The sequence below is a fragment of the Cryobacterium sp. Hh38 genome, from assembly GCF_004403235.1.
Classification (GTDB): Bacteria; Actinomycetota; Actinomycetes; order Actinomycetales; family Microbacteriaceae; genus Cryobacterium; species Cryobacterium levicorallinum.
The window spans coordinates 113,825-228,061 of the sequence record NZ_SOHD01000007.1; the positions used below are offsets into that span (position 1 = coordinate 113,825).

The following is a 114,237-nucleotide window of genomic DNA, read 5'->3' on the forward strand; positions in this document are numbered from 1 at the left end:
CGAGGATGCGGCTGCGGGCGCAGCAATCCTGGCCGGCGTTCTCGAACACGCCGGACGGCGCGCTCGCGGCGGCCCGTTCGAGGTCGGCGTCGGCGAAGACGATGTTGGCGCTCTTACCGCCGAGTTCCAGGGTGACGCGTTTCACCTGCTCCGCGCAGCCGGCCATGATCTGCTTGCCGACTGCGGTCGATCCGGTGAAGACGATTTTGCGTACGTCGGGGTGGGTGACGAAGCGGTTTCCGACGACGGAACCGCGCCCGGGCAGCACCTGGAACAGCCCATCGGGCAGTCCGGCTTCGAGGGCCAGTTCACCGAGCCGCAGGCTGGAGAGCGGGGTCCACTCGGCCGGTTTCAGCAGCACGGCGTTGCCGGCCGCGAGGGCTGGCGCGAAACCCCAGGCACCGATCGTCATCGGAAAGTTCCACGGCGTGATCACTCCCACCACGCCGAGCGGCTCGTGAAAGGTGAGGTTGATGCCGCCGGAGACCGGAATCTGCTGTCCGAACAGGCGCTCGGGTGCCGCCGAATAATACTCGAGCACGTCGCGCACGTGCCCGGCCTCCCAACGGGCTTGCGTGATCGGATGCCCCGAGTTGCGCACCTCGAGGCCGGCCAGGTTCTCTCGGTCGCCGTCGACAGCGGCGGCGAATCGGCGCAGCATTCGGGCCTTGTCGGCCGGAGCCACGGCCGCCCACAGCTTCTGGGCCGCGACCGCCCGGGCGACGGCCTCGTCGGTTTCGTCCACACCGACGTGCTCGATGGTCTCGGCGGTCGACTCGTCGGCCGGATTGACGATGGTGTAACTGCTCACGGGGTTGCTCCTTCAATGTGGGCCGCCCGGTATTCGGTGGCGGCTGCAACGAGCCCGCTGAACAGGCGCAGGTCATCGGGCGACTGCTCCGGATGCCACTGCACGGCCACCCCGAACGGAACCGTCGGCAGTTCGATCGCCTGCACGATGCCGGCATCCGTTTTCGCCGTCACCGTGAGGCCGTCGGCGACCCGGTCGATGGACTGGTGGTGATACACCGGCACCGCCGGCAGCAGGGTCTGGCCATCGAGCAGTGTACTGAGGGTCGTGTGCGGTTCGATCACGACGTCGACGACGTTGAACACGCCGCCGCCCGCCTGGTAGCTGGTGTCGCCGACCAGATCGGGCAGATGCTGGTGCAGGCTGCCGCCGAGGGCGACGTTGAGCATTTGGGCGCCGCGACAGATGCCCAGAAACGGAAGTTCGCGGGCGATGGCCTCGTGCAGCAGCAGATCTTCCCAGGTGTCGCGGTCGGGCCGGGGTTCGTCGGTCTGTACGTGCGGCGCCTGCCCGTACCGGGCCGGGTCGACGTCTTTGCCGCCGGTGATGATCAGGCCGTCGAGCCCATCGAGCACCCGCCGGGCGACGGCGGCATTCACCGGCTGCGGCGGCAGCAGTACGGCGATCCCGCCGGCGCTCGTGACCGCATCGAAGTACACCCGCGGCAAGATCGCGGCCGGCACGTCCCACACCCCGGTCTGGGCCTGTTCCAGATAGGTGGTCAGACCGATGATCGGTCCGGGAGTTTCAGAGGCGTTCAAAGCCGCGCACCCGCTCCCAATCGGTCACGGCGGCGTCGAAGGCCGTCACCTCGATGCGGGCGTTGTTGGCGTAGTGCTCGACGACCTCGTCGCCGAAGGCCTCCCGGGCGATAGCCGACCCGGTGAACAGGTCGGCCGCTTCGCGCAGGGTCGAGGGCACCCGTGGCAGGTCGCTGGTGTAGGCGTTGCCTTCGAAGGCCGGCTCCAGTTCAAGCTCGTGCTCGATGCCGTAGAGACCGGCCGCGATCAGGGCGGCGACGGCGAGATACTGGTTGACGTCGCCGCCGGGCACCCGGTTCTCCACTCGGATACCTGGGCCATGCCCGACCACGCGCAGGGCACAGGTGCGGTTGTCGAAGCCCCAGCCGAGCGCGGTCGGGGCGAAACTACCGGGCACGTAGCGCTTATAGGAGTTGATATTGGGGGCAGAAAAGAGGGTGAGTTCGCGCATCACCGCGAGCTGTCCGGCCACAAACTGTCGGAACACGGGCGACATGCCGTTCTCGGCATCAGCTTGATAGAACGCTGATTCGCCGCCGGGGCGCTGCAGACTGATATGGATATGGCAGCTGTTGCCCTCGCGCTCGTTGTATTTGGCCATGAAGGTGATGCTCTTGCCCTGGGCGTCGGCGATCTCTTTGGCACCGCTCTTATATATGGAGTGGTTGTCGCAGGTGGCCAGGGCCGTGGCGTAGCGAAACCCGATCTCCTGCTGACCGAGGTTGCACTCACCCTTGACGCCCTCGCAATACATTCCGGCGCCGTCCATGGCCAGACGGATCTCCCGCAGCAACGGCTCCATTCGAGCGGATGCCTGCAGCGAGTAGTCGATGTTGTAATCGCTGGCCGGGGTCAGGCCTCGATAGCCCTTATGCCAGGCAGCGCGGTAGCCATCGTCGAACACGATGAATTCCAGCTCGGTCGCGCAAAAGGGGAGGAGGCCGTATGCGGCCAGTCGGTCGAGCTGCCGGCGCAGAATCTGCCGCGGCGAGGCGACCACGGGGGTGTCGTCTGGCCAGTACAGGTCGGCGGTGACCAGGGCGGTTCCGGGCAGCCACGGAGCCAGACGGAGGGTGTCAAGGTCGGGCCGCATCGCCATATCGCCGTAGCCGCGGCCCCAGCTCGACATGGCATAACCCTCGACCGTGTTCATCTCCACGTCGACGGCGAGCAGATAGTTGCAGCACTCAGCACCGTGCGCCGCGGCATCCTCCAGGAACAGCCGTGCTGAGAGACGCTTGCCCACCAGCCGCCCCTGCATGTCGGTGAACGCGACGATCACCGTATCGATCTCGCCGAGCGCAACCCGCGCGGTCAGCTCGTCCAGGGTGAGGTTTCCGGTACGGGTGGTCATTGAGCTTCTCCTCGGAGCCGGTCAAACGAAACGAGTCGGTCAAAGCCGGCAATCGTGCGATTTTCAACCATTAGACCACAGACCCAGCCGTACAGGGAAGGCCAATTTGCCTACACTGAGCAGATTTCATTTACTCAAAGGTATATACACCGCACCATTCCAGGCCATACCATCGTGCCAATCTCACTGAACTAGTGCTCACCGGCCGAAGGTGTTTTGCGTCTGTTTACCGACCGGGTGCGCAACGAGCGCAAAGGAATACTGATGTCCAAAGACACCTTGAAAGTTTCGGGCGTTAAATACACCACCGCGAAGGTCGGATACTTCGAGAAACGCAAGCTCAAACGCACTGCTGGCATTTGGGGCCTGTGGGGATTGGCGGTGGCCGCCGTTATCTCCGGCGACTTCTCCGGCTGGAACTTCGGCATCGGATTTGCCGGTTTCGGCGGGATGCTCATCGCCTTCCTGCTTCTCATCGTCATGTATTACGGCATGATTTTCAGCATCGGCGAGATGGCGGCAGCCATGCCGCACACCGGCGGTGCCTACTCCTTCGCCAGAGCGGCGATGGGGCCCTGGGGCGGATTCGTCACGGGACTCGCAGAAACAATCGAGTACGTCGCGACCACCGCCGTCATCGTCTACTTCTCGGCCTCCTACGCCGACTTCATCGCCACGGAACTGCTCGGCGTCTCACTGCCGCCCTGGCTCTGGTGGATGCTGCTCTACGCCGCGTTCATCGCACTGAACGCTGCCGGGGCTGCGATTTCGTTCAAATTCGCCATCGTGGTCGCGATCATTTCGATCGCCATCCTGCTGGTGTTCTCGGCGATGGCAGCCCTCTCCGGCCTGTTCAGCTGGGACAACCTGTTCAATATCGTGCCGGATGCCGGCCAGAGCGCGTTCCTGCCGCACGGCATCATCCCCATCCTGTTCGCCCTGCCCTATGCCATGTGGTTCTTCCTCGGCATCGAGGAACTGCCGTTGGCCGCCGAAGAATCGCACAATCCGGTGCGGGATATTCCCCGGGCCGGATTCATCGCTCGCTCGACCCTGATCGTGACCGGGTTGCTCGTGCTGTTCCTGAACACGGGAGTGGTTGGTGCGTCGGAAATTGCCGGTTCGGGCGAGCCGTTGCTCGACGGGTTCCGGGCGATCGTCGGTGACGGCGTGGCGGCCGTGCTGGCACTGTTCGCGCTGATTGGGCTGCTGGCCTCGCTGCAGGGGATCATGTTCGCCTACGGACGCAATATGTATTCGCTCTCCCGAGCGGGCTACTATCCGAAGTTCCTCTCGCTCACCGGAAAACGCCAAACCCCGGCCATCGCCCTGCTGGTCGGTGCGATCATCGGCTTCGTGGCACTCGTGCTGGTCGACGCGCTGGGCGGCTCCGGCGGCGTCGCGGGGGCCATCGTGCTGAACATCGCTGTCTGGGGCGCCGTGATCGCCTACGTGCTGCAGATGGTGTCGTTCGTTCTGTTGCGCAAGAAGTTCCCCAATGCGCGCCGACCGTACCTCAGTCCGTGGGGTGTCCCCGGAGCGGTCATCGCCGGCATCCTCTCACTGGCCATCTTCTTCGGGTTCTTCATCAATGAACCGGCTCGGCCCGCGATCGTGGCCATCGCCGTGGTCTACGTCGTCATGCTCGCGGCCTTTGCGCTGTGGGGGCGCAAGCGCCTCGTGCTCTCACCCGAGGAGGAATACGCGGTGTCCGGCGGGTTGCACCGCGACCCGCAGCAGGAAGGCTACGGCGGCACCGTCGAAGACGACCTCCTCGCCAGCGACGGTCGTGACGCGCCACGCCCCTGACCGGTCGGTGTACCGAGCGGCGGCATCCGCTTTCTCGAGCGGATGCCTGCTGGCGGCTAAATCTCGCGGCAGTGCGTCGTGAGCATGCCGATTTTGTCGATCGAAATGGTCACCGTCGAGCCGTCGCGCAGAAAGATGGGAGGCTTGCGGCTGTACCCGGCGCCGCCCGGGCTCCCGGTGGAGATGAGCGTGCCCGGCAGCAGGGTCGACGTCTTCGACAGGTAGGAAATGATCTCGGCGACGGTGCGCACCATGTCGCCGCTCGAGGCATCCTGCAGGATGCGCCCGTCGACGTGGGTGGTCAGCCACAGGTCCTGCGGGTCACCGATCTCGTCGGCGGTGACGACGAGCGGGCCGGTCGGGGTGAAGCCGTCGAAGGACTTGCAGCGCGACCACTGCGCTTCGGAGAATTGCAGGTCGCGCGCGGTGATGTCGTTCACGACGGTGTAACCGAAGACGTAGTCGAGGGCGTTGGCGACCGTCACGTTGCGGGCCGGACGGCCGATGATCACGCCGAGTTCCGCCTCGTAGTCGACCTGTTCGGTCAGGTCGCGCGGCCAGGTGATGGTCGAGCCGTGTCCGGTGAGCGAGTTGGGCCAGAGCGAAAACACGGTCGCGGCGGTTTCGAGGCGCAGGCTGAGCTCGGAGGAGTGCGCGGCGTAGTTGGCGCCGATGGCGATAATCTGCGGCGGGCGCAGCACGGCGGAGGAGTGCCGCAGCTCGTCGACCTGGGTTAGTACCGCCCCACCTGAAACAGCGTCCAGGCTGATCGCCCGCACGTGTTCGTAGCCGGCATCGCCGCGTTCCAGCAGGTCTTGCAGGTCGCGCGGCGCGTCGTTCATGACGTCGTCGAGGAACAGAGCCGCGTCGTCAAAGACCACAGCCAATCGGGGAACGGAATGGCCGTCAACTCTGAGATGCGCAAATTTCACTCTTCTAGGCTAGCGGCCCGGGCGTCGGCCCGCCCTGTGGGGTGCGCCAACCCTCATTCGATCCGCTTGGAGGAAACGGGGGATATGGGAGGTATTGCCCCGGCCGCCCGCCAGAGATGCATTCCCGCGTAGCTGCGCCACGGCGCCCAATCCGCGCCGCGGGCCGCGAGCGCGCGCGGTTCGATTGGTAGGCCGAGCAGGCCGGCACCCTGCCGCAGGGCCAGGTCGCTGGTCAGCAGATTGTCCGGGCTGCCAAGCACCCGCAGCGCTCGGCGAAGACCCGGTCGACCATTGGCGGGTCGGCGGCGGTAGCTGAGCGGTTCACCCCCTCAGCCCGCCACGCCAGCACGAGCATCGGTAGCGAAAATCAGACATCGTGCCGCTCACTAGGCTGAACGGATGAACGCACTGACGCGCCTCCAGACCGAGCTTGGCGACATCGTCAGCATCGACCCGCTTGACCTTGCGGCCAGCCGCACCGACAAGTCCGGCTGGGTCGCCGACGGCACACCGCTGGCCATCGTGCGCGCGACCGAGGTGGACCAGGTGCAGGCGGTGCTGCGCATCGCAACCGAGTTTCGAGTGCCGGTGGTGACCCGCGGGGCCGGCACCGGCCTGTCCGGGGGAGCCTGCGGCACCGACGGCTCGATCGTGCTGAGCGTGGCCGGCCTGAACCGCATCCTCGAAATCAATGCCGACGACGAACTCGCCATCGTTGAAGCGGGTGTGATCAACCAGCACCTCAATGACGTGCTGGCCGAAAAGCAGCTCTGGTTCACGCCCGATCCGGCGAGCAAGGCCATTTCCACGGTCGGCGGCAACATTGCCACGAACGCCGGCGGGCTGCTCTGCGCCAAATACGGCGTCACCCGGGAGGCCGTGCTCGGCCTCGTGGTCGTGCTCGCCGACGGCAGCCTGCTGCGCACCGGCCACCGCACCATTAAGGGCGTCACCGGCTACGACCTCACCGCACTTCTGACCGGATCGGAGGGAACCCTCGGCGTCATCGTCGAGGCAACGGTGCGGGTGCGCGCGCTGACCGCTGGCACGGTCGCCACCATCGGCGCGGTCTTTGAGACCGTCACCGCGGCGGCCGCAGCGAGCGCTGCCGTCACGGCCGCTCGCATCCGTCCCGCCGTGATGGAACTGATCGACCCGATCGCCCTCGCCCACGTCGCGACCTACCTGGGCCCGGAGGGGTCGGCCGGGTTGCCGCTGGGCCGCGGCGCATTTCTACTAGTGCAGACCGACGGGCCGGCTGCGCTCGCCGAGGCCGAGCACGCCCTCATCGTGTTGCGCGCAGCCGGCGGCGAGGCCACCCTCTCAACGGATGCCGCTTCCGGCGAACGCCTGCTGGCCATCCGCCGCGCCATGCACCCGGCCCTCGAGCAGCTGGGCCAGGTTCTCATTGAAGACGCGTCGGTGCCGCGCTCGCGCATGGCCGAGATGTTCGCCGCGATCGCCGATATCAGTACCCGCACGGGGATTCCCATCCCAACGGTCGCCCACGCCGGCGACGGAAACCTGCACCCCAACTTCGTGATCGAGCGGCAACCCGGTGCGGCAGCGGATGCGCCGGTGCCCGACGAGATCTGGGCGGCGGCCGACGAAATGTTCCGGGCAGCGCTCGCGTTGGGCGGCACCCTCACCGGCGAACACGGTGTCGGCGTACTCAAGCGCCGGTGGTTGCGCGATGAGATCGGCGACCGCAGCCTAAACCTGCAACGTCAGCTCAAGGCGGTGTTCGATCCGCTGGGTATACTCAACGCCGGCACCATGTTCGCCGCCTGAGCGCCGGCGGGGTCGTCCCGGTATTCTCAAGTAATGAGTCTCGACCAGCCGCCTGGCCAGCCGTCCCCCGAACACCTTCCCGTGCAGGCGAGCCCGGCCCCGGTTCAACCGGTCTGGAACCGGGCGGTGCGACCCTCGCGTGCCGGCGCGATCGTGCTCGGCGTTGTCGGAATCGTGCTCGCCGGGCTGGCCCTGCTGGCCGTCATTTTGTATCTGACCACGTTCCTCGGCACCGGGGCGCTGCTGCTCGGACTGCTCCTGGCGTTGCTGCCGCTCGCGGTCGTGCTGCTGGCGGTACGCTGGATTGACCGCTGGAACCCGGAGCCGCGCCCGGCCCTCATCTTCGCCTTACTCTGGGGCGCTGGCATCTCCATCGCCAGCGCGCTCGTCTTCGACCTCGGGGTGCGGATCACGATTGCGGCGAGCTCGGGGGCACTCGCCGGGAGCGATTTCGCATCCGCTGTTATTCAGGCGCCCCTGGTCGAGGAAATCGCCAAGGGGTTCGGCGTTCTGGTCTTGTTCTGGGCGGTGCGTCGGCATTTTGACGGTCCGCTCGACGGCGTCGTGTATGCCGCCACCATCGCCGCTGGCTTTGCCTTCTCCGAGAATATTCAGTACTTTGGCCTGGCCATGGCCGACGGCGGCGCGCAGCACCTGGGGGTCACGTTCTTGTTGCGCGGAGTCTTTTCGCCGTTCGCGCACGTCACCTTCACCATCTGCACCGGACTGGCCTTGGGCCTGGCCGCCCGGCGCGGCGCCTCGAAGAGTGGGGCGTTCGGATTCTTTCTGCTCGGCCTCCTGCCCGCAATCGGCCTGCACGCGCTCTGGAACGGTGCCACCTTTGTGCTGGCCGGTGACGCATCCGTTCTGATCTACTACGTCGTCGTGCAGGTGCCGCTGTTCATCGTCGCTATTCTCATCGTGGTATTTTTCCGCCGCCAGGAGGCGCGCATCACCCTGCGACGGCTGCACGAATATTCGCAGGCCGGCTGGTTTACCGCGGACGAGGTTTCCATGCTCGGCACCGGGGCCGGCCGACGTCAGGCTATGGCCTGGGGCGCGCGTCAACCGCGCTCGCGCCAGCTCGCCATGCGCCATTTCATAGCGGATGCGACCCGCCTCGCCTTTGTTCGAGACCGCCTCGTTCGCGGCCAGGGCACCCCCGCGTTATACGCCCGCGAGGCACTCCTGCTCGGTTTGCTCATAAACCACCGGGCCGAGGTACTGGGGCAGCAGCCTCCGGGCTGAAAACGAATAGTCCGCACCAACAGAAACTCGCCGCTTCGGTGGTGTGGCAATGCCGACGACTCTACCGATGCGACGAGTTGGTGTATGACTAGAGTGCACCTGCGGCGCCGTGGACGCAAGCATTATTTTTTTTGGATCTCGCCGGTGTGCAATCGGGCACAAAATCCGGTTGGATGGGTGCATGACTGATATGAATTCCAAGCCCGAAATCGACTTTCCAGAGGGCGCTGCGCCCGAGCAACTTGAGGTCACCGATATCGTCGTCGGAGACGGCGCCGAGGCGGCTGCCGGCGCGACCGTCGACGTGCATTACCTCGGTGTTGAGTTTGAGTCCGGCGACGAGTTTGACTCGTCCTGGAACCGAGGCCAGTCGATCAACTTTCCGTTGCGCTCGCTCATCGCGGGCTGGCAGGAAGGCATCCCCGGCATGAAGGTTGGCGGGCGTCGCAAGCTCGTTGTGCCCCCGCATCTCGCCTACGGCCCGGCTGGCTCCGGCCACCGTCTCTCCGGCCAGACTCTGATCTTCGTGATTGACCTGCTCGGCGTCAGCTAAAGCGCCACTCGAATCGAAACTAAACGAAACGGGATGCGGCTGCGGCAGTCGCATCCCGTTTTGTCTGCCGGGTGGGCGCTACGACTATGACCGGTCGATGCGCAAATGCTTGATCTTGGAGGTGTGACCGCGAATGATGCTCACATCACGCTTGGCCACCTTGAAATGCTTGGCCAGCAGAGCGACCAGGGCGTCATTGGCCGCGCCCTCTACCGCGCGCTGCTGCAGAAAGACGGTGACGGAGGCGTGTTCCGGAGTGCTTTCGGCATCGTCGACCACGAGGGGGCCTTTGCGGCTGCCCGGCTTCACGTGCACGGTCAGGTTGAGCATGGCGGGCACGGGACTCCTGTTTGCCCTGGTTGGATGACAACGGGCTCACCTCAACGGTAGCGCGCCCGGTCACCGGCTCTACATCAGCGCCGTTGTGGGTTCCGGGCCGAGGGTGAACCGTCGCCCGGTGATCGTTGTTGGCATGATTTCGACGAAGGTCGGCTTGACCGTGGGAATCAGAGGCCGAAGCGGCAGGGCGGCGGCCGCGTCAATCTCGTGCTGGGAGTCGAGCGCCCGTGCCGTTCCGTGCACGACGACGCTCCACGCTTCGTCGCGACCCACGCCATCCGTTTCGAAGGCCACCGTGTGGTTCACGGTCAGTTCTACGAGTTTGGTGCCGGCTGCCGTGCGAAACAGCAGCCGACGATCGGCCGCGACGAAATTCACCGGAAAGATGTCGGCAACGCCGCCGACGGCGACCGCGAGGCGGCCCAGACTCGCCGAGAGCAGGGCATTCCAGCATTCCTCTTCCGTGAGAGTGTGCACGGGATTGTGGGTGGCGTCGACATCGTCGTAGGTCATGGTCCATAATCACACGATCCGGGACCCCGATCGAGGGGTGCATCGGCAAAAGTCGGCCTGTTCCTAAGAAAATCTCTTGCCCCACTTTGCGGCACGCTTTACCGGTAAGCTGGAAATTTGCCCAGCGGGGCACATGCCTGGCGGCTCAGCAACGGTTTCTTTCGTTCGCCACAATCTATTCTTTGAGAAAGTTTCACAGTGAGTGCGCTACCCGAAGTACCGGCGAAAACGCCGAAAATCAGTCCCCCCCGACCCCGGCGATTTGTTATTCCGGCACCTCGAGTGTTTTATCCGGCCCTCGGCATCATTTTGGCCGTCGTGATCGTCGCCATCGCCTTCCCGGTACGCACCGGCAGCGTGCTCGCCCTGCTGCAGGGTTGGGTCGTCGCCGGTCTCGGACCGTACTACATGGTCATCGTTGCCGCCTTCGTGGTATTCGCCATCTGGATGGGCGCGAGCCGCTTCGGCGACATCAAACTTGGCCAGGACGACGACAAGCCGGAATTCGGCATCATGAGCTGGTTCGCGATGCTGTTCGCCGCCGGCATGGGCATCGGCCTCGTCTTCTGGGGAGCGGCCGAGCCGCTCACCTTCTTCACCAACCCCAAACCCGGCGTGACCGGAGACTCGCAGGAGCTCGCCGCCGCCGCCATGTCGCAGACCTTCCTGCACTGGGGCTTTCACGCTTGGGCAATCTACGCCGTCGTCGGACTCGCGCTGGCCTACTCCATCCACCGCAAGGGCCGTCCGGTATCCATCCGCTGGGCTTTGGAGCCGCTCCTCGGTGACCGGGTCAAGGGCCGCCTCGGTGACGCCATCGACGTCATTGCCATCGTCGGAACCCTGTTCGGCGTGGCGACCTCACTCGGTCTCGGGGTCAAGCAGATTGCGGCCGGCCTGAGCTACCTCGGCGTCGTGGGTGAAGTCAACAACACCCTCCTTGTCGTGCTCATCATCGTGATCACCGCCATCGCCACCGTTTCCGTGGTGAGCGGAGTCGGCAAGGGCATCAAATGGCTCTCCAACATTAACCTCGGCGTGGCCGGGCTGCTGCTGATCGCTGTACTCGCCCTCGGCCCCACGCTCTACCTGTTCCGTCTACTCGTCGAGTCCATCGGTGGGTATTTTCAAAACGTCGTCGGCCTCACCTTCGACGCCGGTTCTTTCACCGGCCAGGCGGGAATCGACTGGCAGGGCGCCTGGACAATCTTCTACTGGGGCTGGTGGATCTCCTGGGCGCCGTTCGTCGGTGTTTTCATCGCACGCATTTCGCGCGGCCGTACCGTGCGTGAGTTCATCGCCGGCGTGCTGCTCGTGCCTACCCTGGTCACCTTCGTCTGGTTCGCCGTTATGGGCGGCAGCGCCATCAAACTGGCCTGGGAAGGCGACGGCGGCGGTCTCTTCGACCCCGCGGTCGGAATCATCTCCGAGAACGTGCTGTTCAACTTCCTCGGCCAGCTGCCGCTCGGCGGCATCCTCTCGGTTATCGCGGTCATCGTGGTGGCGATCTTCTTCATCACCTCGGCCGACTCTGGCTCGCTCGTGATCGACATGCTCGCCTCGGGTGGCGACACCAACCCGCCCAAGTGGAGCCGCATCATGTGGGCGAGCCTCGGCGGAATCGTCGCGATCGCCTTGCTGCTGGCCGGCGGACTCGCTGCCCTGCAAACCGGAGCGATTCTGACCGCGATACCGGTCAGCATCGTCATGATCGGTATGTGTATTGCCACCTACAAGGCGTTCCGCATCGAGCACGAGGTTCTGGTCAGCGCTGAACGTCGTCAGCGTCGGGAGGAGATGGCGCGCCGCATCGGCAAGACCGTGACCGCGCACCTCGAGGAGAACTTCGACGACCACTTCGGCGTTCAGGTCGACGGCCACATCGAGGCCGCGCTGACCGATGATCCAGCCCGTCGCCCCCGCTGGGGCCGTCGATCGAAAGAATAACCAGCACCACCGCCGGTTCAGGGCCGCCTACATTCCGTTGGCGGCCTTGACGCGGTTGACCAGGTCGCGCCACGGACCGTTGACCTCGGGCTCGGCGAGCACCACCTCGTGCGGGGCGCATCGAATGCGATAGGCGAACCGGTCTGCAGTTGCCACGCTGTCGGTAACGTCGTCCCAGGGCAGCGAATCGAGAAAATCCGCCCAGGTTGCGGGGTCGGGTTGCTCTTCAACTCTGACTTCCCAGGTGAGGCGGATCCCGGCCATCCCGCCGCTGCGCGAGACAATGACTTTCATACCGAAAGGTTACCCCGATGGTTGCCCCGCGGTCGGCCCGCGTGGCGGCTCCGGCAGCATCGGTGCCAGCGGGTCGACGAGAGGTGCCGAATACGCTGGCGGCAGGGAGATACCAGGGGCGCTCGGAGTGCCGGTCGTGTTGGGCAGCGGCGAGGGAACGGCGGCCACTACCCCGACCGTCGCCCAGGCCCGCAAGACCGCGTCGTGGGCGGTCGAACCGTTTCCATAGAGGTGGGCCGCGGTATCCGCCGTCGCCGCCGCGAAGGCAGCAAAATCGCTCTGCGGGCGAAGCATCGGTCCGGTGAGCGTGTCATACCAAATGCGGCCCGGCATTTCCCAGGCGTTGCCGCCGATGGCCTCGGCGACGAGATAGAAGGCGCGGTTGGGAATGCCCGAGTTGAGGTGCACCCCGCCGTTGTCGTCGTCCGTCTCGATGTAACCGGCCATGCTGTCCGGCTGCGGATCCTTGCCAAGCACATCATCGTTGTAGGCCGTGCCGGGCGCTTTCATCGAGCGCAGGGCGATGCCCTCAACCTGTTCGGTGAATAGGCCCTCGCCGATCAGCCAGCTGGCCGCGCTGGTCGGCTGTCCCCGCAGATTTTGCTCGACGAGCGCGCCGAACACATCGGAAATGGACTCGTTGAGCGCGCCGGACTGACCCTCGTACTCCAGGTTCGCCGTGAATTGGGTGACGCCGTGCGTGAGCTCGTGACCGATCACACTCGGCGAAATGGTGAACCGGTTGAAAACCTGGCCATCTCCGTCGCCGAACACCATGCGTTCACCGTCCCAGAAGGCGTTGTCGTATTTCTGGCCATAGTGCACCGTGGCATCCATCGGCATACCACCGTTATCGATGCTGTCGCGTCCGAACTGGTTCCAGTACATCGCCTGGGTGGCTCCGAGGCTGTCATACGACTCGGTCACGGCAGGGTCGGTTCCGGCGGGCTGACCCTCCGTGCGCACCCGGCGACCGGGTAGGCGTTCGAGGCCACCGGCATCCGAAATGGTGCGATCGGATTCCCCCGGTGTGCGGGTGGGTAGGCTGCGCGCACTCGGGTGGGCGCGTGGATGCGTGCCATCGCGCAATTGCCGAATCCGCGAGTCCCGCAGTAGCGAGTCCCTGGCGGCAGCCGCGGCCCGTGCGAATTTGGGAACGTCTAGTTGTGCCAATCGCATCAGCAGGTACGGCGGCACGATCGTGCAGTGTGGGTGGATCTGCGGCGTGTAGATCTGCGGCGTGTAGATTTGCGGAGTGTGGATTTGCGGAGTGTGAATCTGCGGAGTGTCCATGTGCAGAGTCTGGCACCGGGCACCGACATCGCAACAGGTCGAAGCGCCCCGCTGAATAGACTCGCCTCATGCGCTTTGGAATCGTCATTCTCCCGCAAGACCCGTGGCCGCGTGCGCGCGAGAAGTGGCTCGGTGCCGAGCAGTACGGCTTCGACCACGCCTGGACCTACGACCACCTGTCCTGGCGGTCGCTCGTCGACGAACCCTGGAATGCGACCATTCCCACCCTGACCGCCGCAGCGGCCGTGACCGAACGCATCGTTCTGGGCACCTTTGTCTCCTCACCGAATTTTCGGCATCCGGTGCCGTTTGCCAAGGACATAGCCACCGTCGACGACGTGTCGAACGCACGGTTTCTGCTCGGGGTCGGGTCGGGCGGCACCGGGTTCGACGCCACCGTTCTGGGCCAGCCCGAGTACACGCCCCGGCAGCGGCACGAACGGTTCGCCGAATTCGTCGCCGACCTCGACCTCTTGCTACGCGGCGAGGAGGCGGGTTCCACCGCGGGAATCAGTTTCGCTGGTGACTGGTACTCGGCTGTCAATGCGCGCATGGTGCTGCCCAAGTCGACCGCCCCGGTGCGCCAACGCGTGCCGTTCGTCATCGCCGCCAACGGCCCCAAAGGCCTGGGACTGGTCAGTCTGTTCGGGCAGGGATGGGTGACGACCGGCCAGGATGGAGCCTCGGGGGAGGACTGGTGGGAGGGCGTTCGCGGCCTCACTCACCGGCTGGACGACGTGGCGACCGCTGAAGGCCGAGACCCGGCCGCCATCGACCGCTACCTCTCACTCGACAGCGGCGGAACATATTCCCTGCAGAGCATGAATGCGTTCGAGGATGCCGTCGGCCGCGCTGCCGACCTCGGTTTCACCGACGTCATCAGCCATTGGCCGCGCGCCAGTGGAATCTACGCCGGCGACGAAGCCGTACTCGAAGCGGTGGCGGGCACCTTCACCGAAATCAAATGAAGTAGCCGGTCGATCGGGGTTTCTGCCCGATGCCTGTCTAGGCTGGGTGCATGCGCGCACACGACGACCCCACGCCCCTGGTTCCTCGCACTCCGCTGAATGACCGCCTCGGCTGGCTCGGCCTGCGCAGCGGGCAGATTCTCCTCGTTATCGTGCTCGCGTCCGCCGTCATCTACGGACTCGTGCAGCTCAAGCTCGTCGTCATCCCGGTCTTGATCGCCATCATCCTTGCCTCGGCTCTGAGTCCGGTGATCAACGGACTGCGCAAGCGCGGCGTCGCCGCTATTCTGGCCACCTGGATCACCCTGCTCGGCGGCATCGCCGTGTTCGGCGGCATCATCACGCTCATCGTGTTCGCTGTGCGCGACCAGTGGAACGAACTGTTCTCCTCGGCCTCCGAGGGCATCGACAAGCTCCAGCAGTTCCTCATCGACGGACCGATCCAGGTCGACGAGCAGCAGATTACCGACGCCCGCAATAGTGTCGTCGATTTTCTCACCAGCAGTCAGTTCGGCTCGGGGGCGCTGGCCGGGGCATCCGCTGTTTTTGAACTGATCACCGGGTCCGTGCTGCTCGTGGTCATTCTGTTCTTCTTCCTTAAGGACGGCGGCCAGATCTGGAACTTCTTCCTGAGTCCGTTCAAGGGAGAGCGCCTGGCCCGTGGCCGACGCATCGGTCAGACCTCCCTGCGCGTGCTGGGCGGGTACGTACGTGGCACCGCGATCGTCGCCGCCGTCGACGCCACCGCGATCGGCATCGGCCTGGCCATTTTGCAGGTTCCGCTCGCCCTGCCGCTCGCGGTCATCGTGTTCCTCGGAGCGTTTATTCCGCTGATCGGAGCGACCGCGGCCGGAGTGCTCGCCGCGCTGGTGGCCCTGGTCGCGAGTGGCCCGGTCGTGGCGCTCATCGTGCTCATTATCGTGGTCGCCGTCAACCAGCTCGAGGGAAACTTTCTGCAGCCGGTCGTCATGGCGCAGTCACTCAAGCTGCATCCGCTCGTCATCCTGGTCGGCCTGACCGCCGGAACCATTCTCGGCGGCATTGTCGGTGCCGTGCTCTCGGTGCCGATCGCTGCCGTCGCCTGGGCCATCGCCAAGGCCTGGAACACCCCGGATGCCCCACGCGCCATTTTGCCGAAGCGGCTCGTGCGCAAGCGCTAAACCCATCCTGCTCGTGCCACCGCTGCCACCCGCATGACTGGAGAACCATGACCGAGCAGAGCCACTTCCACCTGCCGCGCCCGCGCCTAACGCTCGACCAGGCGGCCGATCTCGCCCGCGAGCGGTTCAACGTCATCGGCGTCGTCACCGAGCTGGGCAGCAACCAGGACCGCAACTTTCGCATTTACACGGATGCCGCCACGGTCGTACTCAAGGTCTCCAACCCGGCCATCGCGGCCGTCGAGCTTGAGGCGCAGAACGCTGCCCTGGCGCACCTCGGCGATCTGGGCCTGGACCTGCCCGCTGCCGTCACGGCGATCGACGGCAACGAGATCCAGCGCATCACGATCGACGGGCAGACCCTCGACCTGCGCCTGCTGACCTACGTCGACGGGCATCCGCTGACCGATTCGGTGCGGCTCACGGCAGGGCAGGTGCGCTCGCTCGGCGATGTGGCCGGCCGGATCGTGCGTGGCCTGTCCAACTTCGAGCACGCGGGAACCGACCGCTTTCTGCAGTGGGACCTCCGGCGTGGGGGCGAGGTCATCGACGCACTCCTCGGCCAGGTCAATGACGACGCGCGCCGCGAACATTTGCGCACCGTGACCGACGCCGCCCGAATGCAGCTCGCCCCGCTCAAGGGTGACCTGCGCGTGCAGACGATCCACGGCGACCTGACCGACGACAACGTAGTGAGCCGGGACGGCGACAGCATCTCCGGCGTCATCGACTTCGGCGACGTCGCCCAGGGCTGGCTCGTTGCCGAGCTCGCCGCGACCTGCGCCTGTGTGTTGTATCGCAGCCCGCGGCATCCGCTGGCCATTCTCGACACCATCGATGCCTTCGCCAGGCAGGTGCCGCTCTCCGACGCCGAACTCACCGCTCTCTGGCCCCTCATCGTGCTGCGCACGGCGGTGCTCGTGGTGAGCGGCGAAGCGCAGGTGCAGCTCGACGGTGACAACGACTATGCCGACGCCAACCGCGCCCGCGAGTGGCTCGCCTTCGCCACGGCCGCCGACCTTGATGGTGCAGAGGTCGAAGCCCTCATCCGGTTCATGTTGGCGGGCACCGACGCCCCCATCATGACAACCGACTACCCCCTGGCTGGGCCGCTCGATCCAGCGGCCATCATCGACCTGTCCGTGACGAGCGCCGGATACGACGCCGGAGTCTGGCTGGAACTGGACATTGATGCGCGCATTACAGCGGATGCCGCAGCCCAGCTCGGCCACGCCGTCACCCGCTACGGCGAATACCGGCTCTCCCAAACGCGCATCAACACGGCCGAGGAATCCGTCACCCTGGCCCTCGGCGTCGAGGTGATCCTGCCGGCCGGCAGCCACATCACCGCGCCGATCGCGGGGACGGTTGTGGTCGTCGATTCCGACACGGTGCGGCTCGAGGCCGCCCACTTTGACCTGTGGCTGACCGGCATCGACGCCGCGGCGATCGACGGCCAGACCGTCGAAGCCGGAACGACTCTCGGTACCGCTCTCGGTGCGGCTCAGGCCAATTCGGCCGGTGCACGCCACGCCGCCCGAGTGGCCCGCGTGACCCTGCAGACCAGCCGGCTTCGCGGCATCCGCCCGCCGTTCTTCGCCGCACCGTCACACGCGGCGCTCTGGCAGCGGGTCTGCCCCGACCCGTCAGCGCTGCTCGGGCTGGAAACCGCCCGTTCACTGGCCGATGCCGGCGCCCTGCTGCAGCGCCGGGACCAGTCCTTTGCGCGCGTGCAGGAACACTATTACCAAGCCCCGCCGCAGATCGAACGTGGCTGGCAGCATCACCTCATCGATACTCACGGCCAGGCCTACGTCGACATGGTGAACAATGTCACGACAGTCGGCCACGGGCACCCGCGCATTGCCGAGGCCGCGCGCAGCCAATGGTCGCTGCTGAATACCAACTCCCGCTTTCACTACGAGGAGCTTGTGCGCTTCACCGAGCGCCTCGCCGCACTCGCCCCCGACCCGCTCGACACCGTCTTTCTGGTCAATAGCGGCACCGAGGCCGTCGACCTCGCCCTGCGCCTCGCCCTCAGCTACACCGGCCAGGACACCGTGCTCGCGGTGCGCGAGGCCTATCACGGCTGGTCGCTGGCAGCGGATGCCGTCTCCTCCTCGGTCGCCGACAACCCCCGGGCGCTCGACACCCGGCCCGACTGGGTGCACCTGGTCGAAGCGCCGAACGCCGTGCGCGGCAAATATCGGGGCATGCAGTCTGCCCCGCAGTACCTCGACGACCTCGACGGCGATCTGCGGGACCTGGCCGACGCCGGGCGCACGGTAGCCGCGTTCATCGCCGAACCCGTATTCGGCAATGCCGGCGGCGTGTTATTGCCCGACGGCTACCTGGCCGGCGTCTACGAGCGGATGCGCGCCCGCGGCGCACTCTGCATCGCCGACGAGGTGCAGGTGAGCTACGCCCGGCTCGGCAAGCACTTCTGGGGTACCGAGCAACAAGGAGTGGTTCCCGACATCATCACCATCGCCAAGGCGATGGGCAACGGGCATCCGCTCGGCGCGGTCATCACCCGCCGCGACATTGCGGAGCGCTTCAGCGAGGAGGGACCGTTCTTTTCGTCGGCTGGCGGCAGCCCGCTGAGCTGCCGCATCGGCCTGACCGTGCTCGACATCATGCGTGACGAAGGCCTGCAACAAAATGCTGAGGTCGTCGGCCGGCATCTCAAACAGGGCCTGGAACGGCTCGGAGAACGCTTCGATCTGATCGGTGCGGTGTACGGAATGGGGCTCTACCTCGGCGTCGAGCTGGTCAGCGACCGCGCCGCCTTCACTCCGGCGACGGGCGCGGCCGCGCGGCTCTGCGACGAGCTACTGCTGCGCGGCTGCATCGTGCAGCCCACCGGCGACTTCAAAAACGTGCTCAAGATCAAGCCGCCGCTCTGTCTCAGTATCGCCAGCGCCGACCATTTTCTGGACGCGCTGGCCGACGCGCTGGGTGCCATCGCCCCCAGAGCAGCGCAGTCCCCGACGCTTAGCGCCGCGTCTTCGCGCTGATGCTCGGCGACGGTGTCGGCTCGGCGATGAACGCCAGGCCGCCAGCACTGTTGGCCGAGAGCATGAGGGCTTCGATCCAGTCCCGGTTGATCGACGGGGTGCGACTGCCAAAATATCGGTAGTAGAGCGTGCTCGTCGGGTCGAGCCAGATCGCGCTGCGACCACTTCCCTCGTCGGCCGAATCGGACCAGGTGAAAATGAAACTCTCCCGGCGCCGCAGCTTGGTGCTGATCACGATCTGCAGGTGCATGAGGGCACGATCGTCGAAGGTGATTACGATACCCGGATTGCCATAGAGCAACGTACCCATGTTCATGCACCTCCTCGATTGTTCCCCCACTGTAGCGCTATGAGCGGGCGGGAATAGACCGGGCGCATGGCACCAAAACGGGAGGGTGTGCCGGTTTTACCCGGGTGCTCTGCTAGGGTATCAAGGTTGCCGTTCAACGGCCGCGGATAAAGAGAGCTCAGGCATCCTGCCAAGGGCACCGCGCAGTGAGAGAAAGGGGATCCCACTTTATGGCACTCGAACCAGATGCTAAGAAGGCGATCATCGAAAAGTACGCTACCCACCCAGGCGACACCGGGTCCCCGGAAGTTCAGATTGCAATGCTCACGCAGCGCATTCTTGACCTCACCGAGCACCTGAAAGAGCACAAGCACGACCACCACTCACGTCGTGGCCTGCTTCTTATGGTTGGTCAGCGTCGCCGTCTGCTCGGTTACCTGTCGGACATCGACATCACTCGGTACCGCACACTGATCGGCAGCCTCGGCCTGCGTCGCTAATTTCGCGCAGTTTAATTGCACGAAGCGAATGCAGCGTTGACAACGCGAACTTCTTCACAACGGGTCGTCACCTTTTAGGTGGCGGCCCGTTGTGTGTGCCGCCGCCGAGCGGGGGGAGAACAGCGGCTTGCTAACATAGGTGGTTGGCAATAACGAACGGAAATCGGCATGAGTCTTAGGCGCACCAAGAGTATTGAAGATTCGATAGCAGACTCGCTGGAAAAGGGCCACAGCCTCAAACGCACACTCGGCACCTGGGACCTCATGATCATGGGCGTAGCGGTCGCCGTCGGAGCTGGAATCTTCTCGGTCGGCGCCAAGGCAGCCGGCAGCTACGCCGGACCGTCGGTTACCCTGGCCTTCCTGCTCGCCGCCTTCACCTGCGCCCTCGCGATCATGTGTTACGCCGAGTTCGCCTCGGCCGTGCCCGTCGCCGGGTCCGCCTACACCTTCACCTACGCGACCCTCGGCGAGCTGCTCGCCTGGATTATCGGCTGGGACCTCATTCTCGAGATGCTCACGGCTGCCGCCGTCATCGCCAAATACTGGGGCATCTACCTCAGCACCGTGTTCGATCTGGCCGGCTGGAACATTCCAGCGACGATCACCGTGATCGGCCTCGACGTCAGCTGGGGAGCTTTCGTCATCGTCGCCATCTTCACCGCCCTGCTCGTGCTCGGCACCCAACTCTCCGCCCGCGTCGCCAGCGTCTTCACGATCATCAAGGTCGCCATCGTGGTCTTCGTCATCATCGTCGGCGCGTTCTTCATCAACACCGCGAACTACACGCCGTTCATTCCGGCCGAAGTTCCCAGGGCCGGCGGCGAGGGCGACGTCTGGATGCAGTCCCTGTTCTCCTTCATGACTGGGGCGGCCCCGGCGCAGTACGGCCTGTTCGGCCTGCTGGCCGGTGCATCCCTGGTGTTCTTCGCGTTCATCGGCTTCGATGTGGTCGCTACGAGCGCCGAAGAGGTCAAGAACCCGCAGAAGACCCTGCCGCGCGGCATCTTCGCCGGCCTGGCGATCGTCACGGTGCTCTACCTCGGCGTCAGTCTCGTCCTCACCGGCATGGTTCCGTACACCGTACTGGCCGACGACCCGAACGCCTCCCTCGCGACCGCATTCGTCGCGGTCGGCGCCGGCTGGGCCGCTCAGGTGATCTCGATTGGAATCCTGGTCGGCCTCACCACCGTGATCATGGTGCTGCTGCTCGGCCTGTCCCGCGTGCTGTTCGCCATGAGCCGCGACGGCCTGCTGCCGCGCTGGCTCAGCGTCACGAGCGAAAAACGCCGCACGCCGGCGCGCATTCAGATCATCTCCGGTACCGCCGTCGCTCTCATCGCCGGGCTCACCGACGTGGGGGTGCTCGAAGAGATGATCAACATCGGAACACTGTCGGCCTTCGTGCTGGTGAGTATCGCCGTCGTCGTACTCCGCAAGAAGCGTCCCGACCTGCCGCGCGCGTTCAAGGTGCCGTTCTCGCCGGTGTTGCCGATCCTGTCGGCCGTGCTCTGCGTCTGGCTGATGCTCAACCTGACCACCCTCACCTGGGCACGGTTCGGGGTGTGGCTGGCCGTCGGGTTCCTCGTCTACTTCGCTTACGGTCGCCGCCACTCCGTGCTCGGCATCAAGCAGCGTGCGGCTGCTGCCGAAGCGGCCAGGGTCGAAGCTGGCGCCGCGACCAAGCCCGTCGACTAGCCGGCGAACTCGCCGTTCGTGTTCATCTCTTCCTGAATCATGAGGGCGAGCTGGCGCAGGAGGACAGCATCGAACCCCGAGTCCGCGCGCGGTTTCGGATCGAACACGCCGAGGGCGCCGATGCGCTCGCCCGAGGCCGCTTCGATGGGGAATCCGGCATAGAAACGCATGTGGGGCGCGCCGGTGACGAAGGCTTTGCGCCGCAGGCGTTGATCGGCGAGCGTGTCGGGCACGATGACTGCACCGCGTGCGCGCACAACTATCGCCGACATCGAATCGCTCCAAGCCGGGCTCGGCAAGGCTGGGCCGGTACTCGACCGAATCTGCAGGCGATTGCTGTCCCGAATAGCGAAGAGAGCGGATGTCGTGCCGAAAGACTGCTGCGCCAGCGCCACAATATGATCCAACCGGGTGTCACAGCCGCGTCTGAGGCGGCGCCGGTCACCGCCACGGATGGGCGCCGTGCTGGGCGTTGCATCGGTGGATCCGAGCGGCACCGGATAGCGGCTGCGCTGCACGACGTCCAGACGCCCCGCCATCTTCTTGGCCAGAAATTCGCCCCAGTGGCGATAATCGGTGGAATCCGACAGACCAGCGGAGGCTAGAAACTCGACGTCCGCCACGGGGACGAAAACGGAGCGACGCATCGACAGGCAGACCCGTTCGGTGATCGCGTCGAGCGATCGGGCGTGCCGGTCGGCGATTGTTCCGCCGAGGCTGTTGAAGATCGGAATGGCACGAATGGGTTGGATACCCTGAACGTAAATGTACGCGCTGTCATTCGTGTGTCGCTCGACAAAATTCAGGAGTCGAGTGAGGTTGGCCTGCCAGGTTCGCTCGGCCGTGAGGTGTAGGGCGTCACCGACGCCCAGAACGACGACGATCGCATCGAGGCGTCGAAGGTCAGCTCCGCGCAGTTGTACCTGCGCGGAGGCCAGCAGCCCGATCGAGCTGGCAATGAGGGCGACGTCAGCTCCGCGCTGCGTGCGCCCCGAAAGCGCCCGAGCGAGCGAACCGGGCAACGCGATATCGTGGCTGCTGACGCCCCAGCCGGCGGCCGGCCCGCTGCCGAGCACGAGAATGCGATCGCTGTCGATGCCGGGGGAGTGGGCCACCGGGGTGTCGCTGGGCTGCGGAATGGTGACGCTGCCCTGCATGCTGATCGCGGCCCAGGCACGCATCATTCCGGCTGCCGCCACCCGCGCGAGTCCCTGCATCGGCGCATCCTCATTTCAGTCACTAATACTTTGTCTGACACTGGAACGTGTGCCACCCATTCTCATGGCACCAGTTCGGGGCGGTTTACTGCCGGGAATGCGGTCAACCCGGCCGCAGTTACTGGTAATATCAATGCAAACGCATTGATTTTTCTGGAGGTTTACATGCAGTTCGGAATCTTCACCGTCGGCGATCGCACCGTTGACCCCACGACCGGGCGGGAACCGTCCGAGCACGAGCGCATCTCGGCAATGGTCACGATCGCACAGAAGGTCGAAGAAGTCGGCCTCGACGTATTCGCCACCGGTGAGCACCACAATCCGCCCTTCGTGCCGTCGTCCCCGACCACCATGCTCGGCTACATCGCAGCAAAGACGAGCCGCATCATCCTCTCGACAGCGACCACCCTGATCACGACCAACGATCCGGTGAAGATCGCCGAGGACTACGCGATGCTGCAGCACCTGTCCGAGGGTCGGGTCGATCTCGTGCTCGGTCGCGGCAATACCGGCCCGGTGTACCCGTGGTTCGGCCAGGACATCCGTCAGGGCATCCCGCTGGCCCTGGAGAACTATGCGCTGCTGCGTAAACTCTGGCGTGAAGACGTGGTGAATTGGCAAGGCCAGTTCCGCACCCCGCTGCAGGATTTTCAATCAACGCCACGCCCGCTCGCTGGTGTGCCGCCCTTCGTCTGGCACGGCAGTATCCGCAGCCCGGAGATCGCCGAGCAGGCCGCCTTCTACGGTGACGGCTTCTTCGCCAACCACATTTTCTGGCCGGCCAGTCACACCCAGAAAATGGTCGGTTACTACCGCGAGCGGTTTGAGTACTACGGACACGGATCCGCCGAGCAGGCCATCGTCGGTCTCGGCGGCCAGGTCTTCATGCGCAAGAATTCCCAGGACGCCGTGAAGGAATTCCGCCCCTACTTCGACAACGCACCCGTCTACGGACACGGCCCGTCGCTGGAAGACTTTACCGAGCAAACCCCGCTCACCGTCGGCAGCCCGCAGCAGATCATCGACCGCACCCTCGGTTTCCGCGACTACGTCGGTAACTATCAACGCCAGCTTTTCCTCATGGATCACGCCGGTCTGCCGCTGAAAACCGTGCTAGAGCAACTCGACCTTCTGGGCGAAGAGGTCGTGCCGGTGCTGCGCCGCGAGTTTGCCAAAAATCGACCGGCCACCGTGCCTTCCGGGCCCACCCACGCCTCATTGTCGGCCGCCGCAGCGGCTGTGCCCATCGGAACGACGGATGCTGCCACGCCGGTTGCCGGCTAGGCCGTCGGCCTGACGGGCGCTTTCTAACAGTTCTGTTAGAATTGGCGGGGTTGATTGTGAGATCAACCCGTCCAACTCGCCTGTCATACGGGCACGCGAGCCTTCGTCGCCAGCATGGCGAGAAGCAAACTTAAAGGAGAAAACCCCCACATGGAGGGTCCAGAAATCACGTTCGCTGAAACCGTTATCGATAACGGCAAGTACGGCAAGCGCACCATCCGTTTTGAAACCGGGCGTCTCGCCCAGCAGGCGCAGGGTTCTGCCGCCGCCTACATTGACGACGAGACGATGCTGCTCTCCGCCACGAGCGTCAGCAAGCAGCCGAAGGACAACTTCGACTTTTTCCCGCTCACCATCGACGTCGAAGAGCGCATGTATGCAGCTGGCCGCATCCCGGGCAGCTTCTTCCGCCGCGAAGGTCGTCCCTCGACCGACGCCATCCTCACCTGCCGTCTGATCGACCGGCCGCTGCGCCCGTCGTTCGTCGATGGTCTCCGCAACGAGATCCAGGTTGTCATCACCGTTCTGGCCATCGAGCCCGACGAACTGTACGACGTGCTCGCGATCAATGCGGCCTCCATGTCGACGCAGCTCGCCGGTCTGCCGTTCTCCGGGCCGATCGGTGGCGTTCGCGTCGCCCTCGTCCCGGACGAGAACGGTGGCGGCCAGTGGGTTGCCTTCCCGAAGCACTCGCAGCTTGATGACGCCGTGTTCAGCATGGTCGTCGCCGGCCGTGTTGTCACGGACGCCAACGGTGTGCAGGACGTCGCGATCATGATGATCGAGGCCGAAGCGACCGACGCAGCCTGGAACCTGATCAAGGGCGGCGCCATCGCGCCGAACGAAGCCGTCGTTGCCCAGGGCATCGAGGCTTCCAAGCCCTTCATTAAGCAGCTCGTCTTCGCGCAGCAGCAGGTAGCGGATGCCGCCGCCAAGCCGACCGCCGACTTCGCGCTCTTCCCGCCGTACCAGCCGGCCACCTACGACGCGGTCGCCGCGCTGGCCTACGACCAGCTCAAGACGGTCTACACGATCGCCGACAAGGTCGAGCGTCAGAACGCTGACGACGCGCTCAAGGCATCCGTCAAGACCGCCATCGCGGCCAAGGTTGAAGCCGGCGAGCTCGACGCGAGCGCCAACAACCAGGTCAACGCGGCGTACAAGTCGGTCACCAAGCTCGTCGTTCGCTCACGCGTGCTCAACGAGGGCATCCGTATCGACGGTCGTGGGCTTGCGGACATCCGTCCGCTCGATGCCGAGGTTGCGGTCATCCCGCGCGTGCACGGTTCGGCCATCTTCCAGCGCGGTGAAACCCAGATCCTGGGCGTGACCACGCTGAACATGCTGAAGCTCGAGCAGTCGATCGACTCGCTGAACCCGGTCACCAAAAAGCGTTATATGCACAACTACAACTTCCCGCCCTACTCGACCGGGGAAACCGGCCGGGTCGGAACGCCGAAGCGTCGCGAGATCGGCCACGGAGCGCTCGCTGAGCGTGCTCTGGTCCCCGTGCTGCCCACGCGTGAGGAGTTCCCGTACGCTATCCGTCAGGTCTCCGAGGCGCTCAGCTCCAACGGTTCCACCTCGATGGGTTCCGTCTGCGCTTCGACCCTGTCGCTGCTGAACGCCGGAGTGCCGCTGCGCGCCCCGGTCGCCGGTATCGCCATGGGCCTGATCAGCGACACCGTTGATGGTCAGACCCGTTACGCGGCGCTGACCGACATCCTCGGTGCCGAAGATGCCCTCGGCGACATGGACTTCAAGGTTGCCGGTACGAGCGAGTTCATCACCGCGATCCAGCTCGACACCAAGCTCGACGGCATCCCCGCCTCAGTTTTGGCCGGCGCGCTGACGCAGGCGAAGGATGCCCGCGCCACGATCCTCTCCGTGTTGAACGCGGCGATCGACGCTCCCGACGAGATGGCGCCCACCGCGCCGCGCGTCATCAGCGTGCAGATCCCGGTCGACAAGATCGGCGAGCTGATCGGCCCGAAGGGCAAGACGATCAACTCGATCCAGGACACCACCGGTGCCGACATCTCGATCGAGGAAGATGGCACCGTGTACATCGGAGCCGTCGACGGGCCGTCAGCCGAAGCCGCTCGCGCCCAGGTCAACGCCATCGCGAACCCGACCAACCCCGAGGTTGGCGAGCAGTTCCTCGGAACCGTCGTCAAGATCGCCGCGTTCGGTGCCTTCGTTTCGCTGCTCCCGGGCAAGGATGGTCTGCTGCACATCTCCGAGGTGCGTAAACTTGCCGGTGGCAAGCGCGTCGAGAACGTCGAAGACGTGCTCGGCGTCGGCCAGAAGGTTCTCGTGGAAATCACGAAGATCGATGACCGTGGCAAGCTCTCGCTCGCTCCGGTGCTCGATGAGGCTGCTGACACCGAAGGTCGCGCTGCGGCTTCCGACAGCGCAGACGCTTCGACCGAGGCGTAAGACTAAACCGTGCCCCAATAGATCTCCCGATCACCTCTCGCCAGGTCGGTCGGGTAGACGGAAGGCCCGCACTGCTTGCAGTGCGGGCCTTTTCGCGTTCCTGACGCGAAAGACGGCCCGCGCACGCCTTGTTGAGGCCCAGCACCGGGTCTACGTTCGTGGCATGACAAATCAACGATTGACTTCACGGTTTTTGCCTCGCCTCGGCGCTGTCGCCCTGGTCACTGTTGCCCTGCTGGCCGGCGCGGTGAGCGCCCCGGCGCTCGCGCAGACCTCTCCGTCCGTCAAAGCCTCCGCAACCAGCTACGTCGCTCTCGGCGACTCGTTCACCTCGGGTCAGGGTGCCCCGCCCTACGTGCTGGACGGCACCGCGTGCCTGCGTTCCAAGCGTGCCAGCTACCCGATCTTCGCGGACCTGGTCAGTCCGTTCAATCTCGTGTCGAACAAAGCCTGTTCCGGAGCCAGCACAGTGGATGTTCCCGCTCAGCTTCTCGGGGTCAGCCAGAGTACCGCTCTGGTCACGCTGACCGTCGGCGGCATCGATGCCGGCTCCACCATCGTTTTGGCGGCGTGTGCGCCCGACCCGGCCAGTCCGGTCTGCCTCGGTGCCATCCAAAACAGTGTGGCTCAGCTGAACGTTCTCGCCCCCAAGCTCGTGGGCACCTACGGTCTCGTGGCGGCGACGTTGCCGCAGGCGAAGATCGCGGTGCTCAGTTATCCACGCCAGTTCAAGCCGGGATACTCCCCGCTGGGTGACGTGCTCAATGGTGCCACCGACGTGCTGAACACTGTTATCGCGGGATCCGTCGCGGCGATGGCGACGCCACGCATCCACTTTGTCGATACCGCGCAGGAATTCGCCGCACACGGCATCGGGTCGCGTGTTCCATACTTTGCATTTGATGCGCTGATCCCGTTCGCGCCGGCCAACTTTCACCCGAACGCGCTTGGCAACAGCCTCGGTTACACTCGTGCCCTCGTGAATGACGGGGTGCTGCACCTCCGCTAAGGGCGATTCAGCGTTACGTATTCAGCGGCAGCCATCTAATTGAAAGAATCATTAGGTAACGATATACTGAACCTGTGTTGTCTTCTGGTTTGCCCGCCGCCCAATTGAAGTCCGACCTGTTCAAGGCGCTCGGGCATCCGTTGCGGGTGCAGGTTTTGGAACAGCTCGTCGCCGGTGAACGCTCGGTGGGATCACTCGCCGAGGCACTCGGCTGCGAGCTGTCCAACCTGTCGCAGCAGCTCGGTGTGCTGCGACGGGCGGGGGTCGTGGTGACCCGGCGCGAGGGCAACTCCATCTTCTATGCGCTGCGCGACCAGGGCGCGGTGGAGCTGCTGGCCGCGGCCAAGCGCATGGTGCTGGCCAGCCTCACCGACTCGCACGCACTGCTACGCCACCTCGAGCAGGAGTAACACCCGCTCGCCGCGGCCAGCCCGCCGGACGCGGCCTACAGGTCGTTGCCGGCGTAGGAGAGGTTGAAGCTCTTATTGGTGAGCGGAAAGTCGGGAACGATCGTTTCCGACAGGGCCTGCGGCACGGCGGGCCAGTTCAGGAACGACGGGTCGACGATCTTGACCCGGGCGAGCGTGCCGTCGGCGGCGAGCTCGACTCGGTGGGTTGCCGTACCCCGCCAGGCCTCGACGAGGGCCAGCCCGGTTCCGGCCGCGGTCGGGTTGACGCTGTACGCGGTCCCCGTGTGCCCCTGCAGTCGTTTCAGCAAGTCGAGCACGATGGCCGTCGACACCTCGACCTCCCGAGCGCGCACGGTGTAGCGAGCGAGCACGTCGCCGCCGTCCTCGGTCACGATGTGAAAGACCTCGCCGAGATTGACGAACGGATGCTCAAGGCGAGCGTCGGTCTCGATTCCGGAGGCGCGGGCGACGTAGCCGAGCGTGCCAAGCGTGGTCGCATGGGCCCGGGACAGGCGGGCCGTGCCGGTGAAGCGGCCGCGCACGATGGCGTGGCCGAGCGTGATCTCGGCCAGTTCGGCCATGGCGGCGGCAATGCGCGCCAGATCGTCGGCGTTCGGCAGGGCGGTGACCCTGGTGCCACCGATGCTGAGAGCGCCGCGGAGCAGGCGGTGCCCGGTGACCGATTTGTTGATGCGCATGAGCTGCTCACGCAGGCCCTGAGCGTGCGCGTCGATGATGCCGAAGCCGACATCGTTGGCGAGTGAGCCCAGGTCGGTGATGTGGTTGTACAGCCGCTCCAGTTCCAGGAGCAAGGCCCGCAACAGCCGGTCGGGTTCGGAGACCGGGGTGCCGGTGGCCTGCTCGACGGCCATGACGAAGGCGAGGGAGTGGCCGACGGCCGTGTCCCCGCTGATTTGCTCGGCGAGCAGCACGCCCTCAGCCGCGTTCTTGCCCTCGAAGACCTTCTCGACGCCGCGGTGCAGGTACCACTGGCGCGCTTCCATGCGCACGATCGTCTCGCCGACGACCGAGAACCGAAAGTGTCCGGGCTCGATGATCCCGGCGTGAATCGGTCCGACGGCGATCTCATAAACCCCGGGACCTTCGACCGGGACGAATGGGAAGGATTCCACGTCGGGCTCGAACTCGGGTACGACAGAGTTGGCCTTGAGCATCGGATACCAGCCGCGCGGCCAGTGGCCGTGGCGCACCAACCGGTGGGGCTGCGGGTGATCCCGCGGCTCTACACCGTACAAATCGCGAATCTCCCGCTCGAAGTTCCCGGCCGAAAACGACAGTTCGGCGAGGCTGGGAATCCAGGCGTCCGTGCGTGGCACGCTCACTGACAGATCAGCGCGCAGGGACGGGTCCGCTCCGACAAAGGAATACACGATGCGAAACTGGTCGCTGTCTTCGTGGCACGCGATCAGGGCCAGACGACTGCCGGCATCCAACAGGGCACCGGCTGTTGTCGCCAGCCTCGAACGGTCGAGGTGGCGCAGCTCGGCACCGTCGCCGGCGGCCAGACCGCGTTCGGTGGAGCGGCCGGAGGCCAACTCATCGGCGGCGTGGTCTTCAGGCGTCATGTCATTGGCTCGTCGGTCATCGCGCATCAGTTGGTACCTCCCAGAACGGCTGTGGCCTGCAGCAACAGGGTGCCGACCGGCTCGGCCACGAAGGCGATCGTCGCTGTGGTCGCCAGGGCCAGGATGATGGGCAAAATTGGACCGTGGGTGGAATAGTCCGGCGTGAACGCCTGGGGGCTAGGGGGCACGGTGGCCGCGGGAGCGCCAATGGTCATCTGCACGGTCAGCCGGGTGAAGGCGGCGAAGATGACGAGCAGCAGCAGGAGGGCCGCGCCGACTACTCCGCCGAGTCCCACCGACCAGCCGGCCATGATGATGCCGACCTCGGAGAAGAAGATGCTGAACGGGGGAAAGCCAACGATCGCCGCCATCGCCATCAGCCAGGGGATGGCGAGCCCGGGTCGTCGCACCAGCAGAGCCCGCACATCGGCGATCACCGGGGTGCCCTCGATCTTCAGGATGCGTCCGGAGATGACGAACAGGGTCGCCTTGATCAAGCCGTGGCCGAGAATGTAGAGCAACACCGACGGGAGGGCAGCCGGGCCGATGGCGACACCGATCGCCATCAGCCCCATGTGTTCGATGCTGGAGTAGGCGAGCATCCGCTTGTAATCGCGTTGCCGAATGAGCAGGGATGCGGCAACGAGCAGGGATAGCAGCCCGCCGATGCAGAGCATGGTGCGCAGAAACTCCGGGCCGATCACGAGGTTGGTGATCGACTGGATGCGCAGGATGGCGTAGAGGGCGACCGAGAGAAGTACGCCGGACATGAGGCCGGAAACGGGCGCTGGAGCCTGGCTGTGGGCATCCGGCAGCCAACTGTGCATCGGGGCCAGGCCGGACTTGGTCGCGAATCCGAGCACGGCGAGGGCACCGCCGGCGGTGATGAGTGCTGGGTCGAGGCCGAGGTCGGCCTGGCTCAGTAGACGCCAGGACAGGGTGGGGGTGTCGGTGCCGACCGAAGCGGCGTAGATGAGCACGATGCCGAGCAGCGCGATCGCGACACCGACCGAGCCGAGGATGACGTATTTCCAGGCGGCTTCGAGCGACCGCCGCGTCCGGTGGTGGCCGACCAGAAAGGCGGTGGCGATGGTCGTGGCTTCGACGGCCGCCCACATCAGGCCGATGCTGTCGGCGAGCACGGCGAGGGACATAGCGGCCAGGAACAGGGCGATAAGCGCTTCGTAGCCGGCGGCATCCCGGGTGCGGCTCGACGCCGCGCTACTGAGACCACCCCAGGTGGAGACGAGTCCGACCGCTCCGACGACACTGAGCATATAGGCCGAGAGAGCATCGGCGCGCAGCATGCCGCCGCCAGCGGAGGGCACATCGCCGCCCAGCACGGCACCGATCAGGAACAGGCCGGAAACCAGCACGGCGCTCGATGCGGCGACACCGACGAAACGGCGGAGCGAAGACCCGCGCAGGAGCAGGCTGAGACCGGCGAAGACGAGTGGGCCGACGAGGGGCATCCACAGAATAACTGACATCAATCGTGCAACTCTCTGAGCTGATCGACGGCGGTGCCGCCGAACTTGGTGCGCATGCGGCCGGCAAAAACATGCAGAATGAGCACGACCAGCAGCACGTCGAGGGAGACCGCGAACTCGAGCAGAATCGGCACGCCGCCGCTGGTCAAAAACGCGATGGTGGCAATGCCGTTGTCGAGCAGCAGAAAGCCGATGAGCTGCGAGCGGGCGCGACGCCTACTGATCAGCAGCAGGAAGCCGATCAGGACCATGGCCAGCCCGATCGGGGCGGCATGGCCTGTCGTGGTGTCTCCGAGCCCGAAGATCCGGCTGACGACGACGTAGCTGAGAATCGTCAGGAGCGTTACGGCCAGCAGAGCGGCGGTCGGATTGAGCCGGGGTGACTCCTGAATCTGCTTGATCGACGCCTTGGACTGGTGCGCGAGCACCCAGGGCAGTCCGATGCCCTTGACCGAGAGGATGAGCAGCGACACGAGCACGAGTTCGGACTCACCCTCGGCGATGCCGATCACCGCAACGAGCGCGGCGAGGGCGACGCCCTGCAGCGCGAGCAGACGGATGGACGCCAGTAGGGAGTGTCGCCAGACCATGAGCGCGCTGGTCAGCAGCAGGGCTCCGGTGCACAGACCGATCAGTTGGGGAAAGAAAGTTTCAAACACGACGGATGCTCCTCAGGCGACCAGATAGGAGGCGGTGACGGCCAGGAAGGCGAGGGCGAACGAGCCAGCGAGCAGCTCGGGCACCTGGAACAGGCGTACCTTGGCGAGAAAGATCTCGCCGACGCTGAGCAGCACCCCCAGCACCAGCACCTTCACGGCGATCGAGACGACGCCAATCACGAGGCCCATGGCGCTGAAATCGGTGACGACGCCCCATGGCACGATCAGGTTGCTGACCAGGCCGAGCAGGGCAGCCAGCTTCAGCCAGGAGCCGACTTCGAGCCAGGCGAGGTCACGTCCGCTCGCTTCGAGCGTCATCGCCTCGTGCAGCATGGTCACCTCAAGGTGGGTGCCAGGGTTATCGATGGGCAGCCGGGCGGTCTCGGCCATGATGGCGATCGATAGCGCGACGAGGGCCAGCACGCTGACCGGCGAGATGATCAGCTCGGGGGAGAGCAGCCGGGTTTCAACGATGACCGACAGGGTGCTGGTTCCGGCCGGAATTGAGAACGCGTAGACCGAGAGCAGCAGGGTCGGCTCAACCAGCGCGGCAACCGTCATGTGTCGGCTGGACCCCATGCCGCCGAAGGCGGTACCGCCGTCGAGGCCGACAAGGGCGAGGGCGACGACGCCGATCAGCATGATGGAGACAATGACGAACAAGTCGCTGGGAATCAGCGCGAACGGAATCGTACCGACGAGCGGCAGCAGCACGCAGAGCAGCAGGCTCGACACGACCAGGGCGACCGGACCGACTCGCAGCATCCAGCTGCTGTCGGTGCCGCGCACCGGGTTCTTCGCGAGCAGTTTGCGCAGGTCGCGCCAGGGCTGCCAGATTCCGGCGCCGGCGCGGCCCTCGATGGTGGCTCGCACCTGCCGGATCACACCCATCAGCAGCGGGGCGAGGAACACGAACAAGACAACCTGCACGAGGGCGATGATGATGGCGCTCATATCGTTCACAGGGAGACCACAATCAGGACGATCAGTAGGGCGACGAAGGAATAGGTGAGGTAGCGGTGAATGCTGCCATTGGCGACGTGGCGAGCGGCTTTGCCGTAGCGCTGGAACAGGTTGAGCACCGGCCGATACAGTCGGGTTTCAATCACGTCGGAGACGGTCTGTTCGACCCGCACGTGTTCCACTAGGTAACGGGACTCAGCCACGTGGGTGACCTGCACGTCACGGGAGGGCTTGAGCACGTCGTCGAAAACGCGAACTAGCGGCTCCGCATACGACGTCGCGGTGTACTGCATGCGTGGCCGGGCTCGAGATCCGCCGCCACCCCAGGGCAGGTCGACGATACGGTGCGGATGCCGGCGGGCCGAGACGATGATCGCGACGATCACCGGGATGGCGACGAGGGCCGACAGGACGACGAGCATGATCGGGTCGAGCACAGCGCCGATGCCCGGCAGCGATACCCCGCCGAGTCCGACCGACCGCACCGCGGCCGTCGGGTCCGAACTGACCGTGGTCGCCACGAGGGTGGCGATCGGTCCCGGCAACAAGCCGAGAGCGAGCACGGCCAGGGCGCCGAGGGCGAGTGAAATGCGCATCAGTGCTGGCACTTCCCGGGCGTCCGCTGCGGCGCTGCTTCGTGGCCGGGCCAGGAAGGCGATGCCGTAGGCCTTGACGAAGGTGAGCAGCGCCAGACCGGCGGTGAGGGCGATCACGGCGACGGCGAGCGGCATAGCGACGGATGCCGCGACCGAGACGACCGCCCCATCGAGGCGACCGCCGTGAATGAGTGACTGCAGCAGCATCCACTCGGCGACGAAACCGCTCGTGATGGGGATGGCGGCCGCGCCGAGGCTGGCGATGCCGAACGCGGCGGCAGTGACGGGCATACGGGCGCCGAGGCCGCCGAGCCGGTCGAGGTTGCGTTCGCCGGTGGCGTGGATAATGGCGCCAGCACCGAGGAACAACGTGGACTTGAATGCGGCGTGGCTGACGGCGAGCAGCAGGGCGGCGACGAGCGCGGCATCCGCTGCCGCTTGCGCGTCGTAGCCGCGCAGCAGCATGCTCGCGCCGAGGCCGAGAAAGACCAGACCCATGTTCTCGGTGGTCGAGTACGCCAGCAAAACCTTGAGGTCACTCGACACGGAGGCCTGCAGAATGCCGTACAAAGCGGATGCTCCACCGACCAGCATGATCGCGATGCCCCACCAGGCCGGACCGTCGGGCAGCAGACGCACGCAGACCAGCAGGCCGCCGTAGACGCCGATCTTGACCATAGCGCCGCTCATCGCAGCCGAGACGTGGCTCGGGGCTTCGGGCAGTACCCGGGGTACCCAGACGTGCAGCGGAACGAGTTCGGCCTTGCCGCCGAAACCGAGCAGGAACAGGACAAAGGCGACGTTCGCGGCCCAGTCACCGGGTTCGATCGCCTGCAGGCTGGTGAAGCTGGTGCCGCCCGAAGCGGCGGCGAGCACGGCGAATCCGGCGAGGATGAAGAAGAAGCTCAACTGTGACATGGCTGAGTACCAGATGCCGGCCGAGGCGACCGAGGCGCGGCTGGCGTGATCGGCCAGCAGGAGCACGGTGGAGCCGAGGGTCATGACCTCCCAGGCCAGCAGGAACGACACCGAGTCGGTCGCCGCGGGAACGAGCTGCATGCCCACTAGGAACACCGGCATGGCGACCCAGGCGGTGCGGCTCGCGTCGGGTCCGCTGGTCGAGCTCATCGAGTAGAGCGAGACAAGTATGCCGACGCCCGACACGATGAGCATGAACAGACCGCCGAGACGGTCGGGGGCCAGCAGCAGTGGGTCCATCGGCAGGGCCAGGGGAATAAGCAGGCCGCCGGTCGAGCCGAGCATCGCGGCGAGGCCGGTGACGAAACCGGTCACGGCGATCAGGGTGCAGAGGATGCCGCCGGCCCGCGACCGCAGGGACGGTGCGGCCAGCAGGGCGGTCACCACGGCCAGCGCGCCGAGGCCCAGTTGCAGCAGGAGCCCGGCTCCGATACCCGTTTGCATGAGCAGGCCCGTTCCGGTCTCGGTGTGCAGCAGGAGCCCGGCTCCGCTACCCGTCATCGGCCGGTCATCCGGCGCAGGGCCTGCACGATCTCGGTTGGTTCCGGCGGACTGCCCGGTACCTCGATATCGACGTGCACGAAATCAGAAACGGGCCCCATAATGCCGTAGCCGTCGCGGAAGGCGCCACCGTGGATGGCGCAGTCGCCGACCACGATCACAAACCGGGGGGTGGGGGTGGCCTCGATGGTGCGGCGCAACGGCTCGGCCATATTGCGAGTCACGCTGCCGACGATGAGCAACACGTCGGCATGCCGCGGCGAGGGCACCAGGCGAACGCCGTAGCGTTCCACGTCATAGACCGGGCCGAACGCGGCAGAAACTTCCAGGGCACAGTCATTGCAGCCGCCGGCGTTGATGTAGCGCACCTGTACGCTTCCGCCGAAGACTTCGGCTCCGGGAAACAGGGGCGGAGCGGTCGGTGCCGGTTCGGCGATACGTCCGCCGTGGCGAATGAGCGTGGCCAATCGAAGGAAGCTCATCGGAGCCCCTGGTCTGCATGCATGTTCACGAAGCTGGAGCCTTCTGTGGGGAGCGCGAAAGTCGAAGGTGCTGGGCAGGCGACGGATTCTGCGGTGCGTCTGGTTGGGTGCAAGACTACCAGCGCGATTAACTTCATTACTTCTTTATATAACTATATGAAGAATTTAGCAAATAGATCGAATCGTGCTTAGGCATGCCGGTCGAGCAGCGGGGTGAGGCGATACGGGATGACCTCGCCCATCGCGAGCGAGGTTTCGGTGCGCTCGACCCCATCACAGGCGAGGATCGTGCCATCGATCCGAAACAGATCAGCGGCATCCGTGCAGACCACGCGCACGAGCAGATCGGCCTGCCCGCTCATGCCGTGCGCCTGCACGATTTCGGGAATTTTGGCGAGATCGATCACGATTTGAGCGAGGCGCTTCTGCTGCACATGCACCTCGATGAACGCGGTCAGCGGGTAGCCCAGAGCGGCCGGATTGATGCGGCGGTCGAAGCCGAGAAAGGCGCCAGAATCTTCCAATCGCTTCATGCGGGCCTGCACGGTGTTGCGCGACAGCCCCAGGGTGTCGGCGAGGGCGACGAAGGTGCTGCGCGGGTCGGCCGAGAGGGCTTGCAGGAGCTGTGTGTCGGTCTTGTCAAGGCTGTACATAGTGCAAAACTTTAACACGGTCCGACGAGTCTGAATAGGGCACTCTGCTCACTTTTTTCGTCAGTGGTTGTGCTCCCTGCGGGGTCGACATAGGCTCACGTCAACTTTAGCAATGACGCTCGGAGCGAACCATGATTGATTTCTCCCCTCAGCTGGTGCAACTTCTCTCGCTTGACGGCGAGCGGATGCCCCGGCCCGACTTCGACCCGTGGGTCGACGATCTTGACGGGCCGGCACTGCTGGCCCTGTACCGCGACATGGTCGTAGTGCGCCGGATCGACACCGAGGCGACCGCCCTGCAACGCCAGGGCGAACTCGGACTGTGGCCGCCGCTGCTCGGCCAGGAGGCTGCGCAGGTCGGGTCTGCTCGCGCCCTGCGCAGCGACGACTTCATCTTTCCGAGCTACCGGGAGAACGCCGTCGCCTACTGTCGCGGCGTCAACCTGACCGACATCGTCAAGGTCTGGCGCGGTAACGCCCAGTCCGGCTGGGACCCTTACACGGTCAATATGGCCACGCCGAACATCATCATCGGCGCGCAGACCCTGCACGCCACCGGGTGGGCGCTCGGCGCCCAGCGCGACGAAGTCGACTCGGTCGCCATCACCTACTTCGGCGACGGCGCCACCAGCCAGGGCGACGTCAACGAGGCCATGGTTTTCGCCGCAAGCTTTCAGGCCCCGGTGGTTTTCTTCTGCCAGAACAACCAGTGGGCCATCTCCGAACCGGTCGGGCTGCAAGCACACCGCAACATCGCCGATCGGGCACCGGGCTTCGGCATCCCGAGCCTGCGCATCGACGGCAACGACGTGATCGCGGTGATGGCGGCGACCAGGATCGCCCTCGACCGGGCCCGCACCGGCGGCGGCCCCACCTTCATTGAAGCGGTCACCTACCGCATGGGACCGCACACCACAGCGGATGACCCCACCCGTTACCGCGACCCGGCCGAACTCGCCGAATGGAAGACCCGCGATCCGCTGCTGCGGCTGCACCGGCTGCTGGAGCGGCTTGACGTGATCACCCCAGAGGTCGAAGCCGAGACCCAGGCCATCGCCGACCAGGTGGCTGCCGAACTACGCGCCGGCTGCATCGGCCTGGCCGACCCACAACCGCTGAGCGTGTTCGACCACGTGTACACCACCCCTAACGCGACCCTCGAGCGCCAGCGCACCGACTATGCCGGCTACCTCACGAGCTTCGGCACACCTGGAGAAGGACGATGACCATGACCACCCTGATGACCCCCGCCAGCTTGCCCGGCCTTGCTGCCCCGAAACCGGTCCCACTGACCGAGACCAAGACCCTCACCATGGGGAAGGCAATCAATGAGGGCCTGCGCCAGGCCATGCTCGACGACCCCAAGGTCGTGCTCCTCGGCGAGGACATCGGCGCCCTCGGCGGTGTCTTTCGGGTCACGAGCGATCTGCTCGCCCAGTTCGGCGCCCGCCGGGTTATTGACACACCCCTGGCCGAATCCGCGATTATCGGCACCGCGGTCGGACTGGCCTACCGCGGCTACCGTCCGGTCTGCGAGATTCAGTTTGACGGTTTCATCTTTCCCGGCTTCGACCAGATCGTCAGCCAGGTCGCCAAGTTCCACTACCGCACCCAGGGGGCCGTGCGCATGCCCATCACCATTCGGGTGCCGTTCGGCGGCGGCATCGGCGCGGCCGAACACCACTCCGAATCACCGGAGGCCTACTTCACCCACACCTCCGGCCTGCGGGTGATCGCCGTCTCCAACGCTCAGGACGCCTACAGCCTCATCCGGCAGGCCATCGCGAGCGACGACCCGGTGCTCTACTTCGAGCCCAAGCGTCGCTACCACGTCAAGGGTGAGGTCGTTCCCGAGCTCGGCGCCCCGATGGAGCAGGCCGTCATCGTCACTCCGGGAACGGATGTCACGCTCCTCACCTATGGCGCGCTGGTGTCGACCGCGAAGGATGCGGCGCTCGCTGCGGCCGACGAGGGCGTGTCGATCGAGGTCATCGACCTGCGGTCGCTGTCCCCGGTGGATTACGTGGTGGTGGAGGCATCCGTTCGCAAGACCGGGCGCTTGGTCGTGACCCACGAGGCGGCCCAGTCGGGTGGACTCGGCGGCGAGATCATCGCGACCGTCACTGAACGCTGCTTCAGCTATCTGGAATCCGCCCCGGTGCGGGTGACCGGCTTCGACGTGCCGTATCCGCCGGCCAAGCTCGAAAGTCACCACCTGCCCGGCCTGGACCGCATTCTCGACGGCGTCGACCGGGCGATGGGGCGACGATGATCAAGGTCTTCAAACTGCCCGACCTCGGTGAGGGGCTCACCGAATCAGAGATCGTCGCCTGGCTCGTGGCGCCGGGCGATGCGGTCACGCTCAACCAGCACATCGCCGACGTCGAAACGGCCAAGGCCGTGGTCGAACTGCCGAGCCCGTTCGCCGGTGTGGTGAGTGAGCTGCACTGTCCGGCCGGTGTGGTCGTGCACGTCGGCGAGCCGATCGTCAGCTTCGACGTGGGTGGCGACGCCGACACCCCCGATACCGGTGCAACGGATGCTGCGGCCCCCGCCCAAGCCGAGAAGCGCGAGGCCAACCTGGTCGGCTACGGACCTGCCGTCGAGAGCGGCGGGCACCCGCAGCGCCGGGCCCGGCCGGGTGACGGCGTGACGGTCTCAGCCGGCGGGCCCGCCGTTGCCGAGGCTGATGGTTCCGCTGGCGGTCAGGCCGCTGGCAACACGGCAGTGCCGGCTGCGTCCGTCGGCCGGGCAGCGGCAGCCCCCGGAACGTCTGCCGTCTCCGACCAGCCCGCCGCAGCATCCGTTGCAGACCGGCCGCGCTCGACCCCGCCGGTGCGCGCCCTGGCCCGCGATCTCGGTATCGACCTCACCACGGTCACCGGGACCGGGCGCGACGGCCTGATCACCAGAGATGACGTGCGCGCCCACATCACCGAGTCGGTGCCGGCGACCGGTCTGCCCGTATCGACGCCCGACGGATCCGGGTCAGGAGAGTTCGAGCGTGAGACCCGTGCGCCGATCAAGAGCCTGCGCAAGCTCACGGCCAAGGCCATGGTGCAGAGCGCATTCACGGCACCGCACGTGACCGAATTCCTCACCATCGACGTCACGCCGACCGTGGAACTGCTCGATTCCCTGCGCGCTGACCGGGCCTTTGCCGATGCCGGCATTGGAATCCTGACCGTGGTGGCCAAAGCACTCTGCCTCGCCGTTGGCCGCACGCCCGCGGTGAACACCCGGTGGGATGATTCGGCCGGCGAAATCGTTCAGTTCCACTACGTGAACCTCGGCATCGCCGCGGCCACCCCGCGTGGACTGATGGTGCCGAACATCGTCGACGCCGACCGGCTCGACCTGCGCGGCCTCGCCGCGGCGCTCGCCGAACTGACGACGGCGGCCCGGGCTGGCACGACAGCCCCGGCGGCACTGTCCGGCGGCACGATCACGATCACGAACATTGGGGTGTTCGGCATCGATGCCGGAACGCCCATTTTGAACCCGGGGGAGGCGGCGATCCTCGCGATGGGCGCCATTCGCTCGCGGCCCTGGGAGTATCGCGGTCAGATTGCGTTGCGCAAGGTGCTCACGCTCAGCCTGTCATTCGATCACCGTCTGGTCGATGGCGAGCAGGGCTCCCGCTTTCTCGCCGACATCGGCACCATCCTCGCCGACCCCGCTCGGGTTCTGACCATGGTCTAGCCCTCTCACAGCACGGCGGAGGTGCGGTGGCGCTGACAGGCGCCCTGGTCCGTTGATCCAGTTCTTGCACCAGCAGCGTCAACCGCTCTAATTCGCATGGATTTCACGTGCGCCAGGGCGGTTCGGGGCTGGGAGTGTTGGCCCGGTGGCTTTGTCCCGGGCGCCACGTCTGAGACGGGTCCCAGACCAGGGGGCCGCGTACTTGAGGCCGACCGTCTTTCATGCGAATTTTCCATCCACTGGTCTCAATCGTGTGGTGATGGAACCAACATAGGAGACACCCGTTGTCGACGTTGGTCGGTCCGCCCTTTCCGGCCGGGAGTACGTGGTGGACTTCGGTCCAGCGGGCGGGGATGGTGCAGCCGGGGATGATGCAGCCTCCGTCGCGGGCGGCGATGGCGGCGCGCTGTTTGGGGGTGAAGCAGCGGACTTTGTCGCCGAGGTAGAGGACGTCGCCGTTGTCGCCGAAGATGACTTTTTGGGCGCCGCGGGAGCAGATCGTCTCTTTCACCCGGCGCATGCTGACGGGGGCTTCGACGCCGTCGATCCAGCCGACGCCGCGGCCTGCGTTGAGGTCGGTGACGTTGACGTGGATCATGACGATGGGGGCGGCGCCGCCCATGGTCGGGGTCTTGGGGTCGCGCGCGGCCGCCTGGAAGACGTCGCGGAAAATGTCGGCACGTTTCTCACCCGCAGTGCGGCGGTCCCCGTCGAACCGGGTGTCCCCGCTGTACTGTTCAGAGCTGTACTGTTCAGAGCTGTACTGTTCAGAGCTGTACTGTTCAGAGCTGTACTGTTCAGAGCTGTACTGTTCAGAGCTGTACTGTTCAGAGCTGTATCGTTCGGCGCTGTATTGGTCGGCGCTGAAGCGTTCGGTGTTTCCGTCTGCCTCATCAATGCCATCTAGTGTGGCGCCGTCGGTGCTGCCGTCGAGGGACTCGGTGGGCAGGAACATGGGGGTGCGTGACCTGGCCGACAGGCAGGTGTCGAAGAGGGTGTCCATGATGCCGCGCAGTTCGGGGGTGACGTCGGCCCGCAGCGGGTAGAGACCGTTGCGCAGCAGCCCGAACGTCAGGGTGCTCTTCGCCTCGGTCACGTCGTCGTTCGGGGCGGTGCCGTCGGGGTCGAGGCGGGCCTGCCATTCCATTGCCTGCGCGCGCAGCACGTCGGGGGCGAAGCGGATGCCCGCGCCGGGCAGTCCGGCCGTCTCCGGGGTGATGGCACCAGTGGCGGTGGCGACGAGGGCGCGTTCAACTCGGTCGAGGTCGTCGGGCATGACTTTCCCCTCGAGGGCGGTGAGGGTGCTGACGATGATCTCGGCTGATTCCACGCTGAGTTCGCCGCTGCCCAGGCCGTCGGCCATGACTGGGTACCGGGCGGGGATGGGCGGGCCGAGTGGGGTGAGTTCCACCGCGGTCTCACCGAGCTTGAGGCGCCGTTTGACCTCGCGGCCGGAGATGCCGGCGAGCTGGGTGATGAACTTGACCCGGTTGCGGCATCCGTTCTGGTAGGCCAGCGATCCGTTGCCGAGGTCGGTTTCGGCGCTCACGCCGATGTCGGTGGTAGCGCGTAGCCTGGCCCCATCGACCTTGTGGCCCAGCCCTCCCAATGCCGCGAGAACGGCAACGGCTTCGGCAACCTCGAGCTGACCAAACCGTACCGCGTCGACCACAGAAGCGAGCAACGCGCCGACCTGGGCAATGACCGAAACGCGGGCCCCCTCTGGTACGGAGCCGGCTGCCGCGGGCGGGGCAGTGAGGGTCATGGCGTCGATGCCTCCTTCACCCACAATTATAGCCGAAATCAACCCTAAACGCGAGCAAATCTCAGTAATTTGGTGACGTGAAATCAGAAATTAATTTGCATTCGAGAGCGGTTGAACTGTTACTTCGGCCTTCCTGGAGCAACCGTTGCCCCGTTCTCGCGAGCTCAGGCAGACACACAACGCCGTAGTAACCGCGCAGGGCCGTGACGGCCTACTGTCGACCATCCGTCATGGCTTCGATTGCCGGGTCAGTAAGGGGTAGGCGGATCACCATCAAAGCTTGCGCAATCGGGTTTCAGTCGACGCGGGCAGTTGACCCGGGTGCGGTGGCGGAGGACAGTTGAGGCATGAACGCTCATGGTGCACTCCTCGCCCCCTTCACGACGAAGAAGCAGTTGACGGGCACCGCTTTTGTGCACCTCGACGGATTCCTGCACGCCGCTTTCCGCACCAAGGACTTCGCCTCCGCCCTGGAACTGGTCAACCGGGTCGGCGACGTGGCCGAGTCGATGAACCACCACCCCGACGTGCGCCTCGGCTACGGCAGCGTCTCACTCACCCTGACCTCGCACGATGCCGGGGGAGTCACCGCGCGTGACCTAGAGCTCGCCGTGCGAGTTCAGCAGATCGCCGATACCCTCGGTGCCACTGCCCACGACCAACAGCCGACCCGCTACGACATCGCGATCGACTGTACCGACGCGGATGCCGTGCGCCCATTCTGGCGGGTCGGCCTCGGCTATACCGAAGTCGCCGGCGACGACGGCATCGAACTCGTCGACCCGCGCGGCCTCGCCCCGAAGGTCTGGTTTCAGCACATGGAAATCGCCCGCACCGCCCGCAACCGCATCCACCTCGACGTCTACGTTCCGAGCGACGATGCCGAAGACCGGGTCGCGGCCGTACTAGAAGTCGGCGGCGTGCTGCTCACCGACGAACACGCGCCCGACTGGTGGGTACTCGCCGATGTCGAAGGCAACGAGCTCTGCGTCTGCACCGCCGCCTTCTGACGCCGCTTTCCGGCTGGTCTTGCGGTAAGGACTGCGTTCTGGTTCCGTAGGGCGCGACCGCCACGGGTCGCGATTCCGACCGCAGCCCGATCCGTACGTCATTAACGAGGAATACTGCGCTCGGGATCGCTAGGCGCTCGGCAGGCCCAGAGCCGCGAGCGCCATCTCCTCGAGCAGGGCGCGCACGGCGGGCTGCGCCGAGGTGCGGGCGCTGTGTGGTGTTGAGTTCAGGAGCCCGAAGGTCGCATGGGCCCGAATGCGGAGCAGGGCTTCGTTACCCGAGGGGTGCACGCGCTTCAGCACCTCCACCCAGAGTTCCACATACTCGCGCTGCAGCAGCCGCACCCGGTGGCGGTCGGCCTCGGCGAGGCTGTCCAGGTCGCGGTCCTGCACTCGGATCACATCGGGGTTGGACAGGGCGAAGTGCACGTGAAAGCGCACCAGCTCGCGCAGGGCGGCCGCGGCATCCGTTGTTTCGGAAACGACCGCATGGCCGCCGGCCACGAGATCCTGGCTCACGTCGATGAGCAGCGCAGCGAGCACGGCCTGCTTGCCGCTGAAATGTCGGTAGACGGCGGGCCCGCTCACTCCGGCGGCAGCGCCGAGGTCTTCGATCGAGACCCCGTTGAATCCGGACTGGGAGAAGAGCGTGGCCGCGGCGCTGAGCAGGGCCGAACGACGGTCGGCTTTGGCCTGGCTGCGCGGCGTCGTTTCTATCGGGGCGCTCATGCGAACCTTTCAACTAGACATTTCAGTTAATCACGACTAACCTGAATTTCAGTTAGTAATCACTAACTGTAGTTGATGCCGGGTGCTCCGGCCTCACCAATGGGAAGATGTCGATGGAGACACTCGCGAGTCAGCTCGACTCCTCTGCTCAAGCCTTTGTCACCAATGACGCCGCCCAGCGGCAGCTCGTGACCGACCTGAAACAGCGCCTCGCCACTGCCGCGCTCGGCGGGCCGGAGAAGTCCCGGCAGCGTCACCTCGCCCGCGGCAAGCTGTTGCCGCGCGAGCGCATCGACCAACTGCTCGATACCGGCAGCCCGTTTCTCGAAATCGCGCCGCTCGCCGCGACCGGCCTGTACAACGACGACAGCCCCGGCGCTGGCGTCATCGCCGGCATCGGGCTCGTGCACGGCCGCTACGTGCTCGTGATCTCCAACGACGCCACGGTCAAGGGCGGCACCTACTACCCGATGACGGTGAAGAAGCACCTGCGAGCCCAGGAAATCGCCCTCGAGAACCGACTGCCCTGCATCTACCTCGTCGACTCCGGCGGCGCCTTTCTGCCGATGCAAGACGAGGTCTTCCCCGACCGCGACCACTTCGGCCGCATCTTCTACAACCAGGCACGGATGTCCGCGGCCAAGATCCCGCAGATTGCCGCGGTCATGGGATCCTGCACCGCCGGAGGCGCCTACGTTCCGGCGATGAGCGACGAGACCGTGATCGTGCGCAATCAAGGGACCATCTTCCTGGGCGGCCCGCCGCTCGTGAAGGCCGCGATCGGCGAGATCGTCACAGCGGAGGAGCTCGGCGGTGGCGACCTACATGCCCGCGTCTCCGGCGTCACCGACCACCTCGCCGAAAACGACGAGCACGCCCTGCAGATCGTGCGCGACATCGTCTCCACCCTGCCTCGCGTTCATGCCCCGGCGTGGCAGGTACTGCCCACCATTGACCCGGTCGCCGACGAGAGCGAACTCTACGGAGCCGTCCCGGTCGACGTGCAGGGCCAGTATGACGTGCACGAAGTCATCGCGCGCCTCGTCGACGGCAGCGAATTCCACGAATTCAAACGCGAGTACGCCACCACGCTGGTGACCGGGTTTGCGCACATCCACGGCCACCCGGTGGGCATCGTCGCCAACAACGGCATCCTGTTCGCTGACTCCGCGCTCAAGGGTGCCCACTTCATCGAGCTGTGCGACCAGCGCGGCATACCGCTGCTGTTTCTGCAGAACATCTCCGGGTTCATGGTCGGTAAGGACGCCGAGGCCGGCGGTATCGCCAAGCACGGCGCCAAAATGGTCACCGCCGTCGCCACCACCCGGGTGCCCAAGCTCACCGTCGTCATCGGTGGCTCCTTCGGCGCCGGCAACTATTCCATGTGCGGCCGGGCCTACTCGCCGCGCTTTCTCTGGATGTGGCCGGGCAGCCGCATCTCCGTGATGGGTGGCCCGCAGGCCTCCGCCGTGCTCGCGACCGTGAAGCGGGAGCAGATCGAGGGCGGCGGTGATGAGTGGTCGGCCGAGGCCGAGTCCGCGTTCAAGGACCCGATCCTGGCGAAGTACGAGACCCAGGGTAGCCCGTACTATTCCACCGCCCGGCTCTGGGACGACGGCGTCATCGACCCCGCCGACACCCGCATGGTGCTCGGGCTTGCCCTGGCCGTCTGCGCGACCGCGCCGCTCGGCGAGTCCGCCTTCGGCCTCTTCCGAATGTGAGTGAGCCCATGACCTTTGACACCGTGCTGGTCGCCAATCGCGGGGAGATCGCGTGCCGCATCATCCGCACGCTGCGGGAGCGGGGCATCCGCTCAATCGCCGTCTTTAGCGACGCCGACCGCACCGCGCGACACGTATTCCAAGCGGATGCCGCGGTGCGCCTCGGCGGCGCCGCCCCGGCCGACAGCTACCTCAACTTCGAGGCCGTTCTGGCCGCTGCGGCGCGAACCGGAGCGCAGGCCATCCACCCCGGCTACGGATTTCTCAGCGAGAACCAGGCCTTCGCCCAGGCCTGCGCCGACGCCGGCATCGCCTTCATCGGTCCGAGCGTGCACGCGCTGAACGTGATGGGCGACAAGATCCGCTCGAAGAACCACGTGGCCGGCTACGGGGTGCCGATTATCCCCGGGGTCGCTCAGCCGGGCCTCAGCAACGAGCAGTTGATCCAAGCGGCCGTCGATGTGGGTTATCCGATGCTCATCAAGCCCTCCGCCGGCGGCGGAGGCAAGGGAATGCACGTGGTGGAACGCGCTGAGGACCTGGCCGCCATCCTCGAGACGGCCCGCCGCGTGGCGCTGAGCGCCTTCGGCGACGACACCCTGCTGCTCGAACGGCTCGTGTCGACTCCGCGGCACATCGAGGTGCAGGTGCTCGCCGACAACCACGGCGCCGTCATCCACCTCGGCGAGCGTGAGTGCTCGCTGCAGCGGAGGCATCAAAAGGTCATCGAGGAGGCGCCGTCGCCCCTGCTCGACGCGGCCACCCGGGCGCGCATCGGGGAGGCAGCCTGCGCCGCCGCCCGCAGCGTGGGCTACAGCGGCGCCGGAACCGTGGAATTTCTGGTCTCCGCGACCGCGCCCGACGAATTCTTCTTCATGGAGATGAACACCCGCCTACAGGTGGAACACCCGGTCACCGAGCTGGTCACCGGCCTTGATCTGGTCGACTGGCAGCTGCGCATTGCCGAGGGGGAGCCGCTCACGGTCACCCAGAGCGACATATGCCTCACGGGGCATGCAATCGAGGCCCGGGTCTACGCCGAGAATCCCGGGCGCGGCTTTCTGCCGACCATCGGCACGGTGCTGCAGCTGCACGAGGCGACCGGCGAGGGAGTTCGGGTCGACAGTTCGTTGATGCCGGGCCTGACCATCGCCTCGCACTACGACCCGATGCTCGCCAAGGTGATCGCCTGGGCTCCCACCCGGCTGGAGGCGTTGAACCGACTCGACCGGGCGCTCGCCGACACCGTGGTGCTCGGCGTGCAGACCAACACCGAGTACCTGCGGCTGCTCCTAGCGGATGCCGACGTGCGCGCCGGCCGCCTCGACACCGGTCTGATCGAACGCAAGCTTCCGGGCCTCAAGTTTCAGGGAGCCGACGAGCACGTACTCGCCGCCGTGGCATTGTTCCTGCACGGGCGCGCCTTCGCCGGGTCGGAATTGGCCGCGTCTAGTCTGGCCGACGTGAACGGCGTGTGGACGCGGCCGAGCGGGTGGCGGGCGGGTTCGCCACGACCGGTGCGCTACTCGCTGGGAATGCGCGCGACCGAATCCATTGACGTGCGGGTAGTGGGGGAGCCGGGGATGGCATCCGTTTCTATCGGTGACGGCCCGGCCGTCGAAGCCGGACTCCTGCGCGTCGGAGACGGCGCGTGCAGCGTCGACTACGGCGGCGAGACCCGGGTGTATGCCATCGAACAGTCCGGGGCCAGCGTGTACATCGGCGCCGACGGCTTCTCGCTCGAACTACGCCACCGCTTCCGGGCCGAGCAGCTCGCGGAACACCTCCTCAGCCGTGACCGGGTGCCTGGTGCGGTCAGTCCAGACGTGCGCTCGCCGATGCCCGGCACCGTCATCGCGGTGCACGCCGCCACCGGTGACGTGGTCACAGCAGGGCAGACCATCCTCGTAGTCGAGGCCATGAAGATGGAACACAAACTCGTGGCCGCCACGGCGGGCCGCGTCACCGTGAACCTCAAGACCGGCGACCTCGTGGTCCTCGACCAGATCGTCGCCACCGTCACACCAGAAACCAGCACTACCCCCGGAACCAGCGCAGACAAGGAAGACTCAGAATGAGCTACGAACTCACCACCGAATACCAGGCGCTCAGCGACACCGTTCGCGATTTCGCCGACACCGTCGTCGCGCCCGCCGCCTACGAGTACGACACCAAGCGCAGCCTGCCCTATGGCATCATCGCCCAGATGGGGGAGCTGGGGCTCTTCGGTCTGCCGTTCCCGACGGAGTACGGCGGCCAGGGCAGCGATTACTTCGCGCTCTGCCTCGCGGTCGAGCAGCTTGCGCGCGCCGACCAGAGTATCGCTGTCACCCTCGAAGCCGGGGTCGGCCTCGGCATCATGCCGGTGTACCGCAGCGGCACCGAGGCACAGAAAGAGGAGTGGGTTCCGCGCCTCGCGAGTGGCTCGGCGCTCGCCGCGTTCGGCCTCACCGAAGCGGATGCCGGATCGGACGCCGCGGGCACCAAGACCACCGCCGCATTGGACGGCGGCGAATGGGTCATCAACGGCACGAAGCAGTTCATCACCAACTCCGGCTCGGACATCACCCGGCTCGTCACGGTGACCGCCGTCACGGGGGAGTCCACCCGCGCGGACGGTTCGATCAAGAAGGAACTCACCGCCATCCTGGTGCCGACGCCGACCCCCGGTTTCACGGCACTGCCGCCGTACGACAAGGTGGGCTGGCACACGTCGGACACGCATCCGCTCGTGTTCGACAATGTGCGGGTGCCGGAAGCCAACCTGCTCGGGGAGCGCGGCCGTGGTTTCGCGAACTTCGTGCAGACCCTCGACGAGGGTCGCGTCGCTTTCGCCGCGCTGTGCACCGGCGCCGCCCAGGGCTGCCTGGAAGAATCCATCCGCTACGCCAACAGCCGCAACGTGTTCGGCCGCTCGATCGGATCCAACCAGCACATCGCCTTCAAGATCGCTCGGATGCAGGCGCGCGTGCACACCGCGCGTCTCGCCTACTACGACGCGGCGCTGAAAATGATCAACGGCAAGCCGTTCAAGATGGAGGCTTCGATCGCCAAGATGGTCGGCAGCGAAGCGGCCATGGACAACGCCCGCGATGCCACCCAGATCTTCGGCGGATACGGATTCATGAACGAAAACCCGGTCGCCCGGCACTATCGTGATTCCAAGGTGCTCGAGCTCGGCGAGGGCACAACCGAGGTGCAGCTCATGGTCATTTCGCGGGCCCTGGGTTTCGCCGGCTGACCTGACGAAATTGGAGACGCGGATGCCCGATTCCAGTACGAAGGAGCTGCAGCCGGAGGAGCGCCACCCAGTTCAGCAGCGCGGCCTGTACTTCGAGGAGTTCGACCTGAAGGCGCTCTACCAGCATCGCCCCGGCCGCACCGTGACCGAGGCCGACAACGTGCTGTTCACGACGATGACCATGAATACCCAATCCCTGCACCTCGACGCGGCCTGGTCGGCAACGCAGCCGTTCGGTGAACGCCTGGTCAATTCCATGTTCACCCTCTCGACCATGGTGGGCAGTTCGGTCGCCCAGTTGACCCAGGGCACGATCGTGGCGAACCTGGGTTTTTCGGCCGTGACGTTTCCGCATCCGCTGCACCACGGCGACACCCTTTATTCGGAGACCATCGTGACCGACAAACGGCTGTCGAAGAGCCGGCCGGGGCAGGGCATCATCACGCTCGAACACAGGGGACGCAACCAGCACGGCGTCATCGTCGGCACGGCCGTGCGCACCGTGCTGGTCTGGTGTCGGGGGGCAGCAGAATGACCGGCCCGTTCGACGGGGGCCCACTCGATCCCGACCTGTTTGAGGAGTATCCGGCCGGCCCCGACCCCTTCGACGACAGCCCGAGCGGGTTGAGCCCCTTTACTCCGGCCCCGTTCACCCTCGGACCGGCGCTGCTGTTCTGCCCGGCCGACCGTCCCGAACGCTACGCGAAGGCCGTTGAGCGCGCCGACGCGGTCATTCTCGACCTCGAAGACGCCGTCGCGCCCGCAGCCCGGGCCGACGCGCGTCGGGCGCTGATTGAGCATCCACTCGACCCGATGCGCACGATCGTGCGCATCAATCCGGCCGACACTGCCGACTTCGCGCTCGACCTGGCCGCGCTGGAGCGCACGGAGTACCGCGATGTGATGCTCGCCAAGACGGTCAGTTTCGGCCAGGTCGAGATGCTCGATGACTTCCGAGTGATCGCGCTCTGCGAGACCGCCGCCGGTGTCATCTCCGCGCCCGAGATTGCCGCGGCACGAAACGTCGTCGCGCTCATGTGGGGTGCCGAAGACCTGGTCGCGTCACTCGGTGGCAGCTCCAGCCGGTTCCCCGACGGCCGCTACCGCGACGTCGCTCGCCAGGCCCGCTCCCAGGTGTTGTTGGCCGCCCGAGCACACGACAAGGCCGCGATCGACACCGTGCACCTCGACATCACCGACGCGGCCGGGCTCAGCGACGAGGCTGCGGATGCCGTCGCGAGCGGCTTCACCGCCACCGCGTGCATCCACCCCAGCCAGGTGGAGGTCATTCGGTCGGCGTACCAGCCGACCACCGCCGAGGTCGACTACGCCCTCGGGCTGCTCGAGGCCGCCGCCAGTGCGCGCGGCGTCTTCCAGCACGAGGGCCGCATGATCGACGGCCCCGTGCTGCGTCACGCCGAGGCCGTGCTGCGCCGCGCAGCCGGCTGAAATTCTCCGGGCCCACCTGAGAGTCCTGGGCCCATGATCCAGCATGGGCCCACTTTCCGGGCCTGGGCGCGGGAGGTAGAGACGCGAGGGGCTAGGCGGCTTTGGTGGCCAGAACCTTTTCGATCGCGTCGACGATCTCGGTCGACTCCGGTTCCACCGAGGAGGCGAAGCGGTCCACGATCTCACCGGTCGGTGTCACCAGAAACTTCTCGAAGTTCCACTTGATTAGACCGGGGAACAGGCCCTGCTTGAACTTCGTCAGCTCCGCGTAGAGCGGATGCTGGTGCTTTCCGCGCACATCGACCTTGGCTGTCATCGGGAAGGTCACGCCGTAGGTCATGCCGCAGAACTCGACGATGTCCTCCTCGGTGCCGGGCTCCTGGCCCATGAACTGGTTGCTCGGCAGCCCAAGCACGACCAGCCCGTCGTCGGCGTAACGCTCGTAGAGTGCCTCCAGTCCAGCGTACTGCGGCGTGAAGCCGCACTTCGAGGCCACGTTGACGACGAGAACCGTCTTGCCCTGGTAGGCGCCGAAGGTGGTTTCTGTTCCGTCGATGAGGGTGAGGGGGATGTCATACAGCGCAGAAGAAGTCATTACAGAATTTTATCGACTTTAGTCTCCATGCTGGCTGCACGGTACCTGTGTAGCTGTAGGCCATCCTGTAACTGCATGGCGCCTGTGTAGATCGTGCATTTCCCCCAAATGGGTGGCACGCTGCGGTATTCTTAGTGCAGCTCAGAAATCATGGCGGTCCATTAGAGGATCCGGGTTTCTGCAGCCCGCGCGGCGCAGCGCATTTTCCCCGCCGACCGGGCTATCACCCCAGTTTCACTCGAACCAGCTCCTCGCAGACACGCCTGTGCGTTTTGCGAGGACTCTCGAACGTGACTGGGTGCTCTGTCTGACTGTCGGCATCCGCTTTCACTCAATTGCACCAGGAGCACCATGAATTCCTACGTATCGAAGCCCACGACACTCACGACCACCGCCAACGAGTACGTCACCCACGACGTTCGCCGAGCGATCACCGCCACCGGCTACGTCAGCGGCACCGCGCGGCACCTCGAGGCCGGCGGATACGTGTCGGCGCAGGCCGCGCCGTGTAGTCGTTAACCAGACCGACCGCCAAGGTCGATGACACGAATCAGGGGACTCCGCCGAGCGCGGGGCCCCTTTTTCGTGCCCGAAACTCCGATCGTGGATGCGTCGGTAGACTAGGGAGGTATCTGGCCGGTATTTTGCTTGCCCGCCAGACACGACACGAGGTACGCGTATGCGCGCTGAGGCCCCCTGAGTATTGCTCGTCGGTCTTTCGCATGCCCGATCTCGGTCCCCACACACCTGGACATGCAGTATCGCAGACAACGAAATGAGATTCATGAATAACCACTACCTCGACCTGAGCACTCCGCCGGCATTGCCGGCCCGCGGCATGCGCATCATCCCGCTCGGAGGCCTCGGCGAGATCGGCCGCAACATGACCGTCTTCGAGCACAAGGGAAAGCTGCTCATCATCGACTGCGGCGTTCTCTTCCCCGAGGACAACCAGCCCGGCATCAACGTGATCCTGCCTGACTTCACGGCCATCCGCGACCGCCTGCAGGACATCGAAGCCATTGTGCTCACCCACGGTCACGAAGACCACATCGGCGCCGTACCCTACCTGCTCAAGGAACGCGGCGACATTCCCGTCGTCGGCTCCAAGCTCACCCTGGCCTTCCTCGCCGCCAAGCTGCAGGAGCACCGCCTCAGCCAGAACTTCATCGAGGTGAAAGAGGGCGAGCGCCGCACGATCGGCCAGTTCGACCTCGAATTCATCGCCGTGAACCACTCCATCCCCGACGGCCTGGCCATCGCCATCCGCACCGAGGCCGGCCTCGTGCTCGCCACCGGTGACTTCAAGATGGACCAGTTCCCGCTCGACAAGCGCCTCACCGACCTGGGCGCCTTCGCGCGTCTGGCCGAAGAGGGCGTGGATCTGTTCATGACCGACTCGACCAACGCCGAGGTTCCCGGCTTCACCACTGCCGAGAAGGATATCGGACCGGCAATCGACACCGTGTTCCGCACCTCCCCGCGCCGCATCATCGTGTCGAGCTTCGCCAGCCACGTGCACCGCATCCAACAGGTCATCGACGCTGCCGCCAAACACAACCGCAAGGTCGCGTTCGTCGGCCGCTCCATGGTGCGCAACATGGGGATTGCGAGCGAGCTCGGCTACCTCAACGTTCCCAAGGGCCTGATCGTCGATATGAAGGCGCTCGAGCGTATGAAGGACGACAAGGTCGTTCTCATCTGCACCGGTTCGCAGGGGGAGCCGATGGCAGCCCTCTCGCGCATGGCAAACCGCGAACACGTCATCAAGATCGGCGAGGGCGACACCGTGCTACTCGCGAGCTCGCTGATCCCCGGCAACGAGAACTCCATCTACCGCGTCATCAACGGCCTGATTCGTTGGGGTGCCAACGTTGTGCACAAGGGCAACGCCAAGGTGCACGTCTCCGGCCACGCGAGCGCCGGCGAGCTCGTCTACTGCTACAACATCGTCAAGCCGGTCAACGTCATGCCGATCCACGGTGAATGGCGTCACCTCACGGCCAACGCCGACCTCGCCATCCAGACCGGCGTCCCCTCGGAGAACGTCATCGTCGTCGAAGACGGCGTCGTTGTCGACCTCATCGACGGCCACGCCAAGGTCACCGGCCGCGTTGTCGCCGACTACGTCTTCGTTGACGGCATGACCGTCGGCGGGGCAGCATCCGCTGCGATGGAAGATCGTCGTAAGCTCGCCGAGGACGGCACCATCACCATTCTCGGAATCCTCAACGCCAAGACCGGCACTCTCTCCGAGCCCGTCGAGTTCCTGGCGCGCGGATTCGTGCACGACGACGAGTGGGTCAAGGGCGCCACCAAGGTCATCGATGAGGCCATGAAGGCCGCGAACCGCATCAAGATCGTGGACGGCGCCGAGCTCGAGGATCTATTCACGCAGTCCGTGAGCCGTTGGATGAACCGCAAGTACCGTCGCAGCCCCGTCATCACCTCCGTGGTCGTCGATGCGTAACCGCTGCATCACCTAGCTGCTACAGCACGAGAAAGGCCGCATCCTCCACGAGGATGCGGCCTTTCTGGTTAGTGAAACACGCTACATAAAGTCGTCGGCCGTCGCGTTCGCAATGTCGATCAGCACGAGCTTCGGGTTCTCCTTGGCAATGGCCTGCAACCGCCACGGCGTGCTGAACAGGGCGAGCAGCGTGCCGTCGGAGCGGGTGAACACCTCCACCTGGCGGGTTCCGGCGAGCACGAGCGCGCTCTCCTTGTCGGTCTTGCGGGCCACCTGGTATGGCAGCGCTTCCATGCGGATATCGGCGTGAAAGTCGTGCACCATGCGGTCTTCGACGACCTCGAACTGCATCGGTCCGACGGCACCGAGCACCGGGGCCTGCTCGCCGCGCACCTCTGAGCGCATCACCTGGATGACGCCCTCATGGTCGAGCTGGTCGATGCCGCGGCGAAACTGCTTGTGCTTGCTGCTGTCTACCGGGCGAATGGCGCGAAAGTGTTCGGGCGAGAACAGTGGTAGCGGCGGAAACTCCACCCGCTCGTCTTCGAAGATCGAGTCGCCCACCCGCAGCGCCGACGCGTTCACGAGTCCGACGATGTCGCCGGGCCAGGCCCGGTCGGTGACGGTACGTTCCTTGCCGAACAATTGCTGGGCATACTTCGTGGCAAAGGGCCGGCCGGTCGCGGCGTGGGTGACGATCATGCCGCGGCGAAATTCGCCGGAGCAGACGCGCACGAAGGCCACGTGGTCGCGGTGCGCCGAGTTCATGCCGGACTGCACCTTGAACACAAACCCCGAGAACGGCGAGGTGACCTTGCGCGGGTTGCCATCGATATCGATGCGGGCTTCGGCCGGCGGCGCGAACTCGACCAGGGTGTCGAGCAGCTGCTGCACCCCGAAGTTCGCCACGGCCGCGCAGAATAGCACCGGGGTGGTCTGGCCGTCGAGAAACAGCTCGGAGTCGTGATTCTGCGACTCAGCGTCGAGCAGCTCAGATTCTTCGACAGCGGATGCCCAGGCCGGGCCCTCTTCTTTGGCCGCGTCACCCGCATCCAGCCGCACCGATTCGGCCACGGTCGCGCCACCAGCCGTGCGGGTGTAACGCAGAAAATCACCGGAACGGCGATCGAGCACACCGCGCAGGTCGCCGGCCTCGCCGACCGGCCAGTTCAACGGCGTCGGCAGCAGACCGGTACGGGTCTGGATCTCATCCATCAGGGCCAGGGGGGTGTCGCCCGGCCGGTCCCACTTATTGATGACGGTGATGACGGGAAGCCCGCGCTGCTTGCAGACCGCGAACAGCTTCATGGTCTGCGGCTCGAGACCCTTGGCGGCGTCGACGAGCATCACCGCGGCATCCACTGCCGAGAGCACCCGAAAGGTGTCCTCGGAAAAGTCGGCGTGGCCGGGGGTATCGACGAGGTTGATCACGGCGTCGTGGTACTCGAACTGAATCGCGGCGCTCGTGACCGAGATGCCGCGAGCCTTTTCCATCTCCATCCAGTCGGAGACGGTACCGCTGCGGCCGGCCTTGCCGTGCGTGGCGCCGGCGGAAGTGATGGCGCGGGCGTGCAGCAGCAGTGCTTCGGTCAGCGTGGACTTTCCGGCGTCCGGGTGAGAGATCACGGCGAAGGTGCGGCGCCTGCGAGCCTCACGGGGAACCTGAGGGTTGGGCACGGAGGCGTCGGTGGTCATGGCTGCTTTCCTGCGGCTGATTCGGGCAGGATACCTCGCCAGAAGATCGAATAGTCGATTCGATAACCGGCGGCCCAGGGCGGATGTGCGCCTGCACATTCAGCCCAATTTTCGCGCAACGGCCAGTCTAACAAATCATGCGGGTACCGACTGTCGACCAATGCAGTCTGGCCCCGCCTTGAGGGTCAGCAGCACCAATTCGCCCCGTTCCGACGCACGTTTTGGTAACGGTTTAGCGTGCCGCCGGAAAATGTCGGTGGCCTCGCCTAAAGTCGGGCCAATAGCAAGCTTCACGCATCAAAAATCCGGCAGAAACGACTGGCCCGGCGAACACCCCGCGGGAGGAGAATCACGATGACCAGACAAACGCTCTCATCCTCCCTCGACGCGATGTCGATCGACCGTTCCGGGCTGGCCGAGTTGACCGTTGGTGCGCCTGTGGTCCGGCGCCAGATTCCGGGGACTGAGTTGTTCGTGCATCCGTTAGCTCTGGGCTGCAACGCCTTCGGCTGGACGGCTAACGGTGAAACCTCAACCGCGATTCTCGACGTTCACCGCGATCTGGGCGGAAATTTTCTGGACACGGCCGACAGCTTCGCCGCCGGTCGCAGCGAGGTGATCATCGGTGGGTGGCTGCGCTCGCGTCGAGCGCGCGCCGAGACCATCGTGGCCACCAAGATCGGACACAACCTCGATAACCCCGGGTTGAGCCAGCGCAGCATCGTCGGCGCCGTCGAGGCCAGCCTGGCTCGGCTCGGCACCGACTATCTCGACCTGCTCTACTTTCACTTCGACGACAAGTCCGTCGCCCTCGAAGAGAGCCTGGTTGCCGTGGACACGCTCGTGCGCGCAGGCAAGGTTCGCCATCTTGCGGCCTCCAACTTCTCGGCTGAGCGCCTGATGCAGGCCCGGGTTCTCTCGGCATTAGGCCTGCCCAAGTTCGTCGCCGTCGAAACGCCGTACAACCTCGTGCACCGTACCGAACTGGAACCGAGTATCGCGGTTGCGGCCGGTGCACAGAATCTCGGTCTCATGCCGGGCTTCGCTCTGGCGCACGGTTTTCTGGCCGGTGCCTATCGCACCAAAGCGGATGCCGCCGGCACCGCCCGCGGTCAGCTCGCGCGGGTTTATGTCAACCGGCGGTCCCTGCGCGTGCTCGCCGTGGTCGATCGCATCGCCGCCGCCCACAGCGTCCCGCCTGCGACGATCGCACTGGCCTGGCTCCTGGCCCGGCCGGATGTGGTCGCACCGATCGCTGGGGCCGGGCAACCTGATCACGTGGCGTCGCTACTGGCGGCGGCGAGCATCCGTCTCGGTCGGACCGATCTGGCCGACCTGGATCGGGTGTCGACCGTCTGATTTCTAGTCGCTCGACTCGTCGAGGACGCGCTGCACGGCACGAATCAGCGCGGTGTGGGCGCCGATCGGGTCGCCGAGGTTGGCGCCCGCGAAGGCACCGTCCCTGGCCAGAAAGAAGTCGTCCGACGCGTCACCGGGCCGGGCATGACCCATGCCGCGGAACAGGTCTTCGACGCTGCGGCCGTACCAATCGCGGTGAGCGGCGACAGCCTGACGTACCGGGTGCGTCGGGTCGGTGAACTGCGCTGCAGCGTTGATGAACGGGCAACCGTGGAATCCCTCGCGGATCACCTGAGCCGAAATTTCGGCTACGACACCGCGCAGGCGTTGCTCGGGGGTGTCGAAGCGTCGCTCCAGCTCGGCGAGAAGCTCCCGAGCGCGTCGGTCCCGACCCTGCAGGTAGACCACGATGAGGGCGTCCTTGGAACGGTAGTACTTATAGAAGGTGGCTTTGGTGACTTTGGACTCGCTGATGATTCGGTCCACACCCACGGTGTGCACGCCCTCGGTGTAGAACAGACGGTCGGCGGTGGCGAGAATGCGCACCTTCGCGTGTGTCGCCGGCCGAACGGCCTCATCTGTCAGCGTGGTCATTCGGGCTCCTCTATCGCGGGCCGTTTGGGGCCCAGATCAGCGCAAAACCGCGGGTTTGGGCAGGTCAGCTCCCAGACTGTAACACACACTAGACAGACCAGTCTGTCGGATCTGACGGCTCGGTTCGATTTGGCCAAACTGGGGGTATCGAACGGTACTGATGTTCAGCGGAACACTACTGGTGCCAGCGTTGTGGCGGTGCCTCCCCGCGGGTACGCCGGCGCGAACGGAGCGGTCAAGTAAGGTTGTGGGTGATATGAACGGTGCAGTCGACTTTCCCCTAGACCAGGCCGAACTCACGTTTCGGGCCGCCGGTGATGCCCTCGTGCGTCGAACCGTTTTGCCGAGTGGGGTGCGCATTCTTAGCGAGCAGGTACCGGGCGCCCGCAGCCTCACCATCGGCTATTGGGTTGCCGTCGGGTCGCGCGACGAGCAGCCCGGCCATTTCGGCTCCACCCACTTTCTCGAACACCTGCTATTCAAGGGCACGCCCACCCGGTCAGCGCTCGACATTGCCATCTCCTTCGACGCGGTCGGCGGCGAACATAACGCCATGACCGCCAAGGAGTACACCTGCTACTACGCAAAGGTGCAAGACCGCGACCTCGGCATGGCCATCGACGTGCTAACCGACATGCTGACCTCGTCCAAACTGGATGCCGGTGAGTTCGAAACCGAGCGCGGCGTCATTCTCGAAGAACTCGCCATGGCCGATGATGACCCGGCCGATGTCGCCAATGAGCGTTTCTTTGAAGCCGTGCTGGGGCAGCATCCGCTCGGTCGCCCGATCGGCGGCAGCGCCGACGACATTCGCGGTGCCACCAGATCGGCCGTCTGGGAGCACTACCAGGCCAACTACCGCCCGCAGGACCTCGTCGTCACTGTCGCCGGCGCTGTTGACCACGACGTGCTCGTCGCCGCCGTCACCCGGGCCCTCGAACTGGCCGGCTGGGACCTCAGCGTCGCGCAGACCCCGGTAAGCCGTCGCGGCGGTGTCGCAGCCGATATTCAGCAGGGCCAGGCGCTCACCATCGTCAAACGGCCACTGGAACAGGCCAATCTGTTGCTCGGAATGCCCGGGCTGCTGGCCACCGACGACCGCCGCGTCACCATGAGTGTGCTCACCTCGATTTTCGGTGGCGGCATGTCGAGCCGGCTGTTCCAGGAGGTGCGCGAGAAGCGCGGCCTGGCCTACTCGGTCTACTCCTTCGCTCCCGGTTACTCCGACGCCGGGCTGTTTGGCATGTACGCCGGATGCACACCGGCCAAGGCCGGCCAGGTCGCCGAGCTCATGCTCAGCGAACTGCACCGCCTCGCCGATTCCGGCGTGACCACCGACGAGATGAAGCGGGCGTCGGGGCAGCTGAGCGGAGCATCCGCTCTCGCGCTGGAAGACTCGGACACGCGGATGTCCCGGCTGGGTCGTTCCGAGATCACCCTCGGTGAGTTCGCCGATCTCGATGAGGCCCTGCGCCGCCTCGCGCTCGTCACCGCGGCCGACGTGCAGGAGCTCGCCGCCGAGCTCGCGAGCGGGCCCGTGTCGATCTCCGCAGTTGGCGCGCTTGACGATGACGCCTTCGCGGCGATCCTCCCCGGCTGAGCCGGCCGCAAAGCTTCTGCAGTATCCGCACCCGCGGACTCCTTGAAATTCGAAATGGACAATGATGCCCCAGTACATCTACCTGGTACGCCACGGCGAGCAGCAGGATGCCGAACACGGCCTGCATGACGGTCCACTATCGCCGCGTGGCAAACGTCAGGCGTTACTGATCGCCGACCGGCTGAGCGGCGTTCCCTTCACCGGCGCGTGGCATTCACCGCTGCAGCGAGCGGCCGAAACCGCCGAAATCATGGCCGAACGGTTGCCGTCGGTGCAGAGCGAATCGTCTGCGTTGCTGTTCGACTGCATTCCTTCTGGCCGGGCTGCCGAAACACCCAAGGCCTACGACCCTTTCTTCGGCTCGGTCACAGAGGACGAAATCGCTGCCGGACGCGCCCAGATGGAAGACGCGGTCGCCGAATTTCTGCAGCCACGTCGCAGCCAGCGGCACGACCTGCTGATCACCCACAATTTCGTGATCGCCTGGTTTGTGCGTGAGGTGCTCGGAGCTCCCGACTGGCGCTGGGTCGGCATCAACCAGGCCAATTGCGGATTGACCGTGCTGCAGCAGAAACCCGGCCGTCCCTGGACGCTGGTCACCCACAACGATCTCGGCCACCTGCCGGTCGAGCTGCGCACCGGACTGCCCGAACCGCTGATGTTCTAATCGACCGGGCGTTGCTGACAGAGATCAATTGGTAGATTGGTTCCATGACAACACGGGTGGCCATTATCGGCGCAACGGGCAAGATGGGCCGCCTGGTTTCCGACCTGATCGACCGAACCGAGGGCTACGAGGTCGTCGCCCGGCTCGATTCCCGCAGCGAGCTGAGCGAGATGCTCGGCGCCGAGATCGCCGTTGACCTGACCCGTCCCGACGTCAGCCGCACCGTCGTCGACTTCGCCACCGAGCACGGTCTGCGGGTGCTCGTGGGCACTTCGGGCTGGAGCCAGGAGGGCATCGACGCACTCGGCCACCGCCTAGAGGGCCGCGACGATACCGGCGTCATTATCATTCCCAACTTCTCGATTGGATCAGTGCTCGCCACGGCGTTCTCCGCCCTGGCCGCCCGATTCTACGACTCCATCGAGATCGTCGAGGCGCACCAGCCCGGCAAGGTTGATTCGCCGTCGGGCACCGCTGTGCGCACCGCCGAACTGATCGGTCGTGCCCGCGCCGAACTGGGCCCGGTGTCTGCTCCGCACACCGACCAGCGGGCCCGCGGGCAGCAGGTCTCGAGTGTGCCCGTGCACAGCCTGCGCCTTGCCGGACTGCTCGCCCGGCAGGACGTGATTCTGGGCGGGACCGGTGAAACGCTCACGATCAGCCACAACACCCTGTCGCCGAGCGCCTACGAGAGCGGCATTCTACTGGCCCTCGCCGCGACACGCACCGCCACCGGGGTGACGGTGGGCCTGGACCAGATCGTCGACCTTGGATTCGATTCGGACACCGCGGGAGCGAACAAATGAAGGGCAAAATCGCCGTCATCGTCATGGCGGTACTCCTGGTTTTCTACCTACTGCTTGCCGGAGTGCGCGCCATTGCGTTCGTCCAGAGTGGGGAACCGGTCGGGATAGCGATCGGCGTGGCGCTGCTCGTCTTGCCGCTGATCGGATTCTGGGCGCTCGCGCGGGAGATTACCTTCGGCATCCGCTCGGAGCGGCTGGTGCGTCAGCTCGACGAACTCGGGGGGTTTCCGTCGAACGACCTGCCGGTGCGTCCGAGCGGTCGTCCTTATCGGGACGCTGCCGACGCTCAGTTTCCGGCGGCCCAGGCCGAGGTTGAGGCGGAACCCGAGAATTGGCAGTCCTGGCTACGTCTCGGCCTGGCCTACGACGCCTCCGGCGACCGCAAACGTGCGCGCGGCGCGATTCGCACGGCGATCACCCTCGAGCGCACGCGCTAGAGCCAGCGCCGCTACGGCTGGCGCAGCATCCAGGCGATCGCGGTGGCCGGCGTACGCTGAGCGAACTCGAATCCGTCGTCGAGCAGCTTCTGGGGGCTCACCTGCTGATCGGCGAGCAGCAGTTGGCGGGCGGCATCCTGTAACAGAAAAGTCAGTATCGGTTTCGGTACCGGCAGCCGGAACGGCCGGTGCAGCGCTGCGGCGAGTGTGCTGATGATGTCGTTGGCCGTCGCGGGGGTCGGCCCGACCAGGTTTACCGGGCCGGACAGGGTCGAGGTCAACAGGTGCACGATCGCCGTGGCCTCGTCGTGCAGGCTGATCCAGGCCCAGTGCTGCATTCCGCTGCCGAGCGGCCCGGCCAGACCGAGCTTGGCCAGCGGCAGCACGGGTTTGAGCGCCCCGCCCTTGGCTAAAACCAGACCGGTCCGCAGAGTGACGACGCGGGTCGATTCGGGTGCGAGTTGCGCCTCGGCTTCCCAACGCGTGACCACCTCGGCGAGAAAATCGGTGCCGACAGCGGATGCCTCGCTCAGTACTTCCCCCGGCCGATTCCCATAGATCCCCACCGCAGAGCCGTTCAGCAGAACGGTCGGCGGGTTCGTTGACCGACGCAGCGCGTCGGTCAACGTGCGCGTGGCGTGCAGACGGGATTGCAGGATTTCCTGGCGGTACCCGCTTGTCCACGGCAGCCGCGCCAGCGACGCGCCGGACAGGTTGACGACGGCGTCGATGTCGTCGAGCACGCTCGGATCCAAAACCAACGTGGCCGGGTCCCAACGAATCTCGTTGGGACCGAGGGCCTCGCGTCGTACCAGCCGCACCGGGGTGTGGCCGGCAGTTTCGACCTGGCGGCTAAGCTCCCTGCCGATGAGACCGGATGCGCCGGCAATCAGAACGCGCATGGCCTGAGCCTAGGCCAGCTCTGCTTCAATGGTGATCGGAATGCCGGCGAGCGCCTTCGAGATCGGGCAGTTCTCCTTGGCATCCTGTGCAAACGTTTCGAACTCGGCCTCGGTCAGACCGGGAATCTTCGCGCTGACCAGCAGGTGGCTGCCGATGACGCCGGTTCCGGCCGCAAAGGTGACGGCGGCGGTGGTCTGGATACTCTCGGGGGTATGGCCAGCCGAGCCGAGGGCATTGGCGAGGGCCATAGAGAAGCACGCTGCGTGAGCGGCGCCGAGCAATTCCTCGGGGTTGGTGGTGTTCGATACCCCTTCGGCGCGAGCCTTCCAGTTCACCGAAAATTCCGCGGTATGTGAGGAATCGAGCGTGACAATTCCGGAACCGGTCGGAAGATCGCCGGTCCAGACGGTGGTTGCTTCACTCGTGAGTGTCGTGGGCATGGTGTTACCTCCAGGTGGTTGAATTCCACCCTATCCGTCAGACCTGCCCGGCGAACCTGTCCCGTCTGGGAACTTCCTGAGAGCCAGCCCGACACGACCCCGACCCAGTTTCCCGGCTGGGCCTGGAACACCTTCAGGCGCCTCGAACCCGTGCACCCCGGTTCAGCAAGCCGAATCGTACGAGCAGCAAGTAGATCTGGCAGCCGAGGCAGTAATCGAACACAGCGTTGAGAAAGGCCGCGACGAAGGCTGCCGCCGCGGCGATGCCGACCGCGCCGGGCACTCCGGCCAGCCCGAGAGCCACGCCGACGAGCGCGACCGCGAGGCCGACGCCCTGGGCAAAGGTCGGTGGAGCGGCATCCTCGAGTTCGGCCGGGGGAGCAAGGCGGGGTCGGACGAATTTCTTGAACAGCACGCCATAGGGATGCCGTCCGGCTCCGGCCGCAGCGCCCCACGCGAATAGTCCGGTCAGCGCCGACAGCAGGATCAACGCGGCAACGGATGCCCCGGTCAGCGACAAGAAGACCACGGCGAGCAGCAGCACGGCGGTGATCGCCGCACCGAACCTGGGCCCTCGCGGATCGAGCCGGGGGCGCACCCTGGGTGGCGTCGTGATCGGCGAATCAGCGGTTGACATAGGAACTCCAAAGGGTTGTGGACCGACCCGAACCGGGCTCGAAATTGTCCAGGGCAGCGGCGATGGCAGCGCGGTTCGGCGCACCACCCACTCGTGCGCGCACCCGTCCGGCTCCATCGAGAATCAGGGTCGTCGGTGTTTGCAAAATGGAGTACCGGTTCGCTAAATCCGCGCGATGGGTCAGGTCCACGTCGACGTGCACGACGCCGGGGCGGGAATCCGCCACGGCACCAAGTAGTCGGCGGGTGCCCGGGCAGCGGGCGCACAACTCGGTCGAAAACTGCAACAGGGTCGCCGCAGCGCCGAACGGGGTCGCAGCCGCGACATCCGCTGGCCTGATGATCTGGCCGGAAATCTGGGTGACGCGACCCTGTCTGGCCCGCCAGAACAGGCCGAGCACGGTCGTGCCGGCCAGCAATGCCAACAGTAGGCCGATAGCTTCGAGGGGATTCATGGTTGCAACGCTACGCGGGCGTACTGTGAATCTCGCACTGTGACGAGAGATTACGCCGGCTCACGGTGTGGCCCGACCCCTACCTGCGGTGGATGCGACTAACCTGAACCAGTGTCTGATACCGCCGAACAAGAGCCCCGCCCTGAAATCGAATTTAGATCGGAAATGACCGTCGAACTCGTGCGCGCGAGTGCCCACGACTCCGATGTGCTGTTTGCCGCCCGGGTATCGACCCTGGGAGAGCAGACCCTGGAACAGAGTCAGCTCGAGGGGTCCGAGAGCGAGGCCGACGAGAAGCGTGACCGCGGCCTGATCAATTACCTCATGCGCGACCGCCACGGCTCGCCGTTCGAACACAACTCGATGACGTTTTACGTGCGCGCGCCCATCTTCGTGTTCCGCGAGTTCATGCGGCACCGCATTGCCTCCTACAACGAAGAATCGGGCCGCTACCGGGAGCTCAACCCGGTGTTCTACGTGCCCTCCAACGAGCGCAACCTCGTACAAGTCGGCAAGGCCGGCGCCTATGACTTTCTGCCCGGAACCGCCGAGCAGACCGCGTTGGTGCAGCAGCAAACCCGTGCCGCCGCGATTCACGCCTACGAGGCCTACCAGCGGATGCTCCAAGCCGGCGTCGCGCGCGAGGTCGCCCGCATCGTGCTGCCGCTGAACATCTACTCCTCGATGTATGTCACACTCAACGCTCGTTCGCTGATGAACTTTCTCAGCCTGCGCACCAAGCGGGAGGGGAGTCAGTTCCCGTCCTTCCCGCAGCGTGAGATCGAGATGTGTGCCGAGCAGATGGAAACGCACTTCGAGAAACTGATGCCGCTGACCCATGCATCCTTCAATAAGAACGGTCGCGTTTCGCCGTAGCAGTATTCCGTTGAGAAGTGCCCGGTTCACACGGGCACTTTTTGGGCTCTCGCCGGGCGGAGGGCGTGGAGACGATAGCCTGTAGTTCGTGTCTACCTCTACGAATCCCTTTGGCCAGGTGCTGGTCGCACTGGTCACCCCGTTTACCTTTGATGGCGAAGTGGACTGGGCCGGGGTGGAGAAGCACATCGACGACGTCATCAACGCCGGGGCCGATGGCATCGTCGTCACGGGCACGACCGGTGAGACCAGCACGCTGACCGACCCGGAGAAGATCCGCCTGGTCGAGGTCGGCAAGTCGGTCGCCAACGGCCGCGCCAAGATCATCACCGGCGGTGGCTCAAATGAGACCGCTCACGCCATGCAGCTGGCCCGGCAGAGTGAAAAAGCCGGTGCGGACGGCAATATGATCGTCACGCCGTACTACAACAAGCCAACCCAAGCCGGTATCCTCACCCACTTCCGCATGATCGCGGATGCCACCGATCTGCCCGTCATCCTCTACGACATCCCCGGCCGTACCGGTGTTGCAATCGCCTACGAGACCATCCTGCGCGCGGCCAAGCACCCCAATATTCTGGCTATCAAAGATGCCAAGGGCGACTTCGCCCAGGTCAGCCGGGTGCTCAACCAGACCGACCTCCTGTACTTCTCCGGCGACGACCCCAACGTTCTGGCACACCTGTCGATCGGTGCGACCGGCTTGATCGGCGTGACCGGCAATATCACGGCCACCCCGTACCGGCACATGGTCGACGCCGTCAACCGTGGCGACCTCAAGGTCGCGACCGCCGCCCATCAGCAGCTCGAACCACTCGTGCGCGCCGTGATGACACACGTTCCCGGCACCGTGGCGGTGAAGTACATTTTGCACGGCCTCGGGCGCATCGGCAGCCCGCGGGTGCGCCTGCCCCTGGTCGGCCCGGAGGACTCCGAAGCCGCTCAGATCGAGGACGAACTCTCGCTCGTGCAAGACATCCCCGGCGTGGACTTCTCTAACTTCCGTCCGGACCGCAACGCTGCGGCCGGCGGATCGCTCCCCAAGGTCGCCGGCACCACCCGCTAAAGCGTTGATCGTGCTCGCGGCACTCGTTAACGTTCGCGGCGCCCGTCCGTAGGGGTGCCGCGAACTGCAACGAGTGCCGCGAGCCCGGCAAACCCAGCGCGCGGCGCACCTTGCCACAAAACGCTAAGATCGACCCATCGAGCACGACCACGTAGGTCGGTGCGCGTTGGGAGTGTCGTGAACTTTGCACGCAAATGGGTCTTTCCCATCCTTCGTCTGATCGTCATAGCGGCCATCGCCGTGGCCCTCGTGAAGCTCGCCTTCTACCCAGACGCCGCCGCCGACAGCAACCCGGCCGAGCCCACCGGCGTCATCGTCGAGCCCCAAATTCCGGTGGCCCTCGGCACGATCAGCAACGATGTCACCCTGCCGGGCACGGTCAGCGCCGACCCGGCCGTGGCCATCAAAGCGACCGCCGTCGGAACGGTCGACGAGATCTTCATCTCGGCCGGACAAACCGTGAACAAAGACGACAAGATCTACGACATCCGGGTTGAGACGATCAAAGACCCGGTCGAAACAACGGATGCCGACGGCAACGTGACCATCACCCAGCCGAAACCAGTGGTCACCTTCGCCAAGGTATTCGCGCCGATCACCGGAATTCTCAGCTCGCTCACCGTGATCCCCGGTCAGAGCGTGGCCGTCGGCGACGCCACCGGGCAGGTTGCACCGCCCACCTTCTCGGTGAGCGGCGCTCTCAGCCCCGAGCAGCAGTATCGGCTGCTGACCAAGCCGACGGAAGCATCCGTCGCGATAACGAAGGGGCCGGCACCGTTCACCTGTACCGGCCTGACCATCACCACCCCGCTGGCCGGGGAATCGGCCGGTGGCGACGGCTCGGCGGGCGGCCAGGCGGGCACGAGTGGCACGACCGTGACATGCGCGATTCCGGCCGACGTGACGGTGTTCGCCGGCCTCGCCGCGCAGATCACCATCGCCGCCGGCCTGGCGGAAAACGTGTTGGTCGTGCCGACCACCGCCGTCGAGGGCTCGGCCGAGACCGGTGTCGTCTGGTTTGTGCTGGCCGACGGCGGTACCGAGGAACGCCCGGTCACGCTTGGCATGACCGACGGCACCAACGTGCAGGTCATTGACGGACTCGTCGAGGGCGATGTGATCAATCAATTCGTGCCGGGTGCCCCCGTGGCCCCGGGAGCCGACGGCTGTGATACCCAACCCGATGGCAGCCAAGTCTGCTACATGCCGAGCATCTCCAGCAGAGCGATCTCCCATTGAGTCTTCTACATCTTGAGGGCGTCACCCGCACCGTGCAGCTCATCGATGCGCCGCCGCTGACGATTCTCTCCGGCATCGACCTCGACGTCGACGTGGGCGACCGCGTCTCGATCGTGGGCCGCTCCGGTTCGGGCAAAACCACCCTGCTCAACCTGCTCGGGCTGCTCGACAACCCCACCAGCGGCACCATGCTGTTCGAAGACCGCCCCGTGCAGTCGCTGTCCTCCGGCGCGCGGGATCGGTTGCGCGGCCGAGAGGTCGGCTTCATCTTTCAACAGTTCAACCTGCTGCAGGGACGCACCGCCCTCGAAAACGTCATGACTCCGCTGCTCTACGCGGAGGGCCGCCAGTTCTGGCAGCGCACCCGAATCGCCACCGAGATGCTCGAACGCGTCGGGCTCGGCGACCGGCTCGGCTCACTGCCCGACAAGTTGAGTGGCGGTGAACAGCAGCGGGTGGCGATCGCTCGCTCGCTCGTGCGCGGCCCACGGCTGATTCTCGCCGACGAACCCACCGGCGCTCTGGACCTCGAGACCGGCGAAACGGTGATGGACCTGATCGACGAGGTCGCCACCGAATCCGGCGCAGCCCTCGTCACCATCACGCACGATCCCGCTATCGCCGCCCGAGCCAGCCGACACCTGCGCCTCGACCACGGCGCGCTGCAGGCCACCAGCACGGTGCCGGCATGAAGCGCGCCGTCAGTAATCTGGTAGGCGCGGTGATCGAGGCCTGGCAGGAGGTGCGCATCCACAAGACCCGCGTCATGCTGTCGTTGATCGGCGTCGCCGTCGCCGTCTGCGCCATCACCACCGTGGTCGGGCTTGGCGCGGTCGCCCAACAGGCGACCGTCGAATCGAGCGAACGCTCGGGTGGGCGCGCCGCGAGCCTCTTTCTGTCGGCATCGATGAACGACGGCTCCACCCCGCCGGGAATGCCCGAAATCTGGCGCACAGCGCTTGAACGCTACCAAATCGACTACGCCAGCCGGGTCATGAACGCCAGCCAGACCGTGCAATTCGCCGACGGAGCCGTACCGGTGCAGACCCTCGGCATCGACCCGCCCTACGGCACCATGCACCGCATCACCCTCGAGGAAGGTACCTGGTTCACCGAGGCCGATACGGCCCGGCTTGCACCGGCACTGCTCGTCAACTCCATCTTTTATGACCGTCTCGGTCGGCCGGATCTGCGCACGCACCCGACCACGACCCTGATCGGTGAACGCACCACGACGGCCGTCGTCACCGGCGTCTACCCCTCACTCTCGTGGGAGACCGAACCGGCCATGTACATGCTCGCCGACGCACTCACCGCCATTACGCCCGTCGTTAGCGACCCGAATCTCCAACAATTCGGACCGCCGTCCTACGAGCTGTGGGTGCCCGTTGACGTGTCGGAGCAGCTGGTCACCGCGCTGCAACGCGACGTACAGGGCGCGCTCGGCGCCGACGCCTTCGTGCAGGTGAACCGGCAGGACTTCGCGGCCTTCCAGGACGGCGACCCCTACCTCTCGCTCAAACTCACCGTCGGCGCGATCGCCGGGCTGGTGTTGCTGCTCGGCGCGCTCGGCCTGGTCAATATCGCCCTGGTCACCCTCAAGCAGCGCATCCGGGAGATCGGCATCCGGCGCAGCTTCGGCGCCACGGCCGGGCGGGTGTTCTTCGCCGTGATGATGGAAAGCGTCGTCGCGACCGTCGTCGCCGGAATCATCGGCGTGATCGGCGCCGTCCTCATCGTCAAGAGTCCTTTTGTCGAGGATTTCATCAGCCAGGGCCTGGTCACCGACTTCCCGCCGTTCCCGGTTGAGGCAGCCATCCTCGGCCTGGTCTGCGCCACCGTCGTCGGCGCCCTCGCCGGGCTGATCCCCGCGCTCGTCGCGGTGCGCGTCAAGGTGATCGACGCCATCCGCTATTAGCAGCAAAACGGATGCCGCGGCCAGGCTTTCGCGGACCAGTCACGCGGGCCGTAGGCGTGGGGCCGAGGGAATGTCACCGGTGCTTGGTAGCGTTATTTCATGGCTACGAGCACTAAGTCGACCGGGCGTGCCCGCACCCCCGCAGCGAAGGGCGCTCCGGCGCGCAAACCCGCAACGCGGGGAGCCGGCGGCACGGCCGCGCAGAAGACGGTCAAGTTCACCGCCGTCGAGGTGAAACCAAGCCTCGGAGCCCGCGCCTGGATGGGCCTGGCCCACCTGACCGGCGGCGCAGCGCGTGCCCTCGGCCCCGAAAAACTCTCCAAAGACGAACGCCGTGACGGTCTGCCGTTCTTTCTCGTTCTGCTCGCCATCTCCGGCGCCATCGTCGAATGGTTCCTGATCAATAACTTCGTCGCTCAGCAGCTCGACGCCTACACCTTCGGCGGATTGTTCGGCCGGGTCGCCTTTGCCCTCCCGGTCATCCTTCTACTGTTCTCCGTCTGGCTGTTTCGCAAACCGAGTTCGGTGCACGACAACGGTCGCATCGGCATCGGGCTGAGCCTGCTGCTCGTCACCATCTCCGGGCTCTGCCATATCTTCGGCGTGCAACCCGAGCCGCAGGACGGCATGCCGGCCCTCGCCCTGGCCGGCGGCGTGATCGGCTGGATGATTGCCGCCCCGCTGATCCTGCTCAGCACCTCGATCGGTGCCACCATCGTCGTCATCCTGCTGTTGCTGCTGAGCCTGTTCATCATCACCAAGACGCCGCCGAATCGCATCGGTCAGCGCTCCCGCGAGCTCTACGACTGGCTGTTCGGCGCGCAACTGACCGACGACGAAGAACGCGCGGCCGCCAGCAAGGTCGCCAAATCGGGCAAGACCGTTCAGGTCGAACTCGACGGCGTCGACGAAGACGGCCCGGAGGGCGCGCTGCCCTGGTGGCGCCGCAACAACAGCAAGCGGGAGGAAGACCCCGACTTCGGCAGTGCACTCTCGACCGAAAAACGAGGTGCCGACGCCAAGGCGGCGGACACCGCCGACCCGATGAGCGTGCTGCTCGGCGGCAACCAGTCCCGCGGCGGTTTTGACAGCGCGATCGAACCCGAAGTCACCGACCACACCGCCCCGCCGGAACGCGACCATTACGGCACCGAGGTGCTCGAAGACCTGCGCAAGGCCGAGCTCGCCGTCAAACGGTTCACCGGAGAGGTCGACCTCGGCGCGGGTCCGTCCACCGGCCTGCACTCTGACGACCCGGCCGGCCACACCGAGGTCCTTCCCGGCTTCGACGACGTCTTTCCCGAACTGAGTCAGGCAGTGGATGCCGACGGCGCGACTCTGCCGCCTCTCGCCTCCACAGATCCCCACCCTGCCATTCCGTATCTCGTGCCGGCAGCATCCACTCTCACCGCCGGCCCGCCGGCCAAGGCCCGCTCGGCCGCCAACGACGACGTGGTCAAGTCGATCACCGAAGTACTACGTCAGTTCCAGGTCGACGCGAAGGTCACCGGGTTCTCGCGTGGCCCCACGGTCACCCAGTACGAGATCGAACTCGGCCCGGGTGTCAAGGTCGAGCGGGTGACCGCCCTGAGCAAGAACCTCTCCTACGCGGTCGCCTCGAACGAGGTGCGCATTTTGTCGCCGATTCCCGGCAAGAGCGCCATCGGCATCGAGATTCCCAACACCGACCGTGAAATCGTCACCCTCGGCGACGTTCTGCGCTCGAGTACCGCCACCAACGCCACGCACCCGATGACCATCGGCGTCGGTAAAGACGTCGGCGGTGGCTTCGTCATCGCCAACCTCGCGAAAATGCCCCACCTGCTCGTGGCCGGTTCCACCGGTTCGGGAAAGTCGAGCTTCGTCAACTCCATGATCACAAGCCTGCTGATGCGGGCCAAGCCGAGCGACGTGCGCATGGTGCTGATCGACCCGAAACGGGTCGAGCTCGCTGCCTACGCCGGCGTGCCCCACCTGATCACGCCCATCATCACGAACCCGAAGAAAGCGGCCGAAGCGCTGCAATGGGTCGTGAAAGAGATGGACATGCGTTACGACGACCTCGCCAGCTTTGGCTTTCGCCACATCGACGACTTCAACAAGGCCGTCAATAACGAGGAAATCGTGCTGCCGGTCGGCAGTGAACGCAAGCTCAAGCCGTACCCGTACCTGCTGGTCGTCGTCGATGAGCTGGCCGACCTCATGATGGTCGCCCCGCGCGACGTCGAAGACTCGATCGTGCGTATCACCCAGCTCGCCCGCGCCTCCGGTATCCACCTCGTGCTCGCCACGCAGCGTCCAAGCGTCGACGTCGTCACCGGGCTGATCAAGGCCAACGTGCCCTCCCGGCTCGCCTTCGCCGTGACGAGCGTCACCGACTCCCGAGTCATCCTCGACCAGCCGGGTGCCGATAAGCTCATCGGTCAGGGGGACGCGCTGTTCCTGCCAATGGGCGCGTCCAAGGCCGTGCGCGTGCAGGGCGCCTGGGTGACCGAAGACGAGATCGAAAAAGTCGTCAAGCACGTCACCATGCAGGCCAGGCCCGACTATCGGCCCGATGTCTCCATGGTCGCCCCGCGTAAAGAGATCGACTCCGACATCGGCGACGACCTCGAAGTGCTGCTCGCCGCCGCAGAACTCGTCGTCTCCACCCAGTTTGGGTCCACGTCCATGCTGCAGCGCAAACTGCGGGTCGGCTTCGCCAAGGCCGGCCGCCTGATGGACCTGCTCGAGTCCCGCGAAATCGTCGGCCCCTCCGAGGGCTCCAAGGCCCGCGACGTGCTCGTCAACGCCGAACAGTTGCCGAGCGTGCTCGCCCGCCTGCGCGGCTCCGACGACGAACAGCACGCCCTCAAGGCTCAATCCGACGATTCCCGTGCAGCCGCGGCACCCGACCCGCGCTACGCCGACGACCCGGTGGAGAAAATGTCGCAGGGGTATCCTGAGGTCGACGGCACCGAGGACGACGAGGATGCCTGGAAACTAACGGGCAGGGACTGAACCATGGCATCACCGCAAGCATCCGTCGCCCGCCCGAGCAACTGGAACCTGCCCAACCTGATCACGGTCGTACGCATCCTGCTCGCCCCCGTCTTCATTTGGATGCTGCTGGCCGACAACGGCGCCCACGACGCACTGCGCTGGGCCGCCGCCGTGCTGTTCATCATCGCGATCGCCACCGATGGAATCGACGGCATGATCGCCCGCCGCCACAACCTCGTCACCGACCTCGGCAAGATCCTCGACCCGATCGCCGACAAGATCCTCACCGGCGGCGCCCTGGTCTGCCTCTCCATCCTCGACGAGTTGCCCTGGTGGGTGACCATCGTCATCCTGGTGCGCGAAATCGGCATCACCGTGTTCCGATTCGTCATGCTACGCGACCGGGTCATCCCGGCCAGCCGCGGCGGCAAGCTCAAAACCGTGTCCCAGTCGGTGTCGATCTCGCTCGCGCTGCTGCCGTTCTGGCTCGTTTTCGGCGAGTGGGTGCACTGGCTCAACACGGCTACCATGACCATCACCCTGATCCTCACCGTGGTGTCCGGCCTCGACTACCTGCTCTCGGCCTGGCGCTTGCGCAAGCACGACGATGCCTGACCCGGCCGACTCGATCGACCTCCCCGACGTCAGCCTTCGCGCCCGCACCGCTTCAGGCGATCTGCAAGCGGATGCAACGGCCGATTTGATCGCGCAACTCACCATTCGGCACCTCACCATTGCGGTCGCCGAGTCACTGACCGGCGGGCTGCTCGTGGCCGAACTCGTGCGCATCCCTGGGGCATCCGTTGTGGTGCGCGGGGGAGTCGTCGCCTATGACTCGGACCTCAAACGGAGCCTGCTTCAGGTGGACAGCAGCGTGCTCAACGTTCATGGCCCCGTGCACGCCGACGTCGCCAAGCAGATGGCCGTCGGTGTACGCACACTCCTCGCCGTCAATGATGTGCGCGCCGACGTCGGGGTGTCCACGACGGGCGTGGCCGGACCGGGCCCCGATGGTGGCCACCCGGCCGGAACCGTCTACATCGGGCTCTCCAAAGGCACCGGATCCTGGGCGGTGCCCCTGCAACTCGATGGAGACCGAGCCGAAATTCGCACCGAAACGGTGCGCCAGGCCATCCTTGCTGTGCGTGCGCTGATAGCGCGCGGTGACGCGGAATAGTTCTTGTTACGGGCTGGTTACATCGAAGGAATACATAAGCAAAGTCCAACGTATTTCGGTTAGTGTCAGCTTGTCAGAGGAATGACGTAGTGTAAGCACCAACTGGAACTTCAGTAGTTTGGGCTCGAGTTATTAAGGTATAGAAGGAGGTTCCGATGATTCTTGTTCGTCAGGAAATCGGCGATGTGCTCAGGGACTTCCGCCTGCAAAAGGGGCGTACCCTGCGTCAGGTCGCAAGCAAAGCCAGCGTCGCGCTCGGCTACCTCAGCGAGGTAGAACGTGGACAGAAAGAAGCCTCCTCGGAGATTCTCGCTTCCGTGGCCGATGCGCTGGAAACCCCGATTTCGGTCATCATGCGTGAAGTTGGTGACCGTCTCGCCGTCATCGAGGGAATGGATCAGTTCCCCGACACGGTACCCGACGACCTCGTCACCACGTTCGATTCCGGGCTGATGTCGTTAGACAGCGGCGCGCGCTAGTCGCCCCACCGATTCAAAACAATAAGGCCACCGTCGACACCTTGTGTCGGCGGTGGTTGTCTTTCAGGAGTGTGTGTGTTCAGATTCGGGTGGAGGCAGCGCCGTGCGATTGAGTGAATTTCGCACCGCGCTGAAGGAAGAATTCGGCGACGGTTACGGCCGAGTGCTCACCCGTGACCTCGTGCTCACCCCGCTCGGCGGACGCACTGCCGATCAGGCACTCGCAGCCGGCGTCCCGGCCCGTGACGTGTGGCTGGCACTGTGCGCCGCGGTCGACGTGCCGCGCAGTCGTTGGTATGGCGCTGGCATCCCGGCCCCTCGCCTGTAACAGACTGGACTTCACCTTAGGCCTCTGATTCGACACGCCGTGCACAATATCCGGGAATGCTCGAATACCTGTTCGGCTTTGATAGGCTCCTCAACAGCAGACTTTCTGACAGGTTCTCCACTGTTCGATCGTGCTCCCGGCCAATGTCGGAGGTGCGGCGTACAGTCGAATTTGTCAGAGAAAGTCGGCGATTGCCTTGTCGAAACGGGCATCGGGGTCCTCTCGATGAGCGGGCCGACAGCCTATAGGCGCCACCAGGCACGTCCCGAAGCTCCGTTCAAAGCGAGCGACCGTGCAGAACCCAGGAGATGAAGACCATGGCATCACAAGCGAACCGCGAGAAGGCCCTCGAAACCGCCCTCGCGCAAATCGATCGTCAGTTTGGCAAGGGCTCGGTCATGCGCCTCGGCAGCGACGAGCGTGCCCCCGTTGAAACCATTTCTACTGGGTCGATCGCGCTAGACGTCGCGCTCGGCGTAGGTGGACTGCCGCGTGGCCGCATCGTGGAGATCTACGGTCCGGAATCCTCGGGTAAGACCACGCTCACCCTGCACGCCATCGCGAATGCGCAGAAGAACGGTGGCATCGCCGCGTTCATCGACGCGGAGCACGCCCTCGATCCGGAATACGCCAAGAAGCTCGGCGTCGACATCGATGCCCTGCTGGTCTCGCAGCCCGACACGGGCGAGCAAGCCCTCGAAATTGCTGACATGCTCGTGCGAAGTGGGTCCATCGACCTCATCGTTGTCGACTCGGTTGCTGCCCTCGTGCCGCGTGCTGAGATCGAGGGCGAGATGGGTGATTCCCACGTGGGCCTACAGGCCCGGCTCATGTCGCAGGCGCTCCGCAAGCTCACCGGTGGTTTGAGCCAGACCAACACCACCATGATCTTCATTAACCAGCTGCGCGAAAAGATCGGCGTCTTCTTCGGTAGCCCCGAGACCACGTCGGGCGGTAAGGCACTCAAGTTCTACGCGTCGGTGCGCCTTGACATTCGCCGCATTGAGACCCTCAAAGACGGAACCGAAGCCATCGGTAACCGCACCCGGGTCAAGGTCGTCAAGAACAAGATGGCACCGCCCTTCAAGCAGGCTGAGTTCGACATCATCTATGGCATCGGAATCTCGCGCGAGGGCAGCCTGATCGACTTCGGAGTCGACCAGGGCATCGTTAAGAAGTCCGGTGCCTGGTACACCTACGACGGCGACCAGCTCGGTCAGGGTAAAGAGAACTCGCGCAACTTCCTGCTCAAGCACCCCGAGATGGCCAACGAGATCGAGAGCAAGATTCTGATCAAGCTCGGCATCGGCCCGGAGGGCATCGCGGCCAAGGCCGCCGAGAAGGCCGCAGCGGCGATTGTCGCTGAGGCCGAAGCGAAGGCTAAGGCAGAAGCGGATGCCGCGGCGGTACTCGATGGTGGTCCGGTCGCCATCAAGGTACCGGCAGCGCGCAAGAGCGCCTAACCGAGACCACCGCACGACAACGAAAGGCAGGTCACGGGAATGGTTCACTTCGAACCCAAGAATGACGCAGCACCACAAGCAGACGCCGGCTTGGCTCCCGTGACCTACCTGCCCGGTGCGGCTCCGGGAATGAAGCGCCGCTCGCCGCTGCAGGCAGCGGCCAGCGAACCCGACGCTGAGATCGACGACGTCGACGCTGACGCTGACGCTGACGCCGAAACCGATGCAGACGCCGACGCGCTCGACCAGCGTGAGCGGGCCGAGAAGGTGCTGTTGCACCGGTTGCGTGGCCGTTCCCTGTCCACCGTCGAGGCCCTGCTTGTCTTGAACGGCACCGGGGTAGACTCCGGCGAGGCGAGTGAGGTCATCGAGAAGTTCATTCAGCTGCAGTACCTCGATGAGGCCAAGCTCGCCGATCAGATCATTCACAGCCACAACGTGCGCAAGGGGCTCGGTCGCACCGGTGTTGAGGCTGAAATGCGGCGGCGCAAGCTCGATCCGAGCGTCATGATGGACAAGCTCGAAGAGCTTCCCGACGACGAAGCTGAACGTGCCATCGACCTGGCCACCAAGCGCATGGGTCAGATGGAACGTTTCGACGACCAGACCATCGACCGTCGACTCACCGGTTTTCTCATGCGCAAGGGCTATAGCTCGGCCGCCGTACGATTGGCGGTCAAAGCCGCAATGGACAGCCGCGGTGGCGGCTCGCGTGTGCGCTTCCGCTAATGCTGCCGCCCGTTATTTCTGACCGCGCGTCGCACACGGCTCGCACACCGAATTGCTCGCGTAAACTATACCCACTATGAGTATCGTCGCCCCCGCACTTGCCCGCCGAACCGTGATCACCCCCTCGGTAGCCGCGATCGACGCCTCGGGGCGTGCGCGCACCTATGAGGTGCGCACCTTCGGCTGTCAGATGAACGTGCACGACTCCGAACGCTTGAGCGGCTCTCTCGAAGCCGCCGGCTACGTCTCGGCGAACGGCGGTGAGGCCGACATCGTCGTGATCAACACCTGCGCCGTACGAGAGAACGCCGACAATAAGCTCTATGGCAACCTCGGCTACCTCGCCTCGGTCAAGCGCAAGCATGAGGGCATGCAAATTGCCGTCGGCGGGTGCCTCGCGCAAAAGGATAAGAACACCATCCTCGAGAAGGCGCCCTGGGTGGACGTCGTCTTCGGAACGCACAACATGGGCTCTCTTCCGAGCTTGCTCGAGCGGGCCCGCCATAACGGTGAGGCGCAGCTCGAGATTCTCGAGTCGCTCGAAACCTTCCCGTCCACCCTGCCGACCAAACGTGACTCCAGCTACAGCGGCTGGGTCTCCATTTCGGTTGGCTGCAACAACACCTGCACTTTCTGCATCGTGCCCGCCCTGCGCGGCAAAGAGAAAGACCGCCGTCCGGGCGAGATCCTCGCCGAGATTCAGGCCCTCGTCGAAGACGGCGCCATCGAGGTCACCCTGCTCGGGCAGAACGTCAACTCCTACGGCGTTGAATTCGGCGACCGCCTCGCCTTCGGTAAGCTGCTGCGCGCGGCCGGCAAGATCGACGGGCTGGAGCGCATCCGCTTCACCAGCCCGCATCCAGCCGCGTTCACCGATGATGTCATCGACGCCATGGCGGAGACGCCCTCTGTCATGCCCCAGCTGCACATGCCCCTGCAGTCCGGGTCCGACCGGATCCTCAAGTCAATGCGCCGCTCCTACCGCTCGGCGAAGTTCCTCGGCATCCTCGACCGCGTGCGTGCACAGATGCCACACGCCGCCATCAGCACCGACATCATCGTCGGCTTTCCCGGCGAAACCGAGGAAGACTTTCAAGAGACCCTACGGGTCGTTGAACAGGCTCGCTTTGCCACTGCGTTCACCTTTCAGTACTCGATTCGTCCGGGTACCCCGGCCGCGACGATGGCCGACCAGGTTCCCAAGGCCATCGTGCAAGACCGCTACGAGCGTCTCGCCGCCCTGCAGGAACGTATCTCCCTCGAAGAAAACCAGGCCGTCATCGGTCGCGAGGTTGAACTGCTCGTCGCCAACGGCGGTCGCAAGGACAGCGACACCCACCGCCTGAGTGGGCGCGCCCCCGACAGCCGGCTCGTGCACTTCGACGTACCGGCCGGTTCGCCACGGCCGCGTCCCGGCGACGTGGTTACGGTCGTCGTCACCCAGGCCGCACCGTTCCACCTGATCGCTGACTCGACCACCGACGCGCCCCTGCGCATCCGTTCCACCCGTGCCGGGGATGCCTGGGACCGCCTTGAAGCCGAATCCTGCGGCGTTCCGTCACACGGTGGAGCAGCTGGCGGTACTGGTCCGGTCTCGCTTGGCCTGCCGACCATCGGTCTGCGAGTCGAAAGCGGCTCGAGCACCATCCCCATCTACAACGTGAACGACGACGAGCGTTAGGAACGGTGTCGCCTGAGAAACCGGTGCCAGCCGAACCATTGGGGTCAGCTGCCTTGCCGGTGCTGATCGCGATCGTCGGATCGACCGGCACCGGTAAGTCGGAGTTGTCCCTTGATCTGGCCGAACGGCTGATCGAGCGCGGCCAGCCGGCCGAAATCGTCAACGCCGATGCCATGCAGCTCTATCGCGGCATGGATATCGGCACGGCAAAACTCACCCTCGCGGAACGCCGCGGTATTCCGCACCACCTGCTCGATGTGCTCGAGGTGACCGCCGAGGCCACCGTGAGCAATTACCAAACGGATGCCCGTGCAGCGATCACCGAGATCATCGCGCGTGGCGCCGTGCCGATCCTGGTCGGCGGCTCGGGATTGTATGTCTCCTCGGTCGTGTTCGACTTTCGGTTTCCCGGCACTGATCCGGAGCTGCGCGCCCGGCTCGAAGCTGAGTTGATCGACATTGGACCCGGCCTGATGTACGCCCGGCTGCAGGCCGTCGACCCGCAGGCTGCACAGAGCATCGGCCCGAGCAACGGCCGGCGCTTGGTGCGGGCGCTAGAAATCGTTGAGCTGACCGGTGCCCCGCACCTGGCCGCCCTGCCGGACGAGCCAGTTTACTGGCGCGCCAGCGTCTTGCTTGGCCTCCGCACCGCGCGCGAACAACTGACCCCTCGGCTCGACGCCCGAGTAGAGCGGATGTGGGCGGCCGGCATCGTCGACGAAGCACGCGGGCTGCTCGCGGGCGGCATCGAAGACGGCGTGACGGCGAGCCGTGCGATCGGCTACGCCCAGGCCCTCGGTCAGGTGCACGGAACGCTCGGCCAGGCCGAGGCGATCGAGGCAACCCAACAACTCACTCGGCGCTATGCCCGCCGCCAGGTGAGCTGGTTCAAGCGCTACGCCCACACCCACTGGATCGAATCCGACGCGGCCGACCGGGTCGATGACGCGCTCGCGCACGTCGACCGCGCCGTGGCCGCAGAGTACGCAGCGACCGCCCCGTAAACTGGCAGCATGGGCATCACTCTGAACTTCACCAAGGGCCACGGCACGGGGAACGACTTCGTGCTGTTCGCTGATCCAGACGGAAAACTGGAACTGACCCCGGCACAGATTCGTGCCGTGTGCGACCGCAAGTTCGGAGTCGGTGCCGACGGCATTATCCGTGCCGTGCGCAGCCAGAACCTGCCCGACGGTGCTGCCGCCCTCGCCGAAGACGACGCGGCCGAGTGGTTCATGGACTACTGGAATGCCGACGGCACCGTCTCGGAAATGTGCGGAAACGGCATCCGCGTCTACGCCAAATTCCTGATCGAAAACAACCTTGCCGAGCTGTTACCCGGTGACACCCTCATTATCGGCACCCGCGGCGGCGTGCGCGACGTGCAGCGCAACGCCTCCGGTTTTCAGGTCGACCTCGGTCGGTGGAAGCTTGACGGCACCGAGCCGCTCGTGCGCACCAAGAACCTGCCCGTGGCCCGTCCGGGCCTCGGCATCAACGTCGGCAACCCGCACACGGTCGTCGCACTCGCCGACGACGACGAGCTGGATGCCGCTGACCTCACCTTCATTCCGCAGCTCGACCCCGAACCAGTCGGCGGCGTCAACATCGAATTTGTGGTGCCGAACGACCCGCTCGTCGTCAACGGCGTTGGGCGGTTCCGCATGCGCGTGCACGAGCGTGGCAGCGGGGAGACACTGTCGTGCGGCACCGGAGCGGTCGCGGCGGCCCTGGCTACCCGGCACTGGGCCGGGAAAGCGGCACCGCATCAGTGGCGGGTCGAGGTTCCCGGCGGCGTGCTCGGGGTACGGATGTTCCCGGCCGAGGATGGCGAGCACGTGTCGCTGTCCGGGCCGGCGGAGCTGGTGTTCGACGGGGTTCTGAACCTAGGCTGACGCCGGTTTCTGGAGGTGGGGCCGGGCCGGCGGGTCATCCGCTCCTCGCTCAAACATTCGGACCTTCTGGGAGGTCTCCGCGAAAAGCGTGCGGAAACCTCCCAAAAGACCCGAAAACTCGCAACCCCGCGGAAACCCCCGCCGCCCCGGCCGGTTGACCGGAATTTGGGGACTAAGAGCGGTGCACCTGGAGTACTCGGAAGCCCTTGCTGATGGCCTCGCGGGTGGTCTCAAAGGTGTCGGGGAGTTCGGCAGCGAGCCAACGCTGGAGTGAGTCAGAGCCGAGGTTTCGCTGGATGACGAGCCAGGCATCCGCTTCGGATTCGAGGCGGGGCAGCCAGGTCTGCATGAGGCCGTGCAGCTCGTCCTTGCCGACGCGGATGGGCGGATTCGACCAAATGGTGCGAAAGCTGATGTCTGCGGGCACGTCGGCGGCGAGCACGGCCTTGACGTTGGTCAGGCCGAGGGTCGCGGCGTTGGTGCGCACGAGGTCGAGTGCGCGCTCGTTCACGTCCACGGCCCACACGGTGGACTCGGGGGAGGCCAGGGCGAGATGCAGCGCGATCGGACCCCAGCCGCAGCCGAGGTCGAGAAAATGACCGGTCAGGGGCGGCTCGGGGGCGTATTTCAGCAGTACCTCGGTGCCGGTGTCGATGTGGGCGGGGCTGAACACCGAGTTGGCGGTCGTGAGTTCATGATCCTGCCCGTGCAACTGCACTGTGATCTGTCGGGTTTTCAGTACGGTGCCGGGCGCCGGAGAAAAATAGTGGTCGGACGACATAGGAGGAACCTTTCAACTTCGTTGAACTAAGGTTAATGGGATGAATGATCCAACGGCGCCCCGCGGCAACGACGCAGTAGAAAACGAGCCCGTAGAACCGGCACTTGACGCCGATGATGTCGTGGCGCGCGTGTTGGCCAGCGCCGACAGTAAGGCTGCCGGCTATTCCCTGTTCCGTAGCGGATCGGCTCAGGCCCTGCAAACGCAGGCCTCCGGTGAATATGACGGCAGCGACCACGACGGTGACCAGTCCGAACGAGCCGACCGCAACGCCCTGCGTCGCGTCGGCGGCCTCTCCACCGAGCTTGAAGACGTCACCGAGGTGGAATACCGCCAGCTGCGCCTCGAAAACGTGGTCCTGGTGGGCGTCTACACGCACGGCACCGTCGACGACGCCGAAAACTCTATGCGGGAACTGGCCGCCCTGGCCGAGACCGCCGGCGCAACCGTGCTCGACGGTTTGCTACAGCGTCGGGCCACCCCCGACCCCAGCACCTACCTGGGCAAGGGCAAGGCCCAGGAAGTCGCCGACATCGTCAAGGCGCTCGGCGCCGACACCGTCATCGCCGACACCGAACTCGCTCCCAGCCAGCGGCGTGCCCTCGAAGACGTGGTCAAGGTCAAGGTCATCGACCGCACCGCCGTGATCCTTGATATTTTCAGCCAGCACGCCAAAAGCCGGGAGGGTAAAGCGCAGGTCGAACTGGCTCAGATGGCCTACATGCTGCCGCGCCTGCGTGGCTGGGGTGACTCGATGTCTCGCCAGGCCGGTGGCCAGGTCGGTGGCACCGGGGCCGGCATGGGCTCGCGTGGTCCCGGTGAGACCAAGATCGAACTCGACCGTCGCCGCATTCACACCCGGATGTCCAAGCTGCGCAAGCAGATGGTTGAGATGAAACCCGCTCGCGAGGCCAAACGCGCCAACCGCAAGCGCAACTCCGTTCCCTCGGTCGCAATCGTCGGTTACACGAACGCTGGCAAGTCCAGCTTGCTGAACCGCATCACCAAGGCCGGAGTGCTCGTGGAGAACTCCCTCTTCGCGACCCTCGATGCCACCGTGCGAAAGTCGACGACCGCCGACGGCCGCCTGTACACCCTCACCGACACGGTCGGCTTCGTGCGCAACCTGCCGCACCAACTGGTTGAGGCGTTTCGTTCGACCCTGGAAGAAGTTGCCGATGCCGACGTCATCGTGCACGTGGTGGACGGCTCCCACCCCGACCCGGTCGCGCAACTGGCGACCGTGCGCGATGTTATCTCCGAGGTCGGCGCCCGCGACATACCCGAACTGGTCGTCTTCAATAAGAGCGACCTGATCAGCGACGATGACCGGCTTGTGCTGCGCGGCCTCGAGCCGAAGGCGACGTTCGTCTCGGCCCGAACCGGTGAGGGTATCGAAACCGTGCTTACCGCGGTGGCGCTGTTGCTGCCGACGCCGCAGATCGAACTCGACCTGCTCATTCCCTACGATCGAGGCGACCTCATCGCCGTGCTGCACGATCAGGGCCGCATCGAGGCGACCGAGTACGTGGAAGCCGGTACTCACGTGACGGCGTTCGTCACCCCCGAGATCGAGCCCCAGTTCGCCCCGTTCGTGATTCTGTCCGCGCTCTCCGCGTAGCTTTTCGCTTCAAGTAGGGTGGACGCACGAGGAAACGATCTATTCCGCGGTTCCTTGTCTTCCTCGTCGTAGTAGTTGCATCGAGTTCCGCTCTCATGCTCGTCGTTCCGGCCAGTCTTGTTGCGCGTAGCCGTCGGGGTCGAGGGTTCGGCTGAGGCGTTTCCAGTGGCGGCCGGGCCCGCGAGCGGGGCGTCACCCTGACCGATACGTCCTGCGGTTAGTGGGCCGTGTCAAATCGGTCAGATGCTCAACCGACGCAGCCGGGTGAGCCGACGGAGACCGTCGTTGGGTGAAAGACTTCGTGCCGGGTTGACGGCGCTTTCGAGGCGGTTGCGCACCGACGCCACGATTAGATGCATCCCGATCGCGACCAAGCCGTCTTCGCCCGATCCGACCGGGTGCGGGGCGATGTGGATGTGCCGGCCGACGACGTTGACCGAAATTCGGCGCCGACGGGATCCAGCCCCTACCGTGACCGCACCCTTTAGCCGGTACACCCCATCGGGCGGGTGCTCAAGAAGATCCACCAGCCGACCGGCGTCCACCGGCGCAAGGGCCGTCACCGTCACGGCGTCGGCATGCGGGTGGGGGTGTAGGTCACGAACCGGGCCAGAGCCGAGCAGCGCGGCGAACGATAGCTCGCCATCTGGAGCCGGTTCGAGCGCCGCGTCGAACACTAGCGCGGGGTCGAGGCGCCCCTGGGCCGTGCTGATAATGCAAGCCCAGGGATTGCGCTGCCGAATCCGATTAACGATGCGCGCCACCGCAGCTTCTCGTTCCGGCGGCGGGATACGGTCGGTCTTGTTGATCACAATGAGAGATGCCGCGGAATACCGCGCCAGCGCCAGGACACCGGTGTCGATGGTCTTGAAGTGTTCTACGGCGTCTACGATATCCACTAGCCCGCCGGACAGTACGTTGGCAACTCCGCTGTAGCGGATGAGGCGGGCAAGAGCGGACGGCTCGGCCACGCCACTGGCCTCGACGATCACGGCGTCCAGTCGCAGCCGTGGCTGGGTGAGCGCGTCGAGGGCGGCATCAAGGCCGCCCGCGTCGGGCAGGCAGCACACGCATCCGCCACAGATGCCCGCCACCTCATCGATTTGGCCGATCGCCAAGCCAGCGTCGACGTTGAGGACGCCAAAGTCGTTGATGACGACGCCCAGACGCGCGTCCGGGGCGCGCAGTAAGTGATTGAGCACCGTGGTTTTGCCGGCGCCGAGGTGGCCCGTCAGAGCGATCACCGGAACTTGCCGCACAGCGGATGCCTCTCCTTCATTCGGTCGCGCCGCTGGCGGTCCAGCCGGCCCTGCCTACCGCTTATTAGGATGGGCCTGGATGGGTTTGCCGACGCCGAGGACGGCGTCTTGCAGCAGGAGGGGTACGTCGTTGGCTGGCATTTCGCCGGGCAACGGTCCGCCGCCGCGAATCCACCCGAGGAGCGCGTCCAGGATTGCGGGCCGGTCCACGCCACCCAACCATACGGATGGTCCGGTCGTGCCGGTGACTCCATCGCGGCGGGCAACAGCGGCGACTGCCCCATTGGCGCAGGCGCCCAAGCAGGGTGCGGACACGAGCACGGCGCCGCGACCGCTCACGATCGTGGTGCGCACTCTGTCGGTGCCGGTCTGGTCATCGGCCAGCCGGTGCAGAGCCTCGCAGCGGTGTCCGGTGCAGAGAGCGACGAGTGGGCCGCTCGCGCCGGGAACGATCGAGGTGTGAGTGTGGGGGCTGGTCATAGTTGTCTCCCTTGCGGTGTGTTGCGGTGTGTTGCGAATGGGGCGGTGCCGTTTCAGTCGTCATCCTGGTTGAGGTCCCAGGCCGGGAACGGGTCGGTCAGGCTCCGCCACTCCATGGGACCGCCGATGAACTCGCGATCGTCGAGCAAGCAAGCGTCAAGGTTCGCGGTGAGTCGGGCGCCGTCAAGGTTTCGGCCAAAGAAGGCGATTTCCTGACCCCATGGCGACTCGGGGTCGTGGCTGCCCATGCTGGTCGGCTCGAATGCGATGGTGGGACCGGCGCTGTTCCACGACCCGACGACGTGCGGGCGCGATGCCAGTCTGAACAATCCACGGGAGCGGAGGATCTCGCCGGACTCGGTGGACGTGTCGCTGAGGAAGCTGGCGAGGCGGCCCGGGTGAAAGGGGCGGGGATCCCGGTAGACGACGCAACCGAGACCGGTGCGGCCCGAAGCTAACAGCCCCTCGCCGTTCAGCTGTCGGATCCAGCCGGGGCTCTGCTGCAGCCAAGTGAGCATGTCCACCCGGGGTGGCAACCACGCACTGACCGAGCTGTGCCCGTGACGGGCGAAGATCACCTGGCAGGACGGGTTGAGCAGTCTCACGAAGTCGCGCAGGTCCGCGCACTCGGCGGCGGTGGAGAGATCGGTCTTGTTGATCACCACCACGCTGGCCCACTCGATCTGTTGCACGAGGGCATCGGCCACCGTGCGGTCGTGCTCACCGTGGGTGGCGCAGGGCTGCGGTGGCTCGGGTGCGAGTTTATCGCTGCGTATGTCCCGCCAGAAGGTGGACGCATCGAGCACGCTGACGAAATTTCCCAGGCGGATGGCGCCGGCTTCCGAGTGCAGAACTAGGTCACCGCCGGCGGCCATGACCGCGACGGCCACCTCGAGCGGCACGGCGGATGGGTGGATCTCCAGCATGACCTCGCTCCGAGTGCCGGTGCCCGCGATGGCCCCACTGACGGCGGCCCGATCGGCACCGTCCAGACTGATGCTGGTTCGGCCGCTCGCGCGAGCGATGGAGGACTTGCCGGCGCCGGCGAGGCCGCTCACGAGGTTCAGGGTGAGGAATGAAGGCGATGTCATGCCTGCTACTCTAATTGATATGTATTCTCAATAAGGAAGAAATGGTCATGAAGGTACGCAATTCGCTCAAGAAGCTCCCTGGCGCCCAAATCGTGCACCGGCGCGGTCGGGTGTTCGTGAGCGACAAGAAGATCCCCGCGCCTGAAAGCCCCACACGGCTGGTCCTGCCCGTAACCGACCGGCCACCGACTCCGTAGACGCGGTCGACCTGTCAACCGGTGAGACCGCCGCCTCGACCAAGCCGCCGGAGCACCCGGTGAGATCGCAGTCATCACCGACAACTGCACCGCTGCGGGATGCCGTCATGCTGCCAGGTGCTGGTCCAGCAAACCCCATCCGCGCATGAAGCCGCGACAAGCGTGACAATACGGCACCACTCGAGTCTTCCCTGCCGCCTGCGGAACATGCCCAACCCGGGAACGAATACATCGTCGATCGCTCATGTATCTGGTTGGCTGGATCTACTAGCAGTTGCCTAGACGGATCCACAAGGAGAACAGCATGCCCCTCACCGACACCCATGCAGAGCACGCGGTCGCGGACCACCAACACGGCGACAACTGCGGCCACCAAGCCATCAGTCACGACGACCACACGGACTACGTGCATGGCACGCACCACCACGCTTTGCACAGCGACCACTACGACGAGCACTAGCTAGACGGCGTCCTTCCCGGCTACGGCTCGTCCAACGGTTTATTGCATTTCATTGGTTGTGAGACGGTGGCATGTGTTGAATCTCGGCTGTGGGCAAGCTCCCTGTCTGCGCGACGCCGCTGACCTCCGCCTTAGAAAGTGTAACTATGGTTACACTAAAATTATGGATCTGACCTCTCCGCCGCCCGAAACGCACCCGTGGGTGTTGTTGAGCTATCACCTGCCCCGTGAACCGTCGGCGCCCAGAATCGCGCTCTGGAGGAGGTTCAAAGTCCTAGGCGTCGTCAGGTTGCAGACCAATCTCGTAGCCCTTCCCGCCGAGGCCAAAACTCGTGAACAGCTGGAGTGGCTCGCCGAACAGGTAGTGCACAACGGCGGCGAGGCGGGCGTGTGGCTGGCAACGGCCGGGTCTCAACGTCAAGAACAGGACCTGGTCGCGTCCATGACGGCAGACCGGGTCGCGGAATACCGCACCCTCGCGGAGGCTGTGGTTCAGGCCCAGCCCCTGATCGGCACCGCCCGGACCACAGCGATCAAGAAGTTGCGCCGCGAGTGGCGGGACATCAGCCGGCGGGACTATTTTCCCCCGCCGGCCAAAGAGGTAATCTCCCGTCTGTTGGACGAGATGGCCCGGTCCGCCCTGGACGGCGCTGTCGGAGCTGGCGACATTGTCGGCGTTGCAACCCACGCAGCCGGCGCGCCATCATGAAGTGGGCAACGCGCGAACATATGCATATCGACCGGGCTGCATGCGCCTGGCTGGTAACGCGATTCATCGATGCGAATGCCCAGTTCATCTTTGTCGCCGATCCGACCCACGTTCCGAAAGGGGCGACGGCATTCGATATGCGCGGCGCCGAGTACTCCCACGTGGGGTCCAACTGCACGTTCGAAACGATCCTGCGCCGGCACGAACTGGCCGATCCCGTACTCTGGAAAATCGCCCAGATCGTGCATGAGGCCGACATCGAAGATGGACGCTTCGACGCGCCCGAGGCCCCCGGACTCGACGCCGTCCTGAGGGGACTCTCCCTGACGGGCACCGACGAACAGACCCTGGCCGTGAGTAAGCCGATATTCGACGGTCTGTATGAGTTCTACCGCCGCAGCCTGCTCCGCGGCCGCGAAGCCTCCTGACGATACGAGAACTGCACTGTGAAACCCAAGAAGGCCCGGCCAGTGTCCGCAACGGATGCCGCCGAGACCCGAGACCTGGTCCCGTTCCGGGACGCCCTGCGCGTCTGGTTCCTCGTCTCGCTCGAGACTTTCGGCGGGCCGGCCGGACAGATCGCCGTCATGCACCGCATCCTCGTCGAAGAGAAACGGTGGATCGGACACCGCCGCTTCCAGCACGCCATGAACTTCTGTGTCATGCTCCCCGGCCCCGAGGCGCAACAGCTTGCCATCTACATCGGCTGGTTGCTCAACGGCAAACGCGGCGGCCTGGTCGCCGGCACACTGTTCGTTTTGCCGGGCGTCGTCGCCCTCCTCGCCTTGTCCGCCATCTTCGTGGCCTACGGTGACGCACCCGTGGTCGCAGCGCTCTTGACCGGCATCGCCGCCGCGACACTAATCATCGTGGGACAGGCCATCGTCAAAGTCGGCCGACGGTGCCTCGTCCACCCCGCCTTGGTCGTGCTCGCCGTCGCCGGGTTCGCCGCCCTAGCCCTGTTCGCAGTTCCCTTCCCCGTCGTGATCCTCATCGCAGCCCTGACGGGCTGGCTCCTCACTCGATATGTGCCCGGCGTAGCGAAGAAGATCGACGGCAGCGGCGATGCACCCGACCGAATCCAACCCGTCATCGCCGATAACGCGCTCAACGCCGGGAAGCCCTCCGCCGTGAGCGCGGGCAAGATTCTGGCCGTGGGGCTGACACTGTGGATCCTGCCCATAATCGCCGTAGTACTTTTCACCGGCATCGGCTCGGTATTCACGCAGCAGGGCGTGTTCTTCTCCACCATGGCCTTGGTCACCTTCGGTGGCGCGTACGCCGTGCTGGCCTACGTCGCCCAGCAAGCGGTGGAGGTCTTCCACTGGCTCACGCCCGGGGAGATGGCGCGCGGACTCGGTCTGGCCGAGACCACACCCGGACCCCTGATCATGGTCGTCCAGTTCGTCGGCTTCGTCGGCGCGTACCGCAACCCCGGCGACCTCGACCCGTGGGTCGCGGCCATCATCGGAGCCCTCCTGACCACCTGGGTCACCTTCGTGCCCTGCTTCATTTTCATCTTCCTTGGCGCACCCCACATCGAACGGCTCCGCGGCAACCGCCAACTCTCCGGAGCGCTCACCGGCATCACTGCGGCGGTCGTCGGAGTCATCGCCAATCTCGCCGTCTTCTTCGCCTTCAACATCCTCTTCTCCGAAACGTTCCGCCTCGACTCCGGGCCGCTACAACTCCAGCTGCCTGTGCTGAGCTCGGTGAGCATCCTGCCGCTCGCCGTCGCCGTTGTCGCGGGAGTGCTCATGCTGAAACTCCGGTGGACCGCACTGCGCACCATCGGCGTGTGCGCCCTCCTCGGACTCGCCGCCGGACTACTCGAGCTGGCCACCGCATAGATATATTTCAGGACGCCCCGCGAGCGACATATAGCGAACACAGAATGCCGACACCAAACGGCAAAATCCACATGGTATGTCGATTCGACCGCGGTCTCAGTCTGCGTGAAAAATCGGCGACGTTCTCGCTCCTTGCCCGGACTTCATCACATCCAATCAGGGAGATCAACTTGCCGAGTGATCGTTTCGAGTCCGTCCGGACATGTCTGTAATGACGGACCCTTCAGACTTGGAGCAACACATGAACGCAGCAGACCCACTCGACGTGATGCTTGACCAATCATCACCGGGGACGGTGACGATCACGCCGAGTGTGCAGCGCGATCTTGAGGTAACGAATAGGGCAGCAACACGCGAAGTCGTGGCATTGACTCCCTCTCGTTGGACCACTCGTTTGGTCGTCGGATTCGGCCTTGCCCTGGCGCTGCCGGCGCTGCCACAGCCACCGGTGTTTTCGCGTGGCTGCCCTGGGCTGAGAATCCTGACATGGCCTACGCGTTTGTGCATGTCAGCGGTGAGAGGTGTGGCCGTTTCCGACGCCCAGGTCCAGTGCGCGGTTGTCGCGCCGTGAGCGCCCGTCAGAAGGGCGAAAAGCTGAAGTCCATCCTCGACCAGTGTGCTGGGGACGTGCTGCGTTACCTGCAACGCCGAGTGGGGCCCGACGATGCCGCCGATCTCCTCGGCGACACAATGGTCGTCGCCTGGCGCCGGGTGAACCTTCTTCCCGAAAACGCAGAGGTGCCCGGATGTGGATCTTCGGACTTGCCAGGGGAACCGTCCTGAACCATTCCCGCGGTGAACGACGTCGCCTCGCCCCGACGTAGAAGATTCGAACACGCGGAATATCGGCCTGTACCGCGCCGGCAGCCGACGAGGGCAGCGAAGTGCGGGGCGCTCTCTCGCAACTCAACCCCGCGCTTCGGGAAATCGTTCAGCTCGTCCATTGGGAAGGGTTCACCCTCGCTCAAGCTGCCCAGGTCGTCGGAATTCCCGCACCGACGGCGCGCGGGCGGTATGCACGTGCGAAGGACGAACCGCGAAAACTACGAATCCCGATAGGGGACGTTCTTTGTGCAGTTCTCTAGCTAGGCTAAAACGGCGACGTTAATGGCGTTGACCCACCCCGATTTTAGGGACGAGAAGACGATCGGTTGCTCAGCGCCCGCATGCGAATAGGCGTCGTAGCCGCCGGTCTCCGGCAGTACGGGAAGCGCCGAAATCGGTGACACCGTAGGGGACCAGTCACCCGCGCGGGCTTAACACCTATCCCGTCCGCTGGGCCAGCGGATAGATGCCGTCTGACCGCGCGGATGACACGAACTGTCATATTCGCATCGCTCGACGTTGGTGTTGTTACTGTCTAATCAATCGTTGCCGACGGAATTCATTCCCCGGCATGGAGCGACAGCCGAGCCCGGCATCCGCCCGCGAAGAACCGCCAGCCCGCTGGCGCGTCCGCGGCCACCCGGCCATCACCCGCTGTACTGCTTCTGCCGAATGAGGAACCATGACCACGACAGGAATTTCCGCGTGTAACGCCCGCCCGGCGTTCTCGTTCGAGGTGTACCCGCCCAAATCGGCGGCCGCAGCATCCGCTCTAATGAGCACCATCGACCACCTGGCCGCCGCCGGCCCCGAGTTCATCTCGGTCACCTACGGCGCCAACGGCTCCTCGCGCAACTCTTCTCTGGACGTGCTGCGCTACATCAAGGACCACACCGAAGCGGATGCGATGGCGCACCTCACCTGCGTCGGCTCCTCGCACGCAGGCGCAAGCCGCCTCATTCGGGAGTTCCTCGACGCCGGCATACGCAGCTTTCTGGCCATTCGCGGCGACGCACCGCAGGGTGCGGTCGAAGGCGACAACACTTTTCTCGGCGATCTGCACAGCGCGGGGGAGCTGGTGCAGCTCATTCACCGCGTGCAGACCGAACGGGTGCCGTATATCGAAACGGTGATTCCGGGCCTGCCCGGCGCCCGCGGGGTGAAAACGGAACGCAGCAAGGTGCGCATCGGGGTCGCGGCCTTTCCGAACGGACATCCCAACTCCCGGTCGGTCAGCCAGGACATCGACACCCTGCTGGCCAAGCAAGCAGCTGGTGCCAACCTCGCCATCACCCAACTCTTCTTCCACGCCGACGACTACCTGAGCTTCATCCAGCGGGCTCGCTCGGCCGGGGTGCTCTTTCCCATTCTTCCCGGCATCATGCCGGTGACCAGCCCCAACCGGTTGCGCCGAATTCTGCAGCTCTCCGGGGAGAAGCTGCCGGCCGACCTGTCCATCGACCTTGAAGTCGAACCGACCGAGGAAGGGCAGCGCCAGATCGGCATCGACTACGCCGTGCGCCTCGGGCAGGATGTGTTTGCGGGCGGCGCCCCCGGACTCCACCTCTACGCCTTCAACCAACACGACACAGTGCTGCAGGTTCTCGAGGGGTGTGGGGCACTTCCGGTGCCGGCAGTAATGCTTTAGGCCTCACGCCCGCTTCAGCGTGTAGGCCCCGAACTCGTTCGTTATTTTGCACCATTCCAACGACCAATCTCCAGTGAAGGAATCTCCATGCCCATTTCACCCGCATTTCCCACCGGTACCATCCTCGGCTACCCGCGTATCGGTCGCCGGCGCGAGCTCAAGAAGGCCGTGGAAGCGTTCTGGTCTGGGGCGATCGACGCGGTCGCTGTGGAGAGCGTGGCCGCCGAACTGCGCTCGGCCACCCGGGAACGGCTCGTTGACCTCGGGCTCGGCCGCGCCGACTCGTCGATCCCCGAGTCGTTCTCGTACTACGACCAGGTGCTGGACACCATTGTCGCCGTTGGAGCGATTCCCACCCGGTTTGCCTCGCTCGTCGGTGCTGATGGAACCATCGACCTGGCCGGGTATTTCACCCTGGCCCGCGGCGAGGGCGAGAACCTGCCGCTTGAGATGACCAAGTGGTTCGACTCGAACTACCACTACCTCGTGCCCGAGATTGGCCCGGAGACCGTGTTCTCGTTGGCCGGTGACCGCATCGTGCGCGAGTTTCTCGAGGCCAAGGCGGCCGGCTTCCTCACCCGTCCGGTGCTCGTCGGTCCGGTCACCTTTCTACTGCTCAGCAAGGCCAGCGATGAGGCGCCGGCCGGGTTCTCCCCGTTGTCCCGGCTCGACGACCTCCTTCCTGTCTACGCAGCGCTGGTATCGCGGCTAGCGGATGCCGGCGCCGACTGGGTGCAACTCGACGAGCCGGGACTGGTCAGCGAATCGATCGATGTGCCACGCGGGGACACGCTGGCGGCGGTCGCATCCGCTTATGGCGTGCTCGGTCGGCTCAGTGGCCGCCCCGCCCTGTTTGTCGCGGCGCCCTACGGCAGTCTCGATGATGCCCTGCCGGTTCTTGCCGGCACTACCGTCGAGGCGATCGGCCTCGACCTGGTTCGGGGCACCCTGCCGCAGGCGGTGCCCGGGCTGGCCGCCAAGACCCTCGTTGCCGGGGTGATTGACGGGCATAACATCTGGCGCGGCGACCTGGCGGGCGCCTTCGAGCGCGCCGAGAGCGTGCGCGCGCTGTCCGACTCCGTCACCGTATCCACCTCAACGTCGCTGCTGCACGTGCCGCACGACGTGCTCGATGAGACCTCGTTGCCGGTCGACCTGGCCAGCTGGCTGGCCTTTGCCGACCAGAAGGTGGGCCAGGTTGCCACCCTCGCGTTCGGCCTCGCTGCGGGGCGGGCGGCCATTGCCATTCCGCTCGCGGATGCCGCTGCCGCGCTGACCGCGCGTCTCGCCGCTCCGGGGGTGCGCGACGGTTCGGTGCGAGCGCGTTCGGCCGCACTCACCGACGCCGATTTCACCCGTGGTGCCTACGCCGATCGCCTGACTGCTCAGAATGCTGCGCTGCAGCTGCCGTCGCTGCCCACGACCACGATCGGATCCTTCCCGCAGACCGCAGACATTCGCCGGGCACGCGCCCAGTTTCTCAAAGGAAACCTGCCAGCCGATGACTACCGCGACCTGATGCGCGCCGAGATCGGCCGCGTCGTTGCCCTGCAGGAAGAGATCGGACTCGACGTGCTCGTGCACGGGGAACCCGAGCGCAACGACATGGTGCAGTACTTTGCTGAGAACCTCGACGGGTTCGCCGTGACCGAGAACGGCTGGGTGCAGTCCTACGGCAGCCGCTGCACCCGGCCATCCATTCTGTGGGGCGACGTCTCGCGCCCGGCCCCGATCACGGTGGACTGGTCGGTGTACACGCAGAGCCTGACAGCCAAGCCGGTCAAGGGCATGCTCACCGGACCGGTGACGATTCTGGCCTGGTCGTTCGTGCGTGACGACCAGCCGCTTGGCGAGACCGCTCGCCAGGTCGCCCTTGCCCTGCGTGATGAAATCGGCGACCTGGAAGCTGCGGGCATCCAGATCGTTCAGGTCGACGAGCCGGCCTTGCGGGAGCTGCTGCCGCTAAAGAAGATGGACCACGCCGACTACCTGGACTGGTCGGTAGGCTCGTTTCGGCTGGCCACGGCCGGGGTCGCGGAAGCGACTCAAATTCACACGCACCTCTGCTACTCGGAGTTCGGCGTCGTCATCGAGGCTATCCGCAACCTCGACGCCGACGTCACGAGCATCGAAGCTGCCCGCTCGCGCATGGAGGTGGTACAGCAGATTGAGGCCGGCGGGTTCAACCATGGCATCGGGGCCGGCATCTATGACATCCACTCGCCGCGAGTACCCAGCGTCGACGAGCTGACGACCCTGCTGGACACCGCCCTGGAATCCATCCCCGAACGCCAGGTCTGGGTGAACCCGGACTGCGGGCTCAAAACGCGTGGCTACGAGGAGACGGTGCAGTCCCTGCACAACATGCTGGCTGCGACCCGGGTGGTGCGCGATCGCCGCGCTGCCGATCTGAGAGCCAGCCTCACCCGGTAACTCACCCGCGTACCTGGCGCCAGCCGGCAGTCTTCAGGCCCGATCACCGGTTAGTGGTCGGGCCTCACGCCGTGCTTCTGCTCTCTTCTTTGCTTGAAGCTGACTCGCTAGACCGAGCGCAATACGGCGACGACCTTGCCGAGGATGTCGGCGTAGTCGCCGACGATGGGCTCGAAGTTACTGTTGCGCGGCAGCAGCCAGGTGTGGCCGTCGCGCTTGCGCAGTACCTTCACGGTGGCCTCGTTGTCGAGCATGGCCGCCACGATCTCGCCGTTCTCCGCGGTCTTCTGCTGGCGAACGACAACCCAGTCACCGTCGCAGATCGCCGCATCGATCATCGACTCACCGACGACCTTGAGCATGAACAGCTCCCCCTGGCCGACGAGCTGGCGGGGGAGCGGGAAGATCTCGTCTATCTGCTGATCGGCCGTGATCGGAATGCCAGCAGCGATTCGACCGACGAGGGGAACCATCGCAGCGTCGCCGACCTGCACGCCCGGGTGAAAACTGTCCTGGTCGCCGGTTCCGACGTCTTCGGGCGCGCGTTGAATCTCGATGAGTACCTCGAGTGCGCGAGGACGATTCGGGTCACGACGCAGATAGCCGCTCAGCTCAAGCTGGTTGAGCTGGTGAGTCACGCTCGACAGCGAGGCGAGGCCGACGGCGTCACCGATCTCACGCATGCTCGGCGGGTAGCCGCGCGAGCTGACCGAACGCTGAATAACGTCGAGGATGGCGAGCTGGCGCGGGCTCAAACTCTTTCGGCGCCGAGTGCCGCCCTTGTCGCGGGTACCGCCGGTGCTTTGTGTCACGAGAAGCGCTCCTTGAGTCGGTCCCGCGCGGGTTAGAGGACGTCTCGCGGGAATGTCGGTGGTGTCTGGTTGAGTAGCAATCAAGCAATTGACCTATCGAAAGTTTATCCAGTTCTCGGCCTTGAAACAAACACTTATTCGAGTGTGTTGCGTGATTTTCCGGGCAGAGACGAGAAAAAGCTTGCATGTTCGATTGTTCGAAGTTATATTCGGAACATAGTTTCGTATTCGGTCCTCCCGGCCGAGGGCCGAATACGAGACTCGCAGCCCGCCTACCTTGGAGGTTTGACATGACCACAGCATTTGCCCCCGCAGTTTCTCTCCCGCCCGTCACACGTCTTCGCCTCACCCGGCGTGGACGAGTCGTCTTCACCACGCTCGCCGCATTGCCGGTCATCCTTGGCGCCCTCGTATTTGCCGTCAATGGGGGAGCGGCCGGCGCCTCTGGGTCCGCCACCGGCATCGATCTCATGTCGTACACAACCGACTCCGGCATTGTGGCCACGCTGGCCTATTCACCGACCGACGTCGGTTCAGCCCGATTCATTACGGTCGAACCCGGCCAAACCCTCTGGAACCTTGCCGAAGAGAACTTTCCCGCCGCCGACCCGCGCGACGTTGTCGCCGATATCAAGCGCATCAACGCCCTGTCGGTGGAAACGCTGCAGCCGGGCCAGCGCCTGGAAATCCCCGCCAACTCCTAGGTAGTGATGGGCAGCAGTACGGGGCCCTAGCATGGAGAGGGTGACCAGTCTCGAAGATCTTCCCCTCCGCACCAACCTGCACGGCCTGACGCCCTACGGGGCTCCGCAACTGCATGTTCCAGTGGCCCTGAACGTGAACGAGAACACGCACCCCATTCCTGAAGCGGTGGCCCGCGACATCCTCGCAGGCCTGGCCGAGGCCATCCGCTCGGTGAATCGGTATCCCGATCGAGAGTTCACCGCCCTGCGCGAGGCGCTCGCCCGCTACCTCGGCGAAGGACTGACCGCCGAGAATATCTGGGCGGCCAACGGCTCCAACGAGGTGCTGCAACAGGTGCTGCAGGCTTTCGGCGGACCGGGACGCAGCCTGCTGGGCTTTGCCCCGACCTACTCGATGTACTCGATCCTCGCGTCGGGAACCGACACCACCTGGATTGCCGGTGCCCGCGACGCCGACTACGAGCTGTCGCCAGCGACCGCCGTGAGCGAGATCACGCGTACCAAGCCCGATATCGTCTTTCTCTGCTCGCCGAACAACCCCACCGGTACGCCGCTCTCCCTCGAGACCATCGCCGCTGCCTATGACGCGACCGACGGCATCGTCGTGGTCGACGAGGCCTACGCCGAATTCGCTCCGGTCGGCACCCCGAGCGCGCTCACCCTGCTGCCTGGCCGGGAACGCCTGCTCGTCTCCCGAACGATGAGCAAGGCCTTCGCGTTCGCCGGTGCCCGTGTGGGCTACCTGGCAGCCGATCCGGCCGTAACGGATGCCCTGCGTCTGGTTCGCTTGCCGTACCACCTCTCGGCCCTGACCCAGGCGGCCGCAAACGCGGCCCTGGCTCACAGCGTCGAGATGCTCGCGATGGTCGATGACATTCGTGGGCAGCGCGATCGGCTCGTTGTCGAGCTTGCGGGCCTGGGCTATGCCCCGCACCGCAGCTGGAGCAACTTCGTACTGTTTGGGGGAGTAGCCGACCCGCACGAGACCTTCGAGGCGCTGCTGGCTGAGGGTATTCTTATTCGCGATGTGGGCATCGCCCACCACCTGCGCGTGACCGCCGGCACCGAACAGGAGACGACCCTGTTCCTCGACGCCATCGCCCGACTTGGTCGCAGTGGCGGCTCCGGTCAAATTGCGCCCGCCCAAGCCGAATAAACTAGGTCCATGAGCTCACCTGCTGACATTCCCGCGCCCCGCGTCGCACACCTGCAACGGGAGACGAGTGAATCCAGCATCGACCTGTCTCTGAACCTTGATGGCACCGGCGTCAGCGACATCCGTACCTCGGTTCCGTTCTTCGACCACCTGCTGACGGCGTTCGCCAAACACTCCCTGACCGACCTCACGGTGCGCGCCTCCGGCGATATCGAAATCGACGTGCACCACACCGTCGAAGACGTGGGAATCGTGCTCGGCCAGGCCATTCGTCAGGCCCTTGGTGACAAATCGGGCATCTCCCGTTACGGTGACGCTCTCGTGCCCCTCGACGAGGCGCTGGCCCAGGCCGTGGTCGACATCTCCGGCCGCCCCTACCTCGTGCACACCGGCGAACCGGCCGGTTTTGAATTTCACCTCATCGGCGGACACTTTACCGGCTCCATGGTGCGTCACGTCTTCGAAGCGATTACTTTTCACGCCGGCCTGACGGTGCACGTCACCCTGCTTGGCGGGCGCGATCCGCACCACATTGCCGAGGCTGAATTCAAGGCCTTCGCCCGCGCCTTCCGACTCGCCAAGGCCCTCGACCCGCTGGTGCACGGTATTCCGTCGACTAAGGGAGCCCTATGACGAAGGTTGTCGTCTTCGACTACGGAACCGGAAACGTGCACTCCGCGGTCAAGGCGCTCGAGTTGGCCGGCGCCGAGGTCACCCTCACGAGCGACCGCACGACTGCATTGGAGGCCGACGGTCTCGTCGTGCCCGGAGTTGGAGCGTTCAGCGCCGTGATGGCAGCGCTCAAGTCCGTTCGCGGTGACGACATCGTCGACCGTCGTCTGGCCGGCGGCCGCCCGGTGCTCGGAATCTGCGTCGGCATGCAGGTCATGTTTGAGCATGGAGTGGAACGTGGCGTGGACACCGAGGGGCTCGGCGAATGGCCGGGAACGGTCACCGAGCTTCCCGCGAAGATCCTTCCGCACATGGGCTGGAACACCGTCACGAGCGCACCCAACTCTGAATTGTTCCGAGGCATCGAAGAAGAGCGGTTCTACTTCGTGCACTCCTACGCCGCGCAATCCTGGACGCTTGAGGTCATGCCGCCGTTCCCAGAGCCCCGGCTGACCTGGGCCGATCATGGGGTGCCGTTCCTGGCCGCGATCGAGAACGGACCGCTCAGCGCCACCCAGTTTCACCCGGAGAAATCGGGGGAGGCAGGCATCCGCTTGTTGAAGAACTGGATCGGCACGCTGCACAGTTAGCCCGGCGAGCCTAGACTTCACAGTCCCATCCGCATCACAGCCACAGCCCCTGCAATTGGTCGCACAGCGCGACCGCACCAATCAAGGACACCAATGAGTGAGTTCAACAAGACACCGAGGCTCGTCCTCCTGCCCGCCGTCGATGTGGCCGGCGGCAAGGCGGTTCGCCTGACCCAGGGCGAGGCCGGCACGGAAACGAACTACGGTGACCCCGTCGACGCCGCGGCCGACTGGGCCAGGCAAGGTGCTGAGTGGATTCACCTCGTCGACCTCGACGCGGCCTTCGGCCGTGGCAGCAACACCGGTGTGATCAAGAAGGTCATTCGTCAGGTCAAGGGCGTGAACATCGAGCTCTCCGGCGGTATCCGCGATGACGAATCGCTCGAAGCGGCACTGACCACCGGCGTTAAACGCATCAACCTCGGCACCGCAGCGCTGGAAAACCCGGAGTGGGCGGCGAGCGTCATCGCACAATACGGTGAGGCCGTTGCCGTTGGCCTTGATGTACGCGGAACAACCCTGGCCGCGCGTGGCTGGACCAAAGATGGCGGGGACCTCTGGCAGGTCCTCGAACGGCTCGAAACAGCCGGGTGTGCCCGCTATGTGGTGACCGACGTCACCAAGGACGGCACTCTGCAGGGCCCGAACATCGACCTGCTGCGTCAGGTGCTCGACCGCACGCGCAAGCCGGTCATTGCCTCCGGCGGCATTTCGAGCCTTGATGACATTCAAGCGTTGCGCAAGCTTGTGCCGCTGGGGCTTGAGGGTGCCATCGTGGGCAAGGCGCTCTACGCCGGCGCGTTCACGCTGGCCGAGGCCCTGGACGTCGCGGGGGACTAATGGCTCGGGCGCGAAACCTCGGCTCAACGGGAGACCCCTCGGGCCAGCCGGGCTCAGGGCGACCTGGCGACGGGAATGAGTCAGCCAACACGGCCGACTCGGCCGGCCAGCCGTGGGCCGGACGGGAATTCGAGGCCAACCTCGAAGCCGGTGATGACGGGGCCGCGCCCGCCGCCCTTGCCGCGGCGCTTGCCCGTTTTCAAGCTCGAGAGGCCGGCGAAGAAAGCGTCATCGATGCCATTCGCGGATCTCGTCTGCTCATTCCGCTGGTGACCAAGCTCGGCGAGGCCGCCGTGAACGCGCGCGGGCAGACCATCGATAAAACCCAGGAACTATCGATCATCACGGTTGAAGGGCCGGACGGCCGTACCGTGCTCCCAGTCTTCTCGTCGACCGCTGCCATGGCGGCGTGGAACCCCCTCGCAAGGCCCGTACCAGCGGATGCCGTGCGCGTCGCCCTGGCCGCCGCGCAGGAAGACACCGACCTCGTCGTGCTCGACCCGACATCCCCCGGGGAATTCATCATTCGGCGACCGGCGCTTTGGGCGATCGCCCAGTCGCTGCCGTGGACTCCGAGTTACGCGAGCCACTTCATCGCCGACGCTTTCACCGCATCAATCGCCACGGAACTCTCGGTGCTCTCGGTTCAGCTCATGGCGGGCGACCCGCTGGCGCAGCTCAAAGGTCCCGAACTCGTGGTCCAACTGGAATTGGTCGACGGCCTCACCCAGTCGGACCTTGACGCGATTCTGAGCCGCCTCGGCACCCGGTGGTCGGAGAGCGAGATCATCACGACCGGCGTGGATTCGCTGCGCGTCAAGCTCGTCGCCTCCGCGTAGGTTTCCGGGTGAAACCCGAATGTCGGTGGGGTGAGCGACAATAACGGTATGAGCGACGTTCTTGAACGATTCTCCCCGGCCGCTCGGGCCTGGTTCACCGAGGCTTTCGCGGCACCGACAGCAGCGCAGCTGGGAGCATGGGAGGCCATTTCGTTGGGTTCGCACGCCCTCGTGGTGGCTCCGACTGGGTCGGGCAAGACCCTCGCCGCGTTCCTGTGGGCCATTGACCGGCTGGCCACCGAGTCGGCCGCACCGGCCGTCCCCGCCGCTTCCACGCCCATCACTCGCGTGCCCGCCGCTTCCACGCCCATCACTCGCGTGCTGTATATCTCGCCGCTCAAAGCACTCGGCGTCGATGTGGAACGCAACCTCACCGCTCCGCTCGTGGGAATCACCCGTTCGGCCCAGCGGCTCGGCCTGGAGCCGCCGCGCGTCACGGTTGGCGTGCGCTCGGGAGACACGCCGGCCGCCGACCGGCGCAAACTGGTCACCTCGCCGCCCGACATTCTTATCACCACCCCGGAGTCGTTGTTTCTCATGCTGACCTCGGCCGCCCGCGAATCGCTGCGCGGCGTGCAGACCGTCATCATCGATGAGGTGCACGCGGTCGCGGCGAGCAAACGCGGTGCACACCTGGCCGTCTCCCTCGAGCGACTCGACGCCCTGCTGAGCCGGCCGGCGCAACGTATCGGGCTCTCCGCCACGGTGCGGCCGCAGAGCGAGGTGGCCCGATTTCTCGGCGGCGCCGCACCCGTGCAGATCGTGGCTCCGCCCGTGCTGAAACGGTTCGACCTGCGGGTGGTCGTACCGGTGGACGACATGAGCGACCTCGGTCCGGTGCCGCAACGCGAAGGAGTCACGTCAGCTTCGGCGCCGCAGACCGGGTCGATCTGGCCCCACGTAGAGGAGGCCATCGTCGACGAGGTGCTTGCACACTCCTCCAGCATCGTGTTCGCAAACTCGCGCCGCCTCACCGAACGGCTCACGGCGCGGTTCAATGAAATCTATGCCGAGCGCCTGGCCGGGGAGGAGGCATCCGCTCTCGTGACGGTGTCGCGGGGGGACGCCCGGGCGGTGGGCAGCCCCGCGCCTGCCAGACCGCCAGCCGAGCTCATGGGCGCAAGCGGCGAGAGTGCGGGGGCCGAACCGCTGCTCGCTCGCGCGCATCACGGTTCGGTCAGCAAAGAGCAGCGCGCGCTCATTGAAGACGACCTGAAATCGGGGCGGCTGCGCTGTGTCGTCGCCACGTCGAGCCTTGAACTCGGCATTGATATGGGCGCCGTCGACTTGGTCGTGCAAGTGGAGTCACCGCCGTCGGTTTCGAGCGGGCTGCAACGGCTCGGCCGGGCCGGGCATCAGGTGGGTGAGATTTCGCGCGGGGTCATCTACCCCAAACATCGGGCCGACCTCATCCACGCCGCGGTCGCCGCCGAACGCATGGTCGCCGGTGCCATCGAATCGCTGCGGGTGCCGACCAATCCGCTCGATATCCTGGCCCAGCAGACGGTCGCGGCCTGCGCGCTCGAACCAATCGACGTCGAGACCTGGTTCGACACCGTGCGGCGCAGCGCACCCTTCGTAACCCTGCCCCGCTCCGCCTACGAGGCCACCCTCGACCTGCTGGCCGGTCGGTATCCCTCCGACCAGTTCGCAGAACTGCGCCCGCGCATCGTCTGGGATCGCGACGCCGGCACCCTCACCGGCCGCCCCGGCGCGCAACGGCTGGCCGTCACCAGTGGCGGCACCATTCCCGACCGCGGTCTATTTGGCGTCTTCATGGTCGGCGGAGAGCAGATCACCGGCAAACGGGTCGGTGAACTCGACGAGGAGATGGTCTACGAGTCCCGCGTGAATGATGTCTTCGCGCTCGGCACCACGAGCTGGCGCATTCAGGAGATCACGCACGACCGAGTACTCGTCGTGCCGGCGTTCGGGCAGCCCGGGAGGCTGCCGTTCTGGAAGGGCGACGGGCTGGGCCGCCCGGCCGAACTGGGCCAGGCCATCGGTGCCTTCGTGCGCGAGGTCGGCAGCCTGCCGGCCGACCAAGCCAGGGACCGCTGCGCCGTGGGTGGCCTCGACGACCGGGCGATCACTAACCTGCTGGCCTTTCTCGGCGAGCAACGCGCTGCCACCGGGCAACTGCCGACCGACCGCACGCTCGTGGTCGAACGCTTTCGTGACGAGCTGGGGGACTGGCGGGTCGTGCTGCATTCCCCGTACGGCGCCCCGGTAAACGCACCGTGGGCACTCGCGGTCGGTGCCCGCGTGCGCGAACGCTATGGAATCGACGGCTCCTGCGTGGCAAGTGACGACGGCATCGTCGTACGCATTCCCGACACCGAAACCGAGCCGCCCGGCAGCGAACTGTTCGTGTTCGACCCCGACGAGCTCGAGCAACTGGTCACCGACGAGGTTGGTGGCTCGGCTCTGTTCGCGTCCCGGTTTCGCGAGTGCGCCGCCCGAGCCCTGCTTCTGCCCCGCTACAAGCCCGGGGCGCGCTCACCGCTCTGGCAGCAACGCCAGAAGGCGGCGCAACTGCTCGACGTGGCCCGCACCTTCCCCACTTTTCCGATCATTCTCGAAACCCTGCGGGAATGCCTGCAAGACGTCTACGACCTGCCAGCCCTCGGGGTGCTGGCCCGACAGATCGCTTCGCGCGAACTGCGCCTGATCGAAATCACGACCGACACCGCGAGCCCGTTCGCGAGTACCCTATTGTTCGGTTACGTCGCCGCCTTCATGTATGAGGGCGACACCCCGCTGGCCGAGCGGCGGGCGACCGCCCTCGCGATCGACTCGAGCCTGCTCGCCGAACTCCTGGGTCGGGTCGAGCTGCGGGAGCTGCTCGACCCAGCCGTCATCGACCAGACCGACCGGGAACTGCAGCGGCTCACCTCCGACTACCGGGCCAAGGGCGTTGAGGGTGTCGCGGACCTGCTGCGTACCCTGGGGCCGCTCAACACCAGCGAGGTCGCCGAGCGGATGCTCCTGCCCGCGCCCGAATCGCCGCACGTGCCCGGTGCGATGGCGGCAGAGCAGGCCCTGCTCGCTCTCGTTGATGCCCGCCGTGCCATCCGGGTCAACGTCGGCGGTGAGGATCGCTGGGCGGCGGTCGAAGACGCCAGCCGGTTGCGCGATGCCCTCGGTGTTCCCCTGCCGATCGGCGTTCCCTCCGCCTTCACCGAATCCGTGCCTGATCCGCTCGGTGATCTGGTGAGCCGGTATGCGCGTTCCCACGGGCCCTTCACAACGAATGCCGTCGCCGACCGGTTTGGCCTCGGTACGGCCGTCGTCCAAATCGCCCTCGGCCGACTCGCCGATGCCCGACGCATCGTGGCCGGAGAGTTTCGACCCAACGGCAGCGGCCTGGAATGGTGCGACGCCGAGGTGCTGCGGCGGCTCCGCCGTCGTTCCCTCGCCGCGCTCCGGCACGAGGTCGAACCGGTCGACCAACGGGCGATCGGCCGGTTTCTGCCGGCCTGGCAGCACGTGGGCGGAAAGCTGCGCGGAATCGACGGCGTCGCATCCGTTGTTGAGCAGCTGGAGGGGGCGCGCATTCCGGCATCCGCGTGGGAGACGCTCATTCTGCCCGCCCGGGTCAGCGACTACCGTCCGGATATGCTCGACGAACTCACCAACGCGGGCGAGGTGCTCTGGGCCGGCGGGGGAACGCTTGCCGGCAATGACGGCTGGGTGAGCCTGCACCTCGCCGAAACCGCCCAGCTCACCCTGCCGGTACCGATCGACGTCGAAACGACGCCCCTGCAACAGGAGATCCTGGCGACCCTGGGCAGTAATGGTGCCTACTTCTTTCGGCAACTTGCCGATGCCGTCGGTAGCCAGAATGACCAGGAATTGGTGCATGCGCTGTGGGACCTGGTCTGGGCCGGCCTGATCACCAATGACACCTTCGCCCCGGTCCGGTCGCTTCTCTCCGGCGGTCACACCGCGCATCGTCCGAGCCGGGCCGTGCCCCGGGCACGCCTGCACCGCGGGCGGTCGATGCCCCGGCCGAGCCTGGCAAGCCGCGGCGGACCACCGACGGTGTCGGGTCGCTGGTCGATTCTGCCCGTGGCCGACGACTCACCGACCCGCCGCGCGCACGCCCTGGGGGAGACCCTGCTCGAACGCTACGGAGTAGTGACGCGCGGCGCGGTCATGGCCGAGAGCGTCATCGGCGGATTCTCCCTCGTCTACCGCACGCTCACCGGATTCGAGGAGATGGCGCGCTGCCGACGCGGCTACTTCATCGAGGGGCTCGGCGCTGCCCAGTTCGCCACCGGCGGCACCATCGACCGGCTGCGCACCTTCGCCGCCGGGGTAGCCGACTCGTCGGTCGGGCATCCGGCCGTGGTGACCTTGGCCGCGACCGACCCGGCGAACGCGTACGGTGCTGCCCTGCCGTGGCCAGCGCTCCCCGGCGACACCACCCATCGCCCGGGCCGGAAGGCGGGTGCACTCGTCGTGCTCGTCGATGGCGCCCTCGTGCTCTACGTCGAGCGCGGCGGCAAGACCGTGGTTGCCTTCGAGACGGATGAGGCCACGCTCGCGGCCGCCACGGCGAGCCTGGCTGCTCTGGTCACAACGGGTCGCATCCAGAAAATCGCGGTCGAAACGGCCAACGGCGTGTTCGTCATGGGCACCGAGGTGGGTGCGGCTCTGCGCGCCGCGGGATTCACCGAGACTCCAAAAGGGCTGAGGCTTCGTGCCTGAGGGCGATACCGTCTATCGCACGGCCCGAACCCTCGACCAGGCGCTGCGCGGCAGTATTCTCACCGGCTGCGACATCCGCGTGCCAGCCTTCGCGACCGCCGATCTCACGGGCCAGACCGTGCACGAGGTCGTCAGTCGCGGCAAACATCTACTGCACCGGGTCGGCGAGACGAGCATTCACTCGCATCTGAAAATGGAGGGCGCCTGGCACCTGTACCGGCCCGGCACGCGGTGGCAGCGGCCGGCGTTCCAGGCGCGCATTGTGCTGCAGACCCTGGACTGGGTCGCGGTCGGGTTCGAGCTTGGTGTGTTGGAGCTGGTTCCTACCCGGGCCGAGTCGGAGGTGGTCGGCTATCTCGGACCCGACCTGCTCGACACCGAATGGAGTGCGGTCAACAGCGCCGAGGCGGCCACTCGCCTCGCTGCCCGGCCCGAACAACCGGTCATTCTGGCCCTCGCCGACCAGCGCAATCTGGCCGGACTCGGCAACGTCTATGTCAACGAACTCTGCTTTCTGCGCGGACTCTTGCCGACCCGGCCCCTGGCCGAGGTTACCGACGTCCCCGGACTCGTCGCCCTGGCCCGGCGCCTGCTCCTGGCCAATAAAGACCGCGACGAACGCACGACCACCGGCAACCTGCGCCGCGGCACCCAGACCTGGGTCTACGGGCGAGGCGGTCAGGCGTGCCGACGCTGCGGAACCCACATTCAACGCAGCACTCTCGGTCGCAGCGATGTCGAGCAGCGCAATACATTCTGGTGCCCGCACTGCCAGACCTGACTCAAGCTGCGCAGAACGGATGCCGTCGGTCGGGTGACCGGCGGCATCCGTTCGTGAGGGGAGGAATCAGTTGACCGGGCCGGTGAGCTTCTCGCCGGGGCCTTCGCCGATCGCGTCGGGAAAGGCGGACGCCTCGCGGAACGCCAGCTGCAGTGAGCGCAGCCCGTCGCGTAGGCTTCCTGCATGAAGGCTGGAGATGTCGGGAGCGGCAGCCGTGACCAGCCCGGCGAGAGCACTGATCAGTTTGCGCGCCTCGTCAAGGTCGATCTGGGCATCGGGATCGTCGGCGAGCCCGCACTTGACGGCGGCCGCGCTCATCAGGTGCACCGCGGCCGTGGTGATGATCTCGACAGCGGCCACATCAGCGATATCGCGCGTTGCCTGTGCTGCATCCTGCTCAAAATCCGTATCTTGCTCAAAACTAGGGCTCACTGCATTCCTCTGCTAGGCTTGTCTTTGGTTCCGAGACAATAGTCTCGGTACGAAAGTGGAGAATCTCCCACCCGCGCATACCGCTTCATCAAGGTTACCGGGTAGATTGCACTCCGCCGTCGCGTTATCGCCTCCCTCGGGAAGGTGGCAGCGTGAGGGTAGACAGGGTGCCGTGTGGAACACATCAACGAAAAAGTTGGCGTGGAAATCGCGTGATTTTTCTCTCTTCGTCCCCAGGCGGCATCCGCTGTCTGGTTGTGATCACGAAGTTAACCAAGAGGAGAGACGCATCAGCGATCCCCGTACAAATGACCGTATACGCGTCCCCGAAGTTCGTCTCGTTGGTCCCAACGGCGAGCAGGTCGGGGTCGTGGCGATTGATGTTGCCCTGCGCCTGGCACAGGATGCCGACCTCGACCTCGTCGAAGTTGCACCCGAAGCCAAGCCGCCCGTGGCCAAGATCATGGACTACGGCAAGTTCAAGTACGAGGCTGCGCAAAAGGCCAAGGAGGCCAGGCGCAACCAGGCGAACACGATCCTGAAAGAGGTTCGTTTCCGTCTCAAGATTGATACGCACGACTACGAGACCAAGCGCAAACGCGCCGAAGGCTTCCTGAAGAGCGGTGACAAGGTCAAGGCCATGATTCTTTTTCGTGGCCGTGAACAGTCCCGGCCTGATCAGGGCGTACGACTGCTCCAAAAATTTGCCGAGGATGTCGCCGAGTACGGTTCCGTGGAATCGACTCCGATGATCGACGGTCGAAACATGGTCATGGTGATTGGCCCGTTGAAAAACAAGTCAGAAGCCAAGGCCGAGATCAACGCCCACAAGGCTGCCGAGAAGGCAGACAAGGTCGCCGATAAGGCAGACAAGGTTGCCGACAAGGCAGCGAAACAGGAGGAACCACATGCCTAAGATGAAGACCCACTCCGGAACCAAGAAGCGTTTCAAGGTCACCGGAAGCGGAAAGATCATGAAGCAGCAGGCCGGACTTCGTCACAACCTCGAAGTCAAGAGCACGCAGCGCAAGTCCCGTTTGAACCAGGACCAGGTGCTGGCCAAGTCAGACCAGAAGGTCATCAAGAAGCTTCTCGGTCTGTAACACCAGGCCCCCGTAACGAATAAGGATTTGTAAAAAATGGCAAGAGTAAAGAGGGCCGTAAACGCCCACAAGAGTCGCCGCGTTATTCTCGAACGCGCCAAGGGCTACCGCGGACAGCGTTCACGCCTGGTCACCAAGGCGAAGGAGCAGCTCACTCACTCCTTCACCTATAGCTACCGTGACCGTCGCGCACGCAAGGGTGACTTCCGTCGCCTGTGGATCCAGCGGATCAACGCTGCGTCGCGCGCCAATGGCCTGACCTACAACCGTCTGATCCAGGGCCTCGGCCTGGCCGGCATCGAGGTTGACCGTCGTATCCTCGCCGACCTGGCCGTCAACGAGGCAGCGACGTTCGCCGCCCTCGTTGAGAGCGCCAAGGCAGCCCTTCCCGCCGACACGTCGGCACCGAAGGTCGCCGTCAAGGCGTAATGCTTCACCGTGATTGACCACCACCGGCTGCCTCCTGGGCGTGAACGTGGTGAATCGGTCAGAGTTCCACAGTGAGGAGCGGGCGACCTGGTCGCCCGCTCCTTTTCTGCAAGTAAACTTGCCACATGCTTGATAATCCACGTTCACCGCGCGTCCGTGCCGTCGCAAAACTTGCCAAGCGCGACGCGCGCCTCGAGTCCGGTCTCTTTCTGCTCGAAGGCCCGCAGGCCGTCTCAGAAGCCCTCACCTTTCGCCCAGAGCTCGTCGTGGAGCTGTTTGCCACGCCGACCGCGCTCGATCGCTATACCGATCTGGCCCAGAAGGCCGTCGACGCCCAGGTCGAGGTGGAGTTCGTCTCCGAAGAGGTACTCGAGGCCATGGCCGACACGGTCACCCCGCAGGGCTTCGTGGCTGTCTGCCACCAGTTCCCCACCTCGGTCAAGAAGATCTTCAACGCGGGCCCCAAGCTCGTCGCCATTCTCGAAGAGGTGCGCGACCCCGGCAACGCCGGCACCATCATTCGGGCAGCGGATGCCGCTGGCGCGGACGCCGTCATCCTCACCGGTCGCAGCGTTGACCTGTACAACCCCAAGGTCATCCGTTCCTCGACCGGCTCCATTTTTCACCTCCCTGTCGCCATCGCGGCTGATCTCTCCGACGTGCTGGACCGTGCTCGCTCCGCCGGCCTGCAGCTGTTCGCCGCCGACATCAAGGGTTCCGACCTGCTTTCCGCCCGCAATGAGGGGCTGCTCGCCGCTCCGACGGTGTGGCTGTTCGGCAACGAGGCCCGCGGCCTGACCGATGAAGACCTCGCCCGGGTCGACCGCAGCGTCAGCGTGCCGATCTACGGCGAGGCTGAGTCGATGAACCTGGCGACCGCGGCATCCGTTTGCCTGTACGAAAGCGCGTTCGCCCAGCGCGCCTGACCTGCCGTTCCGAACAAAAACTCGATGCCCGGACTGCTCCGTCCGGGCATCCGGCATGCCCGGGGCGAGTGTGCTCGGGCATGGCCGAGCCGACCCTTTTTCTGCGGCGACCGAGCCGCTGGACGGGCCGGCCGGTGCCCGGCCGGAGACCGCCGGCTGACCTGCTACATAGCACAGACGACGGATGCCTGGACTGTTACAAATGCGTTACTGTCCGGGAATTTGGCACCCCTCATCCGGTGATCTGTTCTAAGTTGGGGGGTATGGAGCCAATAGATTCGTCCCCGGCCACCTCGAATATCACCGTTCGTCGGGGCGAACCGCTAGTCGTCGTCAAGGACATCAACAAGCACTACGGAGAACTGCACGTTCTCAAGAACATCAACGCCGTAGTCAACCGCGGCGAGGTGGTCGTCGTGATCGGACCAAGTGGGTCGGGAAAATCGACGCTCTGCCGGGCCATCAACCGCCTCGAGACCATCGATGGCGGCGTCATCACCATCGATGGCGTCAAGCTTCCGGAAGAGGGCAAAGCCCTGGCCCACCTGCGTGCGGACGTCGGCATGGTCTTTCAGGCCTTCAACCTGTTTGCGCACAAGACCGTGCTTGAAAATGTGACCCTCGGTCCGATCAAGGTGCGCGGCCTCAAGAAAGCCGACGCCGAGAAGAAGGCGATGGCACTGCTCGACCGTGTCGGAGTAGCCAACCAGGCGCAGAAGATGCCCGCACAGTTATCCGGTGGCCAGCAACAGCGCGTCGCCATTGCGCGTGCCCTGGCCATGGATCCGAAGGTCATCCTTCTCGACGAGCCGACCAGTGCCCTCGACCCGGAGATGATCAATGAGGTGCTCGAGGTCATGGTCGACCTCGCCAACGACGGTATGACCATGATCGTCGTGACGCACGAGATGGGCTTCGCCCGCAGGGCCGCAGACCGCGTCATCTTCATGGCGGAGGGCGAAATCGTCGAGGAGACCTCCCCGGAGGAATTCTTCACGAACCCGCAGAGCACCCGCGCTCAGGACTTCCTCTCCAAAATTCTCGACCACTAAAACTTTCTTCCACTAGATCTCTTGTCCACTAGTCAGTGTGCAAGATCGTCCAGAGCACCTCACAGCAATCAGGAGCAGACACAAATGAGACTCAAAAAAGGCCTTGCAATTTCGGCCCTTGCCCTCGCCAGCGCACTCGTACTCAGCGGTTGCACCGACTCCGGGGCAACCACCGACACGGTCGACGTAGCCGACGCCCCCGAATTCGAAGCGGGAACTACCATGGCCGCCCTCGCCGAAGCCGGCGAGATCACCATCGGCACCAAGTTCGACCAGCCGCTCTTCGGCCTCAAGGGCACGGGAGACCCCATCGGCTTCGACATCGAGATCGGCAAGCTCGTCGCCGGTGCGCTCGGAATCAGCGCCGACAACATCAACTGGATCGAAACCATCTCCGCGAACCGCGAGCCGTTCATCATCAACGGCCAGGTCGATATGGTTGTCGCGACCTACACGATCAACGATACGCGCAAGGAATCCGTCTCCTTCGCCGGACCGTATTACTCGGCCGGGCAGGACCTGCTCGTGCTCGCGGGCAACACCGACATTACCGGCCCAGAGGACCTCGCCGGTAAGGCTGTTTGCACCGTGAGCGGTTCTACTTCGGAGAAGAACATCGCCGAGTACACGACGGACATCATCGCCACGGATGCTTATTCCAACTGCCTCGGCCCGCTGCGCAGCGGCGAAGTCGCCGCTGTGACCACCGATAACGTGATTCTCGCGGGCCTCGCCGACCAGAACGGTGATGAGTTCGAGGTCGTCAACAACCCGTTTACCGAGGAGCCCTACGGTATCGGCGTTGCGCTCGAAGACACGGAGTTCCGTAACTTCATCAACGATGTACTCGAAGCCTCCTACGAAGACGGAACGTGGGTGAAAGCCTGGGAAGCCACCGCGGGCAGCGTTCTCGACACCCCAGAGCCGCCGGCCGTCGACCGCTACTAGGTCGATTGCAGCAGCAGCGCACTCGCGCTCAGTCCGGATGGCCCGTTCGTCTCACGGACGGGCCATCCGGGTGAACCCGCACTACGATCTATCCGGTCGCTCACACAGTTTTACATCTACAGAAGAGGAGGTGAGTTGTGGACGCAGTTGTCGACAACCTGCCGTTGTTCTTGGAAGGCTTCCGGAACACGCTGGGCCTCCTCGCTGTCGCCGGCGTGGGCGCATTCATCCTCGGCGTGCTCGTCGCCGCAATGCGCATCTCACCCGTGGCATCGCTCCGGGCCTTCGCCACGGTTTACACCGAAATTGTGCGTAACACACCGCTCACGCTCGTGTTGTTCTTCTGCGCCTACCTGCTGCCCTACCTGCAATTCTCGCCGGGGTACTTTCAGCTCGCTGCGATCGGCCTGACGGTGTACACCTCGCCGTTCGTCGCCGAAGCGCTGCGCTCCGGCGTCAACGGCGTGCACGTGGGCCAGGCCGAGGCCGCCCGTAGTGTCGGCCTGACCTTTGGCCAGACGCTCTCCTTTATCGTTCTGCCGCAGGCGTTCCGAATGGTGATCCCCCCGCTGATCAACGTGTTCATCGCCCTGGCCAAGAACACCTCGGTCGCCGGCGCATTCTTCGTCTTTGAACTTTTCGGGGCGGCTCGCCGTATCACCAACGATCGTGGGGACGCCGTCATTGCGATCCTGCTCGCGGTTGCCGCGTTCTACCTCATCATCACCATTCCTTTGGGCTTCATCGCCGGCAGGATCGAGAAGAAGGTGGCGGTACTCCGATGACCTCCGTGCTCTACGACGTTCCCGGCCCCCGAGCCCGCTTCCGCTCCAAGATCTTCTCCGTCGTCGGCGTCGTCATCATTGTTGGTGCTTTGCTGACCCTGATCGTGGTTTTGGGCCTTCCCAAGACGAGTGCCAACGGGGCCGTGCAGCCCGGCATCTGGGATGCCTCCCGTTGGGACGTCCTCAACGACGTGCAGGTCTGGCGCACCCTGGGCATCGGCGCCTTAAACACGCTGCGGATGGCCTTCGTCGCGGCGGCTTTTGCCCTCGTGATCGGCGTTCTCTTCTCCTTCGGCCGTTCCTCCGGCGCCGCCTGGATCCGCATCCCGACCACGATCGTGCTCGAATTCTTCCGCGGCATGCCCGTGCTGCTGATGATGCTGTTCATCCTGCTGGTCTTTTCTACCGGTTCGTTCTGGGCCGGCGTGGCCGCCCTGGCCGTCTATAACGGTGCAATCATTGGCGAGGCCCTGCGCGCGGGCATCAACGCCCTGCCGAGCGGACAGCGTGAAGCTGGGCTGGCCATCGGCCTGACGCCGATCGCGACGCGTTTTCGCATCGAATTTCCGCAGGCGTTCCGCCAGATGCTTCCGATCATCATCGCGCAGCTGGTTGTGCTGCTCAAGGACACCTCGCTGGCTTTTGTGGTCGGCTACCCCGAACTGATGCGCTCCGGAAACTACAACCTGGGTACCTTCTTCGGCAACCAATACCAGTTCTCGTTCTTCTTCGTCGTGCTTGCCATCTACCTGACGATGAACCTGTCGCTGTCTTGGCTGGCCCGCCGAATCGCCAAGCGCACCGGGCCACAGGCTGGCAAGCTCATCAAACCCGACCCTACGCCGCCGATCGACCCGAACCTCGTCGACCCGCGCGCACTGGGTGCGCAGAGCAGAGGCCAGTAGCAAGCCCGCTAAACTTGGGCCTTGTGTCTGTTCCCAGCGTTCCCCCAGAGCCCACCACACCATCCGATCCGGCGGCACCTGACGCCGTCGCATCCGCTCAGCCGGAGCCGTTGATCTCCGAAGACGCCGTCAGCGCCGCGGTTGACGCGGCATTAGCCGCCATCGCTGCCGCCACTACGACCGCCGCGCTCAAGCGTGTGCGCAGCGAGCACGCGGGGGAGTCGTCGCCGTTGTCGAAGCTCAACGCGCTCATGCGCAGCGTGCCCGGAAACCAGAAGGCCGCCGCCGGCAAGCTCGTCGGCCAGGCCCGCGGCGCTGTCACGAAGGCGCTGACCGCCCGCGAAGACGAGATCGGTGCGATTGAAGCCGCCGCCCGGCTGCTCGCCGAAACGGTGGACGTGACGGCCGCAGCATCCGCTTGGAAAGCCGGGGCGCGGCATCCGATTTCACTGCTGACCGAACGGGCCGCCGACGTGTTTGTGGCCATGGGCTGGGAAGTAGCCGAAGGACCGGAGCTCGAGAGCGAATGGTTCAACTTCGACGGGCTCAACTTCGACGAGGACCACCCCGCCCGCGCCATGCAGGACACCTTCTTCGTCGAACCGACGGATGCCCACCTCGTTTTGCGCACGCAGACCTCGCCCGTGCAGCTGCGCGCGTTGCTCAGCCGCGAGCTTCCGGTGTACGTGGTCGCGCCCGGACGGGTGTTTCGCACCGATGAGCTCGACGCGACGCACACGCCGGTGTTCCACCAGATCGAGGGCATCGCCATCGACAAGGGCCTCACCATGGCGAACCTGCGCGGCACGCTCGACCACTTCGTGCAGGCCTTGTTCGGCCCCGAAGCCAAGGTACGCCTGCGCCCGAACTACTTTCCGTTTACCGAACCGAGCGCCGAGCTCGACGTCTGGCACCCGACCTTCAAGGACGGCGCGCGCTGGATCGAGTGGGGCGGCTGCGGCATGGTGCACCCTAACGTGCTGCGCTCCGCCGGAATCGACCCCGAGGTGTACTCCGGGTTCGCGTTCGGCGTCGGCGTGGAACGAGCAGTGATGTTTAGAAATGACGTAAAGGACATGCACGACATGGTCGAAGGCGATATCCGGTTCAGCCAGCAGTATGGGATGACGATCTAATGCGGGTACCACTGTCCTGGCTCGGCGAATTCGTCGACCTCGCGCCCGGCACGACGCCGGAAGACGTGCACGCCGCTCTCGTCAGTGTCGGCCTCGAAGAAGAAGACATCCACCGCTTCGAGGTGTCTGGCCCGATCGTGGTCGGCGAGGTACTCGAATTCGTCGGCGAAGAGCAGAGCAACGGCAAGACCATCAACTGGTGCCAGGTGCGCGTAGCCCCCGAGGGTGAACTCGCCGCCGACGGCGGCCCGGCGGTGCACGGCATTATCTGTGGTGCGCACAACTTCGCCGTCGGCGACAAGGTCGTTGTGACCCTGCCCGGCGCCTCGCTGCCGGGACCGTTTCCGATCGCCGCCCGCAAAACGTACGGCCACGTCTCTGACGGTATGATCGCCTCGGCCCGTGAACTCGGCCTTGGCGACGAGCACGATGGCATTCTGCTGCTGTCATCGCTCGGCATCGACGCCCCGGTGGGAACGGATGCCATCCCCCTGCTGGGCCTGGACGACAGCGCCGTCGAGATCAACGTGACGCCTGACCGCGGCTACGCCTTCTCCATTCGCGGCGTCGCCCGCGAATATTCGCACGCGACCGGCGTACCGTTTCGGGACCCCGCACTCGCCCTCACCGTCGTGGCCCCGGTCACTCGGTTCCCGGTCACGATCGACGACCAGGCCCCGATTCGGGACCGGACCGGTGCGACGGTGTTCGTGACCCGCGTCGTGCGCGGCGTCGACCCGACCCGGCCAACCCCGGCCTGGATGATCGCCCGGTTGGGGCTGGTCGGCATCCGCTCGATCTCGCTCGTAGTCGACGTGACCAACTACGTTATGTTCGAGCTCGGCCAGCCGCTGCACGGCTACGACCTCGACAAGCTGGCCGGCGGCATCATCGTGCGACGCGCGACCGCCGGCGAGAAATTCACCACGCTCGACGCCGTCACCCGCACGCTCAACATCGAAGATCTGCTGATCACCGACGAATCCGGGCCAATAGGCCTGGCCGGAGTGATGGGAGGGGCGAACACCGAGATCAGCTCGGAGACCGTCAATGTGCTCGTCGAGGCCGCCAACTTCGACCCGGTGTCCATTGCGCGCTCGGCCCGCCGCCACAAGCTGCCTAGCGAGGCGAGCAAGCGGTTTGAACGTGGCGTCGACCCGCAGGTTGCTGCCGTTGCCGCCGCCCGCGTGGTGCAGCTGCTGGTGGAACTTGCCGGGGGAGTTGCCGACAACCTCGGGTCGGTTTACAACGAGGCGCCGGCCGCACAGCCGATTCTGCTGCCGACCGGATTCGTGTCGGGCCTGATCGGCTTTGCCTACACTGGCGACGAGGTGCGTGCTGCCCTGGTCGACGTCGGTGCCTCCCTCGAGGAAGCCGACGGCGACCTGCAGGTCACTCCGCCGAGCTGGCGCCCTGACCTCACCGACAAGTGGACCCTGGCCGAAGAGGTCGCCCGCATTGTCGGGTACGACAAGATTCCCTCGGTTCTGCCGGTCGCGCCGCCCGGCCGCGGCCTGACGCACACCCAGACGCTGCGCCGCACGGTCGCGCAGACCCTCGCCGCCACCGGCCACAGTGAGGTGCTGACCTATCCGTTCGTCTCCGAGCAGGCGAACAACCTGTTCGGTGTGGCCGTCGTGCCGTCGCAGACGGATACTGACAGCACCGACGGTGCTGCGGCATCCGCTGCCCCGGTCGCGGTGCCCCAGATGAAGGTCGCCAACCCGCTCGACGGTGAGGCGCCGTACTTGCGCTCCTCGATCCTGCCCGGAATGCTGCAGATCGCGCACCGCAACCGTTCTCGCGGGCTCGTCGATGTGGCCATCTACGAGCAGGGCCTGGTCTTTCGGCCCGTGGCCGGGGTGAGCTACGGCATGGCTGTGCTTCCCGCCGGGGCCGCACGTCCGAGCATGCAGGATGAGGCGGCGCTGAACGCGGGGATTGTGCCGCAGCCGCTTCTGGTCGGCGTCGTTCTCATCGGCAACGACGTGCGGCACCAGCCGGGCCAGGCTGCCGTCGCCGCCGGCTGGCAGTCGGCGCTGGCCGCCGTGCAGCAGGTGGCGCTGGCCACCGGGGTGCGCATCGAGGTTCGCCAGGGTCGGCACCCGGCGATGCACTCCGGGCGCACCGCCGAACTGTTCGTCGCTGCTCCGGGCACCGCCGCCACGGTGTCGGTTGGATTTGCCGGCGAACTACTGCCCGCGGTAGCCGACGACTACGACCTGCCCGCAGTCGTCGCCGTCGCAGAGATTAACCTCGCGCTCGTCTTCGCGCAGGCCGGAGTGATCAATACGGTCACGCCGATCCGCACGATGCCCGCCGCCACCCAGGACCTCTCGCTCGTCGTGGCGGCCTCCGTGCCGGCTGCTGACCTGCGTGCGGCCGTGGCGGAGGGCGCCGGTGACCTGCTCGAGAGCATCGAACTGGTCGATGACTACCGCGGTGCCGGAGTCGAACCCGGCCAGAAATCACTCACCTTCGCGCTGCGTTTTCGCGGCGAGGAACGCACGCTGACCGCTGCCGAAGCCAGCGCTGCGCGCCTGGCCGGTGTCGCTCTCGCGGCCGACCGGTTCGGCGCGACCCTGCGCGAGTAAACGCTGGTGAGCGGATGCCGCGGCCCGACCCTGCGGGGTCGGCCCGCGGCATCCGCTGTTCGGGCTGCGAGGTGCAGCGTTCGGATGCGGCCGGGACCGCACCGAACTCGCGCATGACGCCGCGCGCCGATGCGGAACCGGGGCCGCCGGGGCCGCGCTAGGTTTAACCCATGGTTTTTTCGGTGGCAGTGGCGGGCGCGAGCGGGTATGCGGGCGGCGAACTGCTGCGGCTGCTCGCCGGACACCCCGAATTCGAGGTGCGCACGGTCACCGCGCACAGCAATGCCGGGCAGCTCCTCATCGATGTGCAACCATCGCTGCGTTCCCTCGCCCACCTGACCCTGGTCGACACGACCCCGCAAAACCTCAGCGGGCATGACGTCGTCTTCGTCGCCCTGCCGCACGGAAAATCCGGCGAGCTGACCGCGCACCTGCCGGCCGACACCCTCGTCATCGATTGCGGCGCCGACCATCGCCTCGAGAACCCCGACGACTGGGCCGCGTTCTACGGCGGCGACTACTTTGGCGCCTGGAGCTACGGCGTACCAGAACTGCTGATCGGCACCGGCAAGCAGCGCGACCGACTGGTCGGTGCCCGCCGCATCGCCGCCCCCGGTTGCAACGCCAGCACGGTCGCCCTCGCCCTGGCTCCCGGCATCCAGGCCGGCGTGATCGAGGCGCAGGACCTAGTCGCGGTGCTCGCCGTCGGCCCGAGCGGTGCCGGCAAGAGCCTGAAGCTACCCAACCTCGCGGCCGAGATCCTCGGCTCGGCCAACCCCTACGCCGTCGGCGGCACCCACCGGCACATTCCCGAGATCGTGCAGTCGTTGCGCTGGGCCGGCTCCGAAACCAACGCCACCATCTCGTTCACCCCGGTGATCGTGCCGATGGCTCGCGGTATCCTCGCCACCGCGACCGCTCGAATTGTGCCGGGCACCAGCGCCGCGGTCGTGCGTGCCGCCTGGCAGAGCGCCTACGCCGACGAACCGTTCGTGCACCTGCTGCCCGAGGGGCACTTTCCGCGCACGGCTGACGTTATCGGCGCGAACACAGCCCTGATCGGCCTGGCCGTCGACGTAGCAGCCGGCCGGGTCGTCACGATCACCGCCATCGATAATCTTGTTAAGGGCACCGCCGGCGCTGCCATCCAATCCGCCAACATTGCCCTGGGCCTGACCGAAACGCTCGGTCTGACCCTGAATGGAGTTGCTCCGTGAGTGTCACCCTTCCCGCCGGTTTTGCTGCTGCCGGTGTCACCGCCGGCCTGAAAAAGTCCGGCGGGCTCGACCTCGCCCTCGTGCAAAATCTCGGTCCGCTGCAGAACGCCGCGACCGTGTTCACGAGCAACCGCTGCCAGGCCAACCCCGTCATCTGGAGCACCCAGGTCATGAGCGACGGCCGGGTCAGCGCGATCGTGCTCAACTCGGGCGGTGCCAACTGTTATACCGGCAGCATCGGCTTCCAGACCACCCATGCCACCGCCGAAGCGGTCGCCACGCGCCTCGACATCTCCTCCGGCGACGTACTGGTCTGCTCCACCGGGCTGATCGGAGAGCAGCTCGACCTCGACCTCGTCACCGCCGGCGTCTGGGACGCTACCCTCTCCATCAAAACGGATGCCGCCACCACGCCCGAAGCCGGCCTCCTGGCCGCGCAGGCGATCATGACCACCGACACTCGCCCGAAGCAGGCCTCCCACACCTCGCCTCACGGCTGGAGCATTGGCGCAATGGCCAAGGGTGCCGGTATGCTCGCGCCGGGACTGGCCACGATGCTCGTCGTCATCACGACCGACGCCGTGCTCAGCTCGACCGA

108 protein-coding genes (2 of these 108 only partly in view) are annotated in these 114,237 nt (G+C 65.4%); 75 read left to right on the forward strand and 33 right to left on the reverse strand.

What is annotated here, in order from left to right; genetic code table 11:
* The 3 genes in view from E3T41_RS02790 to E3T41_RS02800 are tightly spaced (at most 11 nt apart) and all read right to left on the reverse strand, a layout consistent with a single transcriptional unit that may run on beyond the window.
* On the reverse strand, nt 1-796 hold the 5' portion of the coding sequence (locus E3T41_RS02790) for an aldehyde dehydrogenase (RefSeq protein ID WP_370256979.1). 551 nt of this gene lie to the left of the window's left edge; only the first 796 of its 1,347 coding nucleotides appear in the window; its start codon is at nt 794-796; the stop codon falls past the left edge of the window.
* Nucleotides 797-807: 11 nt separating this feature from the next.
* On the reverse strand, nt 808-1,572 hold the full coding sequence (locus tag E3T41_RS02795) for a gamma-glutamyl-gamma-aminobutyrate hydrolase family protein (protein WP_092449998.1): 765 nt from the start codon (nt 1,570-1,572) through the stop codon (nt 808-810).
* Nucleotides 1,559-2,926: a glutamine synthetase family protein gene (locus E3T41_RS02800; protein WP_134477264.1), complete on the reverse strand. Its 1,368-nt coding sequence runs from the start codon at nt 2,924-2,926 to the stop codon at nt 1,559-1,561. Before E3T41_RS02800 ends, E3T41_RS02795 begins: the two co-directional genes overlap by 14 nt.
* A 264-nt stretch (nt 2,927-3,190) precedes the next feature.
* On the opposite strand from E3T41_RS02800, the gene E3T41_RS02805 reads away from it, so the two are divergent.
* Nucleotides 3,191-4,735, forward strand: a complete 1,545-nt coding sequence (locus E3T41_RS02805) for an amino acid permease (protein WP_092449992.1) — start codon at nt 3,191-3,193, stop codon at nt 4,733-4,735.
* Nucleotides 4,736-4,791: 56 nt separating this feature from the next.
* Here the strand turns inward: E3T41_RS02805 and E3T41_RS02810 are convergent, their stop codons facing one another.
* Both E3T41_RS02810 and E3T41_RS02815 read right to left on the reverse strand, forming a co-directional pair.
* Nucleotides 4,792-5,667 carry a fumarylacetoacetate hydrolase family protein gene (locus E3T41_RS02810; RefSeq protein WP_233195227.1) on the reverse strand — a complete coding sequence of 292 codons (876 nt, stop codon included), beginning with the start codon at nt 5,665-5,667 and terminating at the stop codon, nt 4,792-4,794.
* A gap of 53 nt (nt 5,668-5,720) precedes the next feature.
* Nucleotides 5,721-5,927, reverse strand: coding sequence for a hypothetical protein (locus E3T41_RS02815; protein WP_241991009.1), 207 nt, complete (start codon nt 5,925-5,927; stop codon nt 5,721-5,723).
* Between the two features lie 139 nt (nt 5,928-6,066).
* Between E3T41_RS02815 and E3T41_RS02820 the strand changes: the two genes are divergently transcribed.
* From E3T41_RS02820 to E3T41_RS02830, 3 genes are all read left to right on the forward strand, one after another.
* Nucleotides 6,067-7,458, forward strand: coding sequence for an FAD-binding oxidoreductase (locus E3T41_RS02820; RefSeq protein WP_134477267.1), 1,392 nt, complete (start codon nt 6,067-6,069; stop codon nt 7,456-7,458).
* A gap of 33 nt (nt 7,459-7,491) precedes the next feature.
* Nucleotides 7,492-8,706 (forward strand): PrsW family intramembrane metalloprotease, encoded by a 1,215-nt coding sequence (locus tag E3T41_RS02825; protein ID WP_104132387.1) that lies wholly within the window; start codon nt 7,492-7,494, stop codon nt 8,704-8,706.
* Between the two features lie 181 nt (nt 8,707-8,887).
* Nucleotides 8,888-9,259 carry an FKBP-type peptidyl-prolyl cis-trans isomerase gene (locus E3T41_RS02830; RefSeq protein ID WP_198414357.1) on the forward strand — a complete coding sequence of 124 codons (372 nt, stop codon included), beginning with the start codon at nt 8,888-8,890 and terminating at the stop codon, nt 9,257-9,259.
* A gap of 84 nt (nt 9,260-9,343) precedes the next feature.
* Here E3T41_RS02830 and E3T41_RS02835 read toward each other — a convergent pair whose 3' ends face one another.
* Both E3T41_RS02835 and E3T41_RS02840 read right to left on the reverse strand, forming a co-directional pair.
* Nucleotides 9,344-9,589 carry a DUF167 domain-containing protein gene (locus tag E3T41_RS02835; protein ID WP_092449986.1) on the reverse strand — a complete coding sequence of 82 codons (246 nt, stop codon included), beginning with the start codon at nt 9,587-9,589 and terminating at the stop codon, nt 9,344-9,346.
* 78 nt (nt 9,590-9,667) lie between these two features.
* Nucleotides 9,668-10,111, reverse strand: a complete 444-nt coding sequence (locus tag E3T41_RS02840) for a pyridoxamine 5'-phosphate oxidase family protein (protein ID WP_092449984.1) — start codon at nt 10,109-10,111, stop codon at nt 9,668-9,670.
* 282 nt (nt 10,112-10,393) lie between these two features.
* Here E3T41_RS02840 and E3T41_RS02845 point away from each other — a divergent pair, with 282 nt between their 5' ends.
* A complete protein-coding gene (locus E3T41_RS02845) occupies nt 10,394-12,058 on the forward strand; it encodes a BCCT family transporter (RefSeq protein WP_092449982.1) in 1,665 nt (554 codons plus the stop codon).
* 27 nt (nt 12,059-12,085) lie between these two features.
* Here E3T41_RS02845 and E3T41_RS02850 read toward each other — a convergent pair whose 3' ends face one another.
* Complete coding sequence (locus tag E3T41_RS02850) at nt 12,086-12,352, reverse strand: protealysin inhibitor emfourin (RefSeq protein ID WP_134467618.1); 267 nt, start codon at nt 12,350-12,352, stop codon at nt 12,086-12,088.
* 9 nt (nt 12,353-12,361) lie between these two features.
* The gene (locus E3T41_RS02855; protein ID WP_233195243.1) at nt 12,362-13,531 is read right to left on the reverse strand and encodes a M4 family metallopeptidase; all 1,170 of its coding nucleotides are present in this window, start codon (nt 13,529-13,531) and stop codon (nt 12,362-12,364) included.
* 182 nt (nt 13,532-13,713) lie between these two features.
* On the opposite strand from E3T41_RS02855, the gene E3T41_RS02860 reads away from it, so the two are divergent.
* Genes E3T41_RS02860 through E3T41_RS02870 form a run of 3 tightly spaced genes read left to right on the forward strand, consistent with a single transcriptional unit; the run spans nt 13,714 to nt 18,790 of the window.
* Nucleotides 13,714-14,613 carry an LLM class flavin-dependent oxidoreductase gene (locus E3T41_RS02860; RefSeq protein ID WP_134477270.1) on the forward strand — a complete coding sequence of 300 codons (900 nt, stop codon included), beginning with the start codon at nt 13,714-13,716 and terminating at the stop codon, nt 14,611-14,613.
* 50 nt (nt 14,614-14,663) lie between these two features.
* Complete coding sequence (locus E3T41_RS02865; RefSeq protein WP_104132389.1) at nt 14,664-15,773, forward strand: AI-2E family transporter; 1,110 nt, start codon at nt 14,664-14,666, stop codon at nt 15,771-15,773.
* 47 nt (nt 15,774-15,820) lie between these two features.
* Nucleotides 15,821-18,790 carry an aminotransferase gene (locus E3T41_RS02870; protein ID WP_134477272.1) on the forward strand — a complete coding sequence of 990 codons (2,970 nt, stop codon included), beginning with the start codon at nt 15,821-15,823 and terminating at the stop codon, nt 18,788-18,790.
* Here the strand turns inward: E3T41_RS02870 and E3T41_RS02875 are convergent.
* Nucleotides 18,768-19,106, reverse strand: coding sequence for an ATP-dependent DNA ligase (locus E3T41_RS02875; protein WP_307725686.1), 339 nt, complete (start codon nt 19,104-19,106; stop codon nt 18,768-18,770). The two genes, E3T41_RS02870 and E3T41_RS02875, sit on opposite strands and share 23 nt — an antisense overlap.
* A 203-nt stretch (nt 19,107-19,309) precedes the next feature.
* On the opposite strand from E3T41_RS02875, the gene rpsO reads away from it, so the two are divergent.
* Nucleotides 19,310-19,579, forward strand: coding sequence for a 30S ribosomal protein S15 (gene rpsO, locus E3T41_RS02880; RefSeq protein ID WP_092112143.1), 270 nt, complete (start codon nt 19,310-19,312; stop codon nt 19,577-19,579).
* Between the two features lie 168 nt (nt 19,580-19,747).
* The gene (locus tag E3T41_RS02885) at nt 19,748-21,277 is read left to right on the forward strand and encodes an amino acid permease (protein WP_134467623.1); all 1,530 of its coding nucleotides are present in this window, start codon (nt 19,748-19,750) and stop codon (nt 21,275-21,277) included.
* Here E3T41_RS02885 and E3T41_RS02890 read toward each other — a convergent pair.
* Nucleotides 21,274-22,494, reverse strand: coding sequence for a hypothetical protein (locus tag E3T41_RS02890; RefSeq protein WP_134477274.1), 1,221 nt, complete (start codon nt 22,492-22,494; stop codon nt 21,274-21,276). The genes E3T41_RS02885 and E3T41_RS02890 overlap by 4 nt on opposite strands.
* A 165-nt stretch (nt 22,495-22,659) precedes the next feature.
* Here E3T41_RS02890 and E3T41_RS02895 point away from each other — a divergent pair, with 165 nt between their 5' ends.
* From E3T41_RS02895 to E3T41_RS02910, 4 genes are all read left to right on the forward strand, one after another.
* The gene (locus E3T41_RS02895) at nt 22,660-23,778 is read left to right on the forward strand and encodes an LLM class flavin-dependent oxidoreductase (RefSeq protein ID WP_092449968.1); all 1,119 of its coding nucleotides are present in this window, start codon (nt 22,660-22,662) and stop codon (nt 23,776-23,778) included.
* Between the two features lie 150 nt (nt 23,779-23,928).
* A complete protein-coding gene (locus tag E3T41_RS02900; RefSeq protein WP_092449966.1) occupies nt 23,929-26,217 on the forward strand; it encodes a polyribonucleotide nucleotidyltransferase in 2,289 nt (762 codons plus the stop codon).
* A gap of 163 nt (nt 26,218-26,380) precedes the next feature.
* On the forward strand, nt 26,381-27,226 hold the full coding sequence (locus E3T41_RS02905) for an SGNH/GDSL hydrolase family protein (protein WP_166791486.1): 846 nt from the start codon (nt 26,381-26,383) through the stop codon (nt 27,224-27,226).
* 74 nt (nt 27,227-27,300) lie between these two features.
* Nucleotides 27,301-27,636 carry a helix-turn-helix transcriptional regulator gene (locus E3T41_RS02910; RefSeq protein ID WP_198414356.1) on the forward strand — a complete coding sequence of 112 codons (336 nt, stop codon included), beginning with the start codon at nt 27,301-27,303 and terminating at the stop codon, nt 27,634-27,636.
* Between the two features lie 35 nt (nt 27,637-27,671).
* On the opposite strand, the gene E3T41_RS02915 is transcribed toward E3T41_RS02910, so the two are convergent.
* From E3T41_RS02915 to E3T41_RS02945, 7 genes are all read right to left on the reverse strand, one after another.
* A complete protein-coding gene (locus E3T41_RS02915) occupies nt 27,672-29,222 on the reverse strand; it encodes an NADH-quinone oxidoreductase subunit C (RefSeq protein ID WP_092450141.1) in 1,551 nt (516 codons plus the stop codon).
* 26 nt (nt 29,223-29,248) lie between these two features.
* Complete coding sequence (locus tag E3T41_RS02920) at nt 29,249-30,712, reverse strand: proton-conducting transporter membrane subunit (protein WP_092449962.1); 1,464 nt, start codon at nt 30,710-30,712, stop codon at nt 29,249-29,251.
* A complete protein-coding gene (locus E3T41_RS02925) occupies nt 30,712-31,371 on the reverse strand; it encodes a hypothetical protein (RefSeq protein WP_092449961.1) in 660 nt (219 codons plus the stop codon). The genes E3T41_RS02920 and E3T41_RS02925 overlap by 1 nt, the downstream gene beginning before the upstream one ends.
* A 12-nt stretch (nt 31,372-31,383) precedes the next feature.
* Complete coding sequence (locus E3T41_RS02930) at nt 31,384-32,325, reverse strand: respiratory chain complex I subunit 1 family protein (RefSeq protein WP_092449959.1); 942 nt, start codon at nt 32,323-32,325, stop codon at nt 31,384-31,386.
* Nucleotides 32,326-32,330: 5 nt separating this feature from the next.
* Entirely contained in the window at nt 32,331-34,409 is a 2,079-nt protein-coding gene (locus E3T41_RS02935) for a proton-conducting transporter membrane subunit (RefSeq protein WP_198415591.1), read from the reverse strand.
* Nucleotides 34,406-34,891, reverse strand: a complete 486-nt coding sequence (locus tag E3T41_RS02940) for an NADH-quinone oxidoreductase subunit B family protein (RefSeq protein ID WP_092449957.1) — start codon at nt 34,889-34,891, stop codon at nt 34,406-34,408. The genes E3T41_RS02935 and E3T41_RS02940 overlap by 4 nt, the downstream gene beginning before the upstream one ends.
* Nucleotides 34,892-35,079: 188 nt before the next feature.
* Nucleotides 35,080-35,544 carry an Lrp/AsnC family transcriptional regulator gene (locus tag E3T41_RS02945; RefSeq protein ID WP_104132405.1) on the reverse strand — a complete coding sequence of 155 codons (465 nt, stop codon included), beginning with the start codon at nt 35,542-35,544 and terminating at the stop codon, nt 35,080-35,082.
* Nucleotides 35,545-35,675: 131 nt separating this feature from the next.
* Between E3T41_RS02945 and pdhA the strand changes: the two genes are divergently transcribed.
* The 3 genes from pdhA to E3T41_RS02960 all read left to right on the forward strand — a co-directional run bounded on the left by pdhA (nt 35,676) and on the right by E3T41_RS02960 (nt 39,246).
* Nucleotides 35,676-36,770 carry a pyruvate dehydrogenase (acetyl-transferring) E1 component subunit alpha gene (pdhA, locus tag E3T41_RS02950; RefSeq protein WP_092449953.1) on the forward strand — a complete coding sequence of 365 codons (1,095 nt, stop codon included), beginning with the start codon at nt 35,676-35,678 and terminating at the stop codon, nt 36,768-36,770.
* Nucleotides 36,771-36,856: 86 nt separating this feature from the next.
* Nucleotides 36,857-37,816 carry an alpha-ketoacid dehydrogenase subunit beta gene (locus E3T41_RS02955; protein WP_233195244.1) on the forward strand — a complete coding sequence of 320 codons (960 nt, stop codon included), beginning with the start codon at nt 36,857-36,859 and terminating at the stop codon, nt 37,814-37,816.
* Entirely contained in the window at nt 37,813-39,246 is a 1,434-nt protein-coding gene (locus tag E3T41_RS02960; RefSeq protein WP_134477278.1) for a dihydrolipoamide acetyltransferase family protein, read from the forward strand. Before E3T41_RS02955 ends, E3T41_RS02960 begins: the two co-directional genes overlap by 4 nt.
* Nucleotides 39,247-39,349: 103 nt before the next feature.
* Here the strand turns inward: E3T41_RS02960 and E3T41_RS02965 are convergent, their stop codons facing one another.
* A complete protein-coding gene (locus tag E3T41_RS02965; protein ID WP_134477280.1) occupies nt 39,350-41,011 on the reverse strand; it encodes an HNH endonuclease signature motif containing protein in 1,662 nt (553 codons plus the stop codon).
* Nucleotides 41,012-41,358: 347 nt separating this feature from the next.
* On the opposite strand from E3T41_RS02965, the gene E3T41_RS02970 reads away from it, so the two are divergent.
* Nucleotides 41,359-42,021 carry a VOC family protein gene (locus tag E3T41_RS02970; RefSeq protein ID WP_092449945.1) on the forward strand — a complete coding sequence of 221 codons (663 nt, stop codon included), beginning with the start codon at nt 41,359-41,361 and terminating at the stop codon, nt 42,019-42,021.
* A 129-nt stretch (nt 42,022-42,150) separates the two neighbouring features.
* On the opposite strand, the gene E3T41_RS02975 is transcribed toward E3T41_RS02970, so the two are convergent.
* Nucleotides 42,151-42,750, reverse strand: a complete 600-nt coding sequence (locus E3T41_RS02975) for a TetR/AcrR family transcriptional regulator (RefSeq protein ID WP_104132410.1) — start codon at nt 42,748-42,750, stop codon at nt 42,151-42,153.
* A gap of 113 nt (nt 42,751-42,863) precedes the next feature.
* On the opposite strand from E3T41_RS02975, the gene E3T41_RS02980 reads away from it, so the two are divergent.
* Genes E3T41_RS02980 through E3T41_RS03000 form a run of 5 tightly spaced genes read left to right on the forward strand, consistent with a single transcriptional unit; the run spans nt 42,864 to nt 49,161 of the window.
* Entirely contained in the window at nt 42,864-44,471 is a 1,608-nt protein-coding gene (locus tag E3T41_RS02980; protein ID WP_092449941.1) for a carboxyl transferase domain-containing protein, read from the forward strand.
* A gap of 8 nt (nt 44,472-44,479) precedes the next feature.
* The gene (locus tag E3T41_RS02985) at nt 44,480-46,549 is read left to right on the forward strand and encodes a biotin carboxylase N-terminal domain-containing protein (RefSeq protein WP_134477282.1); all 2,070 of its coding nucleotides are present in this window, start codon (nt 44,480-44,482) and stop codon (nt 46,547-46,549) included.
* Nucleotides 46,546-47,712 (forward strand): acyl-CoA dehydrogenase family protein, encoded by a 1,167-nt coding sequence (locus E3T41_RS02990; RefSeq protein WP_092449938.1) that lies wholly within the window; start codon nt 46,546-46,548, stop codon nt 47,710-47,712. The genes E3T41_RS02985 and E3T41_RS02990 overlap by 4 nt, the downstream gene beginning before the upstream one ends.
* Before the next feature lie 22 nt (nt 47,713-47,734).
* Nucleotides 47,735-48,247 (forward strand): MaoC family dehydratase, encoded by a 513-nt coding sequence (locus tag E3T41_RS02995; RefSeq protein WP_092449936.1) that lies wholly within the window; start codon nt 47,735-47,737, stop codon nt 48,245-48,247.
* Entirely contained in the window at nt 48,244-49,161 is a 918-nt protein-coding gene (locus tag E3T41_RS03000) for a CoA ester lyase (RefSeq protein WP_134477284.1), read from the forward strand. Before E3T41_RS02995 ends, E3T41_RS03000 begins: the two co-directional genes overlap by 4 nt.
* 91 nt (nt 49,162-49,252) lie before the next feature.
* Here E3T41_RS03000 and E3T41_RS03005 read toward each other — a convergent pair whose 3' ends face one another.
* Nucleotides 49,253-49,756, reverse strand: coding sequence for a glutathione peroxidase (locus E3T41_RS03005; protein ID WP_134477286.1), 504 nt, complete (start codon nt 49,754-49,756; stop codon nt 49,253-49,255).
* Nucleotides 49,757-50,107: 351 nt separating this feature from the next.
* Here E3T41_RS03005 and E3T41_RS17770 point away from each other — a divergent pair, with 351 nt between their 5' ends.
* A complete protein-coding gene (locus E3T41_RS17770; RefSeq protein ID WP_158251629.1) occupies nt 50,108-50,275 on the forward strand; it encodes a hypothetical protein in 168 nt (55 codons plus the stop codon).
* A gap of 265 nt (nt 50,276-50,540) precedes the next feature.
* Nucleotides 50,541-52,226 carry a ribonuclease J gene (locus E3T41_RS03010; protein ID WP_134477288.1) on the forward strand — a complete coding sequence of 562 codons (1,686 nt, stop codon included), beginning with the start codon at nt 50,541-50,543 and terminating at the stop codon, nt 52,224-52,226.
* 81 nt (nt 52,227-52,307) lie between these two features.
* Here E3T41_RS03010 and E3T41_RS03015 read toward each other — a convergent pair whose 3' ends face one another.
* Nucleotides 52,308-53,921 carry a peptide chain release factor 3 gene (locus tag E3T41_RS03015; RefSeq protein WP_104132414.1) on the reverse strand — a complete coding sequence of 538 codons (1,614 nt, stop codon included), beginning with the start codon at nt 53,919-53,921 and terminating at the stop codon, nt 52,308-52,310.
* 354 nt (nt 53,922-54,275) lie between these two features.
* On the opposite strand from E3T41_RS03015, the gene E3T41_RS03020 reads away from it, so the two are divergent.
* Nucleotides 54,276-55,280: an aldo/keto reductase gene (locus E3T41_RS03020; RefSeq protein WP_233195237.1), complete on the forward strand. Its 1,005-nt coding sequence runs from the start codon at nt 54,276-54,278 to the stop codon at nt 55,278-55,280.
* A 3-nt stretch (nt 55,281-55,283) separates the two neighbouring features.
* Here the strand turns inward: E3T41_RS03020 and E3T41_RS03025 are convergent, their stop codons facing one another.
* A complete protein-coding gene (locus E3T41_RS03025; RefSeq protein ID WP_092449925.1) occupies nt 55,284-55,874 on the reverse strand; it encodes a TetR/AcrR family transcriptional regulator in 591 nt (196 codons plus the stop codon).
* Between the two features lie 256 nt (nt 55,875-56,130).
* Between E3T41_RS03025 and E3T41_RS03030 the strand changes: the two genes are divergently transcribed.
* The 4 genes from E3T41_RS03030 (at nt 56,131) to E3T41_RS03045 (ending at nt 59,384) form a co-directional block, all read left to right on the forward strand.
* Nucleotides 56,131-57,474, forward strand: coding sequence for a pitrilysin family protein (locus E3T41_RS03030; RefSeq protein WP_092449923.1), 1,344 nt, complete (start codon nt 56,131-56,133; stop codon nt 57,472-57,474).
* Nucleotides 57,475-57,538: 64 nt separating this feature from the next.
* Nucleotides 57,539-58,141 (forward strand): histidine phosphatase family protein, encoded by a 603-nt coding sequence (locus E3T41_RS03035; RefSeq protein WP_092450135.1) that lies wholly within the window; start codon nt 57,539-57,541, stop codon nt 58,139-58,141.
* Nucleotides 58,142-58,185: 44 nt separating this feature from the next.
* Nucleotides 58,186-58,947 (forward strand): 4-hydroxy-tetrahydrodipicolinate reductase, encoded by a 762-nt coding sequence (gene dapB, locus E3T41_RS03040; protein ID WP_134477290.1) that lies wholly within the window; start codon nt 58,186-58,188, stop codon nt 58,945-58,947.
* Nucleotides 58,944-59,384: a hypothetical protein gene (locus E3T41_RS03045; protein ID WP_092449920.1), complete on the forward strand. Its 441-nt coding sequence runs from the start codon at nt 58,944-58,946 to the stop codon at nt 59,382-59,384. The genes dapB and E3T41_RS03045 overlap by 4 nt, the downstream gene beginning before the upstream one ends.
* Nucleotides 59,385-59,395: 11 nt before the next feature.
* Here E3T41_RS03045 and E3T41_RS03050 read toward each other — a convergent pair whose 3' ends face one another.
* The 4 genes from E3T41_RS03050 to E3T41_RS03065 form a co-directional block, all read right to left on the reverse strand.
* On the reverse strand, nt 59,396-60,286 hold the full coding sequence (locus E3T41_RS03050) for a TIGR01777 family oxidoreductase (RefSeq protein WP_134477292.1): 891 nt from the start codon (nt 60,284-60,286) through the stop codon (nt 59,396-59,398).
* A gap of 9 nt (nt 60,287-60,295) precedes the next feature.
* A complete protein-coding gene (locus E3T41_RS03055; protein ID WP_092449915.1) occupies nt 60,296-60,727 on the reverse strand; it encodes an OsmC family peroxiredoxin in 432 nt (143 codons plus the stop codon).
* Nucleotides 60,728-60,860: 133 nt separating this feature from the next.
* Entirely contained in the window at nt 60,861-61,364 is a 504-nt protein-coding gene (locus E3T41_RS03060; protein WP_092449913.1) for a DUF4395 domain-containing protein, read from the reverse strand.
* A complete protein-coding gene (locus E3T41_RS03065; RefSeq protein ID WP_134477294.1) occupies nt 61,351-61,818 on the reverse strand; it encodes a thioredoxin family protein in 468 nt (155 codons plus the stop codon). The genes E3T41_RS03060 and E3T41_RS03065 overlap by 14 nt, the downstream gene beginning before the upstream one ends.
* Nucleotides 61,819-61,983: 165 nt before the next feature.
* Here E3T41_RS03065 and thyX point away from each other — a divergent pair, with 165 nt between their 5' ends.
* The 15 genes from thyX to dapF all read left to right on the forward strand — a co-directional run bounded on the left by thyX (nt 61,984) and on the right by dapF (nt 77,651).
* The gene (gene thyX, locus E3T41_RS03070) at nt 61,984-62,694 is read left to right on the forward strand and encodes an FAD-dependent thymidylate synthase (RefSeq protein ID WP_134477296.1); all 711 of its coding nucleotides are present in this window, start codon (nt 61,984-61,986) and stop codon (nt 62,692-62,694) included.
* A gap of 88 nt (nt 62,695-62,782) precedes the next feature.
* Nucleotides 62,783-63,760: a 4-hydroxy-tetrahydrodipicolinate synthase gene (gene dapA, locus E3T41_RS03075; RefSeq protein WP_092449909.1), complete on the forward strand. Its 978-nt coding sequence runs from the start codon at nt 62,783-62,785 to the stop codon at nt 63,758-63,760.
* Between the two features lie 177 nt (nt 63,761-63,937).
* Nucleotides 63,938-64,999: an efflux RND transporter periplasmic adaptor subunit gene (locus tag E3T41_RS03080; RefSeq protein ID WP_174775273.1), complete on the forward strand. Its 1,062-nt coding sequence runs from the start codon at nt 63,938-63,940 to the stop codon at nt 64,997-64,999.
* Entirely contained in the window at nt 64,996-65,691 is a 696-nt protein-coding gene (locus tag E3T41_RS03085; protein ID WP_092449907.1) for an ABC transporter ATP-binding protein, read from the forward strand. The genes E3T41_RS03080 and E3T41_RS03085 overlap by 4 nt, the downstream gene beginning before the upstream one ends.
* Nucleotides 65,688-66,917, forward strand: a complete 1,230-nt coding sequence (locus E3T41_RS03090) for an ABC transporter permease (protein ID WP_134477298.1) — start codon at nt 65,688-65,690, stop codon at nt 66,915-66,917. Before E3T41_RS03085 ends, E3T41_RS03090 begins: the two co-directional genes overlap by 4 nt.
* 99 nt (nt 66,918-67,016) lie before the next feature.
* Nucleotides 67,017-69,917, forward strand: a complete 2,901-nt coding sequence (locus E3T41_RS03095; protein ID WP_092449903.1) for a DNA translocase FtsK — start codon at nt 67,017-67,019, stop codon at nt 69,915-69,917.
* A gap of 3 nt (nt 69,918-69,920) precedes the next feature.
* Nucleotides 69,921-70,514, forward strand: a complete 594-nt coding sequence (gene pgsA, locus E3T41_RS03100; RefSeq protein WP_092449901.1) for a CDP-diacylglycerol--glycerol-3-phosphate 3-phosphatidyltransferase — start codon at nt 69,921-69,923, stop codon at nt 70,512-70,514.
* Nucleotides 70,507-71,076 (forward strand): CinA family protein, encoded by a 570-nt coding sequence (locus tag E3T41_RS03105; protein WP_134477300.1) that lies wholly within the window; start codon nt 70,507-70,509, stop codon nt 71,074-71,076. Before pgsA ends, E3T41_RS03105 begins: the two co-directional genes overlap by 8 nt.
* Nucleotides 71,077-71,231: 155 nt before the next feature.
* Nucleotides 71,232-71,555 carry a helix-turn-helix domain-containing protein gene (locus E3T41_RS03110; RefSeq protein WP_092449897.1) on the forward strand — a complete coding sequence of 108 codons (324 nt, stop codon included), beginning with the start codon at nt 71,232-71,234 and terminating at the stop codon, nt 71,553-71,555.
* Nucleotides 71,556-71,658: 103 nt separating this feature from the next.
* Nucleotides 71,659-71,883 carry a DUF3046 domain-containing protein gene (locus tag E3T41_RS03115; RefSeq protein WP_092449895.1) on the forward strand — a complete coding sequence of 75 codons (225 nt, stop codon included), beginning with the start codon at nt 71,659-71,661 and terminating at the stop codon, nt 71,881-71,883.
* 317 nt (nt 71,884-72,200) lie between these two features.
* The gene (recA, locus tag E3T41_RS03120) at nt 72,201-73,346 is read left to right on the forward strand and encodes a recombinase RecA (RefSeq protein ID WP_092450132.1); all 1,146 of its coding nucleotides are present in this window, start codon (nt 72,201-72,203) and stop codon (nt 73,344-73,346) included.
* A gap of 39 nt (nt 73,347-73,385) precedes the next feature.
* On the forward strand, nt 73,386-74,075 hold the full coding sequence (locus E3T41_RS03125) for a regulatory protein RecX (RefSeq protein WP_241991010.1): 690 nt from the start codon (nt 73,386-73,388) through the stop codon (nt 74,073-74,075).
* 76 nt (nt 74,076-74,151) lie between these two features.
* Nucleotides 74,152-75,756: a tRNA (N6-isopentenyl adenosine(37)-C2)-methylthiotransferase MiaB gene (gene miaB / locus E3T41_RS03130; RefSeq protein ID WP_134477302.1), complete on the forward strand. Its 1,605-nt coding sequence runs from the start codon at nt 74,152-74,154 to the stop codon at nt 75,754-75,756.
* 5 nt (nt 75,757-75,761) lie between these two features.
* Entirely contained in the window at nt 75,762-76,760 is a 999-nt protein-coding gene (gene miaA, locus E3T41_RS03135; protein ID WP_370256964.1) for a tRNA (adenosine(37)-N6)-dimethylallyltransferase MiaA, read from the forward strand.
* A 9-nt stretch (nt 76,761-76,769) separates the two neighbouring features.
* Entirely contained in the window at nt 76,770-77,651 is an 882-nt protein-coding gene (gene dapF, locus E3T41_RS03140; RefSeq protein WP_134477304.1) for a diaminopimelate epimerase, read from the forward strand.
* A 172-nt stretch (nt 77,652-77,823) separates the two neighbouring features.
* Here the strand turns inward: dapF and E3T41_RS03145 are convergent, their stop codons facing one another.
* A complete protein-coding gene (locus tag E3T41_RS03145; protein WP_104132427.1) occupies nt 77,824-78,432 on the reverse strand; it encodes a class I SAM-dependent methyltransferase in 609 nt (202 codons plus the stop codon).
* A 40-nt stretch (nt 78,433-78,472) separates the two neighbouring features.
* On the opposite strand from E3T41_RS03145, the gene hflX reads away from it, so the two are divergent.
* Nucleotides 78,473-80,053, forward strand: coding sequence for a GTPase HflX (gene hflX, locus E3T41_RS03150; RefSeq protein WP_104132428.1), 1,581 nt, complete (start codon nt 78,473-78,475; stop codon nt 80,051-80,053).
* Between the two features lie 239 nt (nt 80,054-80,292).
* Here hflX and E3T41_RS03155 read toward each other — a convergent pair whose 3' ends face one another.
* From E3T41_RS03155 to E3T41_RS03165, 3 genes are read right to left on the reverse strand one after another with little or no spacing between them, the layout of a single operon-like run.
* Entirely contained in the window at nt 80,293-81,312 is a 1,020-nt protein-coding gene (locus E3T41_RS03155) for a GTP-binding protein (protein WP_134477306.1), read from the reverse strand.
* Between the two features lie 54 nt (nt 81,313-81,366).
* The gene (locus tag E3T41_RS03160; protein WP_104132430.1) at nt 81,367-81,792 is read right to left on the reverse strand and encodes a (2Fe-2S) ferredoxin domain-containing protein; all 426 of its coding nucleotides are present in this window, start codon (nt 81,790-81,792) and stop codon (nt 81,367-81,369) included.
* A gap of 53 nt (nt 81,793-81,845) precedes the next feature.
* A complete protein-coding gene (locus E3T41_RS03165) occupies nt 81,846-82,883 on the reverse strand; it encodes a GTP-binding protein (RefSeq protein ID WP_134477308.1) in 1,038 nt (345 codons plus the stop codon).
* Between the two features lie 47 nt (nt 82,884-82,930).
* On the opposite strand from E3T41_RS03165, the gene E3T41_RS18885 reads away from it, so the two are divergent.
* From E3T41_RS18885 to metE, 9 genes are all read left to right on the forward strand, one after another.
* The gene (locus E3T41_RS18885) at nt 82,931-83,080 is read left to right on the forward strand and encodes a ribosomal protein bL36 (RefSeq protein WP_134477310.1); all 150 of its coding nucleotides are present in this window, start codon (nt 82,931-82,933) and stop codon (nt 83,078-83,080) included.
* Between the two features lie 304 nt (nt 83,081-83,384).
* Complete coding sequence (locus tag E3T41_RS03175; protein ID WP_134477312.1) at nt 83,385-83,540, forward strand: zinc transporter permease; 156 nt, start codon at nt 83,385-83,387, stop codon at nt 83,538-83,540.
* Between the two features lie 163 nt (nt 83,541-83,703).
* Complete coding sequence (locus E3T41_RS03180) at nt 83,704-84,249, forward strand: Chromate resistance protein ChrB (RefSeq protein WP_166791487.1); 546 nt, start codon at nt 83,704-83,706, stop codon at nt 84,247-84,249.
* Nucleotides 84,246-84,677: a chromate resistance protein ChrB domain-containing protein gene (locus E3T41_RS03185; protein WP_134477314.1), complete on the forward strand. Its 432-nt coding sequence runs from the start codon at nt 84,246-84,248 to the stop codon at nt 84,675-84,677. Before E3T41_RS03180 ends, E3T41_RS03185 begins: the two co-directional genes overlap by 4 nt.
* Nucleotides 84,678-84,695: 18 nt before the next feature.
* The gene (gene chrA, locus E3T41_RS03190; protein ID WP_241991011.1) at nt 84,696-86,099 is read left to right on the forward strand and encodes a chromate efflux transporter; all 1,404 of its coding nucleotides are present in this window, start codon (nt 84,696-84,698) and stop codon (nt 86,097-86,099) included.
* Nucleotides 86,100-86,666: 567 nt separating this feature from the next.
* Nucleotides 86,667-86,882: a hypothetical protein gene (locus E3T41_RS03195; RefSeq protein WP_134477316.1), complete on the forward strand. Its 216-nt coding sequence runs from the start codon at nt 86,667-86,669 to the stop codon at nt 86,880-86,882.
* A 101-nt stretch (nt 86,883-86,983) separates the two neighbouring features.
* Entirely contained in the window at nt 86,984-87,184 is a 201-nt protein-coding gene (locus tag E3T41_RS18890; protein WP_166791488.1) for a sigma-70 family RNA polymerase sigma factor, read from the forward strand.
* 422 nt (nt 87,185-87,606) lie between these two features.
* On the forward strand, nt 87,607-88,572 hold the full coding sequence (locus E3T41_RS03205) for a methylenetetrahydrofolate reductase (RefSeq protein ID WP_174775274.1): 966 nt from the start codon (nt 87,607-87,609) through the stop codon (nt 88,570-88,572).
* A gap of 87 nt (nt 88,573-88,659) precedes the next feature.
* A complete protein-coding gene (gene metE, locus E3T41_RS03210) occupies nt 88,660-91,005 on the forward strand; it encodes a 5-methyltetrahydropteroyltriglutamate--homocysteine S-methyltransferase (protein WP_134477318.1) in 2,346 nt (781 codons plus the stop codon).
* A 107-nt stretch (nt 91,006-91,112) separates the two neighbouring features.
* Here metE and lexA read toward each other — a convergent pair whose 3' ends face one another.
* The gene (gene lexA, locus E3T41_RS03215; protein WP_104132437.1) at nt 91,113-91,817 is read right to left on the reverse strand and encodes a transcriptional repressor LexA; all 705 of its coding nucleotides are present in this window, start codon (nt 91,815-91,817) and stop codon (nt 91,113-91,115) included.
* 290 nt (nt 91,818-92,107) lie between these two features.
* Between lexA and E3T41_RS03220 the strand changes: the two genes are divergently transcribed.
* The 8 genes from E3T41_RS03220 to E3T41_RS03255 all read left to right on the forward strand — a co-directional run bounded on the left by E3T41_RS03220 (nt 92,108) and on the right by E3T41_RS03255 (nt 102,112).
* On the forward strand, nt 92,108-92,521 hold the full coding sequence (locus E3T41_RS03220) for a LysM peptidoglycan-binding domain-containing protein (protein ID WP_092449865.1): 414 nt from the start codon (nt 92,108-92,110) through the stop codon (nt 92,519-92,521).
* 31 nt (nt 92,522-92,552) lie between these two features.
* Nucleotides 92,553-93,677: a histidinol-phosphate transaminase gene (locus E3T41_RS03225; protein WP_134477320.1), complete on the forward strand. Its 1,125-nt coding sequence runs from the start codon at nt 92,553-92,555 to the stop codon at nt 93,675-93,677.
* A gap of 9 nt (nt 93,678-93,686) precedes the next feature.
* Entirely contained in the window at nt 93,687-94,310 is a 624-nt protein-coding gene (gene hisB, locus E3T41_RS03230) for an imidazoleglycerol-phosphate dehydratase HisB (RefSeq protein ID WP_092449861.1), read from the forward strand.
* A complete protein-coding gene (gene hisH, locus E3T41_RS03235) occupies nt 94,307-94,939 on the forward strand; it encodes an imidazole glycerol phosphate synthase subunit HisH (protein WP_092449859.1) in 633 nt (210 codons plus the stop codon). The genes hisB and hisH overlap by 4 nt, the downstream gene beginning before the upstream one ends.
* Before the next feature lie 93 nt (nt 94,940-95,032).
* On the forward strand, nt 95,033-95,779 hold the full coding sequence (priA, locus tag E3T41_RS03240) for a bifunctional 1-(5-phosphoribosyl)-5-((5-phosphoribosylamino)methylideneamino)imidazole-4-carboxamide isomerase/phosphoribosylanthranilate isomerase PriA (protein ID WP_092449858.1): 747 nt from the start codon (nt 95,033-95,035) through the stop codon (nt 95,777-95,779).
* Nucleotides 95,779-96,618: an SseB family protein gene (locus E3T41_RS03245; protein ID WP_092449856.1), complete on the forward strand. Its 840-nt coding sequence runs from the start codon at nt 95,779-95,781 to the stop codon at nt 96,616-96,618. Before priA ends, E3T41_RS03245 begins: the two co-directional genes overlap by 1 nt.
* A gap of 48 nt (nt 96,619-96,666) precedes the next feature.
* Nucleotides 96,667-101,331, forward strand: coding sequence for an ATP-dependent helicase (locus tag E3T41_RS03250; RefSeq protein ID WP_134477322.1), 4,665 nt, complete (start codon nt 96,667-96,669; stop codon nt 101,329-101,331).
* Entirely contained in the window at nt 101,324-102,112 is a 789-nt protein-coding gene (locus E3T41_RS03255) for a DNA-formamidopyrimidine glycosylase family protein (RefSeq protein ID WP_092449852.1), read from the forward strand. Before E3T41_RS03250 ends, E3T41_RS03255 begins: the two co-directional genes overlap by 8 nt.
* Nucleotides 102,113-102,178: 66 nt before the next feature.
* Here E3T41_RS03255 and E3T41_RS03260 read toward each other — a convergent pair whose 3' ends face one another.
* A complete protein-coding gene (locus E3T41_RS03260) occupies nt 102,179-102,544 on the reverse strand; it encodes a DUF1844 domain-containing protein (RefSeq protein WP_092449850.1) in 366 nt (121 codons plus the stop codon).
* A gap of 289 nt (nt 102,545-102,833) precedes the next feature.
* On the opposite strand from E3T41_RS03260, the gene infC reads away from it, so the two are divergent.
* From infC to argJ, 12 genes are all read left to right on the forward strand, one after another.
* The gene (gene infC / locus E3T41_RS03265; protein WP_104127223.1) at nt 102,834-103,460 is read left to right on the forward strand and encodes a translation initiation factor IF-3; all 627 of its coding nucleotides are present in this window, start codon (nt 102,834-102,836) and stop codon (nt 103,458-103,460) included.
* Nucleotides 103,453-103,647 carry a 50S ribosomal protein L35 gene (gene rpmI, locus E3T41_RS03270; protein WP_092341054.1) on the forward strand — a complete coding sequence of 65 codons (195 nt, stop codon included), beginning with the start codon at nt 103,453-103,455 and terminating at the stop codon, nt 103,645-103,647. Before infC ends, rpmI begins: the two co-directional genes overlap by 8 nt.
* 36 nt (nt 103,648-103,683) lie before the next feature.
* Nucleotides 103,684-104,076 carry a 50S ribosomal protein L20 gene (gene rplT / locus E3T41_RS03275; protein ID WP_092449848.1) on the forward strand — a complete coding sequence of 131 codons (393 nt, stop codon included), beginning with the start codon at nt 103,684-103,686 and terminating at the stop codon, nt 104,074-104,076.
* Nucleotides 104,077-104,201: 125 nt separating this feature from the next.
* Nucleotides 104,202-105,002 (forward strand): RNA methyltransferase, encoded by an 801-nt coding sequence (locus E3T41_RS03280; RefSeq protein ID WP_092449846.1) that lies wholly within the window; start codon nt 104,202-104,204, stop codon nt 105,000-105,002.
* Between the two features lie 263 nt (nt 105,003-105,265).
* On the forward strand, nt 105,266-106,054 hold the full coding sequence (locus E3T41_RS03285) for an amino acid ABC transporter ATP-binding protein (protein ID WP_134477324.1): 789 nt from the start codon (nt 105,266-105,268) through the stop codon (nt 106,052-106,054).
* Nucleotides 106,055-106,138: 84 nt separating this feature from the next.
* Nucleotides 106,139-107,002, forward strand: coding sequence for a glutamate ABC transporter substrate-binding protein (locus tag E3T41_RS03290; protein ID WP_092449842.1), 864 nt, complete (start codon nt 106,139-106,141; stop codon nt 107,000-107,002).
* A 137-nt stretch (nt 107,003-107,139) separates the two neighbouring features.
* The gene (locus tag E3T41_RS03295; protein ID WP_134477326.1) at nt 107,140-107,787 is read left to right on the forward strand and encodes an amino acid ABC transporter permease; all 648 of its coding nucleotides are present in this window, start codon (nt 107,140-107,142) and stop codon (nt 107,785-107,787) included.
* The gene (locus E3T41_RS03300) at nt 107,784-108,692 is read left to right on the forward strand and encodes an amino acid ABC transporter permease (protein ID WP_092449838.1); all 909 of its coding nucleotides are present in this window, start codon (nt 107,784-107,786) and stop codon (nt 108,690-108,692) included. The genes E3T41_RS03295 and E3T41_RS03300 overlap by 4 nt, the downstream gene beginning before the upstream one ends.
* 110 nt (nt 108,693-108,802) lie before the next feature.
* Complete coding sequence (gene pheS / locus E3T41_RS03305) at nt 108,803-109,828, forward strand: phenylalanine--tRNA ligase subunit alpha (protein WP_134477355.1); 1,026 nt, start codon at nt 108,803-108,805, stop codon at nt 109,826-109,828.
* Complete coding sequence (pheT, locus tag E3T41_RS03310) at nt 109,828-112,422, forward strand: phenylalanine--tRNA ligase subunit beta (protein ID WP_134477328.1); 2,595 nt, start codon at nt 109,828-109,830, stop codon at nt 112,420-112,422. Before pheS ends, pheT begins: the two co-directional genes overlap by 1 nt.
* A gap of 170 nt (nt 112,423-112,592) precedes the next feature.
* Nucleotides 112,593-113,639, forward strand: coding sequence for an N-acetyl-gamma-glutamyl-phosphate reductase (gene argC / locus E3T41_RS03315; RefSeq protein WP_092449832.1), 1,047 nt, complete (start codon nt 112,593-112,595; stop codon nt 113,637-113,639).
* Nucleotides 113,636-114,237, forward strand: partial view of a bifunctional glutamate N-acetyltransferase/amino-acid acetyltransferase ArgJ gene (gene argJ, locus E3T41_RS03320; protein ID WP_134477330.1) — the 5' portion only. 580 nt of this gene lie beyond the right edge of the window; 602 of the gene's 1,182 nt are visible here — the first part of the coding sequence; the start codon lies at nt 113,636-113,638; the stop codon falls past the right edge of the window. The genes argC and argJ overlap by 4 nt, the downstream gene beginning before the upstream one ends.

Coding starts and splice junctions, on each gene's coding strand:
- E3T41_RS02905 (WP_166791486.1), top strand. CDS start 26,381: ATGACAAATCAACGATTGACTTCACGGTTTTTGCCTCGCCTCGGCGCT.
- E3T41_RS03055 (WP_092449915.1), bottom strand. CDS start 60,727: ATGCCCACGACACTCACGAGTGAAGCAACCACCGTCTGGACCGGCGAT.
- E3T41_RS03020 (WP_233195237.1), top strand. CDS start 54,276: ATGACCAGACAAACGCTCTCATCCTCCCTCGACGCGATGTCGATCGAC.
- hflX (WP_104132428.1), top strand. CDS start 78,473: ATGAATGATCCAACGGCGCCCCGCGGCAACGACGCAGTAGAAAACGAG.
- E3T41_RS03225 (WP_134477320.1), top strand. CDS start 92,553: ATGGAGAGGGTGACCAGTCTCGAAGATCTTCCCCTCCGCACCAACCTG.
- E3T41_RS03095 (WP_092449903.1), top strand. CDS start 67,017: ATGGCTACGAGCACTAAGTCGACCGGGCGTGCCCGCACCCCCGCAGCG.
- E3T41_RS02890 (WP_134477274.1), bottom strand. CDS start 22,494: ATGCAGGGACTCGCGCGGGTGGCGGCAGCCGGAATGATGCGTGCCTGG.
- E3T41_RS03015 (WP_104132414.1), bottom strand. CDS start 53,921: ATGACCACCGACGCCTCCGTGCCCAACCCTCAGGTTCCCCGTGAGGCT.
- E3T41_RS03285 (WP_134477324.1), top strand. CDS start 105,266: ATGGAGCCAATAGATTCGTCCCCGGCCACCTCGAATATCACCGTTCGT.
- E3T41_RS02895 (WP_092449968.1), top strand. CDS start 22,660: ATGCAGTTCGGAATCTTCACCGTCGGCGATCGCACCGTTGACCCCACG.
- hisH (WP_092449859.1), top strand. CDS start 94,307: ATGACGAAGGTTGTCGTCTTCGACTACGGAACCGGAAACGTGCACTCC.
- E3T41_RS02885 (WP_134467623.1), top strand. CDS start 19,748: ATGAGTCTTAGGCGCACCAAGAGTATTGAAGATTCGATAGCAGACTCG.
- E3T41_RS18885 (WP_134477310.1), top strand. CDS start 82,931: ATGAAGGTACGCAATTCGCTCAAGAAGCTCCCTGGCGCCCAAATCGTG.
- E3T41_RS03245 (WP_092449856.1), top strand. CDS start 95,779: ATGGCTCGGGCGCGAAACCTCGGCTCAACGGGAGACCCCTCGGGCCAG.
- E3T41_RS03065 (WP_134477294.1), bottom strand. CDS start 61,818: ATGAATCCCCTCGAAGCTATCGGCCTACTGTTGGCATTGCTGGCCGGC.
- E3T41_RS02825 (WP_104132387.1), top strand. CDS start 7,492: ATGAGTCTCGACCAGCCGCCTGGCCAGCCGTCCCCCGAACACCTTCCC.
- rpmI (WP_092341054.1), top strand. CDS start 103,453: ATGCCTAAGATGAAGACCCACTCCGGAACCAAGAAGCGTTTCAAGGTC.
- E3T41_RS03205 (WP_174775274.1), top strand. CDS start 87,607: ATGACCACGACAGGAATTTCCGCGTGTAACGCCCGCCCGGCGTTCTCG.
- rplT (WP_092449848.1), top strand. CDS start 103,684: ATGGCAAGAGTAAAGAGGGCCGTAAACGCCCACAAGAGTCGCCGCGTT.
- E3T41_RS03000 (WP_134477284.1), top strand. CDS start 48,244: ATGACCGGCCCGTTCGACGGGGGCCCACTCGATCCCGACCTGTTTGAG.
- E3T41_RS03010 (WP_134477288.1), top strand. CDS start 50,541: ATGAATAACCACTACCTCGACCTGAGCACTCCGCCGGCATTGCCGGCC.
- E3T41_RS03250 (WP_134477322.1), top strand. CDS start 96,667: ATGAGCGACGTTCTTGAACGATTCTCCCCGGCCGCTCGGGCCTGGTTC.
- E3T41_RS03125 (WP_241991010.1), top strand. CDS start 73,386: ATGGTTCACTTCGAACCCAAGAATGACGCAGCACCACAAGCAGACGCC.
- E3T41_RS02935 (WP_198415591.1), bottom strand. CDS start 34,409: ATGACGGGTAGCGGAGCCGGGCTCCTGCTGCACACCGAGACCGGAACG.
- pdhA (WP_092449953.1), top strand. CDS start 35,676: ATGATTGATTTCTCCCCTCAGCTGGTGCAACTTCTCTCGCTTGACGGC.
- E3T41_RS03175 (WP_134477312.1), top strand. CDS start 83,385: ATGCCCCTCACCGACACCCATGCAGAGCACGCGGTCGCGGACCACCAA.
- E3T41_RS02940 (WP_092449957.1), bottom strand. CDS start 34,891: ATGAGCTTCCTTCGATTGGCCACGCTCATTCGCCACGGCGGACGTATC.
- pgsA (WP_092449901.1), top strand. CDS start 69,921: ATGGCATCACCGCAAGCATCCGTCGCCCGCCCGAGCAACTGGAACCTG.
- E3T41_RS03035 (WP_092450135.1), top strand. CDS start 57,539: ATGCCCCAGTACATCTACCTGGTACGCCACGGCGAGCAGCAGGATGCC.
- E3T41_RS02835 (WP_092449986.1), bottom strand. CDS start 9,589: ATGCTCAACCTGACCGTGCACGTGAAGCCGGGCAGCCGCAAAGGCCCC.
- E3T41_RS02875 (WP_307725686.1), bottom strand. CDS start 19,106: ATGAACATGGGTACGTTGCTCTATGGCAATCCGGGTATCGTAATCACC.
- E3T41_RS02840 (WP_092449984.1), bottom strand. CDS start 10,111: ATGACCTACGACGATGTCGACGCCACCCACAATCCCGTGCACACTCTC.
- E3T41_RS03290 (WP_092449842.1), top strand. CDS start 106,139: ATGAGACTCAAAAAAGGCCTTGCAATTTCGGCCCTTGCCCTCGCCAGC.
- E3T41_RS02850 (WP_134467618.1), bottom strand. CDS start 12,352: ATGAAAGTCATTGTCTCGCGCAGCGGCGGGATGGCCGGGATCCGCCTC.
- argC (WP_092449832.1), top strand. CDS start 112,593: ATGGTTTTTTCGGTGGCAGTGGCGGGCGCGAGCGGGTATGCGGGCGGC.
- E3T41_RS03060 (WP_092449913.1), bottom strand. CDS start 61,364: ATGTCAACCGCTGATTCGCCGATCACGACGCCACCCAGGGTGCGCCCC.
- E3T41_RS03165 (WP_134477308.1), bottom strand. CDS start 82,883: ATGACATCGCCTTCATTCCTCACCCTGAACCTCGTGAGCGGCCTCGCC.
- E3T41_RS02865 (WP_104132389.1), top strand. CDS start 14,664: ATGCGCGCACACGACGACCCCACGCCCCTGGTTCCTCGCACTCCGCTG.
- E3T41_RS02805 (WP_092449992.1), top strand. CDS start 3,191: ATGTCCAAAGACACCTTGAAAGTTTCGGGCGTTAAATACACCACCGCG.
- rpsO (WP_092112143.1), top strand. CDS start 19,310: ATGGCACTCGAACCAGATGCTAAGAAGGCGATCATCGAAAAGTACGCT.
- E3T41_RS03220 (WP_092449865.1), top strand. CDS start 92,108: ATGACCACAGCATTTGCCCCCGCAGTTTCTCTCCCGCCCGTCACACGT.
- E3T41_RS02860 (WP_134477270.1), top strand. CDS start 13,714: ATGCGCTTTGGAATCGTCATTCTCCCGCAAGACCCGTGGCCGCGTGCG.
- E3T41_RS03145 (WP_104132427.1), bottom strand. CDS start 78,432: ATGTCGTCCGACCACTATTTTTCTCCGGCGCCCGGCACCGTACTGAAA.
- E3T41_RS02830 (WP_198414357.1), top strand. CDS start 8,888: ATGACTGATATGAATTCCAAGCCCGAAATCGACTTTCCAGAGGGCGCT.
- E3T41_RS03050 (WP_134477292.1), bottom strand. CDS start 60,286: ATGCGCGTTCTGATTGCCGGCGCATCCGGTCTCATCGGCAGGGAGCTT.
- E3T41_RS02945 (WP_104132405.1), bottom strand. CDS start 35,544: ATGTACAGCCTTGACAAGACCGACACACAGCTCCTGCAAGCCCTCTCG.
- E3T41_RS02900 (WP_092449966.1), top strand. CDS start 23,929: ATGGAGGGTCCAGAAATCACGTTCGCTGAAACCGTTATCGATAACGGC.
- E3T41_RS02930 (WP_092449959.1), bottom strand. CDS start 32,325: ATGAGCGCCATCATCATCGCCCTCGTGCAGGTTGTCTTGTTCGTGTTC.
- pheT (WP_134477328.1), top strand. CDS start 109,828: ATGCGGGTACCACTGTCCTGGCTCGGCGAATTCGTCGACCTCGCGCCC.
- E3T41_RS03105 (WP_134477300.1), top strand. CDS start 70,507: ATGCCTGACCCGGCCGACTCGATCGACCTCCCCGACGTCAGCCTTCGC.
- E3T41_RS02990 (WP_092449938.1), top strand. CDS start 46,546: ATGAGCTACGAACTCACCACCGAATACCAGGCGCTCAGCGACACCGTT.
- E3T41_RS02960 (WP_134477278.1), top strand. CDS start 37,813: ATGATCAAGGTCTTCAAACTGCCCGACCTCGGTGAGGGGCTCACCGAA.
- E3T41_RS03185 (WP_134477314.1), top strand. CDS start 84,246: ATGAAGTGGGCAACGCGCGAACATATGCATATCGACCGGGCTGCATGC.
- E3T41_RS03180 (WP_166791487.1), top strand. CDS start 83,704: ATGGATCTGACCTCTCCGCCGCCCGAAACGCACCCGTGGGTGTTGTTG.
- E3T41_RS02915 (WP_092450141.1), bottom strand. CDS start 29,222: ATGACGCCTGAAGACCACGCCGCCGATGAGTTGGCCTCCGGCCGCTCC.
- E3T41_RS02995 (WP_092449936.1), top strand. CDS start 47,735: ATGCCCGATTCCAGTACGAAGGAGCTGCAGCCGGAGGAGCGCCACCCA.
- E3T41_RS02820 (WP_134477267.1), top strand. CDS start 6,067: ATGAACGCACTGACGCGCCTCCAGACCGAGCTTGGCGACATCGTCAGC.
- E3T41_RS02965 (WP_134477280.1), bottom strand. CDS start 41,011: ATGACCCTCACTGCCCCGCCCGCGGCAGCCGGCTCCGTACCAGAGGGG.
- E3T41_RS02955 (WP_233195244.1), top strand. CDS start 36,857: ATGGGGAAGGCAATCAATGAGGGCCTGCGCCAGGCCATGCTCGACGAC.
- E3T41_RS03110 (WP_092449897.1), top strand. CDS start 71,232: ATGATTCTTGTTCGTCAGGAAATCGGCGATGTGCTCAGGGACTTCCGC.
- dapF (WP_134477304.1), top strand. CDS start 76,770: ATGGGCATCACTCTGAACTTCACCAAGGGCCACGGCACGGGGAACGAC.
- E3T41_RS02855 (WP_233195243.1), bottom strand. CDS start 13,531: ATGCGATTGGCACAACTAGACGTTCCCAAATTCGCACGGGCCGCGGCT.
- priA (WP_092449858.1), top strand. CDS start 95,033: ATGAGTGAGTTCAACAAGACACCGAGGCTCGTCCTCCTGCCCGCCGTC.
- E3T41_RS03160 (WP_104132430.1), bottom strand. CDS start 81,792: ATGACCAGCCCCCACACTCACACCTCGATCGTTCCCGGCGCGAGCGGC.
- E3T41_RS02920 (WP_092449962.1), bottom strand. CDS start 30,712: ATGTCAGTTATTCTGTGGATGCCCCTCGTCGGCCCACTCGTCTTCGCC.
- metE (WP_134477318.1), top strand. CDS start 88,660: ATGCCCATTTCACCCGCATTTCCCACCGGTACCATCCTCGGCTACCCG.
- E3T41_RS02985 (WP_134477282.1), top strand. CDS start 44,480: ATGACCTTTGACACCGTGCTGGTCGCCAATCGCGGGGAGATCGCGTGC.
- E3T41_RS03045 (WP_092449920.1), top strand. CDS start 58,944: ATGAAGGGCAAAATCGCCGTCATCGTCATGGCGGTACTCCTGGTTTTC.
- E3T41_RS03090 (WP_134477298.1), top strand. CDS start 65,688: ATGAAGCGCGCCGTCAGTAATCTGGTAGGCGCGGTGATCGAGGCCTGG.
- E3T41_RS02980 (WP_092449941.1), top strand. CDS start 42,864: ATGGAGACACTCGCGAGTCAGCTCGACTCCTCTGCTCAAGCCTTTGTC.
- recA (WP_092450132.1), top strand. CDS start 72,201: ATGGCATCACAAGCGAACCGCGAGAAGGCCCTCGAAACCGCCCTCGCG.
- thyX (WP_134477296.1), top strand. CDS start 61,984: ATGACCGTCGAACTCGTGCGCGCGAGTGCCCACGACTCCGATGTGCTG.
- E3T41_RS03005 (WP_134477286.1), bottom strand. CDS start 49,756: ATGACTTCTTCTGCGCTGTATGACATCCCCCTCACCCTCATCGACGGA.
- E3T41_RS03280 (WP_092449846.1), top strand. CDS start 104,202: ATGCTTGATAATCCACGTTCACCGCGCGTCCGTGCCGTCGCAAAACTT.
- hisB (WP_092449861.1), top strand. CDS start 93,687: ATGAGCTCACCTGCTGACATTCCCGCGCCCCGCGTCGCACACCTGCAA.
- E3T41_RS03300 (WP_092449838.1), top strand. CDS start 107,784: ATGACCTCCGTGCTCTACGACGTTCCCGGCCCCCGAGCCCGCTTCCGC.
- E3T41_RS02870 (WP_134477272.1), top strand. CDS start 15,821: ATGACCGAGCAGAGCCACTTCCACCTGCCGCGCCCGCGCCTAACGCTC.
- E3T41_RS03025 (WP_092449925.1), bottom strand. CDS start 55,874: ATGACCACGCTGACAGATGAGGCCGTTCGGCCGGCGACACACGCGAAG.
- dapB (WP_134477290.1), top strand. CDS start 58,186: ATGACAACACGGGTGGCCATTATCGGCGCAACGGGCAAGATGGGCCGC.
- E3T41_RS03030 (WP_092449923.1), top strand. CDS start 56,131: ATGAACGGTGCAGTCGACTTTCCCCTAGACCAGGCCGAACTCACGTTT.
- E3T41_RS02970 (WP_092449945.1), top strand. CDS start 41,359: ATGAACGCTCATGGTGCACTCCTCGCCCCCTTCACGACGAAGAAGCAG.
- E3T41_RS17770 (WP_158251629.1), top strand. CDS start 50,108: ATGAATTCCTACGTATCGAAGCCCACGACACTCACGACCACCGCCAAC.
- E3T41_RS02975 (WP_104132410.1), bottom strand. CDS start 42,750: ATGAGCGCCCCGATAGAAACGACGCCGCGCAGCCAGGCCAAAGCCGAC.
- miaB (WP_134477302.1), top strand. CDS start 74,152: ATGAGTATCGTCGCCCCCGCACTTGCCCGCCGAACCGTGATCACCCCC.
- E3T41_RS02800 (WP_134477264.1), bottom strand. CDS start 2,926: ATGACCACCCGTACCGGAAACCTCACCCTGGACGAGCTGACCGCGCGG.